At 57.7% G+C, this 115,343-nt stretch carries 95 protein-coding genes, 1 tRNA gene and 3 pseudogenes; 60 read left to right on the forward strand and 39 right to left on the reverse strand.

What is annotated here, in order from left to right; genetic code table 11:
- The first annotated feature begins 88 nt into the window (after positions 1–88).
- Both JOY50_RS06230 and JOY50_RS06235 read left to right on the forward strand, forming a co-directional pair.
- Positions 89–436, forward strand: coding sequence for a heme-binding protein (locus JOY50_RS06230; RefSeq protein ID WP_243054989.1), 348 nt, complete (start codon positions 89–91; stop codon positions 434–436).
- 529 nt (positions 437–965) lie between these two features.
- Positions 966–2,330, forward strand: a complete 1,365-nt coding sequence (locus JOY50_RS06235; protein ID WP_243054925.1) for a cytosine permease — start codon at positions 966–968, stop codon at positions 2,328–2,330.
- A gap of 1,000 nt (positions 2,331–3,330) precedes the next feature.
- Here the strand turns inward: JOY50_RS06235 and JOY50_RS06240 are convergent.
- The 3 genes from JOY50_RS06240 to JOY50_RS06250 all read right to left on the reverse strand — a co-directional run bounded on the left by JOY50_RS06240 (position 3,331) and on the right by JOY50_RS06250 (position 7,345).
- Positions 3,331–4,023, reverse strand: a complete 693-nt coding sequence (locus JOY50_RS06240) for a GntR family transcriptional regulator (RefSeq protein WP_243054926.1) — start codon at positions 4,021–4,023, stop codon at positions 3,331–3,333.
- An 88-nt stretch (positions 4,024–4,111) separates the two neighbouring features.
- A complete protein-coding gene (locus tag JOY50_RS06245; protein ID WP_243054927.1) occupies positions 4,112–5,764 on the reverse strand; it encodes a choline dehydrogenase in 1,653 nt (550 codons plus the stop codon).
- Positions 5,765–5,857: 93 nt separating this feature from the next.
- The gene (locus JOY50_RS06250; RefSeq protein ID WP_243054928.1) at positions 5,858–7,345 is read right to left on the reverse strand and encodes an aldehyde dehydrogenase family protein; all 1,488 of its coding nucleotides are present in this window, start codon (positions 7,343–7,345) and stop codon (positions 5,858–5,860) included.
- Positions 7,346–7,670: 325 nt separating this feature from the next.
- On the opposite strand from JOY50_RS06250, the gene JOY50_RS06255 reads away from it, so the two are divergent.
- Entirely contained in the window at positions 7,671–8,699 is a 1,029-nt protein-coding gene (locus JOY50_RS06255; protein WP_243054929.1) for a LacI family DNA-binding transcriptional regulator, read from the forward strand.
- On the opposite strand, the gene JOY50_RS06260 is transcribed toward JOY50_RS06255, so the two are convergent.
- Positions 8,696–9,838 (reverse strand): MFS transporter, encoded by a 1,143-nt coding sequence (locus JOY50_RS06260; protein ID WP_243054930.1) that lies wholly within the window; start codon positions 9,836–9,838, stop codon positions 8,696–8,698. The two genes, JOY50_RS06255 and JOY50_RS06260, sit on opposite strands and share 4 nt — an antisense overlap.
- Before the next feature lie 542 nt (positions 9,839–10,380).
- Positions 10,381–11,085: a GntR family transcriptional regulator gene (locus tag JOY50_RS06265; protein WP_243054931.1), complete on the reverse strand. Its 705-nt coding sequence runs from the start codon at positions 11,083–11,085 to the stop codon at positions 10,381–10,383.
- Positions 11,086–11,340: 255 nt separating this feature from the next.
- Here JOY50_RS06265 and JOY50_RS06270 point away from each other — a divergent pair, with 255 nt between their 5' ends.
- Positions 11,341–12,366, forward strand: coding sequence for an Ldh family oxidoreductase (locus JOY50_RS06270; protein WP_310737951.1), 1,026 nt, complete (start codon positions 11,341–11,343; stop codon positions 12,364–12,366).
- A 62-nt stretch (positions 12,367–12,428) separates the two neighbouring features.
- On the opposite strand, the gene JOY50_RS06275 is transcribed toward JOY50_RS06270, so the two are convergent.
- The 7 genes and pseudogenes from JOY50_RS06275 to JOY50_RS06300 all read right to left on the reverse strand — a co-directional run bounded on the left by JOY50_RS06275 (position 12,429) and on the right by JOY50_RS06300 (position 19,716).
- Positions 12,429–13,514 (reverse strand): ABC transporter ATP-binding protein, encoded by a 1,086-nt coding sequence (locus JOY50_RS06275; RefSeq protein ID WP_243054932.1) that lies wholly within the window; start codon positions 13,512–13,514, stop codon positions 12,429–12,431.
- A gap of 1 nt (position 13,515) precedes the next feature.
- On the reverse strand, positions 13,516–14,310 hold the full coding sequence (locus tag JOY50_RS06280) for an ABC transporter permease (RefSeq protein ID WP_243054933.1): 795 nt from the start codon (positions 14,308–14,310) through the stop codon (positions 13,516–13,518).
- Complete coding sequence (locus tag JOY50_RS06285) at positions 14,310–15,191, reverse strand: ABC transporter permease (RefSeq protein ID WP_243054934.1); 882 nt, start codon at positions 15,189–15,191, stop codon at positions 14,310–14,312. The genes JOY50_RS06280 and JOY50_RS06285 overlap by 1 nt, the downstream gene beginning before the upstream one ends.
- A gap of 68 nt (positions 15,192–15,259) precedes the next feature.
- Positions 15,260–16,396 (reverse strand): PotD/PotF family extracellular solute-binding protein, encoded by a 1,137-nt coding sequence (locus JOY50_RS06290; protein WP_243054935.1) that lies wholly within the window; start codon positions 16,394–16,396, stop codon positions 15,260–15,262.
- Positions 16,397–16,519: 123 nt separating this feature from the next.
- Positions 16,520–17,314, reverse strand: a complete 795-nt coding sequence (locus JOY50_RS29200; RefSeq protein WP_405045970.1) for a methyl-accepting chemotaxis protein — start codon at positions 17,312–17,314, stop codon at positions 16,520–16,522.
- A gap of 63 nt (positions 17,315–17,377) precedes the next feature.
- Positions 17,378–18,640 (reverse strand): annotated as a pseudogene (locus JOY50_RS29205) (hypothetical protein); the annotation flags it as partial.
- A gap of 173 nt (positions 18,641–18,813) precedes the next feature.
- Positions 18,814–19,716 carry a dihydrodipicolinate synthase family protein gene (locus JOY50_RS06300; protein ID WP_243054937.1) on the reverse strand — a complete coding sequence of 301 codons (903 nt, stop codon included), beginning with the start codon at positions 19,714–19,716 and terminating at the stop codon, positions 18,814–18,816.
- A 339-nt stretch (positions 19,717–20,055) separates the two neighbouring features.
- Between JOY50_RS06300 and mdoH the strand changes: the two are divergent.
- The 3 genes and pseudogenes from mdoH to JOY50_RS06315 form a co-directional block, all read left to right on the forward strand.
- Positions 20,056–22,419: pseudogene (gene mdoH / locus JOY50_RS06305) on the forward strand (glucans biosynthesis glucosyltransferase MdoH); the annotation flags it as partial.
- Positions 22,420–22,571: 152 nt separating this feature from the next.
- Positions 22,572–23,600, forward strand: coding sequence for a proline racemase family protein (locus JOY50_RS06310; RefSeq protein ID WP_243054938.1), 1,029 nt, complete (start codon positions 22,572–22,574; stop codon positions 23,598–23,600).
- A gap of 132 nt (positions 23,601–23,732) precedes the next feature.
- Positions 23,733–24,005, forward strand: a complete 273-nt coding sequence (locus JOY50_RS06315) for a hypothetical protein (protein ID WP_243054939.1) — start codon at positions 23,733–23,735, stop codon at positions 24,003–24,005.
- A 194-nt stretch (positions 24,006–24,199) separates the two neighbouring features.
- Here JOY50_RS06315 and JOY50_RS29210 read toward each other — a convergent pair whose 3' ends face one another.
- Positions 24,200–24,514: an antibiotic biosynthesis monooxygenase gene (locus JOY50_RS29210; protein ID WP_405045968.1), complete on the reverse strand. Its 315-nt coding sequence runs from the start codon at positions 24,512–24,514 to the stop codon at positions 24,200–24,202.
- Between the two features lie 280 nt (positions 24,515–24,794).
- Between JOY50_RS29210 and JOY50_RS06320 the strand changes: the two genes are divergently transcribed.
- The 12 genes from JOY50_RS06320 to JOY50_RS06375 all read left to right on the forward strand — a co-directional run bounded on the left by JOY50_RS06320 (position 24,795) and on the right by JOY50_RS06375 (position 39,584).
- Positions 24,795–26,399, forward strand: coding sequence for a GMC family oxidoreductase (locus JOY50_RS06320; protein ID WP_243054940.1), 1,605 nt, complete (start codon positions 24,795–24,797; stop codon positions 26,397–26,399).
- A gap of 28 nt (positions 26,400–26,427) precedes the next feature.
- Positions 26,428–27,366, forward strand: a complete 939-nt coding sequence (locus JOY50_RS06325) for a D-2-hydroxyacid dehydrogenase (RefSeq protein WP_243054941.1) — start codon at positions 26,428–26,430, stop codon at positions 27,364–27,366.
- A gap of 211 nt (positions 27,367–27,577) precedes the next feature.
- Positions 27,578–28,678, forward strand: coding sequence for an LLM class flavin-dependent oxidoreductase (locus JOY50_RS06330; RefSeq protein WP_243054942.1), 1,101 nt, complete (start codon positions 27,578–27,580; stop codon positions 28,676–28,678).
- 119 nt (positions 28,679–28,797) lie between these two features.
- Positions 28,798–30,378, forward strand: a complete 1,581-nt coding sequence (locus tag JOY50_RS06335; protein ID WP_243054943.1) for a GMC family oxidoreductase — start codon at positions 28,798–28,800, stop codon at positions 30,376–30,378.
- Positions 30,379–30,705: 327 nt separating this feature from the next.
- On the forward strand, positions 30,706–32,142 hold the full coding sequence (locus JOY50_RS06340; protein WP_243054944.1) for an NAD-dependent succinate-semialdehyde dehydrogenase: 1,437 nt from the start codon (positions 30,706–30,708) through the stop codon (positions 32,140–32,142).
- A gap of 70 nt (positions 32,143–32,212) precedes the next feature.
- Positions 32,213–32,716 (forward strand): flavin reductase family protein, encoded by a 504-nt coding sequence (locus tag JOY50_RS06345; protein WP_243054945.1) that lies wholly within the window; start codon positions 32,213–32,215, stop codon positions 32,714–32,716.
- Between the two features lie 14 nt (positions 32,717–32,730).
- Complete coding sequence (locus JOY50_RS06350; protein ID WP_243054946.1) at positions 32,731–33,984, forward strand: FAD-binding oxidoreductase; 1,254 nt, start codon at positions 32,731–32,733, stop codon at positions 33,982–33,984.
- Positions 33,985–34,168: 184 nt separating this feature from the next.
- On the forward strand, positions 34,169–36,100 hold the full coding sequence (locus tag JOY50_RS06355) for a sigma-54-dependent Fis family transcriptional regulator (RefSeq protein ID WP_243054947.1): 1,932 nt from the start codon (positions 34,169–34,171) through the stop codon (positions 36,098–36,100).
- Between the two features lie 120 nt (positions 36,101–36,220).
- The gene (locus JOY50_RS06360; protein ID WP_243054948.1) at positions 36,221–36,589 is read left to right on the forward strand and encodes a RidA family protein; all 369 of its coding nucleotides are present in this window, start codon (positions 36,221–36,223) and stop codon (positions 36,587–36,589) included.
- A 108-nt stretch (positions 36,590–36,697) separates the two neighbouring features.
- Positions 36,698–37,819 carry a Re/Si-specific NAD(P)(+) transhydrogenase subunit alpha gene (locus JOY50_RS06365; protein WP_243054991.1) on the forward strand — a complete coding sequence of 374 codons (1,122 nt, stop codon included), beginning with the start codon at positions 36,698–36,700 and terminating at the stop codon, positions 37,817–37,819.
- Positions 37,820–37,839: 20 nt separating this feature from the next.
- Positions 37,840–38,145, forward strand: coding sequence for an NAD(P) transhydrogenase subunit alpha (locus tag JOY50_RS06370; RefSeq protein ID WP_243054992.1), 306 nt, complete (start codon positions 37,840–37,842; stop codon positions 38,143–38,145).
- A 2-nt stretch (positions 38,146–38,147) separates the two neighbouring features.
- The gene (locus JOY50_RS06375; RefSeq protein WP_243054949.1) at positions 38,148–39,584 is read left to right on the forward strand and encodes an NAD(P)(+) transhydrogenase (Re/Si-specific) subunit beta; all 1,437 of its coding nucleotides are present in this window, start codon (positions 38,148–38,150) and stop codon (positions 39,582–39,584) included.
- A 60-nt stretch (positions 39,585–39,644) separates the two neighbouring features.
- On the opposite strand, the gene JOY50_RS29085 is transcribed toward JOY50_RS06375, so the two are convergent.
- Entirely contained in the window at positions 39,645–40,895 is a 1,251-nt protein-coding gene (locus tag JOY50_RS29085) for an MFS transporter (protein WP_243054950.1), read from the reverse strand.
- 710 nt (positions 40,896–41,605) lie between these two features.
- Between JOY50_RS29085 and JOY50_RS06385 the strand changes: the two genes are divergently transcribed.
- A complete protein-coding gene (locus JOY50_RS06385; RefSeq protein WP_243054951.1) occupies positions 41,606–42,418 on the forward strand; it encodes a helix-turn-helix transcriptional regulator in 813 nt (270 codons plus the stop codon).
- Positions 42,419–42,644: 226 nt separating this feature from the next.
- Complete coding sequence (hisD, locus tag JOY50_RS06390) at positions 42,645–43,952, forward strand: histidinol dehydrogenase (protein ID WP_243054952.1); 1,308 nt, start codon at positions 42,645–42,647, stop codon at positions 43,950–43,952.
- A 48-nt stretch (positions 43,953–44,000) separates the two neighbouring features.
- On the opposite strand, the gene JOY50_RS06395 is transcribed toward hisD, so the two are convergent.
- The 3 genes from JOY50_RS06395 to JOY50_RS06405 all read right to left on the reverse strand — a co-directional run bounded on the left by JOY50_RS06395 (position 44,001) and on the right by JOY50_RS06405 (position 47,865).
- Positions 44,001–45,155, reverse strand: a complete 1,155-nt coding sequence (locus JOY50_RS06395; protein ID WP_243054953.1) for an MFS transporter — start codon at positions 45,153–45,155, stop codon at positions 44,001–44,003.
- A gap of 81 nt (positions 45,156–45,236) precedes the next feature.
- Positions 45,237–46,622, reverse strand: a complete 1,386-nt coding sequence (locus JOY50_RS06400; protein ID WP_243054954.1) for an amino acid permease — start codon at positions 46,620–46,622, stop codon at positions 45,237–45,239.
- A 184-nt stretch (positions 46,623–46,806) separates the two neighbouring features.
- Positions 46,807–47,865 (reverse strand): LacI family DNA-binding transcriptional regulator, encoded by a 1,059-nt coding sequence (locus tag JOY50_RS06405; RefSeq protein ID WP_229610216.1) that lies wholly within the window; start codon positions 47,863–47,865, stop codon positions 46,807–46,809.
- An 878-nt stretch (positions 47,866–48,743) separates the two neighbouring features.
- Between JOY50_RS06405 and JOY50_RS06410 the strand changes: the two genes are divergently transcribed.
- The 7 genes from JOY50_RS06410 (at position 48,744) to JOY50_RS06440 (ending at position 57,259) form a co-directional block, all read left to right on the forward strand.
- Positions 48,744–49,403, forward strand: coding sequence for a ThuA domain-containing protein (locus JOY50_RS06410; protein ID WP_180688483.1), 660 nt, complete (start codon positions 48,744–48,746; stop codon positions 49,401–49,403).
- Positions 49,404–49,493: 90 nt separating this feature from the next.
- A complete protein-coding gene (locus tag JOY50_RS06415; RefSeq protein WP_229609525.1) occupies positions 49,494–51,281 on the forward strand; it encodes a thiamine pyrophosphate-binding protein in 1,788 nt (595 codons plus the stop codon).
- A 21-nt stretch (positions 51,282–51,302) separates the two neighbouring features.
- Positions 51,303–52,895 carry a GMC oxidoreductase gene (locus tag JOY50_RS06420; RefSeq protein WP_243054955.1) on the forward strand — a complete coding sequence of 531 codons (1,593 nt, stop codon included), beginning with the start codon at positions 51,303–51,305 and terminating at the stop codon, positions 52,893–52,895.
- 67 nt (positions 52,896–52,962) lie between these two features.
- Entirely contained in the window at positions 52,963–54,222 is a 1,260-nt protein-coding gene (locus JOY50_RS06425) for an MFS transporter (protein WP_243054956.1), read from the forward strand.
- 178 nt (positions 54,223–54,400) lie between these two features.
- Entirely contained in the window at positions 54,401–55,570 is a 1,170-nt protein-coding gene (locus JOY50_RS06430) for a maltoporin (protein ID WP_405045971.1), read from the forward strand.
- Positions 55,571–55,682: 112 nt separating this feature from the next.
- Positions 55,683–56,072, forward strand: a complete 390-nt coding sequence (locus JOY50_RS06435) for a heme-binding protein (RefSeq protein ID WP_243054958.1) — start codon at positions 55,683–55,685, stop codon at positions 56,070–56,072.
- Positions 56,069–57,259: an MFS transporter gene (locus JOY50_RS06440; protein WP_243054959.1), complete on the forward strand. Its 1,191-nt coding sequence runs from the start codon at positions 56,069–56,071 to the stop codon at positions 57,257–57,259. Before JOY50_RS06435 ends, JOY50_RS06440 begins: the two co-directional genes overlap by 4 nt.
- 209 nt (positions 57,260–57,468) lie before the next feature.
- Here the strand turns inward: JOY50_RS06440 and JOY50_RS06445 are convergent, their stop codons facing one another.
- Positions 57,469–58,044 carry a hypothetical protein gene (locus JOY50_RS06445; RefSeq protein WP_243054960.1) on the reverse strand — a complete coding sequence of 192 codons (576 nt, stop codon included), beginning with the start codon at positions 58,042–58,044 and terminating at the stop codon, positions 57,469–57,471.
- A 454-nt stretch (positions 58,045–58,498) separates the two neighbouring features.
- On the opposite strand from JOY50_RS06445, the gene JOY50_RS06450 reads away from it, so the two are divergent.
- Positions 58,499–60,013: an SH3 domain-containing protein gene (locus JOY50_RS06450; protein WP_243054961.1), complete on the forward strand. Its 1,515-nt coding sequence runs from the start codon at positions 58,499–58,501 to the stop codon at positions 60,011–60,013.
- Positions 60,014–60,367: 354 nt separating this feature from the next.
- Here JOY50_RS06450 and JOY50_RS06455 read toward each other — a convergent pair.
- The 3 genes and pseudogenes from JOY50_RS06455 to JOY50_RS06460 all read right to left on the reverse strand — a co-directional run.
- Positions 60,368–60,670 (reverse strand): annotated as a pseudogene (locus JOY50_RS06455) (hypothetical protein); the annotation flags it as partial.
- Between the two features lie 149 nt (positions 60,671–60,819).
- Positions 60,820–61,104: a DUF6538 domain-containing protein gene (locus JOY50_RS29090; RefSeq protein ID WP_310737955.1), complete on the reverse strand. Its 285-nt coding sequence runs from the start codon at positions 61,102–61,104 to the stop codon at positions 60,820–60,822.
- 94 nt (positions 61,105–61,198) lie between these two features.
- Positions 61,199–61,286, reverse strand: a tRNA-Ser gene (locus JOY50_RS06460).
- Between the two features lie 134 nt (positions 61,287–61,420).
- Between JOY50_RS06460 and JOY50_RS06465 the strand changes: the two genes are divergently transcribed.
- Positions 61,421–62,092, forward strand: a complete 672-nt coding sequence (locus JOY50_RS06465) for a Bax inhibitor-1/YccA family protein (protein ID WP_019471940.1) — start codon at positions 61,421–61,423, stop codon at positions 62,090–62,092.
- 333 nt (positions 62,093–62,425) lie between these two features.
- Here JOY50_RS06465 and JOY50_RS06470 read toward each other — a convergent pair whose 3' ends face one another.
- Positions 62,426–62,644, reverse strand: coding sequence for a hypothetical protein (locus tag JOY50_RS06470; RefSeq protein WP_019474007.1), 219 nt, complete (start codon positions 62,642–62,644; stop codon positions 62,426–62,428).
- 204 nt (positions 62,645–62,848) lie between these two features.
- Between JOY50_RS06470 and JOY50_RS06475 the strand changes: the two genes are divergently transcribed.
- The 7 genes from JOY50_RS06475 (at position 62,849) to JOY50_RS06505 (ending at position 67,882) form a co-directional block, all read left to right on the forward strand.
- Entirely contained in the window at positions 62,849–64,228 is a 1,380-nt protein-coding gene (locus JOY50_RS06475) for a nucleobase:cation symporter-2 family protein (RefSeq protein ID WP_132841776.1), read from the forward strand.
- A 205-nt stretch (positions 64,229–64,433) separates the two neighbouring features.
- Positions 64,434–64,826 carry a sulfurtransferase complex subunit TusD gene (gene tusD, locus JOY50_RS06480; RefSeq protein ID WP_132841780.1) on the forward strand — a complete coding sequence of 131 codons (393 nt, stop codon included), beginning with the start codon at positions 64,434–64,436 and terminating at the stop codon, positions 64,824–64,826.
- A gap of 1 nt (position 64,827) precedes the next feature.
- Positions 64,828–65,187: a sulfurtransferase complex subunit TusC gene (gene tusC / locus JOY50_RS06485; protein WP_132841782.1), complete on the forward strand. Its 360-nt coding sequence runs from the start codon at positions 64,828–64,830 to the stop codon at positions 65,185–65,187.
- Complete coding sequence (gene tusB, locus JOY50_RS06490) at positions 65,187–65,483, forward strand: sulfurtransferase complex subunit TusB (protein ID WP_132841784.1); 297 nt, start codon at positions 65,187–65,189, stop codon at positions 65,481–65,483. The genes tusC and tusB overlap by 1 nt, the downstream gene beginning before the upstream one ends.
- Positions 65,480–65,815, forward strand: coding sequence for a TusE/DsrC/DsvC family sulfur relay protein (locus tag JOY50_RS06495; protein WP_016488112.1), 336 nt, complete (start codon positions 65,480–65,482; stop codon positions 65,813–65,815). The genes tusB and JOY50_RS06495 overlap by 4 nt, the downstream gene beginning before the upstream one ends.
- An 11-nt stretch (positions 65,816–65,826) precedes the next feature.
- Positions 65,827–66,828: a glycosyl transferase family protein gene (locus JOY50_RS06500; protein WP_243054994.1), complete on the forward strand. Its 1,002-nt coding sequence runs from the start codon at positions 65,827–65,829 to the stop codon at positions 66,826–66,828.
- A 94-nt stretch (positions 66,829–66,922) separates the two neighbouring features.
- Entirely contained in the window at positions 66,923–67,882 is a 960-nt protein-coding gene (locus JOY50_RS06505) for a glutathione S-transferase family protein (protein WP_197898868.1), read from the forward strand.
- A gap of 140 nt (positions 67,883–68,022) precedes the next feature.
- Here JOY50_RS06505 and cysG read toward each other — a convergent pair whose 3' ends face one another.
- The 6 genes from cysG to JOY50_RS06535 all read right to left on the reverse strand — a co-directional run bounded on the left by cysG (position 68,023) and on the right by JOY50_RS06535 (position 75,670).
- Complete coding sequence (gene cysG, locus JOY50_RS06510; protein WP_132841789.1) at positions 68,023–69,414, reverse strand: siroheme synthase CysG; 1,392 nt, start codon at positions 69,412–69,414, stop codon at positions 68,023–68,025.
- Complete coding sequence (gene serS, locus JOY50_RS06515) at positions 69,415–70,695, reverse strand: serine--tRNA ligase (RefSeq protein WP_016488116.1); 1,281 nt, start codon at positions 70,693–70,695, stop codon at positions 69,415–69,417.
- A 30-nt stretch (positions 70,696–70,725) separates the two neighbouring features.
- Complete coding sequence (gene crcB, locus JOY50_RS06520) at positions 70,726–71,100, reverse strand: fluoride efflux transporter CrcB (protein ID WP_016711494.1); 375 nt, start codon at positions 71,098–71,100, stop codon at positions 70,726–70,728.
- On the reverse strand, positions 71,097–72,422 hold the full coding sequence (locus JOY50_RS06525; RefSeq protein ID WP_028613325.1) for a replication-associated recombination protein A: 1,326 nt from the start codon (positions 72,420–72,422) through the stop codon (positions 71,097–71,099). Before JOY50_RS06525 ends, crcB begins: the two co-directional genes overlap by 4 nt.
- 12 nt (positions 72,423–72,434) lie before the next feature.
- Positions 72,435–73,058 (reverse strand): outer membrane lipoprotein chaperone LolA, encoded by a 624-nt coding sequence (gene lolA / locus JOY50_RS06530; protein WP_028613326.1) that lies wholly within the window; start codon positions 73,056–73,058, stop codon positions 72,435–72,437.
- A gap of 62 nt (positions 73,059–73,120) precedes the next feature.
- Positions 73,121–75,670 (reverse strand): DNA translocase FtsK, encoded by a 2,550-nt coding sequence (locus JOY50_RS06535; protein WP_405045969.1) that lies wholly within the window; start codon positions 75,668–75,670, stop codon positions 73,121–73,123.
- Between the two features lie 382 nt (positions 75,671–76,052).
- On the opposite strand from JOY50_RS06535, the gene aat reads away from it, so the two are divergent.
- The 3 genes from aat to infA all read left to right on the forward strand — a co-directional run bounded on the left by aat (position 76,053) and on the right by infA (position 77,817).
- Positions 76,053–76,733 carry a leucyl/phenylalanyl-tRNA--protein transferase gene (aat, locus tag JOY50_RS06540; RefSeq protein WP_243054962.1) on the forward strand — a complete coding sequence of 227 codons (681 nt, stop codon included), beginning with the start codon at positions 76,053–76,055 and terminating at the stop codon, positions 76,731–76,733.
- A gap of 56 nt (positions 76,734–76,789) precedes the next feature.
- A complete protein-coding gene (locus tag JOY50_RS06545) occupies positions 76,790–77,497 on the forward strand; it encodes an arginyltransferase (RefSeq protein ID WP_028613329.1) in 708 nt (235 codons plus the stop codon).
- Between the two features lie 101 nt (positions 77,498–77,598).
- Complete coding sequence (gene infA, locus JOY50_RS06550) at positions 77,599–77,817, forward strand: translation initiation factor IF-1 (protein ID WP_002553999.1); 219 nt, start codon at positions 77,599–77,601, stop codon at positions 77,815–77,817.
- A 167-nt stretch (positions 77,818–77,984) separates the two neighbouring features.
- Here the strand turns inward: infA and clpA are convergent, their stop codons facing one another.
- Both clpA and clpS read right to left on the reverse strand, forming a co-directional pair.
- Positions 77,985–80,255: an ATP-dependent Clp protease ATP-binding subunit ClpA gene (gene clpA / locus JOY50_RS06555; RefSeq protein ID WP_016488123.1), complete on the reverse strand. Its 2,271-nt coding sequence runs from the start codon at positions 80,253–80,255 to the stop codon at positions 77,985–77,987.
- A 30-nt stretch (positions 80,256–80,285) separates the two neighbouring features.
- Positions 80,286–80,648, reverse strand: coding sequence for an ATP-dependent Clp protease adapter ClpS (gene clpS / locus JOY50_RS06560; protein ID WP_003251220.1), 363 nt, complete (start codon positions 80,646–80,648; stop codon positions 80,286–80,288).
- A gap of 230 nt (positions 80,649–80,878) precedes the next feature.
- Between clpS and cspD the strand changes: the two genes are divergently transcribed.
- Positions 80,879–81,145 carry a cold shock domain-containing protein CspD gene (gene cspD, locus JOY50_RS06565; protein ID WP_310737957.1) on the forward strand — a complete coding sequence of 89 codons (267 nt, stop codon included), beginning with the start codon at positions 80,879–80,881 and terminating at the stop codon, positions 81,143–81,145.
- Between the two features lie 72 nt (positions 81,146–81,217).
- On the opposite strand, the gene icd is transcribed toward cspD, so the two are convergent.
- The gene (gene icd, locus JOY50_RS06570; protein ID WP_028613331.1) at positions 81,218–82,474 is read right to left on the reverse strand and encodes an NADP-dependent isocitrate dehydrogenase; all 1,257 of its coding nucleotides are present in this window, start codon (positions 82,472–82,474) and stop codon (positions 81,218–81,220) included.
- A gap of 412 nt (positions 82,475–82,886) precedes the next feature.
- On the opposite strand from icd, the gene JOY50_RS06575 reads away from it, so the two are divergent.
- The 11 genes from JOY50_RS06575 (at position 82,887) to JOY50_RS06625 (ending at position 96,465) form a co-directional block, all read left to right on the forward strand.
- Positions 82,887–85,112, forward strand: coding sequence for an NADP-dependent isocitrate dehydrogenase (locus tag JOY50_RS06575; protein ID WP_243054963.1), 2,226 nt, complete (start codon positions 82,887–82,889; stop codon positions 85,110–85,112).
- 204 nt (positions 85,113–85,316) lie between these two features.
- Positions 85,317–85,757, forward strand: coding sequence for an NUDIX hydrolase (locus JOY50_RS06580; protein WP_028613333.1), 441 nt, complete (start codon positions 85,317–85,319; stop codon positions 85,755–85,757).
- Positions 85,758–85,814: 57 nt separating this feature from the next.
- Positions 85,815–86,939: a tRNA 2-thiouridine(34) synthase MnmA gene (mnmA, locus tag JOY50_RS06585; RefSeq protein ID WP_028613334.1), complete on the forward strand. Its 1,125-nt coding sequence runs from the start codon at positions 85,815–85,817 to the stop codon at positions 86,937–86,939.
- The gene (gene hflD, locus JOY50_RS06590; protein ID WP_132841799.1) at positions 86,936–87,562 is read left to right on the forward strand and encodes a high frequency lysogenization protein HflD; all 627 of its coding nucleotides are present in this window, start codon (positions 86,936–86,938) and stop codon (positions 87,560–87,562) included. The genes mnmA and hflD overlap by 4 nt, the downstream gene beginning before the upstream one ends.
- A 235-nt stretch (positions 87,563–87,797) precedes the next feature.
- Positions 87,798–89,168 carry an adenylosuccinate lyase gene (purB, locus tag JOY50_RS06595; protein ID WP_132841801.1) on the forward strand — a complete coding sequence of 457 codons (1,371 nt, stop codon included), beginning with the start codon at positions 87,798–87,800 and terminating at the stop codon, positions 89,166–89,168.
- An 81-nt stretch (positions 89,169–89,249) separates the two neighbouring features.
- Positions 89,250–90,416: a cupin domain-containing protein gene (locus JOY50_RS06600; RefSeq protein ID WP_132841804.1), complete on the forward strand. Its 1,167-nt coding sequence runs from the start codon at positions 89,250–89,252 to the stop codon at positions 90,414–90,416.
- A complete protein-coding gene (locus JOY50_RS06605; protein ID WP_028613338.1) occupies positions 90,409–90,837 on the forward strand; it encodes a GNAT family N-acetyltransferase in 429 nt (142 codons plus the stop codon). Before JOY50_RS06600 ends, JOY50_RS06605 begins: the two co-directional genes overlap by 8 nt.
- A gap of 201 nt (positions 90,838–91,038) precedes the next feature.
- Positions 91,039–93,000 (forward strand): DNA topoisomerase III, encoded by a 1,962-nt coding sequence (locus JOY50_RS06610; RefSeq protein ID WP_243054995.1) that lies wholly within the window; start codon positions 91,039–91,041, stop codon positions 92,998–93,000.
- A gap of 280 nt (positions 93,001–93,280) precedes the next feature.
- Positions 93,281–94,570, forward strand: a complete 1,290-nt coding sequence (locus tag JOY50_RS06615) for an FAD-binding oxidoreductase (protein ID WP_132841806.1) — start codon at positions 93,281–93,283, stop codon at positions 94,568–94,570.
- A gap of 80 nt (positions 94,571–94,650) precedes the next feature.
- Positions 94,651–95,481, forward strand: coding sequence for an alpha/beta fold hydrolase (locus JOY50_RS06620; RefSeq protein WP_132841808.1), 831 nt, complete (start codon positions 94,651–94,653; stop codon positions 95,479–95,481).
- 204 nt (positions 95,482–95,685) lie between these two features.
- A complete protein-coding gene (locus JOY50_RS06625) occupies positions 95,686–96,465 on the forward strand; it encodes a TSUP family transporter (RefSeq protein ID WP_063422616.1) in 780 nt (259 codons plus the stop codon).
- On the opposite strand, the gene nudC is transcribed toward JOY50_RS06625, so the two are convergent.
- On the reverse strand, positions 96,433–97,263 hold the full coding sequence (gene nudC / locus JOY50_RS06630; RefSeq protein ID WP_243054964.1) for an NAD(+) diphosphatase: 831 nt from the start codon (positions 97,261–97,263) through the stop codon (positions 96,433–96,435). The two genes, JOY50_RS06625 and nudC, sit on opposite strands and share 33 nt — an antisense overlap.
- A gap of 36 nt (positions 97,264–97,299) precedes the next feature.
- Entirely contained in the window at positions 97,300–98,112 is an 813-nt protein-coding gene (locus JOY50_RS06635; protein ID WP_132841813.1) for a crotonase/enoyl-CoA hydratase family protein, read from the reverse strand.
- 150 nt (positions 98,113–98,262) lie between these two features.
- On the opposite strand from JOY50_RS06635, the gene nhaB reads away from it, so the two are divergent.
- The 4 genes from nhaB (at position 98,263) to JOY50_RS06655 (ending at position 101,910) form a co-directional block, all read left to right on the forward strand.
- A complete protein-coding gene (gene nhaB / locus JOY50_RS06640) occupies positions 98,263–99,765 on the forward strand; it encodes a sodium/proton antiporter NhaB (protein WP_243054965.1) in 1,503 nt (500 codons plus the stop codon).
- Positions 99,766–100,004: 239 nt separating this feature from the next.
- On the forward strand, positions 100,005–100,550 hold the full coding sequence (locus tag JOY50_RS06645; RefSeq protein WP_016488141.1) for a lipocalin family protein: 546 nt from the start codon (positions 100,005–100,007) through the stop codon (positions 100,548–100,550).
- Between the two features lie 69 nt (positions 100,551–100,619).
- Positions 100,620–100,925, forward strand: a complete 306-nt coding sequence (locus JOY50_RS06650; RefSeq protein WP_063422611.1) for an NIPSNAP family protein — start codon at positions 100,620–100,622, stop codon at positions 100,923–100,925.
- A 16-nt stretch (positions 100,926–100,941) separates the two neighbouring features.
- On the forward strand, positions 100,942–101,910 hold the full coding sequence (locus tag JOY50_RS06655) for a ribonuclease Z (RefSeq protein WP_138736041.1): 969 nt from the start codon (positions 100,942–100,944) through the stop codon (positions 101,908–101,910).
- A gap of 159 nt (positions 101,911–102,069) precedes the next feature.
- Here JOY50_RS06655 and JOY50_RS06660 read toward each other — a convergent pair whose 3' ends face one another.
- Both JOY50_RS06660 and JOY50_RS06665 read right to left on the reverse strand, forming a co-directional pair.
- Positions 102,070–103,353 carry a Zn-dependent hydrolase gene (locus JOY50_RS06660; protein WP_243054966.1) on the reverse strand — a complete coding sequence of 428 codons (1,284 nt, stop codon included), beginning with the start codon at positions 103,351–103,353 and terminating at the stop codon, positions 102,070–102,072.
- 11 nt (positions 103,354–103,364) lie between these two features.
- Complete coding sequence (locus tag JOY50_RS06665; RefSeq protein WP_138736040.1) at positions 103,365–104,870, reverse strand: NCS1 family nucleobase:cation symporter-1; 1,506 nt, start codon at positions 104,868–104,870, stop codon at positions 103,365–103,367.
- 344 nt (positions 104,871–105,214) lie between these two features.
- Between JOY50_RS06665 and hydA the strand changes: the two genes are divergently transcribed.
- The 3 genes from hydA (at position 105,215) to preA (ending at position 109,462) form a co-directional block, all read left to right on the forward strand.
- Positions 105,215–106,654, forward strand: a complete 1,440-nt coding sequence (gene hydA, locus JOY50_RS06670; RefSeq protein WP_138736039.1) for a dihydropyrimidinase — start codon at positions 105,215–105,217, stop codon at positions 106,652–106,654.
- Between the two features lie 165 nt (positions 106,655–106,819).
- Entirely contained in the window at positions 106,820–108,187 is a 1,368-nt protein-coding gene (locus tag JOY50_RS06675; protein ID WP_243054967.1) for an NAD(P)-dependent oxidoreductase, read from the forward strand.
- Positions 108,188–109,462 carry an NAD-dependent dihydropyrimidine dehydrogenase subunit PreA gene (preA, locus tag JOY50_RS06680; protein WP_019470142.1) on the forward strand — a complete coding sequence of 425 codons (1,275 nt, stop codon included), beginning with the start codon at positions 108,188–108,190 and terminating at the stop codon, positions 109,460–109,462.
- Between the two features lie 36 nt (positions 109,463–109,498).
- On the opposite strand, the gene JOY50_RS06685 is transcribed toward preA, so the two are convergent.
- From JOY50_RS06685 to gnd, 4 genes are all read right to left on the reverse strand, one after another.
- Positions 109,499–110,119 (reverse strand): TetR/AcrR family transcriptional regulator, encoded by a 621-nt coding sequence (locus tag JOY50_RS06685; RefSeq protein ID WP_026034333.1) that lies wholly within the window; start codon positions 110,117–110,119, stop codon positions 109,499–109,501.
- A gap of 258 nt (positions 110,120–110,377) precedes the next feature.
- On the reverse strand, positions 110,378–112,174 hold the full coding sequence (locus JOY50_RS06690; RefSeq protein ID WP_138736036.1) for a glycoside hydrolase family 15 protein: 1,797 nt from the start codon (positions 112,172–112,174) through the stop codon (positions 110,378–110,380).
- Positions 112,175–112,318: 144 nt separating this feature from the next.
- On the reverse strand, positions 112,319–113,824 hold the full coding sequence (gene zwf, locus JOY50_RS06695; protein ID WP_019470138.1) for a glucose-6-phosphate dehydrogenase: 1,506 nt from the start codon (positions 113,822–113,824) through the stop codon (positions 112,319–112,321).
- Positions 113,821–114,804: a phosphogluconate dehydrogenase (NAD(+)-dependent, decarboxylating) gene (gene gnd / locus JOY50_RS06700; protein WP_016488154.1), complete on the reverse strand. Its 984-nt coding sequence runs from the start codon at positions 114,802–114,804 to the stop codon at positions 113,821–113,823. The genes zwf and gnd overlap by 4 nt, the downstream gene beginning before the upstream one ends.
- A gap of 203 nt (positions 114,805–115,007) precedes the next feature.
- Here gnd and JOY50_RS06705 point away from each other — a divergent pair, with 203 nt between their 5' ends.
- Positions 115,008–115,175, forward strand: a complete 168-nt coding sequence (locus JOY50_RS06705) for a DUF6026 family protein (RefSeq protein ID WP_238341775.1) — start codon at positions 115,008–115,010, stop codon at positions 115,173–115,175.
- The last annotated feature ends 168 nt before the right edge of the window (positions 115,176–115,343 follow it).

Here is a 115,343-nt window from a genome sequence, read left to right on the forward strand (position 1 = left end):
CTTTCTCGGTCACTTGCTTGACCGCTTCGATCTTGAATTCTTCAGGGTAACGCTGACGACTCATGGCACCTCCTATTTGGGCCTCATTATGAGGCTTGGAGGTGTCTACGAAACCAGGGGCGATTCAATATGCGATGCAGCTGGATTTCTGCTTGCGTTCAAGCGACTACCGAATGCCCCGCTCTTTAGCGTTAAGCTTGCGGTCGACAAGGCTAGGACAGCGGCTGTTAGCAAGCGCGACACCAAAGCTTTTGAGGAAATGGTGAATGGGGGCAAGCTCTCCCTTCTCAGTGCTGGTGAGATTGTATGTATTGAAGGCGGCGTTTTCATCATGAGAGAAGGACACATGCTAGGTGGCATAGGTGTTTCTGGCGTGAAATCTTACGAAGACGGGAGTATCGCTAGGCATGCGCTAGGTGACTTTATGACTGAGTGATGGATCCATCTATTCGGACGCGGGTGTGCTATGGACACGCCCGCGTTACCTGGTTGCTCAGAAAGTAACAGCCACGTTACCCCTCCCCCATTCTCACCTTACATAGTCTCCACCTGAAATCGTTTACGAAAACCTCTCTCCTCACAATGAGCTCCCGCTCAAGCATGCGCCCTGCAATGAAGCAGATTTGTGGGTATTGCCCCATCACAGGGCGTGAATTGTGCGCCCTCAGCCTGTTTGATCAGCAAATTCAGCACTTCGACCCGAATCAGTGATGGCACGCTTCATGCGTGTAATTGATTACATTGCCTGCCAGGCCAAGATTTTGAGCCTTGCAGCGATTTAGAGCCCAGATTACGGGCGCCCAGTGTGACGTAACGTAGCACCAAGGGTAGAAACGGAACATTTCTCTCGGACGAGAATGTAATGGATTACAAGGCTAAGCGACAAACGGGCCTTAAACCCATCACTCCAGCACAAAAAGTGCTTGGCATGCCAAGCGCTCCGAATAAGAAGCACAGAGGTTAAGATGGAAATCGAGAACAGAGGTATTGAGTTCATCCCGCTGAGCGAGCGCTACGGTCACCCTCGCCGCCTTTTCACCATGTGGTTCAGTGCCAACATGCAGGTCACGACCTTGGTGGTCGGTACCTTAGGCGTGATCGCAGGACTGAATCTTCTCTGGACGTTCGTCGCCCTTATCATTGGCAACCTCGTTGGCACCATTTTCATGGCCGCCCATTCCGCACAGGGGCCACACCTGGGCGTTCCACAAATGATTCAGAGCCGGGCACAATTTGGCGTAGTAGGCGCAGGCTTACCTCTGTTCATCGTCGTGGGGGTCTATACCCTGTTCACCGCTGCAAATGGTGTAGTCATGCGGGACTCTGTTAAAGCAGTGCTCCCGGTTGATGACGACATGGCTATCATTATTTTCGGCCTGGCCACCTTGGTCATCAGCTACATCGGCTATGAGCTCATTCACAAAATGGGCGCTTGGATGTCGTGGTTGTCAGGTGCGCTGTTCTTGATCGTTGCCATTCTTGTGCTGAGAAACCCTCTGCCTGAAGGTGCGTTCGCTGTCAAAACTGCTGGCTTCACTTTGGGCGCGTTCCTGATGACAATTACCCAGGCATCATCCTGGACGATGGGATTCGGGCCTTATGTAGCCGACTACTCGCGCTACCTCCCGGCCAACACTTCCGCCCGCGCAACCTTCTGGTACACCTATATCGGAAACGTACTTGGTTCCACCTTGGTCATGCTGCTGGGCGCATTGCTGGCAACTGTCTACAACGACATTGCATCCGATCCTGGCTCCGTGATCGCTCAGCAGTTCGGCGACTATTCAAAGCTGGCTCTGATCATCGTTGTGATTGGCGTTCTTGAGATCAACGTGCTCAACCTCTACAGCGCCTACATGTCCTCAGCCACCATCTTCAGTGGCTTCAAGAAAATGAAGAGCGTGGGCAATGGCACAAAATTCCTTGTCATGGCCGCCACGGCAGCGGTGGCAACGGTAATCGCCATCAAAACCCAATATAACTTCAACGCCTACTTTGCCGATATCTTGATCGCCCAAGTTTATTTCCTCGTACCATGGAGCGCCATAAACTTGGTTGACTTCTATTTCACCCGCTCTGGTCACTACGATGTCCGGGCTATGTTCGATGTTGATGGGGAGTATGGCAAAACTAATTACACCACGGTTGCCATCTACATTCTGGGCGTGCTGAGCTGCATCCCGTTCATGGAAGTCTCGTTCTACAGAAGCCACTTCGCAGAAGTGATTGGCACTGACATCAGCTGGGTACCTGCCCTGCTCGTCCCTGGCGCGCTTTACTTCTTCGCAAATCGCCATCGTCGTACCTTCCGTAAGGTCGCCCACGCGTAATTCACAGCGTACAAAAACCCGCGAAAGCGGGTTTTTTTGCTTTAAGCTCCATCCATGAACATCACTTGCTTGAGAGTTGCGCCACCTAGTTGGGCAAGCAGAGATTGCGACCATCTACAAGCAGATAATAGGTCTGGCACGTCCCATCATCATTACCATTGACACGCCCTCAAATGGTTCCATCCACCATCCACTCTTCGTCTACATAGCAAGGCCACCACTGTTCCGTGTTGAAGCGTGCTGAATTTATGGTCTGCACATCATGTGAACACTGAGGAAGCGAAGCGCCCGGGATGTACCACCCATACCCGGGCGATCGACGCACTGCCTCGGGACTGGAAAGCAACTGTGGGCTTCACCGAGCTAGCTTGGTGCAATGCAGATCAAAAACAGATCAGTGTAGCTCACGCCTGACATGTGCTCGTCGGTATCTGCTGAGGGAAGGTTTGGCCACGCACTGTCCTAGAACCAGCTCGAGAAACGGCGGCAATAGAGATTACCGAACAGGTCGCTAAGTAGGCCACAATGCTCCCCAGTACCTAACGTGATTCAGTTGGAACCAGGTGGCGATCAATGGCACTGAGACGCCGGCGATCGCGGCTCTTAGCTGCGAGCCAGAGTGATTCCGGGGGAACGCACCCGCGTTACCGGAGATCAGGGACAGGAACGTGTCCAAGGTAGCGACGATCGGAGCCTAGGTGAAGCCCACAACAAATTTTCTCGGATAAAACAGAAAATCCCGTCACTTCTGGACAGGATAAATTGAATTCAGCAGCTGTATTTTTGGAAATATTTTATGAGCGCATTCTTACTTCCGGCTTAGCATCTGGCAATGGATCAACGGAGAGCAACTCTAGGCTTTTTATAAACTCAGGATGAACTGCCTCTTCAGGGGAGTATATGTAAAAGCCGCTACTTAGATCAGTCTTTGCGAGTTCTACAAACAAACGGCTCAACCAACCGGAGATCTTGTTCTTATAGTTATCCATACCTTCTCGACTCAAGAATCAGAGGAGCGTTCTTCTAGGCTTAGCCTGAGTTTCTCACCCGCATGATTTATGTGCTCACGCAAGCACTCAACCGCCGCATTCACGTCTTTCTTGTTACAGAGTTTTAGAAGACGCCGATGGTCATCTGCAGCTCTAGCGAGCTTCTCATCCAAGATAAGCTGCAATCTAACATAACGATCCACCTGGAGATTTACCGACTCAATTATTGAAAGAGTCTTAACTTTTTCTGAGGCAATGTACAAACTTTTGTGAAACTTCCAATTAAGCCGACCCCACTGGTTCACGTCATGATCGGCGTAGGCCTTCTCAAGCTCTGGCAAGATAGATTCCGCCGTAACGATATGAGCTTTGGACATTCGAGGAATAGAGGCGCGAAGGAGCTCAGTTTCGAGCAGCAAACGGAGCTCATAGAGTTCCATCACATGCTCGACAGAAGGGGAAGTTATTACTGATCCCTTGTGCAGCCGGGCCTGAATAAGACCAGCACTTTCAAGCTGCTTGAACGCCTCGCGAACCGGCATCCTGCTTACACCATACTCAGCGGCTATAAGCTCCTGCACAAGCGTCGAGCCTTGCTTAAGCTCACCACAAAGTATCCGCTCCCTGAGAGACTCCGCAATCTGACTGGGAATACTTTGCCGCTGAATCTGAGAAACCTTTGAGGTCTGCTTTCCTACTCGCATAATGGCATCAACACTAATATGGCCCGCTGTTTTATAACAGCGTTAGCAGTGAGAACTGCGGCGCCATCTTGCGCCGCAGTCTGCATGATCACAGCCGATAATAATCAGCCCTAACTGGAGGCAATGTCTTCCCCCGCATAACATCCGAAATTTTCTCTGCCATCATAATCACTGGTGCATTTAGGTTGCCACTAACAATCGCAGGCATGATTGAAGCATCTACTACGCGAACATTTTCTACGCCGTGAACTTTACCGTGGGCATCCACAACAGCCATTTCGTCGCTACCCATACGGCAAGTGCAGCACGGGTGATAGTTAGTTCCAGCATTTTCCTTCAAGAAATCCAAGATCTCGTCGTCAGTCTGGCGGTGAGCACCAGGTGTAACCTCCTCCGCTCGATACGGATCCCAGGCCTTCTGAGATACGATTTTACGAATCGCCCTCACTGCGCCGATTGCTGTATCCCTATCCTCTTGAGTCGCCAAGAAGTTAAATACAAATTTGGGCGGCACAGTCGGATCTTTAGAATCGATCCAAACTCGACCTGTGCTGGTTGGACGCATAAGACTGAAGAAGTACTGGAAGCCATCATCAACCTTCGCCTCGCCGTGCATCAGCTCACCCAAGAGCGGGAGGAACTCGAACTGTACGTCAGGGATTTTAACTGAGTCCTTGGTGCGGATGAACGCGCCCACCTCAAACAGATTTGAAGCTCCAATGCCCTTTTTGAAGAAAAGCCATTGAGCACCGAGCTTGAGGCGACCCAGGGTAGTAAAGTCTTTGGCGCTCGAAGCATTACCTTTAGCTCGGTATTGCACAGGCGCTGCTGTGTGATCCTTGAGTCCTTCACCAACACCTGGCAGGTGCTTCACCACCTTGATACCCAGCTTCTCCAAATCCTCACGATTGCCAATGCCAGAGTGCATGAGCAAATGGGGCGAGTGAATCGCGCCGCTGCAAAGGACGACCTCTTTTTTCACTTTCTGGACAAAGCGCGTACCTTGGGAAGAAAGCGCGATGCCAGTGGCGCGAGTTTGTTGGAATTCAATCCGCTCTGCAAACGTTGAGCACACAATGTGAAGGTTGTTCCGATTCGGCTGACTGTGCAAGTAAGCACGCGAGGTGTTCCAACGCAGACCGGCATGTACGTTTCGCTGAGTAATGTGCACTCCCTCTTGCTGATAACCATTGTGGTCATCAACATGTTTGAGCCCGTACTGCTTACCCGCTTCCAAAAAAGCACCATACAGCTCGTTCTTGGCCTTGCAGGTCTGAATTTTCATTGGGCCATTCGATCCACGGTACTGGTTAGAGCCCCCATCGAATGTTTCTGCTTTCTTAAAGTATGGAAGAACCTCTTGATAGCTCCACCCTTGGTTGCCCAATGCAGCCCAGTTGTCGTAATCCCAGGGATTACCACGCACCCAGTTCATACCATTGATCGAAGAAGAGCCACCTAATACTCGGCCACGCGCCTCGTAAACTTTACGCCCTTTAATATGAGGATCAGGTTCAGCATGCAAGTACCAGTTGTACTTGTCATCAATCAAAGGAAATCCAAACGCCGCTGGCATTTGGATATAAATGCTTTTATCTTTTGGCCCTGCTTCCACCAAGAGGACGGTAGTGTTCGCGTCCTCGGCAAGGCGGGAGGCAACGACAGCCCCCGCAGAACCAGAGCCGACGATAACATAATCATACTCTGACAGCAGGGCGCGACCGTAAATATCTTTAATCATATTGCCTCCAACAACCTGCCAAGCTTAATAAACATGAATTTGTAAATTAGTTCTGGCACAGCGACAGAGTCGCTGCACCATCTAATACACTCGTCAATCGACAGTATTTGGCAACGCTTTGACACGTTCACCGAGGCTGATGAAGGTAGATTTAGTTTCAGTGAACTCAAGAAGGCCCGAGCGGCCATTCTCACGACCGATACCACTTGCCTTGTAACCGCCGAATGGTACTTGAGGAGTAGTTTCGAAATAGGTGTTCACGTAAACAGTCCCACTACGCAGCTTCTCGGAAACCAAGATGGCCTTGTCAATGTCTTTGGTCCAAACGCCATTACCGAGGCCATAGACAGTATCATTGGCCAGTTTGATAGCCTCGGCCTGATCTCGGAAGGTGGTTACAGTGAGTACTGGGCCGAAAATCTCCTCCTGGAAGATCTTCATGTCAGGAGTAACACTGGAGAAGATAGTAGGTGCTACGAAGAACCCGCTACCAAGGCCGTTCTCAGTTACTCGCTTACCACCGCAGCGCAACTCTGCGCCGGCATCAATGCCAGCTTGGATGTATTCCAAGACCTTATTCATGTGCTGCTCATGAATGAGGGCGCCTACCTGAGTCTCAGCATCCAGCGGCAGCCCGACCTTTACCTTGTTGGCACGCTTCACCAACCGGGAAACGAATTCATCGGCAATCGACTCTTCCACCAGCAGCCTACTGCCAGCAACACACTCTTCCCCTTGGTTCAGCGTAAAGCCCAGGAGCACACCATCCAGAGCTGCATCGATGTCCGCATCTGCAAATACGATGTTGGCAGACTTACCACCAAGCTCGAGAGCAACATACTTGTTGGTTTCAGCCGCCGCTTTAGAGATGACCTGACCGACTGCAGTGGAGCCGGTAAAGGACATCATGTCGATTTCAGGATGACGAGACATCGCATCACCAACGACTGAGCCTAGACCAGTCACTACGTTGATGACGCCGGCAGGGATGCCTGCTTCAGCGGCAAGGCGAGCGACCTCGAAAGTGGTACCAGACGTCAGCTCAGAAGACTTGATAACAGTGGTGCAACCGGCAGCCAAAGCATACGGCAGCTTCTGCATCATGGTAACCATAGGGTAGTTCCAGGGAAGGATCATACCCACAACGCCGCGTGGCTCCCGGGTCATCAAGGCGAGCTTACCAGCACCCACATTGTTGTAGGCGTCACCACCCAACTCCCACGCCTGTGAAGCGGCGTAGCGGATCAGCTCAAGAGACCAAGAAATCTCGCCTCGAGCCGACTCAATAGGCTTACCGACTTCTTCAGCCTCCATGACGGCGAGCACGTCAATATCACGCTCGATCAGCGCTGCCCAGTCAGTCAAAAGCTTGGAGCGAACAGAGCCAGGCAGCTTTGCCCAGGTCTCAGCATCTTCAAAACGTGCCCGTGCGGCTGTCGCAGCCTGATCTACATCAGCTACGGATCCTTCTGGAAACTCCGCGAGGTACTCACCGTGAGCCGGCGAAAAACGCTTGAGGTAAGAACCGGTCGAAGGCTTGACGTCAGCATTGTTGATCCAATGCTCGTAGTGGCGAGGCATGTAGACACTCCTGCAGCTAAATCAGTGAATGTGGTGGAGAGCACGACTCGCTAGCCTTGGCTGGGTCGTAGAAATCCATAGCGCGACCTCATCATAAGACCAATAATTTTGGATGTCGACTATTGGATACAATATCCCGTCTACCGGATTCACAAAAATTAGAGCAGGGCCTCCATAAGCCACTGTTTTAGCTCAGTTTTTTCTTCGAAACCTAGGGTCTGATTTTTTTTGCTTTGGTGTAATCAATTACATAAAATACTGTCTCAATCACCACCCTGACTGGCTCCTGGGCAGAAAAACCCATCCGAAACGAGAACGATACTCGATGATGAAAAAGGTAAGTGTGAAGGATGTCGCCCTAGCTGCTGGCGTATCTGTAGCAACCGTCTCCCGTGCGTACAACCTACCGGACAAAGTGAGGGACGACGTTAGAGACAAGGTTATCCAGATTGCTGAACGGATGGGCTACAGCCCCAATCCAGCAGCGCAAGCCCTACGACGCCAGCGCAGCCACACCATTGGCGTAGTGATCCCTTCCCTCAATTACGCCATATTTGCCCGCCTGGTTGAAAGCTTCCAGGAAGTCTTGGTAGCAGCCGGCTACAACGTACTGGTGCTGACCACCGGCTACGACAATCACAAAATGTTCAGCCCTGTAAAAAAGCTGATTGATCGGGGGATCGACGGGCTGATGGTGGTCGGACGAATCTTCGATCAGGAGCTGCGCGACTACATCATCAGCAGAAAGCTCCCTTGCGTCACATCCTATTCATATACCGACGACTCACAAATCCCCTCGATCGGTTTCGACAATTTTGAAGCCACCAAAAAAATCGTCGAGCACCTGATCAAGATGGGTCATACCCACATCTCAATGTTTGCTGGGCCTAGCCAAGGGAATGACCGACAGCAAGAACGGATCAGAGCTTTCAAGGAAACCCTCACGCAGAACGATCTCATGGAAAATGCGATTATTGTGGAACGCGAGTACGTGGACGCCGCCCGCCAAGGGGCCGAAGCTCTTCGCACAATACGATCGGAGCGCCCAGGGACAACAGCAATCGTATGTAATAGCGATGTATTTGCATTCAGTATCATTTCTGAATGCATCAAGCTTGGCATACGCGTACCTGATGAAATGTCGATAGCAGGCTTCGACGATGACTCATACACCAGCCTTTTTAACCCGCCTTTGACCACGATTGCTGTACCTGCAACAGAACTCGGCAAGCACGCCGCCCGCGAGATGCTGAGCGCGCTTACGCACAGAAAGCACATTGTACCCAGTCGATTTGAGACGCATTTGATCGTTAGGGAATCAACAAGCACCCCACGAGCTAAGGATGCGTCCTAGCGCACAGCCCAACGAGCACTCATAGCGATCAAGCCGAACAACAGGCCGATCACTATAAACGACCAGGCTAGCGTAAGCCCGTGCGCCAGAAAGCCGACGAGCGCAGGGCCGATTACGACACCGCTGTACCCCATCGCTGTAACAGCTGCAATCGCAGGCCCTGGAGCTGTGGGGGCGCGAGCACCAGCTGAGCTCACGAAGATTGGCGCCAAATTGGAGGAGCCAATGCCAATCACAACGAAGCCCAAAATGGCCAACGCGGCAAATTCGCTTGAAGCAGTGATAACAAATCCGAGACCAGCAATAAGACCACCGTATAGAACTGCACGGCCCCGCCCGATGACCTCAACTACCCGGTCACCTTTTAAGCGACCGATTGTCATCGCTATCGCAAAGGCGCCATAACCCAAGCCAGCATATGCCGGCTCAACGCTTAAACTCTCTCGCAAAAACACTGCGCTCCAATCCAGAACGGAGCCCTCCGCGAGGAACACCAGGAAGCTCAATCCTCCCAACAACAACACGACCCCACGGGGGAAGCTAGAGCGCTCTTGCACACCTGGTGCCGGAGACTGGATTAGCCCCCCTGCGTAAACTGCTATTAAGGCACCGATCACGATACTGATGACTAAAGCTGATTGAACAGCTGTAAGACCCAACCACAATGCGATGCTTACAGCTGTAGCACCAGCAATGCCGCCTATGCTCCACATCCCGTGAAAACCGGACATCATCGGTCTGTCAAACGCTTGCTCAACCTGGACTGCCTGGAAATTTGCGACCACCTCGACCGCCCCCAGTCCCATCCCGAAGAGAAGAAGAATAGCGGCTAGTGCATAGATATTGCTCAAAAACCCTAGAAGCGGCAACACAGATGCTATGAGGCTAGCTCCGACAAGGATCGGTAATCTGCAACCCGCTTGTTTAGCGACTCGAGTCGCCACTGGCATCGCTACAAATGACCCTAGACCTATGCACAGCAACAGCAGACCCAACAGGCCCTCATTCAGGCCCGCCCTTTCTTTGACGAAGGGGACGAGGGGGGCCCAGGCCGAGATACCGATGCCTGGTATTAGAAACGCAGCCCGAGTTGCGTTTCTTTGTTCGATACCAATTTCACTCACTAAGCTCGCTTGCATCACTTTGACCTGGTCACAGATGGGGCATTGGCCGCTACAGGCACGCACCACCATAGGGATACCGATGACTGTATATTGGATACAGTGATTCTCCCTGTCAAGCCGATCTGACCCAGGAGCTCAGCCCAGCTAGCAGATTTCGAGTCGAGCTATCAATCTCTCTGAAAAAAGATGATCCAGAGGCTCCGTAGATGACGAATGAGACCACCGCCTGAATGCTGCTTCACTGCACCACTCCAACGAAATAGCCCACCCTACCCCAGGTTCTCTTCGATCAACCCAGCAGCAACACTCTGCGTACCTGGCCATTAAGGCGGGCAGCTCATGCAAATAATCCAATAGAGCTGATTCTCTCCCAAGTGCGGGCTCAAGATAGATCACGTAGCAAATTGAAGAGGAATGCTCAGTCATTGGCTCTTTCCCAGAGAGATTCGGTGCGATTAAGTTTCTGCTAGGAAGATTAAGATGAAATTATCTAGGACAAAAAAAAGGCACTGCCAGAGCAGCGCCTTTGTATCAAAGCTGAAGGAGTATTGAGCCAATCAACCCAACATCTCTGGATTTTCTCGATACTCCTTAATAGCCTCGAGCAGAGAACTCTTGGTACCCAATATGTGTGCGCGAAGCTGTGTTACCGCATCGTCAACCTTGCCAGCAGCGCAAGCCTCGATAATGTGGAAATGCTCCTCATCAGCGTGACTAAAGTCTTCGCTCAAGAGTAACTGCAACCTGATGTACCGATCAGTTTGGACGTTGATACCCTGAATAATCGAAAGGGTCTGTACACGCCCAGCAGGTTCGTATAGGGATTTGTGCAATTCCCAATTCAACGTACCCCAAGCGGCGACATCTTTGCGTTCGTAAGCGGACTCCAAATCAAGAAGAATACTACGTGCATTCGATATGCTAGCACTTGTCATAAGCGGAACAGCGTGCTGGAGAAGGTTACACTCAAGTGTCGCTCGAAGATCGAAGAGTTCTGCAATTTGATCGAGAGGTACGGAAGTGACAACCGCACCTTTGTGATTTTTCATCTCGACCAGGCCAGATGCCTCCAACTGGCGCAATGCCTCTCGCACAGGCATCCGACTTACTGCGTATTCATCAGCAAGCGACTCCTGGATCAGTGCTTCCCCTTCACGAAACTCACCACTGAGAATCCGTTCACGAATAGACTCGGCCAGGGTCTCGGGGAGACTCTTGCGGGTAATTTTCAGCGAGCTTTTGGATGCGATTTGTTGCGCCATAGCTATCTCGTAAAAGCCAGAACGGACGATGGACGATTAGCGTCCCATAGCGATTCATAGCCCGCGATTCTACACTGTAGAATGTATCCAGACAAACCCTCGCCCAGCTGTCGCTGCATGAGAGCCACGACCTGCGGTTGAGAATCACCTTTGATCTAGCTTATCACAACCGTAGACAGATGCCTGTATATTGGATACAAATTGGGTGATCAACGGCCCTTTTGGCCTACTTCCCCTTATCCGAGAGGACTCGCGATGAGCGAAAATACGCAGCAAATGGTGCACATGACGCTGGAAGAAGTGTTCAATTTCGCCCAAAAGGTTCTACTGCATCAAGGTTACTCCGAGGCACACGCTGACGCCATCGCCAGGGTAATCACTGCCGGCCAGCGGGATGAATGTCACTCGCACGGGCTTTACCGTCTCCTGGTAACCAGCAAATCGCTCAAGGAGGGGAAGGTATCTGCCACAGCCGTTCCGGTAGTAAGCGAACGCTCCAGTGGCATTGTGAATGTGAATGCCAATTACGGATTCTCGCTCCTGGCGTTCGAAACAGGGATGCCCATTTTGCTGGAGAAAGCCCGCACAAACGGCGTAGCAGCGCTCGCAATCAATAATTGCTATCACTTCTCGGCGCTGTGGCCAGAAGTTGAAGCGATTGCGGAAGCAGGACTTTGCGCCCTAGCACTGACTCCCAGTCACAGCTGGGTAGCGCCGGCTGGGGGTACCAAACCTGTCTTCGGCACAAATCCAATTGCATTCGCTTGGCCGCGCAAACAAGGCGAGCCCTACGTTTTCGACTTTGCCACCAGTGCCATCGCGCGCGGGGACATCGAGCTTCATAGGCGCGAAGGAAAGGAAATCCCCCTCGGCTGGGCTGTCGACAGTGAAGGCAATCCTACAACTGATCCGACTGCAGCATTGTCGGGGGCAATGCTCACCTTCGGAGGACATAAAGGCTCTGCACTGTCTGCAATGGTAGAGCTGATGGCTGCAGCTTTGATTGGGGATATGACTAGCCAGCAATCATTGGAATATGATGAAAACGTAGGGGCCTCACCATGCCATGGCGAGCTTATTCTAGCCTTCGACCCCAAAGTATTTATGGGAGCTGACAAAGCCGCAAGCGATGCCCGCGATGAGGAGATGTTTAAGTCCATTGAGGCACAAGGGGCCCGGCTGCCCTCTCAGCGGCGCTTTGAAGCAAGAAAACGAAGCTTGGCTCATGGTGTGACCATTTCTCAAGCGCTGTACGATGACCTGCGTAAACTCCTGGACTGACTGCACCACTGCTAGCCCACATGAAAAGGCCGCTACGTTTAGCGGCCTTTTGGGTTCCATCATTACACCATTGGCACCATCACTACGCTTTCAGGCTCCCAGAATAGCTTTGTGCGGGCGCCCAGCTGGGGGAAGCGACCTACTCCAGTACGCTGAACTTGTACACGCACATCAGCTCCGTTATCCAGCCCTATGGAGTAAAACGAGCGACTGCCAGTGAATACGATATCTTTGACCAGGCCCTGCAGAGAGCTCGCCTCATCACCGGAATGCGGTTCAAACGTGAAGGACTCAGGCCTAATTGATACAAAAACCTTGTCGGACTTCACGACAGGTTGTGGAACTGTACTCCGGAATGTATGCCCACACCTGGATTTCGCAACTGCACCTCTACCATCACTGTCGATCACATCACCTTCAAACAGATTGGTCTCTCCAAGAAATTTTGCAGCGAAAAGCGATCTGGGCTTCGAGTACAGGTCTTCTGGCCGATCAATCTGAACAATCCTGCCTTTTTCCATGAGGACTACTCGATCAGAGAGGATCATGGCTTCGTCCTGATCATGGGTAACATACACGAAGGTTGCCCCTGTTTCTGTGTGGATACGCTTCATTTCAGCAAGCATGTGCTGCCGGATTTTCAAGTCCAGCGCAGCCAAGGGCTCATCCAGCAGGAGCACCTTAGGGCCGTTGACCAAGGCTCGTGCCAGAGCCACACGCTGGCATTGCCCCCCACTCAATTCATCAATATAGCGGCTGGATAAATGATCCAGTTGCACGATCTCCAGCATGCGATTAACACGATCCTTAACCTCCGCCTTGGCAAGCCCCTTCACCCGGAGCCCAAAAGCAACGTTGTCAAATACGTCAAGGTGAGGGAACAACGCGTACCGCTGGAATACCATGTTTACTGGACGCTTTTCCGGTGCTACGCCCGACATGTCAACGCCATCGATACGGATTGCACCACTCGATACACCCTCGAACCCCGCAATAAGGCGCATCAAGGTAGTTTTGCCACATCCGGATGGGCCTAATAGCGTAACGATTTCACCCTCGCGTATAGAAAGATTGATGTCAAAAAGCGCTTGAAAAGGCCCAAAGTGTTTTTGAGCATCAACAATTTCGATAATGTTTTTATTGCTCATTTCAGACCTCACTTGAAGACCGATTAGCCAATGCGGAAGATCGTTTTAGATGCCCAACTACCCAGGCAATGACCAGTATCGCAATAGAGAACAGTAGTGCGAGCGTGGAAATGGCGTTGATCAACGGCGTAACTGTTCGACGCATCATCGACCAGATGTACATCGGCAATGTAGTTTCTGTGCCAGAGACGAAGGAAGTAACAACAAACTCATCGAATGACACAGCAAATGAAAGGATTGCACATGCGAAAAGTGTGGGCGCAATAAGAGGCAACGTGACTTTCGCAAACGTGTAGGAAATCGAGGCGCCTAGGTCTCTAGATGCTTCTTCCAAAGAGGTGTCAAACAATGCCAGCCTAGCTTTCATCGATACGATCAAAAGTGGCAACGTCAACAATACATGCGAAAGAATTATGGTAATTGTTCCCAGCGCTACACCTGCCTGTGAGAACACAACCAACAGTGCCACGCCTATGAACAGCCCAGGCAATGCGATAGGTGTGATGCTAAGCGCCTCAAACATCGCTTGCTCACGCCTTGTAATCCGTAACCAAGCGAGGGAGGCTGCTGTACCGAGAACCAGAGTTATCAGGGCAGTCCAGAAAGCAATATTCAGACTACTCAGCAGCGCGGCACCAAGTTGTGGATCCTGAAAAACCTGCTCGTACCATCTTAAGCTCAAGCTTGAGATAGGGAATGACAGAGATTGGGAGCCATTGAAGCTGAATAATACAATAATCAGTATCGGCGCCAAAAGAAACGCAAGAATTGCGTATACCGCTGATTTGAGGAGCATTATACAGTTCTCCTAGTCGTAGGCGATTTACGTTTTACGATTACACCCGCCCACTGGCCGATCTTACTAACACAGAGGTAAATCACCAGGCTTACGATAAACATGAGGAACGCTTGAGCCGCTCCGAGCGGCCAGTTCCCTGTCTTACGGAAGTGATCAGCAATCAGCAAACCAGTTGTTTGCCCCGAGGAGCCCCCAAGCATTTGAGGCGTCACGTAATCGCCAGCAACCAAAATGAAGGTGAGCATAAATGCCCCTAGCAACCCGCTTGAAGCATTTGGAGCCACCACTTTGAAGAAAGCACCGACCGCAGATGTTCCAAGATCTCTCGACGCCACTAGCAGATCACCTTTGATATCACTGAAGGCGGACACGACTAAGAGAATGGAAAAGGGAAGATAAATATGAATCAGCGTGAGCGTTACCGCGAATGGGCTGAACAAGAGTGCATCAATCGGCTGGTCAATCAGACCGACTTGTAGCAGAAGCGTGTTCAGCAAACCGTTAGTGCCCAAAAGGGTACGCCAAGCATAGATGCGCACCAAATAGCTCGAGAACCATGTAAGTAAAATCAAATACAGCACGAACTTTGATTTTTTGACATATACCAGATAGTAGGCAACCGGTATCGACAAAATCACTGTCACCGTAGCCGTAAACAAACCGATCAATATCGCGTTCGTTGTGACCCTCCAGAATAACGGAGAGCTCAAAGAGTTGATGTAATTCCCCAGGTCGAAATCAGGCGTGATCCTGAATGCCGCCGCCGTCCAAAAGCTGTAAGCAAAGAGGAAAAGCCCTGGCACTACAAAAAACAGCAGGAGGTACGCGACTGCAGGTGAAGCAAGCAGAGCACCTAACCTGAATGATGACAGTTGCACGATGTATACCTCTACCCAAACCAATGAACCCAGGTCAACAGGCACATGCTGCTGACCTGGTGCAGGTCTTACATGCCGGCCTTGAACTCCTGCCAAGCTGCAACCCAATCCGCATAGGTCGCATGCTGACCATCATCATCTACTGGTGGTATGCCCGGCAGGCCAGCGGAGAACACCTTTTCGATATTCGCAAAGTCATAGCGTTTCTTGCTTTTTTCATCCATGTAATCCAATGCTTTTTTGGATACAGGCGCTTGAGCAAGGGACATAGCCACTTCAGCTTGAATTTTAGGATCCAGCGCTTGGTTGATATATGCCTCTGCGGTTTCAACGTTATCAGCAGATACAGGCATGAACCATGCATCAACCCACAAAACCACCCCTTCTTTTGGGCTGGCCGTTTCCAAAATAGTGCCTTGGGCCTCAACTTGATTGATAATCGCCGGATCAGCGCATAGAGCCGCAATGATCTCACCCGACGCCATGAAATTCGCCAAATCCCCTTGGTTCAGGGCAATCAGACGAGCTTGAGCTCGGTACTTGGAAAACTCTTTGAAGGTTGCTTTCAACTCATCTTTTGTAAGGAGTGGATATTTATCACCGAAGCCGGAAACCCGCGCAGCGACGGGCCACGACCCCGTTGCATCGTCCATAATGGCAATTTTGCCCTTGTACTCTGGTTTCAGCAGATCAGTGTACGAAGTAGGCGCACTGGAGACCTTTTGCGGATTGTAGAGAATGGTCGACATTCCCCAGATATAGGGAATACCCCACTGCTTGCCTTCCTTTGTCCAAGTGGGTTTATCATAGAAGACACTAAAAAGATTATCAGCGCTGTAATTGGGAACCTTGGATACGTCAATCTCCTTGACGATTTTCAGCTGCTTCACATAAAGGTCGCTATAGGCCTGATTGTACTCAGCAAGATCAATAGGCGGAGGGTTTGGAGCCAAGAATTTAGTGTGAACATCATCTTGAGCTGCGATTGAAGCTGACTGAAGCTTGACGCCGTTCTCTTTTCGCCATTGCTGCAGCTGCGAAGTAAGGTCATAACCCTCCCATGCCATGACCTGAAGTTCGCCGCCGACCTTCGCTGAGGCAGCGCCAGAAAAGGAGAACACCAGCGCGGCGCAAGCCAACCCCAGAGCTGTAGACAAGTTACGAGCTTTCGTTTCATACATTTTCAATGCGCCTAGATTATTCATTGTATTCACCTTTTGGGTTATTGGCAGCAATCAAATAGAAACTGTACTACTGTAGGCACCCTCCACTTCAGCGCCTACACACCCTTTATTCAACCAACTACAGTCAGTCGCTTTATTTTCACCTCACACCCGAAAAGACGCTACTAACTCTGTTTGATTTTTGGCCATACGCGACAACTCATCATTAATCGCCTCTGATTCACGAGCCTGCCTGGACAAATCTTCCGTAACGTCTCTGATGGACGCTACTGCCCTACTGATACTTTCAGACACTTGACTTTGCTGTTCTGCGGCGCTTGCAATTTGCGCACTCATATCAGAAATAACAGTTATCTCGTTTTGAATTTGATCAAGAGCCTGAGCAGCATTCTTGACGTGAGCCACGCCCTCTCCAGCCTGCTGGCAACTCACAGACATGCTTGACACGACAGATTGCGTACCATGTTGAACTTGCTCAATGACGTCATTAATCTGTACTACCGAATCTTGAGTACGTCTCGCAAGATTACGCACTTCATCAGCAACTACGGCGAAGCCTCTCCCCATCTCCCCTGCCCGGGCCGCTTCTATTGCAGCATTCAATGCAAGAAGGTTAGTCTGCTCAGCAACATTCCGAATAACCTCTAAGACTACGCCAATCTTGTCGTTGTTTTTAGAAAGCTCTTCAACCTCACTCATGGCACTTTCAACCTGTATGGCCAATTCGCTGATAGCGCGACTGGCCGAGTGCACGATCTCGAAGCCTACCTGGGTGGATGCATCTGCCTGTTTAGCGGCCTGCGCAGCACTCAATGCATTTCGCGCCACATCCTGAGAGGTCGCACTCATCTCCTGAGCGGCAGTAGCAACCTGCTCGACCTCCCTAAATTGATGATCCATTCCATCCCTAGTCTGGCTTGCGACCAGGGCTGACCGCATAGCTGCGGCGTGCGCTTCTTCCGCACCGCTATTGATCTTTGAAATTACGGGATGGATTTTGTCGATGAAATGATTGAACCAATGCGACAACTGGCCAAGTTCGCTTTTATTCTCATATGTCAATCTACGAGTGAGATCACCGTCAGCCGAAGCAAACTCTTTTAATAGCTCCACAACTTTCATTGTCTGCCTGGATATTTGCCTAGCAGAGAAATAGACAACAACGAGGCCTATAGCAATTGCTACTGCCCCGATGATCCAGAAGTAGAGAATACTTTCGCTATTCTTGTCAGATATCTCTCCCCTAAGAACATCAGCAGTTTCATTTATTACTGCCTTAGGGACACTTACAACAACCGACCAAAGCTCCGCCCCCTGAATCGGTGCAAACGGAATCAGGACACCTAGTGCACGAGAGCTTTCAAAGAAATTTGGTTTATCGTCACTACTTCTGCTTTTGACTACGCCCTCACCTTCTCCGGTGAAAGAATTCCCTACAGCAGACATCTCATCGGATTTCCCGACCACTACCGACCGAGGACTAATTACTGCAAGGCTCCCGCTGCCATTAAAGACCTTCTGACTGGCCTTGACAGTCTCACCCTGAAGACTTTCTAGTGAGATATCAACACTGACCACACCTATGACAACTCCAGCTTCCAGTATAGGTATAGCAACACTTGTCATGAGCGTTTCTTGCCCATCTATCGGATATCGATAGGGACTGACCACGCACACGGCTTTTGTATTAGCAGGACAAGTAAACCAGTAATTACCCGCATCACCACTGACACCTAAAGCAGTATCATTTAATTCGGATTCAGGTATCGGCTTTCCAACGACTTTCGCCGAAGCATTTCTAGAGGCATACCAGGAAAATCTACCACTTTCGTTGACTCCCCGCCCAGCATTCAAAATGGCAGGGGCGGAAGCTGAATTTAAGGCTACAACGACACCCAGCACGCCGTCATTTGCGGACACAGTTTTCTCAATGAGGCCTGCTAAGGTTGGAGCAATCAAAGCCGGAGGAAGTGCTGACGTTTTGGAGAAATTCAGGAAGTGGGAGGTCTGAAGAGAAAGCTGGTTCGCAACCTGATAAGCCTTCTCGAAGTGAGACGCGACCGATGCAGCCTCAGAAGCTGCTACCTGTTGAATATTTCCTCTCGCGGCATGAGCCATGGCTTGATCAACCGAATTGGCTATAAGCGCCGAAACCGCTTCAGTACGGCTTTGAGAGAAAACCAGGAGAGAGCCGGTAACTAGAAGCAACGACAATCCCGTAAAGAGAATGATACGCCACTTAACGGATAGGTTTTGGATAGACATTGTCTGTGCCTCTTGAAAAAACAAGCACCCTGCCACAACGCTTCATGCCTGTAGCAAGCATAGAACGGCAGACATCCAAAGTGAGAGGCTTGAGCTTCAGAGACTATGTCTCACTTTTTATTATTTTGAATCATGTGACGGGAAAGACCCCGCCACATGGCAGCTTAGAGCTGTTACTTGTAGAACTTCTTCAGATTTTCAACGGTATCGTTGGTGATCTGAATGACGCGCTCGCGCTCAGCACCTTCCAGCTTCAGGCGAGGAGCCTTCAGCTCCTCGGAGTAACCAGCGGTGATGCTTTCCGACAGCTTGATGTACTGAACCAGCTTTACGTGTACGTCCAGGTGGTACAGAGGAGTCAGGATGCGGTAGAGCTGGCGTGCCTTCTCCCACTCCCCATTCACTGCCAGATTCAGCAGATCCACCGACTCTCGTGGCAGGGCGTTTGCCATACCCGAAACCCAGGCCACAGCACCCAGGGCGACGCTTTCCAGGATCAGGTTGTCCACACCACAGACAACGTTGTAACGATCACCGAAGCGGATGAAGAGATCCGTGACGCGAGTAGTGTCGTAGGTTTCTTCTTTGATGGCGGTGATGTTCTGTTCGGTTTTCAGGACGTCCAGAACGTCTGGGGTCAGGTCTACACCGTAACCACGAGGGTTGTTGTACAGCAGGATTTCGATATCGACACTGCGTGCAACAGCGCGGTAGAACTCAATGGTTTCGCGGTCATCGGAACGATAGGTCAGGGCTGGGAAAACCATCAAACCCTGAACACCGATCGCTTGAGCTTTCTGAGCAAACGCAATTGCGCTCTTGGTGTTGGTTTCAGCAACACCCGAAATTACCGGGATGCGGCCAGCAACGGTTTCTACGGCAACCTGCAGGACTTTAACCTTCTCTTCCGGGGTCAGGGAAGCATTCTCGCCGACCATACCCATCATCACTACGCCGCTGACACCGCCCTCGATCAGGCGCTCAAGGCCTGCCTTGATCGCGACCAGGTCAAGCTCACCATTCGCCTGCAGCTTAGTGGTAACCGCAGGGAAGACACCGCGCCAATTGATAGCCATTTCAACCTCGAAATTTTTTTAGAAGATTCTGTAGTCACTGCGGCGAACCCGCTGCCAGCAACCTGATTGTCGGTCGGCTCTGCCTCTCGATGACTGAAATGTATACTGGATCCAGTATCCTAGCAATAGCTTTGTGTAATCGATTACTTTACCTTTCGTCCGAATCAATCCAACCGACTGATTGCTATGGTTTTTTTGTGCGGTACTTCAGATCTGCGCTGACGAGAAATGACCAAAACAAGGGGTTTAAGACCCCTTTATGGATGCCTGCAAGGGAACCATCAGGTCGCTTTGCGCTCGAAATTGACGATCGATTACACGCTGTATAATGTATCCACCCATCAATTGGTAGCCCCACAACCGTTAACGACACCGGATCCAATGAATACGCCCCTCAAAGAAAGAACAGCCCTCGCCGACCATGCGCTGCCAGGGCCGGACAAAGAGCTTTACGGTATCGATGAACATGGGCTGGTGTTCGTCAGAGAGGTTGCCCCTCCGGTCTGCAGAACGCCAATGATCCCGGAGCCATGGATCACGAATCCGCTTAAGCGGATTTACCTCCGACTGCGTGGCCTTGACGAGGCCCCTAGAAGGCATGTGGATGTGGTGGAAAGTAAATGGCGCGCTATCGGAACAGCCCGCCGATTGCTTTTGCTAACAGTGCTTATCATCCAGACAGTCGTGGCAACACGTTACATGTCCAAGATCATGCCGTATCAGGGATGGGAGATGTTCGACCCCTCCCAGATCTGGGTCGATGGATTTGTACTCACCCTTCAAAAAGCAGGGCCTTACATCCTCCAGGCGGGAATTCTGGTTCTCTTCGCGATCCTGTTCTGCTGGGTTTCAGCTGGCTTCTGGACAGCAGTGATGGGCTTTTGGGAGCTACTTGTTTGCCGAGATCGCTATCAAATTTCAGGGAAAAACCTGTCGACCGGGCCGGTTGATACCGCCGCGCGCACGGCAATCGTGATGCCGATCTGCAATGAAGACACCACCAGGGTATTTGCTGGGTTACGTGCGACCTTTGAATCGCTGAGGGAGCGAAGTGAGTTCCATCTATTCGACATGTACATACTCAGTGATACCAATGACCCTGACATTGCAGTCGCAGAGCAAAACGCATGGCGACAGCTCTGCGAAGACACAGCTGGCTTCGGACGCATCTTCTACCGCCGCCGGCGCCGACGTGTGAAGCGAAAAAGTGGAAACATTGACGATTTTTGCCGTCGTTGGGGCGGAAACTACCGCTACATGATCGTTTTCGACGCTGACAGCGTAATGACTGGTGAAGGCCTTGAAGGAATGGTTCGTCTGATGGAGTCGAATCCAGATGCCGGCATCATCCAGACCTCCCCTAAAGCGTTCGGGATGGACACCTTCTATGCGCGGATGCAGCAATTTGCTACCCGCATGTACGGCCCATTGTTCACTGCTGGCCTCCATTATTGGCAACTAGGTGAGTCTCATTACTGGGGCCATAACGCGATCATTCGTCTGAAACCATTCATGGAACATTGCGCGCTTGCACCGCTACCAGGAACGGGTTCATTCGCTGGAGCAATTCTGTCCCATGACTTCGTAGAGGCAGCGCTGATGCGCCGGGCTGGATGGGGCGTGTGGATCGCATACGACCTACCTGGTAGCTATGAGGAGCTTCCTCCCAATCTCATTGATGAACTGAAGCGCGACCGCAGATGGTGCCAGGGCAACCTTATGAATTTCCGCCTGTTCTTGGCGAAAGGCATGCACCCTGTCCATCGTGCCGTTTTCCTCACAGGGGTGATGTCGTACCTATCGGCCCCGTTGTGGTTTTTCTTCTTGCTTCTGTCCACGACCTTGTTGGCAGTTCACACGCTAATGGAACCTCAGTATTTCTTGAGCCCCCGCCAGCTCCACCCGGTGTGGCCGCAATGGAATCCTGAACATGCAATCGCGCTGTTCACAGCCACGATGACTATGCTGTTTTTGCCAAAGGTACTGAGTGTAATTCTGGTGCTGATCAAAGGCTGCAAACCCTACGGTGGCGCCCTAAAGGTCATTGCCTCTACCATGGTTGAGATGGTCTTTTCCGCCCTGCTGGCACCTGTACGCATGATCTACCACACCAAGTTCGTCTTGGCGGCGTTTCTTGGCTGGGAGTTTCACTGGAAGTCTCCTCAACGTGACGATGATGCCACGCCCTGGAGCGAAGCATTCCGTCATCACGGATCGCAAACCCTGCTGGGCCTTTGCTGGGCAGCTTTGATTGTATGGCTCGATCCAAGCTTCCTGTGGTGGATGTCGCCGATCATCGTAGCCATGCTCACGTCTACAGCCGTCTCTGTAGTTACCAGTAGATCAAGGCTGGGTCTCAAGTTTAAGGCCAATCGCTACTTCCTCATCCCAGAAGAAGACGATGTCCCGACGGCCTTGGAAGCTACGATCACCTACACCAAGAAAAATCGTGAAACTCCCCCGTTTGATGGTTTTGCCCAAGCAATCACCAATGCAACGCAAAGCTACTTCAGCTCAGCAATGGCCCCAGCTCGTCACCTTGCTACACCACTGATAACGCTCAACCGTCAGCGGAACGTCAGCCAAGTTCTCGCGCAAGGGAGGGCCGGTACATCGGCCTCGCTGAAGCTAGCCGTTCTAAGTGATCCGGTTCAGCTGACCATGCTGAGTGAAGAGCTTCGCACCAGACCCGGCTCCGACTGGCACAAGCCAGAAGCTGGCACCAAAACCGAGGAATGAAAAACGCCTCGAATACTGTATCCAATATCCATTTTTAGCGTTAAGCTGTGACTGCGGCTCCCCGTACCGGTTAGGAGCGGGGCCGCCACTCTGAACTTCATAAGAGGAGTAAGACAGTGCATTTAGATCGTATGGTTACCGTTGTGGGCGCCCACGCTGAAGGTGAGGTAGGTCGCGTCATCACTGGCGGCATTCTTCCCCCGAAGGGCAAGAATATGTTCGAGCGGATGGAAACCCTTCAACGCGAGGACGATTGGGTTCGTCAGATGCTGCTGTTCGATCCACGTGGTAGCGTCAACACGGCCATCAACCTGATTACTCCCCCCATTCATCCAGATGCCGACATCGGCATGATCGTTATCGAATCGGACTATTACGTACCGATGTCGGGCTCCAACCTGATCTGCACCGTCACCGCAGCTCTGGAAACTGGCATGCTGCCAATGAAAGGCGCAGAGACGATCGTTCGCGTAGATACGCCAGCCGGCCTGGTTGAGGTGGTTGCTGACTGCACTGGAGGAAAATGCCGCCGCGTGACCTTCCGCAACGTCCCCTCCTTCGTCATGCACCGTGATGCAATTATCGACGTTGAAGGCTATGGCTCGGTGAAGGTTGATGTGGCCTACGGCGGCATGATCTACGTGATAGTTGACGCAGATAAGCTGGGCTTTACTCTCGCTCGTGACGAGGCCCGGGAGCTGGTTCGCGTTGGTGAGTTGGTCAAGCATGCTGCTGCTACCCAGCTGCAGTCCATCCACCCGGAAAATCCTGGCATTCACACAGTCAACCAAACTCTCTTTGCAGGCCCACTGCGTACAGAGAATGGGCAAAAGCGCTCCAAGAACGCCGTGGTTGTCTCCCCTGGCCGCATTGACCGTTGCCCATGCGGCACAGGTACCTCTGCCCGCCTGGCCTTGCTGCACGCTCGCGGAGAGATCAAGACCGGCGAAGTTTTCCACCATGAGTCAATTCTCGACACTGTGTTCGAGAGCAGCGTTATCTCGACGGCTAAGGCCGGTCACATTGATGCTGTCATCCCACAGGTATCTGGGCGCGCCTGGGTAACTGGCATTTCTCAATATGGTGTGGATCCAGAAGATCCGTTCCCGAATGGGTACCGCTTAAACGACACTTGGTTCAAGTAATTAACGAGCGGAGCTTTTGCTCCGCTTTTATTTTATGGGCGAGTTTTAATATGTGCATTTATTACTGAATGCAGACCGAGCATCAGTAGGTACCGAAACCTACCCGCACCACCAAACAACGGATAATTAATAATGAAGCAGCGAGCAGTTTTTTTTAAGGAAATCATAGAGGCTGGGACTGCCGCAGGATTCTCTCCCAAAAACGAACATAGCTCAACTGCTGACACTCAGCGCGAATTATTTATCGAAACCTGTAAAAAGCACGACTACTACAACATAGAAAATATTTCATTCGTCAATGGACGCTGGCATGCCATTGCGCTAAAAAACAATGCTTGCTTCCATATAGATTTTGAAGTGAAATCCAGGAGCCTCGTGCAAGGAAGGCAAATAACAGCGAACTGAAATTTTCCGAGCTGATCAAGCGCCCGACAATCCCCTTTTCGCAATCAGTAGCTGAAGCACTCTGATTGGCAGATCAATATCTCAGCTCAATCCGAGAACACCTCTGACACCAGTCACCCACCTCACATTTGGACGTAAACAGAAAGCGTGGAGGTTTCTGGTGAATCAAAGGCGATTCAGATCGGCGGGTAGAACTAGACAGTATCAACCTGCAGGCGACTTATGCTACCTGAGGATAAGAGCTGATCAAAGGGTCGATGGACTGGACAGTACAGCCAGGCCTTAAGCTCTTCCCAACTGCTCCATTCAATATCCATAGTCCACTCTCCAGTCGAAGGTGTCTGGCGAACGTTACACTGGATACAGCCTGATTGCCCGTGAGCTTTCTGGGCCACTTCTAATATGAGCTTTGCCAGCTGTAGCTCACGGCCTCGACAAGGCTCGATCGATACCACGTAGCTTGCCCCAGCTAAAAGGTATACCATCAAATGTCTCCCTGCCCGGTGCATTTAGTTGCATGATCAGCAGATGACATTAAGTGAACATTATTGCCATTAATTCTCCACGAAATACTCAAAACTGCAACTCCTACCTCTCCTACAGATTGACCCTGCCGCGTCGGACATGCGAAATAAATCGCAAAATTGCCACGCGCATTGCATAACTGCGAATTATGAGGCTCCTCTAGATTAACCCATCACTAACGGAGGCGACTTTTATCCGACATTGGTATTTGGCACGCGGTTTGCTCTGCCTTGCACTAACAATAAAATTTCGGGATGCATTGAAATGCAGGAGTACGATTACATCGTCGTCGGAGGTGGCTCTGCAGGAGGAATTATAGCCGCCCGCCTCGCAGAAGATCCTCATGTATCTGTGGCATTGCTAGAGGAAGGGCCAAGAGATTGGTACCCATGGATTCATATTCCCGGCATGCTTTACAAAACAGCGACAGGTGGTCTGCTGCGTAGGCTTGAATACTCCCAAAGCGAAGAATCGCGCTCCGCAGCCAGCACAACAGTACAAGGTCAAGTACTGGGTGGTGGAAGCTCTGTTAACGGCATGGTGCATGTACGAGGTGTGCCGGAGGATTATGACGGTTGGGAGGCACAAGGTGCTACCGACTGGGGCTTCCAGAAAGTGCTCCCTTTTTTTATCCGGGCAGAAGGCAATGACACGTACCGCAACGTCATGCACGGTACGCATGGCCCGCTGAAAGTCTCCAGCCCCAGAACGGTTCATCCCCTCACTAGGGCTTGGGTGCAGGCATGCCAGGAAAACGGTATGCCATTCAACCCGGACTTTAACTCTGGTCAGCAATTGGGATGTGGTTTTTATCAGACCACCACATTCAGAGGACGCAGAAGCAGTGTGGCCCAGGCATACGTGCACCCGGCAATCACTCATCACGGTTTGACGGTTTTGACAGCCTGTCGAGTCGAGAAAATTCTATTTGAAGGCCGTCGAGCTACTCAGGTATCCGTTGTTCAGGATGGGAAACCTCAAAAGCTGCGGGCACGACGGGAGATCATAATAAGTGCAGGGGCCCTGAACTCCCCCCGCCTCCTGATGGTTTCGGGAATTGGCCCTGCCGACCATCTCCGCCAGGCAGGCATAGACATCGTTGCCGACGCTCCAAACGTGGGCCAAAACCTGCAAGATCACATGGATGTCTATTTGATTTACCGATTAGGCTCAACTCGTAGCTATGATCGTTACAAATCCGCACACATGAAAGCGGTAGCGGGCGCTGAGTATGCTCTGTTCCAAAATGGCCCAGCAGCGTCAAACATTATCGAAGGCGGAGCCTTTTGGTGGGCTCGCAAGGATGATTCGCGCCCAACTATCCAGTACTGTTTCCTACCTGGTACAGGGGTCGAGTCCGGCGTAACTCCCCTTGAGGACGCTGATGGCTGCACCCTCAATATCTGTCTGACTCAGCCAGATTCTCGAGGGTCACTCCAATTGAATCCATCGAATCCCCACGGTCAAGCCGTCATCACACCTAACTTCCTGAGTCATGAGCAGGACATGGCCCGCATGATCGAAGGAATTCGCGTCGGCATGGAGGTGATGTCCCAACCAAGCATTTCTCAACATCTCGCCCGCCTGCACCAACCTGAAAAAGCCTTCACCAACGACTCTGAAATCGCTAGCTACGTAAGTCGCTATGCGCAGGGCGCCCTACATCCTGTCGGTACCTGCCGAATGGGTTCCGATAGCGAAGCGGTTGTTGATCCCTTCCTTCGCGTTGTAGGCGTTGAAGGCCTTCGAGTGGCCGACGCTTCGGTCATGCCGAATTTACCGTCAGGTAACACTAATGCCGCCTGCGTAATGATCGGTGAGCGAGCAGCGGACTTCATTAAAAACCCATCCCAGCGCATCGATTCTTAGGATGCCCTCTTACGTTACGGTGAACTTCATGAAAATCGTGTTTCTAGACTCCGGCAGTCTACCGACCCCCTTGCCTCGCCCCGAACAAGCCACCACCTGGCTTGAACGACCCAGCACCACGCCTGATGAGGTCGTTGCTGCACTGGAGGGTGCGGACATCGCGATTACTAACAAGGTGGCCATCCGAGCCGAGCATCTGAATCAGCTGCCGCAGCTCAAACTCATCTGTGTGGCCGCGACTGGTTATGACTGCATCGATGTAGCAGCCTGCCGTGATCGAGGAGTAGTAGTCTCCAATGTACCTGCCTACTCGACACGTAGCGTCTCAGAGGCAGTGATTGGCTCAATCTTCGCCCTGCGCCGTCATCAGGTTTCATATCTTGTCGCATCCCGGGAATGGCCAACATCCGCGCACTTTTGCGTGCATAAACAGCCAATCAAGGATATCGCAGGCTCTGTGATGGGGATCGTAGGCAAGGGATCGATTGGCGCTGCTACTGGCCGTCTGGCCGAGGCCCTTGGAATGACTGTGTTGTACGCCGAGCATGCCCAGGCCACTGCCGTGAGGGATGGCTACACACCATTCGAAGAGGTTCTGGCCCATGCGGATGTATTGTCACTGCACTGCCCCCTTACGCCCCAGACTGCAAAATTGATGGGCCGGTCTCAGTTTCTGCGCATGAAGCGAGGAGCTTTGCTAATCAACACCGCACGAGGTGGGCTCATAGATGAGAAAGCTCTGCTAGACGCGCTGAATAGCGGATCACTGGGTGGAGCTGCACTTGATGTTCTCGACGGAGAGCCCCCAGCAGCTGATCACCCGTTGCTGAAAACCCAGCATGCCAACCTTTTGATCACCCCGCACGTTGCCTGGGCAAGCACTAGCAGCATCAAGAGCCTGTGCGATGTCATCTCCAGCAATATTCGCAACTTTGCAACAGGGAAACCGCAAAACGTAGTTTCCTAAATGTCCGTCTCTAATCACCTAAAACAACTCAAGAGCGTAATTCGCAAACTTGTATTTCCACAACACAATCATGCAAATATTTTTTGCAAATTCGCCACCAGAGCAGCCCAAATCGCTGAATTAAACTGACAGCGATGTTGGCATAGGGGTTGCAAAGTACGGACAGCTAGTAAAAAAACAAATCGCTAGCACATCCATTTGAGGAGTGACTATGAAACTCGGAATGTTCATGATGCCCCTGCATAGCCCTGAGACGCCTATTGCAGATATGCTGGCTCAAGATCGCGAAGCGATCATTTTGGCTGATCAGTTGGGCTTTTCTGAGGCTTGGGTTGGCGAACACTACACCTCCAACATTGAGCCCATTCCAAACCCATTGCAGTTTATGGCCACCCTGATTCACCTAACAAAACAAATTAAATTCGCAACCGGCGTACTGAATCTCCCGCAGCACCACCCGGCCACCATTGCAGGAGACGTAGCCCAATTTGACTATCTGTCGAACGGTCGATTCATCATGGGTATCGGCCCGGGTGGGCTGGTGTCTGATATGGAGCTGTTCGGCCTGCGCGATAAGAATCGAGCCGAGATGACGGTAGACTCCCTCGAAATCATTCACAAGATCTGGGCAAGCCACCCGCCATACAACATCACTGGCAAGTACTGGGATATCACCCTCGACCAAACTATCAATAAACGCTTGGGCTTTGGCCCAATGCTGAAGCCACTGCAACAGCCGCACCCACCTGTGGCCATTTCTGTAATGAGCCCCTCCTCTTCTACTGCTCGCCAGGCGGGCGAACGCGGCTGGAGCGTGGTATCAGCCAACTTCATCGCTGATCGCGTCGTGAAATCTCACTGGGAACAGTATGTTCTCGGCTGCGAGAAGGTCGGTCGCCCCGTCGACAGAAATCAGTGGCGGGTTGCACGGTCGGTGTTCGTCGGCGAATCTGATGCGCAGGCCCAGGAGTATCTGGAGCAACAGAGTTCGAGCTACTACCAGTACTACGATTACATCATCGACGACATGGACAGCTTCAACATGCGTCAGATTCTCGCACCGACCCCAGACACCCCACTCACTGAGATCACAGTGAAGAAATGCCTGGATTCGATGGTAATGTCCGGCTCCCCAAAGACCGTGCTAGATCGCTTGATTGCCTTCGTTGATTACCTGGGCGGGCCGTTCGGTACCTTGTTAATGACCCACACGGAATGGGACGTTCCTCATGTGCACAAGCGCTCGATGGAACTGCTGGCGACAGAGGTGATGCCGAAACTCTCCGACTACTGCTCGAAATTCAAAGACTGAAGCAACAGATCATCCTAATAATGACAGCTAGCGTCGCATCGCAATGGTGCGACCGCTGGCGTGCGCCTGCTATGCCTTAGGTACGCAGGTCGCCTCAAGCGCGTTTTTGAGGTTTGATTATGATCGATTACATCGTAGTAGGCGCAGGGCCAGCTGGTTGTGTAGCAGCTGGACGCCTGAGCGAAGACCCTCACGTTTCAGTATTGCTGTTTGAGCAGGGCCCCAAGGATAGCAACCCTTACATTCACATCCCCGCTACTTACTACAAGACATGCAAGGGGCAATTTCTAACCCACTACCGCACAGAGCCCCAAGCCCATCAGGGAAATGCCGTCCATGACATGATCCAAGGCCGTGTGCTTGGCGGAGGTAGCTCGGTAAATGCCATGGTCTCGATACGTGGCATACCTAATGACTACGATGAATGGGCACGTTTAGGTTGCGAGGGTTGGGCTTACGAAGACGTGCTTCCCTTTTTCCGTAAGGCCGAGCACAACGACACGTTTTCGGGTGCAGCACACGGTTCAGGCGGCCCCGCTCACACTTCATCCCAGCGCACGACTCACTATTTAGCTAAGGCTTGGGTGAAGGCCTGCCAAGAGCAGGGGATCCCCTTCAATCCCGACTTTAACTCTGGCCATCAGGCAGGTGCAGGCCTCTACCAGGTGGCAATGAAAGAAGGCCGACGCTGCAGCGCTGCAGAAGCCTACATTGCACCTGCTCGTAAACGAGCAAACCTCCAGATTCTCACTGGGAGGAAGGTTATCCGAATTTTATTTGAAGGTAAGCGCGCAGTGGGCGTGGAGTACCTCGAGCGTGGAGAGGTCAAATCGGCTCTCGCTCGGAAGGAGATCATTCTGAGCGCCGGCGCCATCGGATCTCCGCACCTTATGCTCCTCTCAGGAGTCGGGCCTGCTGATGAGCTAAAAGCTGTTGGCATCCCAGTCGTACATGACCTACCGGGCGTTGGAAAAAACCTTCAAGACCACATGGATGTGTTTCTGATCTATGACCTCAACGGTCAACACAGCTATGACAAATACAAACAGCTTCACTGGCAGGCTCAGGCTGGATTGCAATACGCATTATCCAGGAGCGGCCCCGCAGCTTCAAACCTATGCGAGGGTGCACTATTCTGGCATGCCGATCCGACAGATCCACAACCTAATCTTCAGTACCATTTCTTACCGGGTGCGGGGGTTGAGCAAGGGACTGATGGCGCTCCAAGCGGCAATGGTTGCACGATCAATATCTGCCAAACCCGCCCCCGCTCCGTGGGCAGCGTGCGCTTGAAATCCCGCAACCACGACGATCATCCTGCTATAGACCCAAATTATCTGTCCGACCCCTATGACCTAGATTGCCTCACGGAAGGCGTGCGTCTTGCTGAAGAAATCATGCGGCAGCCATCGATTTCACGATACGTCAACCGGATCCACCGGCCTGTACAGCCATTTGCTAATCGGGACGAGCGCCGTGAGTTTGTGCGCACCACTGCTCAGGGGGCCTTACACCCAAGCGGCACCTGCAAGATGGGGAGCGACGCCCTTGCGGTCGTTGATTGCCAACTCAAGGTTCATGGCTTAGAAGGTCTTCGCATTGCAGATACTTCAATTATGCCAAGGTTGGTTTCAGGCAACACCACTGCACCAACTGTAATGATCGGGGAGCGCCTGGTAGATTTTATAAACAGACATTAGTACTCCTGCTCATTCAACTAAAGGGGATCGTTGATCCCCTTTTTCATTCGCGAGAACGCAAAAAAACTACATCGAAATGCGAGAGTTCAATCACAACCTGCTCCATAGCACCTGCCCCCTTTTTAGTTAACCACATAAAAAATCGCACCAATGCGAATCGTTTTCGCATAAACGCCAATCAAGTTGCGAAAACTCAAATTTTGACATAAAAAACACTGGGAATTTTATTGGCACGACGCTTGCTAAATATCAAATAGCGCTTACTCCCAATAAAACAACATCGGGACTCTGCCCAACAATGTATAAGCAGACCCCATAGAGAGGACAATGATGCTTCAGTCTCACTTATTTATTGATGGCCAGTGGATTTCAGGCTCCGAAGAACGTTTTTTGGATGTAATCAATCCGGCAAGTAGTGAGGTCGAAGGCCAAGTCGCACATGCCAGCCGGTATGATATGGATCGTGCACTAGCTGCTGCCGAACGCGGTTTTCAAGTGTGGCGGAATACCTCAGTATTTGACCGCAGCAAAATCATGCGGGGAGCTGCGACATTGCTACGCCAGCGCAGCGAAGAGATAGCTCCACTCTTGGTCGCCCAAGCTGGAAAGCCACTTGCTGAGGCTCGCGCCGAACTCGCATCCGCAGCTGACGTTCTCGACTGGTTCTCAGAGGAGGCCCGCCGAGCATACGGTCGTGTCATTACACCCCGCTCCGCCGCAGTGAGCCAACAAGTCATCAAGGAACCAATTGGCCCGGCTGTAGGGTTCACTCCTTGGAATTTCCCAGTAGCTCAGATCGTTCGCAAGGTCGGCCCAGCACTCGCGGCTGGTTGCTCGATTATAATCAAGGGCCCAGAGGAAGCCCCGGCAGCTCCGGTTGAGTTCTTCCGTTGCCTGCATGATGCCGGGGTGCCAGCCGGAGTTATTGGTCTGCTTTTCGGTACGCCAAGCGAAATCTCCGGCTATCTAGTGCCTCACCCCATCATCCGCAAGGTGAGCTTCACCGGGTCAGTCCCCGTCGGTAAACACCTTGCCGCGTTAGCTGGCTCCCATATGAAGCGCGCCACCATGGAACTGGGCGGCCACGCCCCAGTGATCATTTGCGCTGACGCTAATCTGGAGCTGGCAGCCGACGTGCTGCTCACAACCAAATTCCGACACGCAGGCCAAGCGTGTGTAGCACCTACCCGCTTCCTGATCGAAAGACCGGTGTATCGCAAGTTCATTGAGCTCTACAAAGCTCGTTGCGCACAGCTGGTTATTGGCGATGGCACAGACCCGTCCACCACACTTGGCCCGTTGAACAGCGAGCGACGCCTTTCAGCGCTGCTGTCGCTCATTGAGAACGCCCTGGCCAAAGGTGCCACCCTTGAGCATGGTGGACGTCGGTTTGGAACCAAGGGTTTCTTCCTGGAGCCGACGATTCTCAGCGGCCTCACTCAAGACATGCGAGTGATGAACGAAGAGCCCTTTGGCCCCCTCGCCCTGATGATTCCGTTTGACTCGCTTGAATCTGCAATCGACGAGGCCAATCGCTTGCCATTCGGGTTGGCCGCCTACGCGTGGACTGCTGACCTGCGAACCGCCAACAGAATTTCGAGAAGCGTCGAGTCGGGGATGATAAGCACCAACCATTTCGGCCTGGCTATCCCAGAAACACCTTATGGCGGCATCAAAGACTCTGGAATCGGCTCAGAGGGCGGGCTTGAAGCTATCGAAGCTTATCTCAACAGCAAGTTCGTAACTCAGATGGATCCAGCGTAACGACTGTTCTCGCTGTCCTTGCTGCCCGCCACAGCGGGCGGCCCCACAACAAAGATAACAGGGGTTTGCCATGTGCCTAGTAGATGACTTCCGTAAGGCTATGGGCCAGTTCGCTGGTGCTGTGAATGCCATTACCACGCAAGAAAATGGTCAGCCAGTTGGGATCATTGCGACTGCAGTTTGCAGTTTGTCTGCAGAACCACCATCCGTATTGGTCTGCGTCAATCGATCGGCATCCGCTCATGACGTGATCCTTCGTAATGGTCAGTTTGCTGTGAACCTGCTGCACCCGAGCCAATGTGAAGTAGTTGAAGCCTTCACGCGCCTCAAGGGAGCTGAGCGTTTTGCCAGTCACGAATGGACGTTCGACAGCGGTGTACCCATGCTCGAAGGTGCAGTGGCGGCTATTCACTGTGAACTCAAAGAAGCGTTGGATGGTTTCAGCCATAGCATCATGATCGGTGTAATCAAAGAGATTCGCTTCCGAGAGGCAGACACCGAAGGTTGCCTGCTCTGGAAAGGCAAAGGCTTGCACTGCGCTGTACCGATGACTGAATTGGCTCGTACAGCTTGAGCAGGAGCGCAGCGATGATGAGTTTCACTGATCGACCTGTAGTCGTGGTCGGTGCTGGTATCGTTGGGCTGTGCTGCGCGTACTCGCTGCTCAAGGAAGGCAAGCAGGTACTTCTTGTAGATCCATCCTTACCGGGAACCGGCTGCTCATTTGGCAACTCGGGCGCGCTTTCAGAAAACTCCGTCACACCTATTGGTATGCCAGGTGTGCTCAAACAAGCGCCCGGAATGTTGCTTAACCCCGAGAGCCCCTTATCGGTGCCTCTGAACTACATGATTAAAGCAGCCCCATGGCTTGTCTCTTTCGTGCGTTCCGCAACTGAAAGCAATGTCACCCGTACCGCCGATGTGCTTTCGAAATTCCTAGCGGGTTCTCTAGAAAACCACACCCGATTAATGGGCGATATTGGTGCACTAGATCTCCTTCGGAGCGGAGGGCAGCTCCACGTCTACACATCACGTCGAAACCTGGAGGCAGACTCGCTTACCTGGAGACTTCGACGCGAGCGAGGCCTTGTGTGTGAGCAGTTGGGACGTGGGGAAATGGAGGAGCTTGAGCCTGCCCTGAGTGACCGCTATCAGGCCGCCATGTACCTGCCTGACCAGAGCTGGTTGGCGGATCCCTACGAGTATTGCAAACGCCTTTTCAGTGCTCTCAGACTTATGGGATGTCACTACCTCCAAGCTGAGGTCAAGGAGTTGAAGAGAATCGATGACTCCTGGAAGGTGGATGTAGGCGAAGGGAAAATCGTCTACGCCGAGGACGTAATTATCGCGTCTGGTGTTGCTACCCGCAGACTACTGGAACCATTGGGGGTGAAGCTTCCCTTGATCAGCCAGCGTGGCTATCACGTGCATAGCTGGAGCCCTAATGTGAAAGTCAATCGGATCATCGCATTGGCCGATCGCAAAGCTTTCGTATGCCCAATGGGAGATAGCGTTCGGATAGCCGGCACGGTGGAGTTCCAAGATCCGGCTTTGCCGCCAAATGATCAACGTGCTGCTCATCTGGCAAATCACTTGGTTGACGCCTTGAAGGGTGTAAATGTGGCGCACTCAACCAGGTGGATGGGCAACCGTCCATGCAGTCCAGACTCCATTCCCCTCATCGGCACACCGAAAGGTTTACCTGGCCTTTGGTACGCAACAGGCCATGGCCACCTTGGACTTACCGGGGCAGCGAATACGGGTAGCTTGCTTTGTGCATCGATCAAAGCAAAGCGAGCAGTCCCAGCTCTCGCCTCTTTGTCGATTGAGCGATTCACGTAAGCAAGACTGGATATCAACCGTCATCCCAAGGCCGCTTCGCGAAGGGCTTGGCTCATTTCGCAAATCGGCTGACGTTCGGCTGGAATAACCGGTTGCAGAACCGGCGCACATATTGCAGTTTGGTGGGAAGTGCTAATCGCGTGTGAAGGCCTCCGTATTCGTATGCATGGCCTGGAGAATAAAAATGCCGAGCGAACACAGTTCACGAATTCTTATCAATGTCGCAGATGGCGGCGTGCAGCGTGATGCGACCTCCTGGAGGCCATACCTGAAGTCATGGAAGCGATGCATTGACGAATTTGGACTGAGTCCCGAACAGGCCATGGACGTCCCGGTACTACAACACGCCCAGTGGCGAGAGGCCAGGGAGAAGCTTGGAGAGCGTACTTTGATTTACGCAATGGAAGAGCTGGAAGCTGTCATGCAGATTGCCTCAAACGCAGGTTATGGTGCTGCATTAGCTGATAGCGACGGCATTCTCCTCGGAGAGGTTGCGGCCATTCCAGAGTTCCGTTGCGACAACGAAAGAATGGGATCGGTTTGGCTAGAGAAGTTTGGGGGTACCAATGGCGTCGGCACCTCCCTCATTGAGAATCGCCCGGTTGCAGTCTTTCGAGACGATCACTTCTTCGAAGAGTTTGCTCACCAAGCCTGTGTCGCGGCCCCCTTCCGAGATGCACATGGCAATGTCCTCGGCGTCATCAACCTCACCACGCGCAACCCCAGAATTCTCGAGGAAACACACCGTGTGATCTATCACGTCACGCAACAAAGCGCAGCACGCCTTGAGAAGCGGTTCTTCTACGAAGATTTCTGCAATGAGTACGTCTTCAGCATACGCAGTGGCGATGGGCGAGCCCTTCACTTGGCTATAAATGAGCTGGGCTACATCGTAGGGGCCAACCATTCGGCCCAACTGCATTTTGGCCTTGATCCTAGGGTAACTCCACTTTCCTTCTGGGATGTGTTCGAGCGGGACAACAACACGGGGATTGCCGCAGCCTCAGCTGGCCGAGTTCAACTGAGGCTGCTGCGCGACGGCACACTGCTGACAGCCAAGGTACAACACCCAGATAGGCCAATCACCTCATTCATTCAATCGAAGGCTATGAAGGCGGTGGACGAAGCTACACCGTCCTACGTTGCTCATGTTGATTTGGACAGCATTGCAGGTCGGGACAATCGCGTAGCCAAGCAAGTGAAACTTGTACGGAAATTGGCCGACAAAGGCTTGCCTTACCTCCTACTCGGTGAGACAGGTGTTGGCAAGGACACGCTGGCCAAGGCTATTCACGCAAACAGCGAGCGCCGTGATAAGCCTTACGTCGCGTTCAACTGCGCCGCAGTACCTGAGTCTCTGATCGACAGCGAGCTTTTCGGGTATGGTAAAGGAGCCTTCACTGGTGCCAATCGTGAAGGCAATAAAGGACGCCTTCTGGAAGCAAACGGAGGGACACTGTTCCTGGACGAAATCGGGGACATGCCACTGGCATTGCAAACCCGATTGCTTAGGGTACTTGAATCAGGGGAAATCTCACCGCTGGGAGCGGGTAAGGCCATTCGGGTAGACCTGCAAATTATTGCGGCTACCAATCGCGACGTACACGAAAAGATCGAGCGTGGGGAGTTTCGTTCAGACCTGTTCTACAGGCTCGCTGGACTCGTCATTGAACTGCCGGCGTTGCGTGAACGGGCTGACTTGGAACACCTGATTGAGTCGGTGCTGCGCAAGTACACTGACAAGGTCGTGCTTTCCGAACAAGCGAGACAAGCCCTACTTAGTCACTCTTGGCCGGGCAACATTCGTGAGCTTCGCAATATCTTGCACAGGGCTGTTCATATTGCAGAAGCCGGAGTGATCCGAACCGAGGATCTTCTCTTACCAACTGGTCGAAAAATGCAAACCGCCTTGCCAGCACCAGTGAGCACGATAGAAGACCGAGGTGGATGCGCGTTAACAGACGCTGAAAAATTTGCTCTTATTGATGTACTGGCTCGATATGATGCGAACGTTGAACTTGCAGCTACCGCACTAGGCCTCAACAAAGCGACCTTGTATAGAAAGATCAAAAAACACAGCATAGACCTCAAAACAGTAATAAGAACCCACACGTAATTATTTCTAAACTCGTAAGGGATAAGTATTACCCTACGACCTAAAGTTTTTCAAACCTGCTGCCGTTCGCCTTATGCGATCGGCGGCTTCCGCCTGCCCGCATCAAAAATGGAGAAAGCAATGAACGACATTAAGCGAATTGAAACCAACCAACGCATGAGCAGAGTAGTGTGTTACGCCGGCCTGGTTTTTGTTGGCGGACAAGTAGCCAATGACCGATCAGAAAACATTCAAGGCCAGACACGCCAGGTACTGGCGAAAATTGATGGATGGTTGGCACAGGCCGGAATCGATAAGACCCGTATTTTAAGTGCGCAGATCTGGGTCAAGGACATTGAAAATGATTTCGCCGGCATGAACGAGGTTTGGGATGCATGGGCGCCAGAAGGAGCTGCGCCAACTCGTGCCACAGTTCAGGCCCTGCTGGGTACACCAGATACCCTGGTGGAAATCGCGATTACTGCTGCAGGCAGTCCAACTGCAGAATAATTTTCATACCTGATCATATTCTCAATGCAACAAATAGCGCTGTATATCGATCTGATGTGCAAAGGCAATCAGACCAATAAGCAGCGCTTCTATTCAGGAGCGTGTGCCTTGCTAATCGGTATTCCTAGGGAAACCCGTGCCGGTGAAACGCGTGTGTCAGCGACACCGGAGATGATAAAAAAATTATGCGCCCTCGGCCATCAAGTAATAGTAGAACGAGGAGCAGGTACCAACGCGAGCATCCCTGACGATGCATTTGAGGCAGCAGGAGCCTCACTAGGAATTTCTACTGATGCATTCGGGTGTCAAATCGTATTCAAAGTCTCAGCACCTGATGACCTCGAGTTAAAGCTCATTTCGCCCGGAGCTACTCTCGTAGGTTCGCTCAATCCATTCAATAGCGATCTGATCGGCAAGATGGCCGAACGCGGCATAACCGCCTTCGCCCTAGAAGCCGCGCCGCGCACCTCACGAGCCCAATGCCTGGATGTACTGTCATCGCAGGCCAACATCGCCGGTTACAAGGCCGTGTTGCTGGCTGCCCATCACTACCCACGCTTCATGCCCATGCTGATGACCGCTGCCGGTACCGTTAAGGCCGCCCGCGTGTTGATCTTGGGTGCAGGTGTCGCAGGCCTGCAGGCAATTGCCACGGCCAAGCGACTCGGTGCGGTAATCGAGGCGTCGGATGTCCGCCCGGCAGTGAAGGAACAGATTGAGTCGCTGGGCGCCAAGTTCATCGACGTGCCCTACGAGACCGATGAAGAACGCGAGTGCGCCGAAGGCGTCGGCGGTTATGCCCGGCCAATGCCGGCCAACTGGATGCAACGTCAGGCCCAGGCCGTGCACGAGCGCGCCAAGCAAGCGGATATAGTCATCACCACTGCATTGATCCCGGGCCGTAAGGCACCCACCCTGCTCAGCGCCGAAACCGTGGCACAGATGAAGCCCGGCTCGGTGGTCATCGACCTGGCGGCAGCCCAGGGCGGCAACTGCCCGCTAACCGTCGCCGACCAAGTGGTACAGGCCCATGGTGTGACCATCGTCGGCCCAACCAATTTGCCGGCACAGGTGGGCGCCGATGCCTCGGCCTTGTATGCACGCAACCTGCTGGACTTCATGAAGCTGCTGTTCGGTAAGGACGGCGAGCTGGTCATCAACCTCGAAGACGACATCGTCGCGGCCTGCCTGATGTGCCGCGACGGCCAAGTCGTGCGCAAGAACGGCTAAGGAGTTTCGCAGTGGAAGAAATGCTGATTTCCCACGGAATCTACAACCTGATCATCTTCGTGCTGGCTATCTATGTGGGCTACCACGTGGTGTGGAACGTCACCCCTGCGCTGCACACCCCTCTGATGGCGGTCACCAACGCCATTTCGGCGATCGTCATTGTCGGCGCGATGCTGGCTGCAGCCTTGACTGTCACTACGACAGGCAAGCTGATGGGCACACTGGCCGTTGCCTTGGCAGCAGTAAACGTATTCGGTGGCTTTCTGGTCACCCGCCGCATGCTTGAAATGTTCAAGAAAAAAACCAAAAGCGAGGCGCAAAAATAAACATGAGCATGAATATGGTAACGCTCCTCTACCTAATAGCCTCGGTGTGCTTTATCCAGGCGCTCAAGGGCCTGTCACACCCAACCACTTCGCGGCGCGGCAACTTGTTCGGCATGATCGGCATGGGGATCGCCATCCTCACCACGGTCGGCCTCATCTACAAGCTCGGTTCTGAACTCGCGACCGCCGGCATCGGCTACGTCATCGTCGGCCTGCTGGTCGGAGGCAGCGCCGGTTCGATCATGGCAAAGCGCGTGGAGATGACCAAGATGCCCGAGCTGGTCGCCTTCATGCACAGCATGATCGGCCTGGCCGCAGTGTTCATCGCCATCGCCGCCGTGCTCGAGCCGCAGTCGCTGGGTATCGTCGCCGCCATAAACGACCCAATTCCCACCGGTAATCGCCTGGAACTGTTCCTCGGCGCAGCCATCGGTGCCATCACCTTCTCCGGCTCAGTGATCGCCTTCGGCAAGCTGTCGGGTAAGTACAAGTTCCGCCTCTTCCAGGGCGAACCCGTACAGTTCCCCGGCCAGCACAAACTGAACCTGATCCTAGGCCTTACCACCATCGCCCTGGGCCTGCTATTTACCTTCACCGACCACTACAGCGCCTTCACCCTGATGCTGGCCCTGGCCTTCGTCATGGGCGTGCTGATCATCATCCCTATCGGTGGCGCCGACATGCCGGTGGTGGTGTCGATGCTCAATAGCTACTCGGGTTGGGCGGCTGCCGGTATCGGTTTCTCCCTGAACAACTCGATGCTGATCATCGCAGGCTCCCTAGTCGGTTCGTCCGGTGCGATCCTGTCTTACATCATGTGCAAGGCGATGAACCGTTCGTTCTTCAACGTAATCCTCGGCGGCTTCGGCGGCGACACCGACACCAGCGCTGCGCAGGGCTCGAAAGAGCAGCGCCCAGTGAAGTCCGGTTCGGCTGACGACGCCACATTCCTGTTGAGCAACGCCGACAGTGTGATCATTGTCCCCGGCTACGGCCTGGCGGTCGCCCGGGCCCAACACGCGCTCAAAGAACTGACCGAAAAGCTGACCCACAGCGGTGTGACTGTGAAGTATGCAATCCATCCTGTTGCGGGCCGCATGCCAGGGCATATGAACGTGCTGCTGGCTGAGGCGGAAGTGCCATACGACCAAGTGTTCGAAATGGAAGACATCAACGCTGAGTTTGGCCAGGCCGATGTGGTACTGGTACTCGGAGCCAACGATGTGGTGAATCCTGCCGCGAAGACCGATCCGAAGTCACCCATTGTTGGCATGCCGATCCTCGAAGCGTTCAAAGCCAAGACCGTCATCGTCAACAAACGCTCAATGGCCAGCGGTTATGCCGGCCTCGATAACGATCTGTTCTACCTAGACAAGACCATGATGGTGTTCGGTGATGCGAAGAAGGTCATCGAGGACATGGTCAAAGCTGTCGCCTGACATAGCTCACAAAAAAGCCCTCTAACTAGAGGGCTTTTCTTCACACAGCTCAATCGAAAATCAATCGCGACCAGTCGCGAACTGAACGGCTGGAGAAACCGGTGTTTGCTGCTTAGGTGAGCGCAGCATTAGCGGCCCGAGCAGAGCCATAAGCACCATCATCACCATAGGCAAGTAGATCAAAGCACCCAGGCCAAACGCGTTAACAATAAGGGTGATGGCTGCGGGGGCTACCAGCATGCCTGAATAACCAATGCTATTGACGATACCGATATTGCGGCCTGCGTTAGCAGGATCCATCCGGCCCGCACTCGAGAGCAAAAGCGGGGCAATGCACGACATGCCCAGACCAAACAGACCAAAGCCAGCAATCGAGGTGGTAGCGGAGCCCCCCAGTACTACAACCATTAGGCCTGCGATTGAGATGACGCTACTGCAGAAAATTACTTGGATTGAACCGAAGCGTGCAGCCAATCGGTCGCCAATGAAACGACCTACGAACTCTGCTCCTGTGAAGGTCGAAACGGCTACACCGGCCAGCGCCGCAGTGGTAGCAAATTCACGACGGACAAACTCCTGCCCCCAGTCACCCACGACACTTTCACCAATCATGGCACCCAGCAGAAGCAGCCCCAAGCCCACCATAAGGGTCACAATCGCCTTACTGGACTGGGACGCTGGCTGTGAAATAGATTTTTCCGCCACCACAGGCACAGCTTCAAGCGCAGGTACGTCGTTTTTACCAAGTAGCCAGAAGCTAATCAAAATTCCGCCCGCAAGAATAACGCCCCCCATTACAGAGAACTGCACTGTGGCGCTTTCCTGGTAGATCCCGCTAAACCAACTACCAGCCATGCCGGCGAAGAAACCACCCAAAGCATAGAACGCGTGGAATGCTGACATGATTGGGCGCTGATAGAAGCGCTCAACCTGAATTCCATGAGCGTTGATCGCGGTATCCAGTGCCCCCCGTAGCAGGCCTAGTACAGCACCGAAGGTGAGGGCGAAATAAAAATCACTGACAAACCCCATGGGGATGATTGAGAGTGGATAACCTACAAGACATGCACAGACAACAGTTTTGGCACCTAGCCGATCGATCATTACCCCAACGATGAAAGCCCCTACCGAGCTGCCGATCCCAATGCCAAGTGCGAGGAGGCCAAAATTGACATCTCCTGCATCACCCGCCAGCCCCATCTGATGACGAAATGCACTGACACCGGTAGACCACACATACATCATAGCTCCGAGGAGAAAGAAGCCTATAAAAGTGGCCGCCCTTGCTTTTCGAATTTTATTAGTAATCACATTCAGTCCTCATTCTTGTGTTTATGGAGGATCGTGCGTCAGCACGTAGTGCGCGGGCATTATCAGAACCATCCTTGAAAGACAGTAACGATTGCGACGCGAATAGTCCGCGACTTACCTTGAAGCTGAAAACCAAGGCAAACACACGCAACATCCTTCCGACTGTAATGGCAGCAAATAATCACACCCAAGCTATTATTCTTATTAGCAACTACATGCGAAAATAGCGCGATTTTTTTAGCACCTCCTTCAACACAGCTATTATCAGCCAAACTCGACCTCAAAACTCTAACCGCCCTTCCCTTCAGCAAGTTCCCTGCCAACCGCTACGCAGCGCCAAACTCGGGCACGAAGGCATACCACACGCCAAAAAGCCTATGCAATATTGCGAAAACCAAGTAAAAGTTCGCATTCCGGCGAAAAACTGATTTTTACGCAAGCAACGAAAATCATTCTGCACCTGAAGCTACCTGCTCATATATAGCGCCATTGAGGTACTCTGGATTGCACCTACCTCAAGCAGATTCGGTATCAGGTCGCCCGCAAATTTGTGCTAACCCCCCATGCCTACCGAGCCGACCAGGGTAAGAAGAGCCTGAAATTCAGCGGGCTCCCGAGGGAGGAGCAACACAGAATCCTGGTTCTCGTTGCCGCTCGGCTTGAAACACCATAAGATGATGAAGTCGATCTATCTCAACAAAAGACAGACCATGCATAATCAAGATAACTTTCAAGAAAACCTGAAGATGCTCTGCGAGCAGGTTGGTACCGTTTCAGAAATGTGCAGGCGTGTCGGCATAAATCGGCAACAATTCAACAAGTACCTTGCTGGCACCCACCAGCCTTCAAAAGCAAACTTGCGATCAATTGCAAGCTTCTTCGGCATAAGCAACGACGTATTGTTTAGCAACCCGAATGACTTCCGCTCAATGATTGAGGGTGGCCACTTCCACCTTTTTAGAAACCTAATCCAAACCCCCAAAATGCTCATGTTCATCAACGAGCTCTTGCAGGAAAACGACTCCAACCTAGGAGAGCTAACGGGGGTTTATGAGCGATACCATCACTCATCTATTTACAAAGGAAAAATTGTACGATCGGTTTTTTGCATCTACGAAAAAAACGGCATGCTCATGCATTATTATGTTGAGCGCTTTCCCAACCAAGATGGCAGTGGGAAGATCGACTACCACTTCAAATACCATGGCTTAACATTCTTGATATCTAACCGCATTTTTTGCGTAGATTTTGAAACCATCCAGAAGAATGAAATTACCTTCACCAACTTGGCAGCTGTGAGCAGAAACTCGAGAAAGTTCGTTTTCGGCGTTGCTAGTGGGATCGCCGCCACCATGGTGCGGCAGCCAGTAGCCTCCAAAGTCGCGATGCATTTCGTCTCCAAGGGGCTGATGAAGAGAAACCACATTCGTCGGGCTACTGTTCTGTCTCCTGATGACCCGTCGATCCCAAAAGAAGTGATCGACTACCTGGGTGCTGGAACCTCGTCCATTGACCCGGTTTGACCCACCATGACTGATGCGTCATATTTTGCCCATTTGTGCGTCACACTGCGTCACATCTCGTTCTTGTGAGAAATTGTTTGCGTCACCATCCACCGGTAATTTGATTCCAGCAGCTCAACATTCGAAAGCGCCGCAGGTCGCAATGTGCGGTCCGTGCTATTCGGCGGCCAGCATCGAGTGCTGCTCAATAATCCTAAAACTGTGTGCGCCCGATAGAGGTGATGTGATGGCTGAGTGGATCAAAAAGGCTAAACCTACTGAACAGCAGGTTGATCGCAACGAGCAGGTAAAATCTGATGTCTCCCGCATTCTGCTGGATATCGAAAAGCGTGGTGACGCTGCTGTCCGTGAACTCTCGGTTAAGTTCGATGGCTGGGATCGCGCTGACTACCGCCTGACCGATGCCGAAGTCAAAGAATGTGTTTCCAGGCTCACCGAGCGTGAGTACAACGACATTCTGTTCGCGCAAGAGCAGGTACGCCGCTTTGCTGATGCACAGCGTAAATCCCTTCTGGATGTTGAAATCGAGAGCATTCCAGGTGTCATCCTCGGCCATAAACACATCCCAGTAAACGCGGCTGGCTGTTACGTGCCAGGCGGCAAGTATCCACTGCTGGCATCGGCCCACATGTCGATCGTCACCGCTAAATCGGCTGGCGTGAAGAACATCACCACTGCTGCCCCACCCTTCCAGGGCAAACCGGCTCCATACATCGTCGCTGCTCAAGCTCTGGGCGGTGCCGACGCAATCTACAGTCTGGGTGGCATTCAAGCTGTTGCGGCAATGGCAATCGGTACCGAGTCGATCAGCCCGGTAGACATCATCGTCGGGCCAGGCAATGCTTACGTTGCCGAAGCAAAGCGTCAACTCTTCGGACGTGTTGGCATCGACCTGTTCGCAGGCCCAACCGAAACTCTGCTCATCACAGATGACTCCGTAGACGGTGAACTGTGTGCGACCGACCTGTTGGGCCAGGCTGAGCATGGTGTGGACTCCCCAGCAGTGATGCTGACCACGTCTCGTGAGCTGGCCCTGGAAACGCTGAAAGAGATCGAGCGCCTGCTGGTCAAGCTGCCAACTCAGAAAATTGCTCGTGAGGCTTGGGATAACTTCGGCGAAATTATCCTCTGTGAAAACTACGAAGAGATGGTCAAATTCTCGGACGAATACGCTTCCGAGCACGTCCAGATCATGACTCATGACGACGACTACTTCGTTAAAAACCTGACCAACTTTGGTGCTCTGTTCGTAGGTGCCCGCACCAACGTTTCCTATGGCGACAAGGTGATCGGTACGAACCACACCCTCCCGACCAACAAAGCCGCTCGCTACACCGGTGGCCTGTGGGTTGGCAAGTACATCAAAACCTGCACCTATCAGCGCATCCTGACCGACGAAGCCTCTTCGCTGATCGGCGAATACTGCTCGCGCCTGTGCTTGATGGAAGGTTTTGTAGGCCACGCCGAGCAAGCGAACATCCGTGTTCGCCGCTATGGCAAGAAAGAGATTGGCTTCGGCGAACCTGCTCTCTGAATCAGTAACCGATAAAAAAGCCAGCACACTGTGCTGGCTTTTTTTGTTTCAGGTTTTCTTGACCACCGTGTTCGCTGTGACAGGCACCATCATCAACAGAAGGCCTGTAACCAGCAGAGCGGTACTTAACGTAGTCAAATGCGCTACGAAGCCAATGATGGCCGGCCCCATCAGAATCCCCATATAGCCGATGGCGTTAACCGTCGAGAGGGCCATGGCTACCGGCATGGCGCCTTGTTTGCCGGCAGCCGAGCAGTAAACCGGTACCAGATTGGCAATGCCGGCACCGATAAGAACGAATCCAGCGAGCGTAGCGAATTGATTGTCGATGGCCAGGGCAATCAATACTCCCATCAAGGCGAGGAAGCTCCCTCCCACCAAGACGACCCGCTCAGTGAGCCTTGGCACCAACCAATCTCCAGAAAGCCTTCCTATCGCCATTGTGACGGAGAAAAGCGCAAAGCCGATCCCAGAATGACTGATATCCATTCCTCTGACGGTATTCAGGAATACAGCACTCCAATCAAGCATTGAACCTTCGACCAAGAATGCGATTAGGCAAAGAACCCCCAACAAGAGAACATATGGCGTTGGCCTTGAAAACATCGCCCCACCACTGCTTTCTCCGTAAGGAAGCATATGACGTCCCAAGGTCAGCAAGAGCGTTGAAACCATAGCCACTAGCACACACACTGCGGCGACTGGAGTAAGCCCACACCACAACAACCCTGAAACCACCAATGCACTGAAAATGTTTCCAACGCTGAACAAGCCGTGGAAGCCAGACATCATCGAGCGCCCTAATCCCCGTTCCACAAGGGAGCCTTGCAGATTCATGGTCACATCAGCAGTGCCCATGCAGGCACCAAAGACGAGCAGAAATAGTACGAGTGATGTGAACTCTGTGACGCTCGCCAAAATCACAAGGCTCGTCACAGCTCCTAGGATCGCGGTCATCATCACAGCCCTGCAGCCGGCCCTGCTCACGATCCTGGCAACAAAAGGCATCATGCACATTGAGCCAGTACCTAGGCAAAGCAGCAGGATACCCAGCTCACCATCACCTATACCTGCTCGCTCTCTTGCAAATGGAACGAGCGGCGCCCAAGCCCCCATCGCCACACCCGAGAGGAAAAATGCGACTCGGCAGGCAACCAGGTTTCTCCTATAAATTGTGTAAAAATCGTCAGTCAATGCATTCATAAAAAGTCCAAAAAAAACGCCCATCCGAAGATGGGCCAAGTTTGGTGAGTACCGCACACAACAAGTCTGTAGAAAGCTACATCATGCTTTGTCTCGTTTTTGCAGGACGACACCGATGACAATCAGTGCCAAAGTAAGTACCGATGACACGAGTAGCTCCATTTGGTGCCCCGGCACCACAGCCATCAATACCAAGAACGAAACGATTGCCGCGATGGTGAAATAGGACAGTCCTGGGAATAGCGGGAATTTCACAATTAGCGCCTTCCCCTCAGCGATAGCTCGCTTACGCAAAATCACCTGGCTCACTGCGATTACCAAGTACATAACAAGGGCAATGGTGCCGATCGTGGCAATCAGGGGCACCAGCACTGCCTGCGGCAACGTATAGTTTGCGACCAATAGTATTAACGCACCGGCGCTCGCGTAAAAGATGGATACCTTCGGCACGCCGTTAGCGGTCGTCTGGGCCCATGAAGATGGTGCGTCCCGTCGCACTGCCAGCGAATAGCCCATCCGCGACGCAGTAAAAATCGCTGAATTGAGCGTGCTAGCCACACCCACCAAGATTACCGCCTGGATGATGCCGGCAGCACCAGGAATACCCATTACCTCTAGCGCGGACTGGAAGGATCCAACCTCCAAGCGAGGCGAGTTCCAGGCTACTAACGCAACAATTACGAAAATCGAGCCGAAGTAGAAAATCAGCATTCTCCACACCACAGAACGGATCGCCCTTCGGATGTTTGCGCGAGGGTCTTCAGATTCGGCTGCAGCGATGGTCACGATTTCCATGCCTGTGAAGCTGAACAGCGCGAGTACCAACGCTGATGCAATTCCTGGGAGTCCTGTGGGTGCAAACCCACCATCCTGCCAAAGGTGACCAACCCCACTCGCTGTACTGCTGGGGAGCATTCCTGAAATAGCGAACACGCCCAGGCCGATGAAAGCCAGGATGGTGACGACCTTGATCAGGGAGAACCAGTATTCGAGCGTGCCGAAGTTTTTGACGCTGAGAATATTGGTCAGCGTGAGACCTACGATGAGTAGCACGCCAATTGCTAAAGAGGGAACTCCTAGCCAACCGCCGAGAATGTCGGAGGCCACAATAGCTTCTAGTGGGATGACGAGCACGTAGAACCACCAGTAAAGCCAGCCAATCGAAAAGCCGGCCCAGCGCCCCATCGCTTGCTGTGCATAGGTGGAAAATGAGCCTGTATCTGGGTTAGCGGTCGCGAGCTCGGCGAGCATGCCCATCACTAGCACGACCAAAACCGCCGCAATACCGAAGGAGACCAATACAGCAGGCCCCGCTGCACTGATAGCGCTCGCGGAGCCGACGAAGAAACCAGCACCAATGACGCCGCCGATAGAGATCATAGTGATCTGGCGGCTGCTCAAACCTTTCGACAGCGCTCCATGCGGCGCCGCCACCTTCTCAGAGGGCACATCCAGTTGATATTCCATGCCTAGCCCTATCAGGCACCCACAGCCACCACCCTGGCGATACAGCCAGGATGACAACGGGAGTGTGCTCCACAAAAATTATTTTTAGGAAACCGCCGCACTGCGATCTCAGATTAAGTGGTGGAGCTCAAGGGGCCAATTTCTCAAGCAGATACAAAGTGACGCAATATGACGCACTCCAGATCTAGAGCTGTCGAGTCGAGCTTCGAACCACTAGAGATGTTTCGAAGATTTTTACGACTGGCTGGAGAGGTTCAGATGCCTCCAGCTCATCGAGCAAGATCCGAGCAGCGCATTCGCCCTTACCGATGATGGATTGCCGTATGGTGGTAAGCCCTTTTGGCGCCGCGTCTGGGACATCATCGAATCCAATAATGGACAACTGCCCAGGCACCGCTATCCCCTCAGCTTCTGCCTGCGACAGGCACGCGAGAGCCATGACATCAGAGCTGGCAACGATTGCAGTAACACCTGCCTCCTGTAGCAGGGCTGCAGCCGCTTCACGCCCAAGTGCGTCGGTGAAACCACCGGCCTCCACGATCACCAAATCGTCATACCCAATACCGTAGTTTTTGGCAGTATCGATATAGGCCGTGAGGCGTTCCCTAGCGATCAACTCCGTCGACTGCTTGAACCTCTTCTGGCTCACGCGTCCTCTCTTCCCATCGGGGATCAAGCGCTCAACCAGAATTCCTATTTTTCTGTGACCCAGCCCAAGGATGTGCTCCATTTGATCTGTAGCAGCCTGCCGGTCGTCGATCCCAACAAAATGCACCCCCTCAAGTCTCGGCGAGTCGATGATCACCGCAGGTATGTTGCGCTTTACGATGAATTGGGTGATTGGATGATCGTCAGGTAACGTAGAGATGATCAGGCCGTCGACCAGCCCTCTCACAGCCAGGTTGGAATCACCTTCCTGGTCACCCTCAAGCTTTTTGCTTTTCAGCGGGAAGAGTGTCAATGCGACGTTCGCCAGTTCATTGACCTTGGCGATCCCTTTCAGAAGAGACATCGCCCACGGGTCATCAAACGCATACGACAGCTGATCCATTACGACCAGTCCAATAGCACCGACTCGGCCCGATCGCAGGCTTCTCCCCCGAAGGTTTGGCCCTGGATAACCCAAGCGAGCTGCAACTGAAAGAATGTGCTCCCGCTGGCTGGCAGAGACCTTACTGGAGCCGCTGTAGGCATAGGAAACCGCTGGCTGAGAAACGCCCGCCGCTTTTGCCACATCTTTCATCGAAACCATCTGAAGATCTGCCCTTGTATTTATCTCTATGACTTGCAGTATCTGCTCTGCAAAGCGCTACGTTCGAGCTGCTCAGAATAACGGCTGGAGCATGAGCAGGTTAACCTTTTTCCCGCTAGGTCTAGCTGGCAAGCTCCAACTCGGCTTCCACACCCCACCCAGAAGACGCACCGCCTCGATTTTTTAGGCTTGCTGTCACAGGCGTAGGCAGAAGAAAAATCTCGCCTCGATTACCCCCATTCTCCCTTAGAAGCCGCGAAATACGGGGATCTCGACCTCTAAACCATTCCCCACCGAATGTGAGCGCATTAGCCTCCCATAGCGCGACCTTTTGTCGCCAAAGGGTATTGACAAGCGTAAAACGCGTGTTACCTTGTGCTCACAGGTTATACGAATAACCAACCTTAACAAGAAACGAGGCCGCTTATGTCTAGCGCCCAAAAGCCCAGCGAAATAGCTTGGCGAGATCATCAAGCGAGATGCCTGCCGTCGCTAGCTCTGCGGCTCACATCCCAGCTACCTCTTAGATTCACTGCCATCAAAGCCCGAAATGCGTCCATGCGTCGGAGCCCCAAAGCTCAGACTCAGACCTACTCAGATGTATTAACGGCTAGGAACGCCTTTACCCGGAGTTTAAGTGCGCAGTGAGATCATCGTTAGATAAGTCCCCTACTTTGAACGCAAGGCATACACAGCGAGCAATCCCCTTGTTGTAACAGTGTAGGTAGGCAATGGCCAATGCGTAGTTACCCCGTGTTCATTGCGGTGACTTCGTGCTGCCTGAATAAAGGTAATGCAATAGCTGAGAGTTCTGTCGAAGCTATATCGATGGATACTCTTCGTCAAAAATAAATATTGGAGGTATAACCGTGACTCGCGCTCTCTATCTTTACGGCGGCTGGCCTGGACATTATCCCTACGAAATCGCGGGCTGGGCTCGCGAGCTCTTCAAGGAGCTGGACTTTGACGTTGAAGAGTCCACTGACATCTTCACTTTGGATCGTGACCTCAAAGGTTATGACCTGATCATCATCGGCTGGAACAACGCTGTCACCACCGAAACCCTCACTGCTTCACAGGAAAAACATCTTTCTGAAGCAGTCGAAAGCGGCGTGGGCCTTGTTGGTTGGCACGGCGCAGGCGCGGCGTTCCGCGCAAGCCTGAAGTATCACTTCATGCTGGGCGGCTCCTTCCTCGAGCACCCGGCTGGCGAAGGGTACCCACACCCGTACATGGTCAACTTCATCGACCGTGATCACGAAGTCACTCAAGGCGTTGAAGACTTTGAGGTTCGCTCCGAGCAGTACTACATGCAGGTCGACCCAAACATCCATGTCCTTGCGGAAACTACTTTTGATGGCAACCCAATGCCATGGCTAAAAGGTCATCGTAGCCCAGTTGCATGGGTTCGAAACTGGGGAGAAGGCCGTGTGTTCTACCACTCCATCGGCCACGACACCAGCAACCTGGCCGATCCAAATATTCGCCGTCTAACCAAACAGGGTTTGGTGTGGGCAGCGCGTAAGTAAATACCTGACCGGTAAATCGAGATCTTCAAGGTTACTCCACGCGGTTCCCCTGAAGAACGTTTAGTGAAACCCTCCACTTAGGAGTGATGTATGCCGAAGTTAACTGCTAGCCAAGTGGTTGCTCAAACGCTGAAAAACTATGGAGTCGAGTACGTTGCCGGTATTCCTGGCCACGGCATCTGGACTTTGATGGATGCCTTTATGGAAGAGGAATCCAAACTCAAGTTCATTCAGGTTTTCCATGAGCAAAGCGCAGTCCACCTGGCAGACGGCTACTACCGTGTAGCTGGCAAACCTATGGTTGCCGTGACCTCCATTGGTGCTGGTGCCAGTAATACCGTGATCGGTATGGCCACTGCCTACACCGACTCCACCAGCTGCATGTTGATCACCGGTGGCCCACCCACTCACATGCGTGGCCACGGCTTGCTTCAGGAGCTGGAGCGCTATACCGACAACGACTTCCCGAAAATCGCCGAAGCCGTTTCCAAGCGCCACTGGGTCGCCACCCGCACTGAAGAAATGCCGTTCATCATGCACCGTGCCTTCAGCTCGATGCTTACTGGTCGACCAGGCCCTGTGCACATCGAAATCCCGATGGACGTCCAAGCAGAAGCTGGTGAAGTAACTCTGCACGACCTGCAGGAGCGTATCCCGGTAGGCAAAGTCTACCCTGACCCTAAGGCTATCAAGCGTGCGGCCGAAGTTCTGCGTGAAGCCAAGCGTCCGATGATCGTTATCGGTGGCGGCGTCATCACTGCAGAAGCGTTCGACGAAGTCGTGGCACTGGCCGAGACCTGGAAAATTCCAGTAGTGACCACCTGGAACGGTAAGGGCGGCTTCCCCGAAGACCACGCTCTGTTCGCAGGCAGCGTAGGCCAGACTGGTACTCTGTGCGGCAACGCCATGGCTTCCAGCTCCGACGTGATTCTTGCTGTAGGCTGCCGCTTCACTGACTGGTCGTCTTCGAGCTACGCCCAAGGCGTAACCTTCTCGATTCCGCCAGGCCGCCTGATTCACATCGACATCGATCCACACGAGATCGGCAAGAACTACCCGGTAGCAGTAGGTATCGTATCCGACGCCAAATACGCGCTCGCTCACATTGTTGAGGAGCTCAAAGGCGAAACCGTTGATCGCACTGAGTACCTGCAAGATCTGAAAAAGAATCAGGACTTGTGGGAAGCCAAGCTTGCCACCCGTCGTGATTCGGATCGTTTCCCCTTCACCTCGCAACGCCCACTGGGCGCCCTGCGCAAGATCTTCCCACGTGACACCATTGTGGTTGTTGGTTCCGGTAACGCCCAAGGCGCAGTGAAGCAGACCTTCCCGGTCTACTCCCCTCGCACTCACCTGACTTCCGGCGGCTTCTCATCCATGGGCTGGGCAGTTCCTGCAGCCATCGGCGCCAAGCTGGCCGCTCCTAACCAGCCAGTTGTCTGCATCCTGGGCGATGGTGACTTCCTGATGAATCCACAGGAAATCGCAGTCTGCGTGACCAACAACATCCCCGTGGTGTTCTTGATCCAAAACAACGCAGGGTACATGTCGATTCGCGGCGGCCAGCGTAAGCAGACCAGCCGTCACATCGGCAGTGAGTTCAACCTGCCAAACGGCGAACCGTACTCCCCAGACTACGCAGCACTGGGTAAATCGTTCGGCATGAAGTCCTTCTGCGTAAATAGCAATGAAGAGCTTGAGCCGATCCTCCAGCAGGCACTGGAAGCCAACGAGCCAGTACTGATTGAAGTGCCCACCGACCGCGATGCGGCTGGCCCTTGGGTACCAGGCTGGTGGGACTTCCCGGTTCCAGAGTACATCACTGACGAACGCCAGGATGAGTACTGGGAACTGCGCAACAAAGAACAGCACCTGTAACGAAAACTGAGGCATGCAGTAATGAGTACTGAAGTATTAAACACTCATTCAGAGCAAGCCCGTTTGGAAGGAGCGCCGGCTCGCCGGCGCTCCTACCCAACCGTGAAGCCTGATGAAAATGGTGTAGTGACCTGCGACGTTCTGATCGTCGGATCGGGCATGGGCGGATCCACTTTTGCTCATGCTCTGATCAAAAAAGGGCTCGATGTTCTGGTCGTAGAACGCGGCGATTTTCTTCCTCGTGAAACCGAGAACTGGAGTGCTGAAGCCGTTTTTGGCGAAGGCCGCTACAGGAACGCGGAACAGTGGCTGGACAGGGATAACAAGCCTTTCTCGCCAGGCGTATTCTATTACGTAGGTGGCAATACCAAGTTTTATGGCGCAATGCTGCCGCGCTTCCGGGAGGTAGACTTCTCTGATGTGAAGCATGCCGAAGGAACCGCGCCAGGTTGGCCAATCAGCTATGCGGAATTGGAACCGTTCTATTGCCAAGCAGAGCAGCTCTACAAGGTGCACGGCAATGCAGGTCAAGATCCGACCGAGCCTTGGCGTTCGCAACCATATCCTTGGCCAGGCCTGCAGCATGACCCCGCGCTGCTCGCGTTAGAGAAAGTGATGAAAGATGACGGACTGTCGCCTTTCGTAATGCCGGCTGCCGTTGACTACGGCGAAGATGGCGCCTGCGTGCTCTGCTCTACGTGCGATGGTTACCCGTGCCTGCTCGAAGCTAAAGGTGACGCTGAGATTTCGACCCTGCGCCCAGCATTGGAATCCGGTGCCAGGCTGATGGTAGGCACAAAAATCAACAAGCTCGTGACCAGCCAAGACGGCAAGCGGGTTACTGAGGCTCTTGGTGTAAAGGATGGTCGTCCGGTCAGAATCTTGGCGAAACGAGTTGCTCTGGCATGTGGTGCGGTAAACAGTGCTGCCCTCCTCTTCCGCTCGAAGAATGAACAGCACCCTGCAGGCCTTGGGAACAGCTCTGACCAACTGGGTCGGAACTACATGGTGCACAACAGCACGTTCATGATCGCAGTCGATCCGCTGCATACCAACAAGGTCAAGTTCCAAAAAACCTTGGCCATCAACGATTGGTATTCGGCTAGTCAACACAATACGTTCCCTTTGGGAAATGTCCAGATGCTCGGTAAAATTCGCGAGCCCATGATCACGCCCATGCGCCCGTGGATTCCGAAGATCGTTTCTCGCTTCATCACTGGCCACAGCGTCGATCTGTATTTGACCTCTGAGGACATTCCAACTCAGGACAACCGCGTTGTATATGATGAAGAGCGCGACTCGATCAAAGTCCATTGGACGCCCAACAACTTGAGCGCACATGATCAGCTGGTTGAAAAAACCACCGCCATCATGAAAAAAGCGGGCTTCCCTGTTGTACTCACTGAACGTATGGGTATCGCGACAAACTCTCATCAGTGCGGTACTGCGGTAATGGGAGTGGATCCAAAGAAAAGCGTTCTTGATCCGAACTGCAAAATGCATGACCTTGACAACGTATGGATTGTTGACGGCTCATCATTTCCCTCTTCAGCAGCAGTTAACCCTGCACTGACAATTGCGGCAAATGCGCTAAGGATAGCGGATAAATTTTAATAAAAATGCCATCCATTCATTGCAATTGGATGACACCCGACCTTAACAGACAGGAATGTGTTAGAAAATGAATAACATGAACAATAGCCTTGTCACCCCTCGAATCCGAAGGGCTCGTATCGCTACTTTCGCGGGCTTTATGATTCTCGGTGCCATGATGTACATCTGGTCTACTGGCGTATCGGCATTTCGTCATCACATGGGACTTAATGGTGACCTGGGCGACGCCAACTTTGGCATGATCGCTTTTGGTATTGGCGTGGGCAGTGCGGTCGGTTCGTTCATCGTCGGCATGTTCCTGGATAGGTTTGGTGCCAAAAAAGTTATCCTCACAACCGCAATTGCATACCCGCTCTCCATCATCCCGATGGGTTATGCCACTGACGTTTACTTTGCGTTGAGCTTCGGTGTCATCCTTGGATTGCTTCGTGGGGCTGCAGACACCGCATATAACACTCATGGCGTGCAGGTAGAACGTTTCTATCAGCGTTCGATCATGACCACATTCCACGCAGCCTACTCCCTGGGCGGCTTCGTTCTCGGCATGGTGGGTAGTGGGTTCGCGGCACGTTACACTGAAAGCGCTGCAGTCCCGTTCACCGTCCTCGGTGTGCTATTGCTCGTCATCGGCATCATTTCCAGTGTCTTCATGCTCGATCGTGATGAAGTCGTTCCGGAAGCACCCGTAGATTCGAAAGAGGCCAAGTCGGCGAGTTCCGCTTCCCTTGGTGTGATCGCACTGATGGTAGGGTTCGGTATCCTGTTGCTCGGCAGCATGGTTGGCGAAGGCGCTGTAGCAGACTGGGGCCAGGAGTATGGTCGTCGTGTTCTCGGGGTGACGGCTGCTGACGCTGGTGTCGCTGTGTCAGTCTTCATCGGCGCTCAATTCATTGGCCGAGTCGTTGGTGACCGTTTGGCAGCACTGATCGGTGCGGTTCGACTGGTTTTCCTGAGTGCTGTAATCGCGATCGCTGGCTTGATCTTGATCGTCGTAGTTAACACCGAGTTTGCTGGCCTGGTTGGCTTCGCAATGTTTGGTCTCGGCCTTGCGAGCATCGCACCGCTCATGCTGTCCAGCGCAGGTCGGAAAGACCCAGCGAATGCAGGTCGTAACATTGGGATAGTGAATTGCATCGGCTATTCGGGCATGCTCCTTGGGCCAGCAGCCATCGCACTCGTCGTCAGCACCTTCGGCATCGACAAACTGCTTTACTTCCCAATCGTCTTGCTTATCCCGCTCGCCGTTTTTGGCCCAGCACTGATGAAGCAAGGCCGCTCCAGCAACTCCTCGCGTCAACCCTCCATCAGCGAACAGAAAGTGAGCTGATTCTTTGGGGCTGCCTGCTTAGGTAGCCCCTTTTTTACCGCAGGACTCTCTATTAGAAGCGTTCGTCAAACGCCCGTCTGAACAATCGTTACCTGCCATAAATCAAATAATAAAGGAATCATTCATGCTCAATAGCAAGAAGCTAGGGCTGTCGGCTGCACTCAGCATTCTTTCCCCAATGGCTGCAGATGCATTCGAGTTCAATGGATATCTTCGTAGTGGTATTGGAGGTTCTACCACTGGAGGCAAACAGTCTTGCTTTCAGTTACCAGGAGCCCCTACAAAATACCGCTTGGGTAACGAATGTGAGCAGTACGCAGAACTCGGTGTCCGTCACGATCTTGCCACACTGGATGATGGATCGGTTCTGAGCGTTGAAGGGATGGCGGCGTTACAAAACCAATACGGGCACACTCCAAAGTTTTCAGATGACTACGGGTATGCGCGAGTAGTCCAAGCTTATGCAGAGTGGAGCAAAGTCCCTCAGCTCAATAACGGCTCACTTTGGGCAGGTCGACGGTTTTACAAACGTAACGACATCCATATTTCCGACTTTTACTACTGGGATCAGAGCGGTACCGGCGCGGGCATTGAGGATGTAGAGCTCGGGGGGCTTAAATATAGCTACGCCTTCTCCCGGAAAGACAATGTCTTCCAAAAAGATTACACAAACCGACACGACTTCAATATCGGCGGCATCAACACTAACCCTGGTGGCGAACTCGAGTTCGGCTTCAGCTATATCGAAGATCCTGATCGCGGCGACACCCACAGCGGGTGGGCGGTTACTGCCCAGCATCGCCAGAAGGACGTTCTAGGCGGTAATGCGAATACCGTAGCAATCCAGCATGGGCAAGGCCCCGGTACTAGCTTAGGTTACACAGGGGATGTGGAACTCGACCGTAGCAACCGCAGCTGGCGAGCCCTGGATTACTTCGACTGGCAGGTCACCCCTCGGTTCGGAGGCCAGTTCCAGGTAGTTGCACAGCGGGATTACCGTGACGGCGGAGAAAAGCAGGATTGGGTGTCAGTAGGTGTTAGGCCTGTTTATGCCATCTCTGACCAATTCAAGCTGATTGCTGAGCTGGGTCACGACCAGATCGACGCCGCTGATGGCACTAGAAAATTGAGCAAATTCACCGTCGCCCCGACTTGGTCGCCTAAAGGGCCTGGTTTCTGGGATCGACCAGAAATTCGCCTCTATTACACCTATGCCAAGTGGAACCGGGCTGCACAGCAAGCAGCTGACGAGATGGACGAAGGTTCTGCCCTATCGTCCACCGGCGCATTCAATAACGCACGACATGGCAGCAACTTTGGCGTCCAGGTTGAGTACTGGTGGGAATGACAAAATAGGGACGCCTTAGCCGCTCTTGATCTCTCACACATAAGACCAGCTCGCGCTCAAACCGAGCCGCCATGCCGTTTGAGCGCCGGCTACAAGAAAGGGATATTTGATAATGGAAGTAATTGCACAGCAGGTCATCAGTCGTGCTCAAGAAATTGCCCATCGACTGGGGCACCCCGTCTGCATCTCTGTAGTCGATCCTTCAGGGCTTCCATGCGCATTCCTACGCATGGACAACGCAATACCTGGAGCAATCGATATTGCTGTGAAGAAGGCACGAACTGCTGCCCTTTTTAGAACCGATAGCATCACCATCGGCGCCGAAGCGCGTCCCTCTGGATCGATCTACACCCTCGAGGCCACCAACGGCGGCTTGATCAGCTTCGGAGGGGGTGTGGTGATGTATGACGCAAACGGCAACGTTATCGGAGCTCTTGGCATTTCTGGTGCCCCTGTAGAGGTCGACCAGGCGATCGCAATGGAGGCTGCAGGCCGGCTATGAAAGCTTCGAAGTCTCTTCACGTGGGTGTGTGGGCGCTGGCGGTCGCAGCTTTCGCCATTGGTGTATCTGAATTTGTGGTGGTGGGCGTGCTTCCCTCCATAGCACAGGATTTCAGCATCTCATTGGCTCACGCGGGGGGGCTCGTCAGCTACTACGCTTTGGCCCTTGCAGTAGGTACTCCGATCACCATTCTCGCGATCTCGCATCTCCCCAAAAGGTCAGTACTACTGATTTTGCTAGCCGTTTTTCTGGCCGGCAACCTGATGTCGGCACTGGCTTCCAACTACTCCAGCTTGATGCTCGGAAGGGTCGTCACAGCAATAGCTCATGGAAGCTTTTTTGCGATTGGAGCGACGGTCGCGACACGACTCGCGCCTCCAGGACAAGCAGGCAGAGCGATAGCATTGATGTTCGGGGGTTTGACCTTGGCCATGGTGCTGGGTGTGCCTCTAGGTAGCCTGCTCGGGAACCAGCTAGGCTGGCGACTCCCTTTCTATGCAGTAGCAGCAATGGCCCTGATTGCCCTCCTCGCTATAGCTCGTTGGGTTCCACCATTGAGCGCCGAGCGCAGAAGCAGTCCAAGCAAGCAGCTTAAAACGCTCCGCCACCCGATCATTCTGGCAATGATGAGCGTGACGATCTTTGGATTCGGAGCGAGCTTTGCGACCTTCACCTTCATCACCCCACTACTGACCGACGTCACAGGGTTCAGTCGAACCACTGCGAATTTACTTCTGATGGTTTTCGGCCTCGCGACCCTCATAGGTAACCTGGTAGGGGGGCAGCTGGCCTCGAAGGTGGGTTGGTATTCAACCCTACGCTGGAAGCTGATCGCACTCGTATTCACCCTGATCGCGATCATGCACGCGGTACAACTCCAGATGCCGATGGTCGCTCTACTGTTTGTGTGGGGCGCCTTAGCGTTTGGTGTTTCGCCCGCACTTCAAGCCGGCATGATCGAAAGCGCTGAGCGATGGACACCAGACGGCGTGGCTTTCGCTTCGGCTTTGAACATTTCTGCATTCAATCTCGGGATTTCTTTGGGCGGGCTATCCGGGAGCATTCTGGTAAATCTGAATCGGTTGGCTGAAACCCCACAGGCCAGCATTGGCCTAGCACTGTTGGCACAGCTCCCTCTGCTCTGGCTTATGAAGTACCACCGCAGCTCGCGTGAGTCTGCACAATAGTGTGAACTCCTCCCTTACTGCCAGCGGACATCGCCTTGTCCTCAAGCGTCTTAGGCCGAGAAAAATTTGACGATGTCGAAGAGGTAAATTCTCACTACAAAGAGGTACAATAGCATTTCGCCTCTATGCAAGCATGAATTAAGGCACCCTCTTCTGCATTCGATATTCAAGGACTGGTTCTCCTCCGAATCGTATGAGTAAGGCTAAATTCAACCCACGATTTTAGCTTGCTTTGCTGCCAAAAACGCCGCAGTCCATAGCTGATCGGCCAGCCATTCAGCTTCAGTTGGGGTGAACATCCAGGCGACCCAGCCGAATTTGAGCATGATTGCATCCTTGTAGGGCCTGATTGAAACGTCGTAAACGGCCTGCCTCTCGTTCACAAAAGTGACAGACGGATCGGGATCCTGAAACCTGCCACTGGCAACATAATTGGGCCCAAAACCTTGATCGTCCAGCTTGTCACTTTCAGGCTTCGGGATTGATCGATTTATCACGATGAGTTGAGTCCAGATACCAATTGAGTCGAGAAGCATCAGCGTGTTCCTATCATAGGAGTTCGTTAATGAAACACCCAGGTGCCCGATTGCCTGTATCAGACATGCAGCCACTTGGTGCGCTTGAAATGGCGTAAAGGCAACGCGAAAATCATGGAGAAGTGCCTCTACGAGGCCAGTGTCCTTGAGGCTTACTGAAGCACTGTAGGTCTCAGCAGTATCAAGAAATTCGAAAGTCGAGGACGCGATAAAGGAGGTTGTGGAATTGCAGCATTGGCGATTGGTCATAACGCTCTCAAGATATTACCTTACCTATCCAAAACGGTAGGATTCGGCAAACCTTGAGTAAAAATTTTGGTATTTTTGAATTTTTTTCCTTTAGCGGCTGGCCATGCCGCGAGGCCACTGACAACATCAAACTGAAAACAAAAAAAAGCCCCAGTTAAGGGGCTTCTATACGCTTCTCGATAATCCATACCGTTGATAGCGCCTTTCCATGGAGATCGGAGGTCTTACAGAGATCCTGCAGTGTCCGTGAGCGCTCCACTTTAAGATGGCGCCAGTATAATCACTTTGATTCTTGCAGGTCAATATATTTCGCACGCCCTTCAATATTACACCTTATCAAGGGGCGAGCAAAAAATATAAGGACTCATGTCGTTAAGAGTATGCTGTAGATATCCTGTTAGATCTGAAATGAAGCGTTTTTTTAACGCCGCAGCTAAATGAACCTGTCTTTGGAATGACTCAGAAACCTTGCAAGGCTGGAGTTCGTCCCAAGCAAGCAGAGCGCGCAGGCCTGGAAGGCCGAAGACGTGAAGGATGTCAGCCCGAAGGGCCGAGACGGGCGGAACGCCAGGGCTCGGTTCACGACAGCCTGGCCGCGAAGCGGCGCGCCCTACCCCCTAAAACGCCTCAAAAAATAATCGATATCTTCACTACCTCCGGAAAACCCATCGCCCATGCGGAATCGGAACAGGTATCCTTTCGACCTGAGCCGAAGACTTGGGGTGGGATGGTGTCGAATCAAGACGAACGACTTCAGCAGGTAGCTGATTACATAGAAGCCATCAACCAGACTGAAGCGGAAAGAACGCCCCAGGAATTGGCGGCCCTTCAGAAAATGGCGAACGAGACGCTCTTTCCTCCCTCCCCTATCAACAGCTCATCCATCGAAGCCATCAAGTCTTTCCAGGAAAGCTATGCCGGCACCCAAGCTCTATTAGAAAAGGCCCGAGTGACTAGCTCTCTGCTTCAGGACTCCCATGGTGCTTCCTTTAGGCAAATCCGGGAATTCGCGGACAAAGCCACGGCACCTGCGGCTGCAGCAATGCGTGCGATGGATAGCCTTTATCCTCGCAAGCAGATTGACGCCATCATGCGACTAACCTCCGGCCCATTATTTCAGCCGTTTGGTGGTATTTCAGGATTGCAGTTCCCCAGCTTCGAGAGCGCCGCTACACAAGCGATGGAGAGGATTTCAGGCCAGATTCGATCACTAGATGGACTGAAATCCTTCCGCAGTCTCTGGGCAGAAAATGAAGCCGCTCAAGCCACATTGGCGAGCTTCGCACAGATGCACAGCTTCACTGACTGGTTGGCGAAGCTGCACGCTACGCCGAAGTACAGCGAAATGATGAAGCAGGTAGCCATCCTTGCAGAATCGCCGTTGTTCGAGGCACTCGAGCGCACATCTGCAAGCAAGCTGGCCAAACTGTTTGAAGAATATGAAATCGTCGAGCAGACAGCCTTGGTGCGGGAGCCGGCAGCTCGCTATGACGTCAAGCCCGTTCAGGAAGCCTCGCTACAGACAGAAATTATCGATGCACTTGAGGGCAAGGAGAATCGCAAGCCGCTTTCGCCTGCCGCGTTCCTCCTGCTTTGCTACATTCTGGGCTTCCTTTCAGGCACGATGGCCCTTGTAAGCCAGTGGAAGGACTTCAAGGACGGTCTGTGTGATATCAACGACCTAACCCTTCAGTCAGAGTCTACTGCCGAGGCCAATCGGCTGATTCGCTCCTTAATCTGCCATATGCCTAAAAGCGCCAAGGCGCGTGTGAGGCTCGTGGCCAGGGACAACGTAAACCTCCGCTACTCGCCAAGCATGAAGGCCGAGGTGATCATGCCCTTGAAGCAATATGCCGTGCTGGAGGTTGTAGACTCTACCGACAAAACCTGGCTGGAGGTCATTTACAAGCACGAGGACGTGGAGATCCAGGGCTGGGTATCTAGGAGCATGGTCAAGACCATCCAGTAGCCTTAAAAGCGCCCCGACCAACGCGGCGTTTTCATTTACTGGCCGAGGGTATTCTGGAGAAGATCTTTCGTACCACCCGCGATGGATTCGATCTGCGTTCACGCCTCATGTGGACAGGAGCGGGACGATGTAACCCATGAAGTTGGCACGCTGGCTAACTCACTCCACCGTGCCGGGCGTACCTAGCCAGTCAGGTAAGACCATTAATCCGGCACTCTATATGCAAGCGGAGCGCGCAGGCATGGATGGCCGAAGGCGCGAAGGATGTCAGCCCGACAGGGCCGAGACTGGGCGGAACGCTTAGGCTCGGTTTACGACAGCCAGGCCGCAAGGCGGCGCGCCCAGTGTTTAAAATCAGTGAAGGCGATTCGGTGATGGGACATATCCGCCACCAGTAAGGCGCTTGAACTCACGCAGACTTCCGCGACCACCGTCCCGCTTGAAGGTAGCCACTACGTACCGCGAATTGACGGTAGTAATAACCCAAAACCGCCCTTCCCTCTCTACCTTCTGGATGTCCGAAGTCCGGATCAAATGCCCATCCGAAAACCGCCCATATGGCCCTTTTCGCGCATGTCCAAAAACCACGCCCACAGCGCTGCATGCTTGAATCTGGACATTCACTAGGAATGCAGTGATCTCATCCTCATAGGCACGCCCACGGGAAGCCCTCCAAGGTCTTCTCAGCGGCGAAGCTGAAGCATATGGCCGTTCACCCCGACAAGCTCAGGTTGATCTTGGAGGACGTCAAGAAGAGCTCCACCGTGGACTCCAAAGGACGCTTCACTCTGGACGCTGGGAAGCTTCTAGAAGGCCGTGAGGCTCTCTCGGAGATCCGGCGTATGGGCGATATCGCAGCCACTGACGTGATCCAGAGGCCTTCCCTCCCCTCGAGAGCGAGCCATAGCGAAGGCCTCCTCTGAGGAGACCCATTCGGAGGCGAAGAGTCGCTTAGCCAGGCTCAGATCCTTGGTCTTGAGGCTCTTCTTGTAGAGCTCACCAAAGGCTTGAACGAGGTCCTTAGGGACGCGCCGCCTGATGTAGTAAATGCCCGTTCGAGGGTCTTTCCATGGAGTAGCCATGCGAGCCATTGTGTACCCACCTTGTGTACCCAAATCAAGAGGTTTCAGTGGCCCTAAAACGAGAAAACCCCCGGAACTCAAGGTTCACAGGGGTTTCAGAATATGGCGGAAGCGTAGAGATTCGAACTCTAGGATAGTTGCCCATCGACGGTTTTCAAGACCGTTGCCTTAAACCACTCGGCCACGCTTCCAGCTCGTTTTGCGGCCGCCATAATACCGTAATGAAACACGCTGTCAAACTCTCTGTGTCGCGGGTTGCAGGAGCTCTGATAGACTCCTAGCATCTGAACGTCTGAAACCACAGGTTTTACCAAGGAGTGTCGCCATGCGCGAACAGGATTACGCCGTCCACCACGGCCAGCAGGTCGAGCAGCAGGAGATCAGCAAAGTCCTGCGCAACACGTACAGCTTGCTGGCGCTTACCCTCGCCTTCAGCGGTGTCATGGCCTTCGTGGCCCAGCAGATGCGCGTCGGCTACCCGAACATATTTGTGGTGTTGATCGGCTTCTACGGGCTGTTCTTCCTCACCAACAAGCTGCGTGATTCGGCTTGGGGCCTGGTGTCCACCTTCGCCCTCACCGGCTTCATGGGCTTCATTCTCGGCCCTATCCTGAACCGCTACCTGGGCATGGCCGGTGGCGCTGAAGTGGTCAGCTCGGCGTTTGCCATGACTGCCCTGGTGTTTGGTGGCCTGTCGGCTTATGTGCTGATCACCCGCAAGGACATGAGCTTCCTCAGTGGCTTCATCACTGCTGGTTTCTTCGTGCTGCTGGGTGCTGTCGTTGCCAGCTTCTTCTTCCAGATCAGCGGCCTGCAACTGGCGATCAGCGCTGGCTTCGTGTTGTTCTCGTCGGTCTGCATCCTGTTCCAGACCAGCGCGATCATTCATGGTGGCGAGCGTAACTACATCATGGCGACCATCAGCCTGTATGTGTCGATCTACAACCTGTTTGTCAGCCTGCTGCAGCTGTTTGGCATCATGGGTCGCGATGACTGACTGATTGCTGTGTGAGAAAGCCCGCTTCGGCGGGCTTTTTTGTGGGCGTTGGAAAAGGGATTGGGTGCAGGCTTCAGGCATATGCAGTACCTGTGGTGACAACTGTCTTGCACAACACCTGAAAGCTAGCGCGATCACTGTGGGAGCGGCTTTAGCCGCGAACACCGGCGAAGCCGGTGCCATCCACCGCGTTGGTTTCTTAGCGGGCACGCCCGCTCCCACAGGTGATCGCGCAGGCTGCAGACATATGCAGTCCCTATGGGGACAACTGTACTGCACAACACCTGAAAGCTAGCGCGATTACTCTGGGAGCGGTTTTACCCGCGAGTGTAGTTAGTTGTTTTCTTGCTTGGCCTGCCTGGCACGGCGGCGATTTATGCGTTCGCTGGTTTTGTGCGAATACCAATAAGCGAAAATCAGAAAACCTGTCGCAAATAGGCCACTAATCACATACCACAGGTAGTAGGCGAGGATGGTTGCACCATACACCGCAAGCGCCCAAGGGAACACGGCAACGATGAGCAACACTGCAAGAATGATGGCTAGACGCATGGATTCCTTCCCAAAAAACACAAATTGTAACAGCTGCCCCAAAACAGTCTGCAACCACGTGGGTTTCTAACTCACTCACTGACTCTAAAGTCAGGTAATTGGGCGAATGGTCGCCGATCATGCCGCCATCGTGCTTTTCTCTACCGCAATCCCTCTTCACCCCGTAGAATGCGCTCCTTTTTTCTTCCGGGGCAGCTTTCAGCAATGAGCTCACACGAACACAGCCCAGGCGCAGCGGCGCCTGCCAATGAACTGGTGCTTGGCCTTGAGGACAAGCCACGGCTGCTGATCGGCCTGCTGGCTGCCCTTCAGCACCTGCTGGCGATCATCGTGCCGATCGTTACCCCTGGCCTGCTGATTTGCCAGGCACTGGGCGTTTCTGCGCGTGATACCAACCTGATCGTTTCCATGTCGCTGGTGATCTCGGGTATTGCCACCTTCGTGCAGTGCAAGCGCTTTGGCCCATTCGGCGCCGGGCTGCTGATTGTGCAGGGCACCAGCTTCAACTTCGTCGGCCCGCTGATTGCGGGCGGCGCGTTGATGGTCAAGCAAGGCACGCCGGTAGAGGGTGTGATGGCAGCCATCTTCGGCGTGGTGATTGCGGGCTCGTTCGTGGAGATGGGCGTGTCGCGCATCCTGCCGTTCGTCAAACGCCTGATCACCCCGCTGGTGACCGGTATCGTGGTGCTGATGATCGGCCTGACCTTGATCAAGGTCGGCCTGATCAGCATGGGCGGTGGCTTCGGCGCCATGGCCAATGGCACCTTTGCCAACGGCGATAACCTGCTGCTGTCGGGCGTGGTGCTGGCGATCATCGTGATCCTCAACCGCGTGCCGGTAGTGTGGATGCGCAGCTGCGCCATCGTCATTGCCCTGGCGGTTGGCTATGCACTGGCCGGCTACATGGGCCGCCTGGACTTTACCGGCATGCACGAAGCCGCGCTGTTCCAGGTGCCGACGCCGCTGCACTTCGGCCTGGGCTTCTCGTGGGCGCTGTTCATTCCAATGCTGGTGATTTACCTGGTGACTTCGCTGGAAGCCATCGGTGACGTTACCGCCACCAGCAAGGTGTCGCGCCAACCGGTCGAAGGGCCGGTATGGATGCAGCGGATCAAGGGTGGCGTGCTGGTCAACGGTGCCAACTCGCTGCTGGCCGGTGTGTTCAACACCTTCCCCAGCTCGATCTTTGCCCAGAACAACGGGGTGATCCAGCTGACCGGCATTGCCAGCCGTCACATTGGTATGTGGATTGCCGTGATGCTGGTGGTGCTGGGGCTGTTCCCGAGCGTTGCCGGGGTGATCCAGGCTGTGCCGGAGCCGGTGCTGGGTGGCGCGGCCATGGTGATGTTCGGGGCGGTTGCGGCTTCGGGGATCAATATTCTGGCCAGCACCCGGCTGGACCGCCGTGCGCTACTGATCATTGCCGTTTCGTTGGCGCTGGGCCTGGGCGTGGCGCAGGTGCCGGAGTTTCTGGCGCATATGCCGGCGGCGATTCGCAATGTGCTGGAGTCGGGTGTGGCTACCGGGGGGATCTGTGCGCTGGTGCTGAACTGGTTCTTGCCGGAGAGCAAGGCGCAGGGTTGAGTCTATTATCCTTCTGACAGGGGGACGGGGCCGCTGCGCGGCCCATCGCCGGCAAGCCAGCTCTTACACTGTCGGGTTCAAGGCATATGCAGCACCTCTGGGATCGCACAGACCTGGGGTTTGAATAGAAAGCCCGCCCCGCTTGCACAAGCGGGCGCGGGCTTTTTTGCTTTATCATGGCGGCATTCCTTTGCATGAGTTAGCCATGAAATTCGCTATCGCGGTGTTCTCCCCGGCCCATGCGCCCTCCTCGCGGCGCGCCTTGCGCTACGCCGAGACAGTGCTGGCCGGCGGGCATGAGATTGCCCGGCTGTTCTTTTATCAGGACGGGGTGCACAGTGCCTCGGCCAACGTGGTCGCACCCCAGGACGAACTGGACGTGGCCAGCCAATGGCGTACCTTTATCCAGACCCACCAACTGGACGCGGTGGTGTGCATCGCCGCCGCCCTGCGCCGTGGCGTGCTCGACGAGGCCGAAGCCAACCGTTACCAGCGCCCGGCGGTGAACCTGCCCAAACCTTGGGAACTGTCGGGGCTTGGCCAGCTGCATGAAGCGGCGCAGGTTGCCGACCGCCTTGTCTGCTTCGGAGGCGACTGAAATGGCCAAATCCTTGTTGATCATCAGCCGTCAGGCCCCGTGGAATGGCCCATCGGCCCGCGAAGCGCTGGACATTGCCCTGGCCGGCGGGGCCTTCGACCTGCCGCTGGGCATGCTGTTCCTGGACGACGGGGTGTTCCAGCTCGCTCCCGGCCAGCAACCCACCGCCGTCCAACAGAAGAACCTGGCCGCCAACCTGCAGGCGCTGCCGATGTTCGGTGTCGAGGAGCTGTTCGCCTGTAGCCACAGCCTCAACCGCCGCGGCCTGGCAGCCGATGCCCTGGCGCTGCCCGTGCAAGTGCTGGATGACGCGGCCCTTGCCGCGCTGATCGCCCGTTTCGACCAGGTGGTAACGCTCTGATGACAACCCTGCATGTAATTGCCCACTCCCCGTTTGGCGACGAGCGCCTGGCCAGCTGCCTGCGCCTGCTCGGCCCCGACGACGCGCTGCTGCTGTGCGGCGATGCGGTGTATGCCCTGCGCAGCGGCAGCGAGCCGCACCACCAGCTGCAAGCTGCCGGCCTGGCCCAGCGCCTGTTCGCCCTGGATGAGGATGTGCAAGCCCGCGCGGTCGGCAACGACCTGGCCAAGGCCGTGGACTACGCCAGGTTCGTCGAACTGTCGCTGCATTACGACAAGGTCAACAGCTGGCTATGAGTACGCTCAACGTTGGCGATCAGGCGATCGCCCTGGACAAGGACGGCTTTCTGGTCGACCTGCAAGACTGGTCCCGCGCCGCCGCCGAGGCTTTGGCCGAGCGCGAGGGTATCCCGTTGACGGCGGACCATTGGGAAATCCTCGAACTGCTGCGCCAGTTCTACCAGGAATACCAGCTGTCCCCGGCCACGCGCCCGCTGATCAAGTACACGGCCCTGAAACTGGGCCCGGAAAAGGGCAACAGCCCGCACCTGAACCGCCTGTTCAATGGCACCCCCGCCAAACTTGCCGCCAAGCTGGCGGGCCTGCCCAAGCCGACCAACTGCATATGACCCAGCCCCTCTTGAAAGAAGCTCGCCCGCTAACGCTTGAAACGCCGGCCGAACACCCGTTCGCCGAATTCGTGCGTATTTTAGGCAAAGGCAAGCGCGGCGCGCGCGGCCTGACCCGTGAAGAGGCCCGCGCGGCCATGACCCTGCTGCTGGAAGGCAAGGTCGAAGACACCCAGCTGGGGGCCTTCCTCATGCTGCTGCGCCACAAGGAAGAAAGCGCCGAAGAGCTGGCCGGCTTCACCGAGGCCCTGCGCGCCCACCTGCAGGCGCCGAGCATTGCGGTGGACCTGGACTGGCCCACTTACGCCGGCAAAAAGCGCCACCTGCCCTGGTACCTGCTGGCGGCCAAATGCCTGGCCGGCAATGGCGTGCGCATCCTGATGCACGGCGGCGGCGCACACACCGCCGGGCGCATGTACAGCGAGCAGTTGCTCGACCTGCTGCAGATCCCGCTGTGCCGCGACTGGGCCTCCGTCGGCAACGCCCTCGACCAGCACCAGTTGGCATTCTCCCCGCTGCACGACTGGGCGCCGCAGTTGCAGCGCATGATCGACCTGCGCAACACCTTGGGCCTGCGCTCGCCCATCCATTCGCTGGCACGGGTGCTCAACCCGCTGGGCGCCCGCTGTGGCCTGCAAAGCATCTTCCACCCCGGTTACCAGGCTGTGCACCGTGAGGCCAGCCGCCTGCTGGGCGACCATGCCGTGGTGATCAAAGGCGATGGCGGCGAGATCGAGGTCAACCCCGATGTCATCAGCCACCTCTACGGCACCACGGCGGGCGAAGCGTGGGACGAAGAGTGGCCAGCGCTTAGCGAGCGCCGCCACGTCAAACCGGCCAGCCTGCAGGCCGAGCACTTGCTGGCGTTCTGGCGCGGTGAAGTGCAAGACAGTTATGGCGAAAAAGCCCTGATCGCGACCATGGCCCTGGCCCTGCGTGGCCTGGGCCAAGACCGCGAGCAGGCGTTCGCGACAGCGCAAGGCTATTGGGATACGCGCAATAGATCGATTTAGCCGATAATAGCACCCCGATCTTTGCGCTATTTGTTCGAACGATTTGGCCTAGACTGGGCTCCAACGACAAACAACTTTGTTTCAGGAGCTCACCATGGGCCTTTTGATCGACGGCCGCTGGCACGACCAGTGGTATGAAAACGGCAAGGACGGCACGTTCAAACGCGAAAACGCCCAGCGCCGCAATCAGCTGCCCGCCCCCGAGGCCGGCCGTTACCACCTGTACGTCTCGCTGGCCTGCCCATGGGCCCACCGCACCCTGATCTTGCGGGCCCTGAAAGGCCTTGAGCCACTGATCGATGTGTCGGTGGTCAGCTGGTTGATGCAAGACAATGGCTGGACCTTCGACCAACAGCAAGGCTCCAGCGGTGACCACCTCGACGGCCTGCAGTACCTGCACCAGCGCTATACCCAGGATGACCCGCATTACACCGGCCGCGTGACCGTGCCTGTGTTGTGGGACAAGCAAGAGAAACGCATCGTCAACAACGAGTCGTCGGAGATCATCCGTATCTTCAACAGCGCGTTCAACGAGCTGACCGGCAATACGCTAGACCTCTACCCCGAGCCACTGCGGCCGACCATCGAGGCATTGAACGAGCGCATTTACCCGGCGGTGAACAATGGCGTGTACCGCGCAGGCTTTGCCACCACGCAAGACGCCTACGAGGCGGCGTTCGACGATGTGTTCAACGAGCTGGATTATCTTGAGGACCTGCTGAGTCGCAATCGCTATCTGGCGGGTGAGTACCTGACCGAGGCCGATGTACGCCTGTTTACCACGCTGGTGCGCTTCGATGCGGTGTACCACGGGCACTTCAAGTGCAACCTGCGCCGCCTGAGTGACTACCACAACCTGTCAAACTGGCTGCGTGAGCTGTACCAGTGGCCGGGGGTGGCGGGCACGGTGGATATGGAGCATATCCAGAAGCACTATTATATGAGCCACAAGACCATCAACCCGACCGGGATCGTGCCTAAGGGGCCGTTGCAGGACTTTGGCTTGCCTCATGATCGTGAGCGATTGGTGGGCAAGGGGATTTGGCGGGGTTGAGTCTGTCGGGGGCTGCTTTGCAGCCCATCGCGACACAAGGCCGCTCCTACAGGGGACCGCGCAAGCCTCAGGGTCTACGCGCCCCCTGTAGGAGCGGCCTTGTGCCGCGATGGGCCGCAAAGCGGCCCCAACAATGAATGTCAGCTGTTCTGCGAACCTTCAAACCAGGCCAGCTTGTCACGCAACTGCACCACTTCCCCCACAATCACCAGGGTCGGTGCATGCACTTCATGCTGGGCCACCAGCTCTGGCAAGTCCGCCAAAGTACCGGTAAACACCCGCTGGTTACGCGTAGTCCCCTGCTGCACCAACGCCGCCGGGGTACTCGCCGCCCGCCCATGGCGAATCAGCTCGGCACAGATGGTCGGCAAACCGACCAAGCCCATGTAGAACACCAAGGTCTGCGCCGGCGCCACCAGGTCATTCCACGGCAGGTTGCTGGTGCCATCTTTCAGGTGGCCGGTGACGAAGCGCACCGACTGGGCGTAGTCGCGGTGGGTCAGCGGTATACCGCCATAAGCGGAACAGCCGCTGGCCGCAGTAATGCCCGGCACTACCTGGAACGGGATGCCATGCTCGGCCAGCTCTTCGATCTCTTCGCCACCCCGGCCGAAAATGAACGGATCGCCACCCTTCAGGCGCAACACGCGTTTGCCCTGCTTGGCCAGGTCGACCAGCAGGCGGTTGATCTGGTCCTGGGGCACGGAATGGTCAGCACGGCGCTTGCCCACGTAGATGCGCTCGGCATCACGCCGGCACATCTCGATAATGGCAGGCGCCACCAAGCGGTCGTACAGCACCACGTCGGCCTGCTGCATCAGGCGCAGGGCGCGGAAGGTGAGCAAGTCCGGGTCGCCCGGGCCCGCACCTACCAGGTACACCTCACCACCCTGCTGCACCGGCGCGCCGTCTACCATCGCCTGCAACAGGCGTTCGGCTTCGGCGCCCTGCCCGGCCAGCTGGCGCTCGGCAATCGGCCCCTGGAACACGGTTTCCCAGAAGCCGCGACGCTGGTTGACGTCCGGATACAAGGTTTTGACCTTGTGCCTGAAACGCGCAGCCAGCCCGGCCAGCTCACCATAGGCCGACGGGATCCAGGCCTCCAGCTTGGCGCGGATCAAACGCGCCAGCACCGGGGCGTCACCGCCACTGGATACCGCAATCACCAGCGGTGAACGGTCGACGATCGCCGGGAAGATCACCGTGCACAGGGCCGGTGCATCCACCACGTTGACCGGCAGGCTGAGGGCCTGCGCATCGGCCGACACCTGGGCGTTCAGCCCAGGGTCGTCGGTAGCCGCGATCACCAGCCGGCAACCGACCAGGTCGGCTGCCTGATAGCCACGCACCAGCACCTCACCGCCACCTTCCCGGGCCAACGCAGCCAACTGGCCGTCGACGTCCGGCGCCACCACGCGCAGCTCGCTACCGGCATCCGCCAGCAGGCGCGCCTTGCGCAAGGCAATCTCACCGCCACCGACGACCAGCACACGGCCGCCCTGCAGCTTGTGGAACAGCGGCAGGTAATCCATTTAGCGGATGACCTCGACGCCGCCCATGTACGGCTTCAGCACGTCTGGTACACGGATCGAACCGTCGGCCTGCTGGTAGTTTTCCAGCACGGCAACCAGGGTACGGCCTACGGCCAGGCCGGAGCCGTTGAGGGTGTGCACCAGCTCTGGCTTGCCGGTTTCCGGGTTGCGCCAGCGGGCCTGCATGCGGCGCGCCTGGAAGTCGCCGCAGTTGGAGCACGAGCTGATTTCGCGGTATTTGTCCTGGCTCGGCACCCACACTTCCAGGTCGTAGGTTTTCACGGCGCCAAAGCCCATGTCGCCGGTGCACAGTGCCAGCACGCGGTACGGCAGCTCCAGCAGCTGCAGCACGCGCTCGGCGTTGGCGGTCAGGCCTTCCAGGGCTTCCATCGACTTGGCCGGCTCTACCACCTGCACCATCTCGACTTTGTCGAACTGGTGCTGGCGGATCATGCCGCGGGTGTCACGGCCAGAAGCGCCGGCTTCACTGCGGAAGCACGGGGTGTGGGCAACCAGTTTCAGCGGCAGCTGCTTGGCGTCGAGGATTTCACCCGCTACCAGGTTGGTCAGCGACACTTCGGCAGTCGGGATCAGGTAGAAGTCAGCTTCACCTTCGCGGGTGATCTTGAACAGGTCTTCCTCGAACTTCGGCAGCTGGCCAGTGCCCTGCAATGCAGGCGCTTGCACCAGGTACGGGGTGTAATGCTCCTCGTAGCCGTGCTCGCCGGTGTGCAGGTTGATCATGAATTGCGCCAGGGCGCGGTGCAGGCGGGCGATCGGGCCACGCAGCACGGCAAAACGGGCGCCAGACAGCTTGGCTGCGGCCTCGAAGTCCAGGCCACCGCTGACTTCGCCGAGGGCGACGTGGTCCTTGATTTCGAAGTCAAAGGCGGTCGGCGTACCCCAGCGGCGCACTTCGACGTTGTCATCTTCGCTGGCACCAACCGGTACGCTGGCGTCCGGCAGGTTGGGGATGGTCAGCAGGATACCGTCCAGTTCGGCCTGAATGCCGTCCAGTTCAGTCTTGCCGGCAGCCAGCTCGTTAGCCATGCGCTCGACGTCGGCCATCAACGGCGCGATGTCTTCGCCCTTGGCCTTGGCCTGGCCGATGGACTTGGAACGGGCGTTACGCTCAGCCTGCAGCTGCTCGGTGCGGGTCTGCACCGCCTTGCGGCGCTCTTCCAGTGATTCGATGCGCGCGACATCCAGGCTAAAGCCACGGGAGGCCAGGCGTTGCGCCACTTCCTGAAGTTGGCCGCGTAACAGTTTGGAATCGAGCATATCGTTCTCTCGTTATAGGTAGGTGTTGGTTCAGAATCGGGTCAGGGACAGGCCGGCCCAGGTTGCGAGCAGCCCGCCCACCACGCTGATACTGGTATAGCCCAAGGCAAGGGGCACTTGCCCGCTTTCCATCAGGCGCACGGTATCGAGCGAGAAAGAGGAAAAGGTTGTAAGGCCGCCGAGGAAGCCGACAATCAGGCCAGCGCGCAGCTCGACCGGCGCCAACGGCTTGTGCAAGAACAGGCCATACAGCAGGCCTATCAGCAGGCAGCCAACCAGGTTGACCGCCAGCGTACCGGCATAGAAGTGCCGTGGCCAGTGGGCCGCTACCCAGTTGGCGGTAGCAAAGCGCAACAAGGTGCCGGCGATACCGCCCGCGCTCACCGCGGCAATCAGTGCAATCACGGTTTTCTCCGCTGCCGGGGGCTGTTGCGGTCCAGGTCGGCGAGGTGGCGCAGCTTCTCGCCAATCTTCAGTTCCAGGCCACGGGGCACCGGCTGGTAGTACTGGCGTGGCTCCAGCTCATCGGGGAAGTAATCTTCACCGGCGGCGTAGGCATCGGGTTCATCGTGGGCATAACGGTACTCGTCGCCATAGCCCAGTTGTTTCATTAGCTTGGTCGGGGCGTTGCGCAGGTGCAACGGCACTTCCAGCGAGCCATGCTCGGCCGCTTCGCGCAGGGCGGTCTTGAAGCCCATGTACACCGCGTTGCTCTTCGGCGCACAGGCCAGGTAGGTAATGGCCTGGGCCACCGCCAGTTCGCCCTCGGGGCTGCCCAGGCGCTCCTGCACGTCCCAGGCCGCCAGGCACAGGCTAAGCGCGCGCGGGTCGGCGTTGCCGATGTCCTCGCTGGCCATGCGCACCACGCGGCGGGCGATGTACAGCGGGTCGCAGCCGCCGTCGAGCATGCGGGCAAACCAGTACAGGGCGCCATCGGGGTTGGAGCCGCGCACCGACTTGTGCAGCGCGGAAATCTGGTCGTAGAACGCCTCGCCGCCCTTGTCGAAGCGGCGACGGCTGTCACCCAGCAGGCTCTGCAGCATCTCGACGTCGATTTCGCTGCCGTCTTCCGCCAGGTCCGAGGCGTTCTCAAGGAAGTTGAGCATGCGCCGGCCATCACCGTCGGCGGCGGCCATCAGCATCTTGAAGGCGTCGTCGCCCACCCGCAGGTTGCGCTTGCCCAGGCCACGTTCTTCGGTCAGCGCACGGTTGACCAGCTTGCGCAGGGCCGCCTCGTCCAGGCTCTTGAGCACATACACCCGCGCCCGCGACAGCAGCGCGTTGTTCAGCTCGAACGACGGGTTCTCGGTGGTGGCGCCAATGAACAGCAGGGTGCCGTCTTCCACATAGGGCAAAAAGGCGTCCTGCTGCGACTTGTTGAAGCGGTGCACTTCGTCGACGAACAGGATGGTGCGCCGGCCATACTGCCCGGCCTGCTGCTTGGCCACCTCAACCGCCTGGCGAATCTCTTTGACCCCGGCCAGCACCGCCGACACCGTCTCGAAGTGCGCATCGCAGAACTGCGCCAGCAGCCGCGCCAGGGTGGTTTTGCCCACCCCAGGTGGCCCCCAGAAGATCATCGAGTGCAGCGCACCCTGCTCCAGCGCCTCACGCAGCGGTTTGCCGCGTGCCAGCAGGTGCTCCTGGCCGACGTATTCGTCCAGGTTGGACGGGCGCAGGCGGGCGGCCAGGGGCTGGGCAACGGGTTCGCTTCGAAACAGGTCCATGACGAGCTCCGGTTACTCCTTGATCACGTCAGCACCTTTGGGGATGTCGAACTTGAACTTGCTGTCCGGCACCGCCTGGTTGGCCTTGACGCCATTGAACAGGATGTTGGTGCGCTGGCCGACGCTGTCGATCAGCTGCATGTCATTGATCAGGCCTTTGCGGAACGACACGCGCAGCGAGTCGAACAGGGTGTCCTTGGTCTTCGGCTTGAGGGTGAAGTCCATGACTTCGCCCTGCTCTTTCGAGGCGATGTCGAAACTCTGGCTGATCTTCGACACGTCACCGGACAGTAGCAGTGCCGGGGTCTGGTTCAGGCGCACGTCGAGCTTTTTGACGGTGGCCTGTTCCAGGTCCGGGTCCCACAGGGTAACCATCTTGCCGTCAGACACCACCACCTGCTCCTGTGGCGCATTGGTGTGCCAGTAGAACAGGCCCGGGCGCTTGACGATCATCTGGCCAGCAGTCTCCTGCAGGCTGGTGCCGTCGGCACCCAAGGTCAATTGAGAGAAATTGGCCTCGATGGTCTGCGACTTTTCCAGCAGCTGGGTCAGGCGTTGTACATCTTGCTCACCGGCAAAAACCGAAACGCTGCCCAGAGCAAGGGCAGAAACCAACAGCATGCGAATCGCGCGCATGGTAATCCTCATTGAGCATTGAAAAGGCCGGGCGCCAACGTTGGCACCCGGCAAGGTGTTCATCAGTCGCGCGGGCCGCCCGGGGCAATCACTTCCCGCGAGCCGTTGCTGTTCATCGGGGTGACCACGCCAGCCATTTCCATGGCTTCGATCATGCGGGCGGCGCGGTTGTAGCCGATCTTCAGCTTGCGTTGCACGGCCGAGATCGACGCACGGCGGCTTTCCAGCACAAATTGCACGGCCTCATCATACAGGGCGTCGCTTTCCGAATCATCGCCATCGCCACCACCACCGCCGCCGCCTTCAAAGCCGCTGCCGGCCTCTTCCACGCCGTTGAGGATGTCGTCGTTGTAGTCCGGCGCGCCGCGCAGCTTCCACGCTTCCACCACGCGGTGCACTTCGTCGTCGGAGACGAACGCACCGTGCACGCGGATCGGCAGGCTGGTACCGGGCGGCATGTACAGCATGTCACCGTGGCCCAGCAGCTGCTCGGCGCCACCTTGGTCGATGATGGTGCGCGAGTCGATCTTGCTCGACACCTGGAACGCCATGCGGGTCGGGATGTTGGCCTTGATCAGGCCGGTGATCACGTCCACCGACGGGCGCTGGGTGGCAAGAATCAGGTGGATACCGGCGGCCCGCGCTTTCTGGGCGATACGGGCAATCAGCTCTTCGACCTTCTTGCCGACGATCATCATCATGTCGGCGAATTCGTCGACCACCACCACGATGGTCGGCAGGGTTTTCAGCGCAGGCGGCACGTCGTCCATGCTCTCGCGGCGGAACAGCGGGTCATGGATGACCTCGCCGGCTTCCTCGGCATCCTTGATCTTGCGGTTGAAGCCGCCAAGGTTACGCACGCCCATGGCCGCCATCAGCTTGTAGCGCCGCTCCATCTCGGCCACGCTCCAGCGCAGGGCGTTGGCAGCGTCCTTCATGTCGGTAACCACCGGGCACAGCAAATGCGGGATGCCTTCGTAGATCGACAGTTCGAGCATTTTCGGGTCGATCATGATCAACCGCGCGTCTTCCGGGCCAGACTTGAACAGGATCGACAGGATCATCGCGTTCACACCCACCGACTTACCGGAGCCGGTGGTACCGGCCACCAGCAGATGTGGCATCTTGGCCAGGTCGGTGATCACCGGCTTGCCGCCGATGTCGTGGCCCAGGGCCAGGGTGACCGGCGATTTCTGCTCCTCGAACTGCGGCGTGGCCAGCACTTCGGAGAAGCGCACCATCTGCCGGTTTTCGTTGGGGATCTCGATACCCACGGTGGTCTTGCCAGGGATTACCTCAACCACTCGCACGCTGGTCACGGCCAGCGAACGCGCCAGGTCCTTGGCCAGGTTGGCGATGCGGCTGACCTTCACGCCAGCGGCCGGCTGGATTTCATAACGGGTAATCACTGGGCCTGGGTGGATCGAGTCCACCGCCACTTCAACGCCGAATTCCTTGAGCTTGATTTCCAGCAACTGGCCGACACTGGCCAGGGATTCTGGCGAGTACTCGATCTTTTTCTGCTCGGCCGGGTCGAGAATCGAGATCGACGGCAGGGTGCCTTCGATGGCGCTGTCGACGAACAGCGGCGCCTGCTTCTCTTTCATCACGCGCTTGCTCGGCTCAGGCGCCCTGGCCGCTGCCGGTGGCACGATGGTCGGGCCCGCAGGCTGCTCGCGGGGCACCACGGCTTCACGCGCCACTACCGGCTCGCGCGGCACCACCGGCTCACGGGCAAGGGTCGGTTCGCGTTGCACAACAGGCTGGGCGGGCGCTTCTTCACGCTTGAAGATACGCTCGCGCAACGCCGGCTTGGCAGGCTCGCGCTTGTCGGCCGCCGTCGGCGGCGCCTTGAACACCGGCTCGTCCTCACGCAGCTGCGCCTCCAGGCGTTTGCGCTCGTTGCGCGCCTCCCACCAGCGGTTGGCAGCGCCCTGTACCAACTCGAACAGGTCGAGGGTGATCTTGCCGGTCAGGTCCATCACCTTGAACCACGACAAATCGGTGAACACGGTCAGGCCGAACAGGAACAGGGCAATGAACATCAGCGTGCTGCCCTGCACGTTCAGCAGGTTGCGCGCCAGCTCGCCAAGGCTTTCGCCCAGCGCGCCACCCGCAGAAAAAGGCATGCTCGCCGGCGGATGGAAGTGAATATGCGCCAGCGCTGCACCGGACAGCACCAGGAACACCAGGCCGATCAAACGCCAGGAGAACAGCCAGCCGCTCCAGTCCCAGGGCTGATGGCGCTCACGGAAGATCTGCCAGGTCTTGACCGCCAGCAACAGCGGGAAGATGTAGGCGAAGTAACCCAGCACCATGAACAGGATGTCGGCGAAGTAGGCACCGGCTCGCCCGGCGGCGTTCTGCACCTGGTCGACGTTGCTGGTGTGGCTGAAGCCTGGATCGGAGGTGTCGTAGGTCAGCAGCGCCATCCACAAGTACAGGCACAGGGCGCCGATCGCGATCAACGCACCTTCCTTGAGGCGGTAATGCAGCTGCTGCCGCCACAGGGGCACAGGCAAGGGAGCTGGGGTTGCGGTGGATTTCTTCAAAACGCGTCTATTCCTGCGCGTGGTGCGCGTCCAATAGTGATCGGCCGGCTGAGCGGCCAATGAACCACTACTTTTAACATTACTGCCCGCCAGCCGCCATGGCGGCACGCCGCATGGGGGTTTGCCCGGGGGCGACTTTCACATAGCTGCAATTTGAGCATGCATTTTCTTTTGTGACAAAGGCTTATGCTGTGTTTTTGCACAGGTGTGACCGCAAATGTAGCGGATGGTGCCTGCGCTTTCATGAATGTGCAGGAAATTGCCTGATTTGCTGGCCTGTGCCGGCCTCTTCGCGGGCGCGCCCGCTCCCACAGGCTGCGCAAGGCTGAAGACCGTGGGGTTCCTGTGGGAGCGGGCGTGCCCGCAAAGCAGCCAAAGAGATTGACCCTGCTTTTCACCCGCGCCATGCTGCCCTCTCCCCTCCCCCACCGCACGATAGACCATGCTCACCTGGCTGACCCGCGACTCGCTGACCTTCCCACCCCTGGAAAAGGCCCTGCACGACCCCAACGGCCTGTTGGCCGCTGGCGGCGACCTGAGCCCCGAGCGCCTGGTGCAGGCCTACCGCCATGGCTGCTTCCCGTGGTACCAGGACGGCCAGCCGATCCTGTGGTGGTCACCCGACCCACGCACGGTGCTGCTGCCCGACCAACTGCACGTTTCGCGCTCGCTGGCCAAGCTGATGCGCCAAGGCCGCTACCAGGTCAGCTTCGACACCGACTTTGCCGCCGTCATCGCTGCCTGCGCCGCACCACGCGACTACGCCGACGGCACCTGGATCACCGACACCATGCGCAACGCCTACTGCGAACTGCACCGCCGTGGCATCGCGCATTCGGTGGAGGTACGCCAGGACGGCGAGCTGGTGGGCGGCCTGTACGGCCTGGCCATGGGCCAGCTGTTCTTCGGTGAATCGATGTTCAGCCGCGCCGACAACGCCTCCAAGGTCGGCTTCGTGACCTTGGTCAACCACCTGCGCGAGGCCGGTTTCGTGCTGATCGACTGCCAAATGCCCACCAACCACCTGCACAGCCTGGGTGCCCATGCCATCAGCCGCACCGAGTTCGCCGGTTACCTGGCCCGCCACCTCGACCAGCCCAATAGCGCAACGTGGGTTGCCTAGGCGAGTTGCCATAGCTGGCTTACACTTAAAACAAAGTCTCACCGAAGGGGTTGATCATGACAGAGTTGGCGCGGTTGAAGTTTTATGCCACTCAGCCCCACTCCTGCAGCTACCTGCCTGACGAGCAGGCGACCACACTGTTCCTCGACCCCAGCCAGCCGATGGACGTGAACGTGTACGCCGACCTGTCGGAAATGGGCTTTCGGCGCAGTGGCGACCACCTGTACCGCCCCCACTGCCAGAACTGCAACGCCTGTGTGCCGGCGCGCATCCCCGCGGCGCGTTTCATTCCCAACCGCCAGCAACGGCGCATTCTCAAGCGCAATGCCGACCTGACCGTGAGCGCCGCGCGCCCGACGTTCAAGGAGGAGTACTTCGAGCTGTACCGGCGCTATATCGAAACGCGCCACGCCGACGGTGACATGTACCCGCCCAGCCGCGACCAGTTTTCTACCTTTCTGGTGCGCGACTTGCCGTTCTGCTGGTTCTACGAGTTCCGCCTGGAAGGCCGGTTGCTGGCGGTGGCAGTGTGCGACCTGCTGCCCAATGGCCTGTCGGCGGTGTACACCTTCTACGAGCCGGACGAGGAGCGACGCAGCCTTGGCCGCTTCGCTATCCTCTGGCAGATCACCGAGGCCGTGCGCCAGGACCTGGAGGCGGTTTACCTGGGCTACTGGATCAAGAACTGCAAGAAAATGAACTACAAGACGCAGTATCGGCCCATCGAGTTGCTGATAAACCAGCGCTGGGTCACCCTCAACTGAAAGCATTGGCTTGACACGCAGATTTCCGGCATAATCGGCGCCACTTTTTTGCCCGGTGCGGATATGCGTCGGGCTAACACTGGATCCGAGGGCTCAACTGCATGTCGAAAGAAGACAGCTTCGAAATGGAAGGTACTGTCGTCGACACCCTGCCCAACACCATGTTCCGCGTGGAGTTGGAAAACGGGCACGTCGTAACCGCGCACATCTCCGGAAAGATGCGCAAAAACTACATCCGTATTCTCACTGGCGACAAAGTCCGCGTCGAGCTGACGCCGTACGACCTGAGCAAGGGCCGCATCACTTACCGTGCGCGCTAAGCTCCAGCCATGAAAAAGCCCGGCCATGTGCCGGGCTTTTTTGTGCCTATGAAATTGCAGGGGGCTGCTTTGCAGCCCATCGCGACGCAAGGCCGCTCCTACAGGGAATCGCATAACCCTTGTAGGAGCGGCCTTGCGTCGCGATGGGCCGCAAAGCGGCCCCAATATCACGCAACCTCAGCCGTGGTCTCGAAGTCGAACACCAGTTCGCCATCGCGCAGGTCGATGTGCACTACACCGCCATGCTCGGCCAGCTCGCCAAACAGGATCTCCTCGGCCAATGGCCGCTTGATCTTGTCCTGGATCAGCCGCGCCATCGGCCGCGCACCCATCTGCACGTCGTAGCCCGACGCCGCCAGCCAGCCGCGGGCATCATCGCTGACTTCCAGCAGCACACGCTTGTCTTCCAGCTGGGCCTGCAGTTCGATAAGGAACTTGTCGACGATGCTTTTGATCGTTTCGTGGCTCAGGCGGCCAAACTGGATGATGGTGTCCAGGCGGTTGCGGAACTCTGGCGTGAAGCTCTTGCGGATGACTTCCATGGCATCGGACGCATGGTCCTGATGGGTGAAGCCGATCGAGGCCCGTGCCGCGGTTTCCGCGCCAGCGTTGGTGGTCATGATCAGGATCACGTTACGGAAGTCGGCCTTGCGCCCGTTGTTGTCGGTGAGGGTACCGTGGTCCATCACCTGCAGCAGCAGGTTGAAGACTTCCGGGTGGGCCTTCTCGATTTCATCGAGCAGCAATACGCAATGCGGTTGCTTGGTGATCGCCTCGGTCAGCAAACCACCCTGGTCAAAGCCAACGTAACCAGGAGGCGCACCAATCAGGCGCGACACGGTGTGGCGCTCCATGTACTCGGACATGTCGAAACGCACCAGCTCCACACCCAGCGCCTTGGCCAGCTGCCGCGCCGCTTCGGTCTTGCCGACGCCAGTAGGGCCGGCGAACAGGAACGAACCGACCGGCTTGTCTGGCGCCTTGAGGCCGGCGCGGGACAGCTTGATGGCGGTAGACAGCGAATCGATCGCCTGGTCCTGGCCGAATACGGTCAGTTTCAGGTCACGCTCGAGGTTACGCAGCAGCTCCTTGTCGGAACTGCTGACATGCTTCGGCGGAATGCGCGCAATCTTGGCAACGATGTCCTCGACCTGCGGCACGTCGATGCGCTTGACGCGGTTGGCCTCCGGCTGCAGGCGCTGGTAGGCACCGGCTTCGTCGATCACGTCGATGGCCTTGTCCGGCATGTGCCGGTCATTGATGTAGCGCGAGGCCAGTTCGGCGGCGGCGCGCAGGGCTTCGTCGCTGTACTCGATGTTGTGGTGGCTCTCGAAGCGGCCTTTCAGACCGCGCAGGATACCCACGGTGTCTTCGACCGACGGCTCGCTGACATCCACCTTCTGGAAGCGCCGCGCCAGGGCACGATCCTTCTCGAAGATGCCACGAAACTCCTGGAAGGTGGTCGAGCCAATGCAACGGATTTCACCCGAAGACAGCAACGGCTTGAGCAGGTTGGAGGCATCCATCACCCCGCCCGAGGCCGCACCGGCACCGATGATGGTATGGATTTCGTCGATGAACAGGATCGCCTGCGGGCGCTTGCGCAGCTCACCGAGCAGCGCCTTGAAGCGCTTCTCGAAGTCGCCGCGGTACTTGGTACCGGCCAGCAGTGCGCCAAGGTCGAGGGAATACACCACGCTCTGCGCCAGCAGGTCGGGCACCTGGCCATCGACAATGCGCTTGGCCAGGCCTTCGGCGATGGCCGTCTTGCCCACGCCCGCCTCACCCACCAGCAGCGGGTTGTTCTTGCGCCGGCGGGCAAGGATTTGCGCCACGCGCTCAACTTCCTGCTCGCGGCCTACCAGCGGGTCGATGCGGCCGGCACGGGCCAGCTCGTTCAGGTTGCTGGCATAAGCGTCCAGCGGGTTGCTCGACGAGGACGTTTCGCCGCCCTCTTCGTCCTGCATTTCCTGGTCGCTGTCGGCGTGCGAACCATGGCCAGGCACCTTGGAGATGCCATGGGCGATGTAGTTGACCACGTCGATGCGGGCCACGCTCTGCTGCTTGAGCAGGAACACGGCCTGGCTTTCCTGTTCGCTGAAAATCGCCACCAGCACGTTGGCGCCGGTCACTTCACGCTTGCCAGAGCTTTGCACGTGGAACACGGCACGCTGCAGCACCCGCTGGAAGCCCAGGGTAGGCTGGGTTTCACGGTCTTCATCGTTGACAGGAATCAACGGGGTGGTGGAATCGATGAACTCTTGCAGGTCATGCTTGAGCTTGTCGAGATTGGCGCCACAGGCGCGCAGAACGGTCGCGGCAGCCTCATTGTCAAGGAGTGCCAGCAGCAGATGTTCGACGGTCATGAATTCATGACGTTTCGAACGGGCCTCCTTGAAGGCCAGATTGAGGGTGACTTCGAGCTCGCGGTTTAACATAGCTTCACCTCATACCCAAGTGGTCGGCGATTAACCGTCCTTCTCGATTTCACAGAGTAGCGGATGCTGGCTTTCCCTGGCGTATTGGTTGACCTGCATAGCCTTTGTTTCGGCGATGTCACGGGTAAACAATCCGCACACTGCCCGCCCTTCTGTATGGACGGTCAGCATGATCTTGGTCGCCAGCTCGCGGTTCAGACTGAAGAACGTCTCGAGCACTTCGACGACGAAATCCATTGGCGTGTAGTCATCGTTGAACAAAACCACCTTGTACATCGGTGGCGCCTGCAGGATCGGCTTGGCTTCCTGGACTGCAAGACCCGAGCCGTCGTCCTCATTCGATTGCGGGCGATCCTGATTGAATGTTAGTCGAATCTCACTAGGTGCATGCATGGAAAGAATTTCATCATGAGCGTCAGGTTAAGGTTGTGGGTTGACGGCACAGGCCGCAGCCGGCGCAGGCGCCGGGCGACCTTGACTATCGGCAAAACGGTGTTACAACCAATAAGAACCCACCGTGGTCGATAAAGATCCGCGCAGTCAACCAGATTTTTCGCAAGGTTCGTATGCGGATGAAGTGGATGATACTCCAGTGATGGAGTCCTTTGCAGAGGGACATAGGGATGGCAAGCGGTAAAGTCAAGTGGTTCAACAATGCCAAGGGCTATGGATTCATCAATGAGGAAGGTAAATCCGATGACCTGTTCGCCCATTATTCGGCCATCCGGATGGACGGATACAAGACCCTCAAGGCAGGCCAGTCCGTAGTATTCGACATCGTACAGGGCCCCAAAGGTTTGCACGCCGTCGAAATCAAGGACGCTGCGGTGGCCGCAGCAGAGGCCGACAGAACCCTGGGCGAGCCGCAGGGCGAAACTGCCAAGGCCTGACTACCTGCGCTGTGCCGGTATTACGAAACAACCGGCCGCTTCTTTACGGGAAGCGGCCGGTTTTGCACTGCCTTACATGTGCTTGATCATTTCATCGCCAAAACCTGAACTGCTCACCAGCGTGGCGCCGTCCATCAGGCGCTCGAAGTCGTAGGTGACGGTCTTGGCCCCGATCGCACCGTTGGTGCCCTTGATGATCAGGTCGGCGGCCTCGGCCCAGCCCATGTGCCGCAACATCATCTCTGCCGAGAGGATCACCGAGCCCGGGTTTACCTTGTCCTGCCCGGCATACTTGGGTGCGGTGCCGTGGGTGGCCTCGAACATGGCCACGGTGTCGGACAGGTTGGCGCCCGGCGCAATGCCGATACCGCCCACCTCCGCCGCCAGGGCGTCGGACAAGTAGTCGCCGTTGAGGTTGAGGGTGGCGATCACGTCGTACTCGGCCGGGCGCAGCAAGATCTGCTGCAGCATGGCGTCGGCGATGGCGTCCTTGACGATGACTTCACGGCCACTTTTCGGGTTTTTGAACTTCATCCACGGGCCGCCATCGAGCAGTTCGGCACCAAACTCGTCCCGGGCCACTTCGTAACCCCAGTCCTTGAAGGCACCCTCGGTGAACTTCATGATGTTGCCTTTGTGCACCAGGGTCAGCGACTCGCGGTCGTTGTCCACCACGTATTGCAGGGCCTTGCGTACCAGGCGCTTGGTGCCCTCGCGCGATACCGGCTTGACGCCGATGCCGCAGTCCTGGTCGAAGCGGATCTTGGTGACGCCCATTTCCTCCTTCAGGAACTTGATCACCTTGTTCGCCTCAGGCGAACCGGCCTTCCACTCGATACCGGCATAAATGTCCTCGGAGTTCTCGCGGAAGATCACCATGTCGACGTCACCGGGCTTCTTCACCGGGCTCGGCACGCCCTGGAACCACAGCACCGGGCGCAGGCACACGTACAGGTCCAGTTGCTGGCGCAGCGCCACGTTGAGCGAACGAATGCCACCCCCTACCGGGGTGGTCAGCGGGCCCTTGATCGACACCACGTAATCACGCACGGCGTCGAGGGTTTCCTGCGGCAACCAGGTGTCCTGGTCGTACACCTGGGTGGCTTTTTCGCCGGCGTACACCTCCATCCAGGCGATCTTGCGCTTGCCGCCGTAGGCCTTCTGCACGGCGGCATCCACCACTTTGATCATGACCGGCGAGACATCGACGCCAATCCCGTCGCCTTCGATATAAGGAATGATGGGGTTGTCAGGAACGTTGAGCGAATGGTCTGCATTGACGGTGATCTTGGTGCCGTCGGTCGGAACCTTGATTTTCTGGTATCCCATGCTTGCACTACTCCGCTGTCGGGTGTGATTGGACATCGTGCGATCCACTGAGCCTAAACCACATCTGCCGACCTGCAAGGCATGCGACAAACCGCCACATTGCCGCTACGTCTTTGGTCTTATAAATGGGCCGATATCACTTGGCCTTGCTGATTAGCCCGAATGGTTTGGTATACTCCGCCGCGACCGTAGGGTCATCGGGGCGAATCCCAGGAAAATGCGGACCGCCCTTGGCCATGAATGGCCGAAAAGCCTGGGTTGTTACCGCAGCTCAGCATTGACGCTCGACTGATGCATCCACCATCACCGCTCGCAGCCTCTCGACTTTCCGCTCATGGCGCCGCCAGGGCGATGCGCCTACCCTGCGCACCACGAGACTCGAGCACGCTCAGCACACAGAGAGTTAACCCGCATGCCCACCCGTTCCAAGATCATCTATACCTTCACCGACGAAGCCCCCGCCCTCGCCACCTACTCGCTGCTGCCGATCGTCGAAGCCTTCACCGCTTCGGCTGACATCGCCGTCGAAACTCGCGACATCTCCCTGGCCGGCCGTATCCTTGCCGCCTTCCCGGAGCAACTGGGCGCAGAGAAGCAAGTAGGCGATCACCTGGCGGAACTGGGCCAGCTGGCCACCACCCCTGAAGCCAACATCATCAAGCTGCCGAACATCAGCGCCTCGGTACCGCAGCTCAAGGCCGCGATCAAGGAACTGCAAGGCAAGGGCTTCAACATCCCTGATTACGCCGACGAGCCGGCCACCGCGGACGAGAAAGAGTCCCGTGCCCGCTACGACCGCATCAAGGGCTCCGCCGTGAACCCGGTGCTGCGCGAAGGCAACTCTGACCGCCGCGCGCCGCTGTCGGTGAAGAACTACGCCCGCAAGCACCCGCACAAGATGGGCGCCTGGGCCGCCGACTCCAAGTCGCACGTTGCCCACATGACCCAGGGCGACTTCTACGGCAGCGAAAAAGCCGCACTGATCGAAGCTGACGACAGCCTGCGCATCGAGCTGGTCGGCAAAGACGGCACCACCACCGTCCTGAAAGAAAAAACCGCCGTCAAGGCCGCCGAAATCATTGACTGCGCCACCATGAGCCGCAAGGCCCTGAAAGCCTTCATCGCCGAGCAGATCGCCGATGCCAAGGCCGCCGGCGTGCTGCTGTCGGTGCACCTGAAAGCCACCATGATGAAGGTTTCCGACCCGATCATGTTCGGCGTCATCGTCGAAGAGTTCTACAACGACGTGCTGGCCAAGCACGCCGCAGCCCTGGCCGAAGTAGGCTTCAACGCCAACAACGGTATCGGCGACCTGTACGCCCGTATCAAGGACCTGCCAGCCGACAAGCAGGCCGAGATCGAAGCTGACATCCAGGCCCTGTACGCCCAGCGTCCGGCCCTGGCCATGGTCAACTCGGACAAAGGCATCACCAACCTGCACGTGCCGAGCGACGTCATCGTCGACGCCTCGATGCCGGCCATGATCCGTGACTCGGGCAAGATGTGGAACACCGCCGGTGAACTGCAAGACGCCAAGGCCGTGATCCCGGACCGTTGCTACGCCGGTATCTACCAGGCCACCATCGAAGACTGCAAGCAGCACGGCGCCTTCGACCCGACCACCATGGGCAGCGTGCCGAACGTTGGCCTGATGGCGCAGAAAGCCGAAGAGTACGGCTCCCACGACAAGACCTTCCAGATCAAGGCCGACGGCGTCGTGCGCGTGGTCGATGGCAAGGGCAACGTCGTGCTGGAGCAGAACGTCGAAGCCGGTGACATCTTCCGCATGTGCCAGACCAAAGACGCGCCGATCCAGGACTGGGTCAAGCTGGCCGTCAACCGTGCCCGCCTGAGCAACACCCCTGCGGTGTTCTGGCTGGACCCGGCCCGCGCCCACGACGGCGTGATGATCGAGAAGGTGCAGCAATACCTGAAGGATCACGACACCACTGGCCTGGACATCCGTGTTCTGCCCCCGGTCGACGCCATCAAGTTCTCCCTGGCCCGCATCCGCGAAGGCAAGGACACCATCTCGGTGACCGGCAACGTGCTGCGCGACTACCTGACCGACCTGTTCCCGATCATGGAGCTGGGCACCAGCGCCAAGATGCTGTCGATCGTGCCGCTGATGAACGGCGGTGGCCTGTTCGAGACCGGCGCCGGCGGTTCGGCGCCCAAGCACGTGCAGCAGCTGGTTGAAGAGAACTTCCTGCGTTGGGACTCGCTGGGTGAATTCCTGGCCCTGGCCGCTTCCCTGGAGCACCTGGGCAACACCTACGACAACCCGCGCGCCAAAGTGCTGGCCAACACCCTGGACCAGGCCACTGGCAAGTTCCTCGACACCAACAAGTCGCCTTCGCGCAAAGTTGGCGGTATCGACAACCGCGGCAGCCACTTCTACCTGACCCTGTACTGGGCCCAGGCCCTGGCTGCCCAGGCTGACGACGCTGCCCTGCAGGCGCGCTTCGCCCCACTGGCAAAAACCCTGACCGAGAACGAGGAGACCATCGTCGCCGAGCTCAACGCCGTTCAGGGCAAGCCGGCCGACATCGGTGGCTACTACGCCCCGGATGCCGAGCTGACCGCCAAGGTGATGCGCCCAAGCCAGACCCTGAACAGCGCCATTGCTGCCCTGTAAGGTTCGCTTGAAGTAACAGCACAAACCCCGGCCACGCACCGGGGTTTTTGCTTTCTGGACATTGGGGCTGCTTTGCAGCCCATCGCCGGCAAGCCAGCTCCCACAGATACTGCACAAGGCTCAAGATCTGCACAGTACCTGTGGGAGCTGGCTTGCCGGCGATGGACCGCAAAGCGGTCCCGACCATCTGAAAGGACACCGCAAATGACCTGGCAACCCCACATCACCGTCGCCACGATCGTCGAGCACGAAGGCAAGTTCCTCTTCGTCGAAGAGTTCAAAGCCAACCAGCACGTCTTCAACCAACCCGCCGGCCACCTCGAGCCATTTGAGACCCTGCCCCAGGCCGCCCTGCGCGAAACCCTGGAAGAAACCGCCTGGGAAGTCGAGCTCACCGGCGTGGTCGGCATCTACCTGTACACCGCCCCCAGCAACGGCGTGACCTACCAGCGCATCTGCTTTGCCGCCCGCCCGGTACGCCACCACGCTGACCTGGCGCTGGACAGCGACATCGTCCGCGCCGTGTGGCTGACCCGCGACGAGCTGCTGGCCGACCCCACCCGCTGGCGCAGCGAGCTGGTGCCACGTTGCCTCGACGACTACCTCAAAGGCCCCTTGCACAGCCTTACCCTGCTACGCGACTGACGCGTCGCCACGGGTTTGATAGAATCGACGTTTTTCCCTTGATACACACCGGTACCCATGACCAGCCCAGCACTCAAAGACCCCGCCAAGACCCGCGTCATCGTCGGCATGTCCGGCGGCGTGGACTCTTCCGTCTCCGCCCTTCTGCTCATCGAGCAGGGCTACCAGGTGGAAGGGCTGTTCATGAAGAACTGGGAAGAAGACGACGGCACCGAATACTGCACCGCCCGTGAAGACCTGGCCGACGCCCAGGCCGTGTGCGACCGCATCGGCATCAAGCTGCACACCGCCAACTTCGCTGCCGAATACTGGGACAACGTGTTCGAGCACTTCCTTGAAGAATACAAAGCCGGCCGCACGCCCAACCCGGACATCCTCTGCAACCGCGAAATCAAGTTCAAGGCGTTCCTCGACTACGCCCTGTCGCTGGGTGCCGACCTGATCGCCACCGGCCACTACGTGCGCCGCCGCGACACGGGTGCGCTCACCGAACTGCTCAAGGGCCTGGACCCGAACAAGGACCAGAGCTACTTCCTGCACGCCGTCGGCGGCAAGGAAATCGCCCGTACCCTGTTCCCGGTCGGCGAGCTGGAAAAACCGGCAGTGCGCGCCATTGCCGAAAAGCACGGCCTGGCCACCGCCAAGAAAAAGGACTCCACCGGCATCTGCTTCATTGGCGAACGCCGCTTCAGCGACTTCCTCAAACAGTACCTGCCTGCCCAACCGGGCAACATCGAAACCACCGAAGGTGAAGTGATCGGCCGCCACCATGGCCTGATGTACCACACTATCGGCCAGCGCCAGGGCCTGGGCATCGGTGGCCTGAAGGATGCCGGTGACGAGCCGTGGTACGTGCTGCACAAGGACCTGACCCGCAATGTGCTGGTGGTCGGCCAGGGTAACGAACACCCTTGGCTGTTCTCCCGCGCCCTGCTCGCCTCGGAAATCTTCTGGGTCAACCCCATCGACCTCAGCAGCCCGCGTCAGCTCACCGCCAAGGTACGCTACCGCCAGAGCGACCAGCAGTGCACCCTGGAGCTGACTGCCAGCGGCTACCGCGCGGTGTTCGACGAGCCGCAGCGCGCCGTTACCCCAGGCCAGTCGGTGGTGTTCTACGACGGTGAAGTGTGCCTGGGCGGCGGCGTGATCGAAGCCGCCGAGCCGTGGAGCCCGCGCGCATGAGCAACCTGCAGGAGCAGCTGATTGCGTTGGGCGGTGTGTTTCAGGCCGCTGTGTTGGTGGACCGTATCGCCCGCACCGGCCAGGCCAGTGAGGCCAACATCGGTTGCATGCTGGGCAGCCTGCTGGTACGTGACCCCAAGGACACCCTGGAGGTGTTCGGCGGTGACGACCTGAACCTGCGCGACGGCTACCGCGCGCTGATCGGCGCCCTGGAGCGCGACCCCAATAGCCTGCAGCGCGAGCCACTGCGCTACGCCCTGTCAATGCTGGGGCTGGAGCGTCAGCTGAACAAGCGTGGCGACCTGCTCGACACCATCGGCAACCGCCTGCCGCAAATCCAGTCCCAGGCCGACCATTTTGGCCTGGCTCATGAAAACGTCATTGCTTCCAGTGGCGCCTTGTACCAGGACACCCTGAGTACCCTGCGCCAGCGTATTCAGGTGCATGGCGACATGCGCTTCCTGCAGCAGCCCAGCAACGCCTCGAAAATCCGCGCCCTGCTGCTGGCCGGCATCCGCGCCGCACGCCTGTGGCGCCAGCTGGGCGGGCACCGCTGGCAGCTGGTGTTCAGCCGGCGCAAGCTGCTGAACGAACTGTACGACATGATGCGCAGCCCATCCTGACAGGGGCTGACAGTTCCGGCCTCATCGCCGGCAAGCCAGCTCCCACAAGATTTGCACTGTGCTCAAGGCCAGCGCAGTACCTGTGGGAGCTGGCTTGCCGGCGATAGGGCCAGAACAGGTAATGCACAATGCCGCACCAGATAGATGGGCCGACCTTTGGTCAGCCACCCGACCTCGGCGCGTTTTTCATGTATGATATGCGCCCTCCAAAAGCCTGACTGTCCGAGAACACCCCATGCAGCTTTCTTCGCTCACTGCGGTTTCCCCTGTAGACGGCCGTTATGCCGGCAAAACCCAGGCCTTGCGCCCCATTTTCAGCGAATTCGGCCTGATCCGTTTCCGCGCCCTGGTCGAAGTGCGTTGGCTGCAGCGCCTGGCCGCCCACCCGCAGATCGGCGAAGTGCCGGCGTTCTCCGCCGAAGCCAACGCCCTGCTGGACAACCTGGCCACCGATTTCAAACTTGAGCACGCCGAGCGCGTCAAGGAAATCGAGCGCACCACCAACCACGACGTCAAGGCGATCGAATACCTCCTCAAGGAGCAGGCTGCCACACTGCCTGAGCTGGCCAAGGTCAGCGAGTTCATCCACTTCGCCTGCACCAGCGAGGACATCAACAACCTGTCCCACGCCCTGATGCTGCGCGCCGGCCGTGACGACGTGCTGCTGCCGCTGATGCGCCAGATCGCCGACGCCATCCGCGCCCTGGCCCACGCCCACGCCGACGTGCCGATGCTGTCGCGCACCCACGGCCAGCCGGCTTCGCCGACTACCCTGGGTAAAGAGCTGGCCAACGTTGTGTACCGCCTGGAGCGCCAGATCGCCCAGGTCGCTGCCGTACCGCTGCTGGGCAAGATCAACGGCGCCGTGGGCAACTACAACGCCCACCTGTCGGCCTACTCGCAGATCGACTGGGAAGAGAACGCCCGCGCCTTCATCGAAGACGAGCTGGGCCTGCAGTTCAACCCGTACACCACCCAGATCGAGCCGCACGACTACATCGCCGAGCTGTTCGACGCCATCGCCCGCTTCAACACCATCCTGATCGACTTCGACCGTGATGTGTGGGGCTACATTTCGCTGGGCTACTTCAAGCAGAAGACCGTTGCCGGCGAAATCGGCTCGTCGACCATGCCGCACAAGGTCAACCCGATCGACTTCGAAAACTCCGAAGGCAACCTGGGTATCGCCAATGCGCTGTTCCAGCACCTGGCCAGCAAGCTGCCGATCTCGCGCTGGCAGCGCGACCTGACCGACTCCACCGTGCTGCGCAACCTGGGCGTGGGCTTCGCCCACAGCGTCATTGCCTACGAAGCCAGCCTGAAAGGCATCGGCAAGCTGGAAGTCAACGAAGCCCGCATCGCCGCCGACCTGGACGCCTGCTGGGAAGTGCTGGCCGAGCCGATCCAGACCGTGATGCGCCGCTTCAACATCGAAAACCCCTACGAGAAGCTCAAAGAGCTGACCCGTGGCAAGGGCATCACCCCGGACGCGCTGCTCACCTTCATCGACGGCCTCGACATGCCAGCCGAAGCCAAGGCCGAGCTCAAGCAGCTGACCCCCGCTACCTACATCGGTAACGCGGCAGCCCAGGCCAAACGCATCTAAGCTGACCGTCGCGTACAACGCCCGGCCTGGCCGGGCGTTTTTATTCCCGTACGAAAATTACGTTTTTTCAATAGGTTGAACATGAATCCTGATACTCCACTGCAGCTGCTCGGCGGCATCTCGGCCCGCGAATTCATGCGCGACTACTGGCAGAAGAAGCCCCTGCTGGTGCGCCAGGCCTTCCCGGACTTCATCAGCCCGATCGACCCCGACGAACTGGCTGGCCTTGCCCTGGAAGAGGAAGTCGAATCACGTATCGTGCTGGAGCACGGCGCCCACCCGTGGGAGCTGCGCCGCGGGCCGTTCAACGAAGACACCTTCGCCGAGCTGCCGGAAGAGGACTGGACCCTGCTGGTACAAGCCGTGGACCAGTTCGTCCCGGAAGTGGCCGAGCTGCTGGAAAACTTCCGCTTCCTGCCCAGCTGGCGTATCGATGATGTGATGATCAGCTTCGCCGCCCCCGGTGGCAGCGTTGGGCCGCACTTCGACAATTACGACGTGTTCCTGCTGCAGGGCCACGGCCAGCGTAACTGGAAGATCGGCCAGATGTGCAGCAGCGACAGCCCGCTGCTGGAGCACGCCGACCTGCGCATCCTTGCCGAATTCGAGCAGAGCGCCGAATGGACCCTGGAGCCAGGTGACATGCTCTACCTGCCGCCACGTATGGCCCACTACGGTGTAGCCGTGGACGACTGCCTCACCTACTCGGTGGGCTTCCGCGCGCCAAGCGCCGCCGAAGTGCTGACCCACTTCACCGACTTCCTGGGCCAGTTCCTGCCCGACGAAGAGCGCTACAGTGACGCCGACGCCCAGCCGGTCAGCGACCCGCACCAGATCCAGCACGACGCCCTCGACCGCCTCAAGGCCCTGCTCGAGAAGCACATGGGCGACAAGGACCTGCTGCTGACCTGGTTCGGCCAGTTCATGACCGAGCCACGTTACCCTGAGCAGATCGTTGGCGAAGAGCTGAGCGAGCAAGAGCTGGTCGACGCCCTTGAGCAAGGCGCCATCCTGATCCGCAACCCGAGCGCGCGCATGGCCTGGTCGGAGTTCGAAGACGACCTGCTGCTGTTCGCCAGCGGCCGCAGCTGCCCACTGCCAGGCAAACTGCGCGAACTGCTGAAGCTGGTGTGCGCGGCCGATGCCTTGCACATCGACAACCTGGCCGAGTGGCTGCAGGATGAAGATGGCCTTATGCTTGTACAGCAGCTGGTCAAACAAGGAAGCCTGGGATTCGCCAATGAATAAAATCAGCGTTCGCCTCGCCGACTGGCACAAAGACAACGCCGACATCCGCCGTATCCGTGAAGCGGTATTCGTCGCCGAGCAACATATTCCACCAGAGCTGGAGTTCGATTCGGAAGATCAGGACGCCCTGCACTTCCTGGCCCTGGAAGGCGACTATCCGATCGGTACCGCGCGCCTGCTGGCCGACGGCACCATCGGCCGCATCTCGGTGCTCAAGGACTGGCGCGGGCTGAAGGTTGGCGATGCGCTGGTCAATGCGGTGATCGTCGAAGCACAGAACCGCGACCTGAAGCAGCAGACGCTTAGCGCCCAGGTGCACGCCACGCCGTTCTACGAGCGACTGGGCTTTCGCGTAGTCAGCGAGGAATTCCTCGAAGCCGGCATCCCGCACGTGGACATGGTGCGCGACTCGCGCGTCTGATCCATCACCTCCCCACAGGCGCCCCACACATTCTGAAAAATGTGCGGCCCCTGTGGGAGCGGGTTTACCCGCGAAAGGGCCGGTACCGGCTCAACACACTTCCCCTGACAAAAACCTGTACATCCATCCAGATAAAACTTGCCTCCGCGCCCCCGCTTGCGCATCCTAGTGCCCATCACCCCCGATGAAGCGTTCCCGGCCATGCGCCTGTTCCTCTGCGAAAAACCCTCACAGGCAAAAGACATCGCCAAAGTGCTCGGCGCCACCCGCAAGGGCGACGGCTGCTGGCAAGGCACCGACGTCTGCGTAACCTGGTGCATCGGCCATCTGTTGGAAACCGCCCCGCCCGACAGCTACGACGAACGCTACAAGCGCTGGAACCTGGCCGACCTGCCGATCATCCCCGACAAGTGGAAGATGCTGGTAAAGCCCAAGACCGCCAGCCAGTTCAAGGCGGTGAAGCGCCTGCTGGGCGAAGCGCGGGAGCTGGTGATTGCCACCGATGCCGACCGCGAAGGCGAAATGATTGCCCGCGAGCTGGTCGAGCATTGCCGCTACCGCGGCCCGGTGCAGCGCCTTTGGCTGTCGGCGCTCGACGACACCTCCATCCGCAAGGCCCTGGCACGTCTGCTTCCAGGCCATGAAACCTTCAACCTGTACCACTCGGCACTGGGCCGCTCCCGCGCCGACTGGCTCATCGGCATGAACATGAGCCGGCTGTTCACCCTGCTTGGCCGCCAATCCGGCTACCAGGGCGTGCTGCCGGTGGGCCGGGTGCAAACCCCCACCTTGCGCCTGGTGGTCGACCGCGACCGCAGCATCGCCGACTTCGTGCCAGTGCCGTTCTGGGCCATCGACGTACAGCTTGAACACGCAGGCCAAGGTTTCAACGCCCAGTGGCGTGCGCCCGAAGATGCCTGCGACGACCAGGGTCGCTGCCTGAATCAGGGGTTGGCGCAACAGGCTGCCACCGCCATCGGTAATGCCGGCACGGCCCGCGCCGTAAAGGTAACCACCGAGCGCGTGCGTGAGGCCGCGCCCCTGCCCTTCGACCTCGGCACCCTGCAGGAGCTGTGCTCGAAAAAGTTCGGCCTCGGCGCCCAGGAAACCCTCGACATCGCTCAGGCCCTGTACGAGACCCACAAGCTGATCACCTACCCGCGCAGCGATTGCGGCTACCTGCCGCTGAGCCAGCACGCCGAAGCACCGGGCATCCTCGCCGCCCTGCAACGGGCCGATGCCAGCCTCGCACCGCTGCAGCCCCACCTGGAGCCGCAGCGCCGCTCGCGGGCGTGGAACGACGCCAAGGTCAGCGCCCACCACGGCATCATCCCTACTGCCGCCGCCAGCGACCCGTCGCGCCTGCCGGCCAAGCACAAGGCGGTGTACACCCTGATCCGTGCCCGTTACCTGGCGCAGTTCCTGCCCAATCATGAATACGACCGCACCCAGGCCGACTTCGACTGTGCCGGCCATGCCCTGCGCGCGGTGGGCAAGCAGATCGTCGAGCCGGGCTGGCGACGCGCCCTGCCCGAAGCGCTGACCCCGGCCAAAGGCCGCGAAGCACCACCGGCCCAGGTGCTGCCAGCGCTGCGCGAAGGCCAGGACTGCAACGTGCAAGGCCTGCAACTTAAAGACCTGTGGACCCAGCCGCCCAAGCCGTTCACTGAAGGCGACCTGATCAAGGCCATGAAAAACGTGGCCAAGCTGGTGGACGACCCGCGCCTGAAGCAGAAGCTGAAAGAAACCACCGGCATCGGCACCGAAGCCACCCGCGCCAGCATCATCCAGGGCCTGCTCGACCGCGGCTATCTGGTAAAGAACGGCAAGGCGCTCGCGGCCACGCCTGCGGCCTTCAGCCTGATCGATGCGGTACCCCGGGCCATCGCCGACCCTGGCACCACGGCGATCTGGGAGCAGGCGCTGGACATGGTGCAAAGCGGCGAAATGAGCCTGGAAGAGTTCGTCGCCCGGCAGTCGGCGTGGATGGGCAAGCTGGTCGAGCGTTGCAGCGGCATGCGCATGACCATCAGCGGGCCGGCAGCCGGGGCAGCGCCGCCCTGGAAGAAGAAGCGTCGCGGTGGAGGGGGGAAAAGCAAAGCGGCCGGAAGCAAGTCGGCAGCAGGCAAGCCGCGGCAGCCCCGGAAAAAAGCGGCAACCTGAAGCTTCTGCACTGGCATTACAGGCCCTATCGCCGGCAAGCCAGCTCCCACAAGTCTTGTATAAGGACTGAAGCCAGTGCAGGACTTGAGAGCCCAAGTCTTGCACAGCTGCTGAAGCCGTTGGGGTACTTGTGGGAGCTGGCTTGCCGGCGATAGGGCCAGCCCAGGCAGCTCATGAACATCAGGGAAACCCTACAAAGCCGCCCGACACATTGGCGCCATGAAATTAACCTGCTAAGTTTTCATGAAAATAATCACAATAATTTTCACGAGGCTTCTGCATGTTCAAACAATCCGCCCAGCACGTTGCCAGCTACTACGCCCAGACCTACCCCTCCAACATCCCGTTACGCCCTACCCTGCAAGGCTCACACGACACTGATGTGCTTATCATCGGCGCCGGTTTCAGCGGCCTGCACACGGCCCTGCGCCTGACCCTGGCAGGCAAACGCGTAACTCTGCTGGAGGCCAGCCGTGTGGCCTGGGCTGCCTCCGGGCGCAATGGCGGCCAGGCACTGCTGGGCTGGTCCTGCGACATGCCACCATTGGAAAAGGCTCTGGGCCTGGAACGTGCCCAGCGCCTGTGGGCAAGCATGTGCTGGGCCGCCGACGAAATGCGCGCGCTGCCCGAGCGCCATGGTTTCGATATCGACTACCGGCTGGGCAGCCTCTGGACCGCCGTACTGCCGCGGCGGATGAAAATGCTTGAAGAAGCCCTGCACGATGCCGAACACAAATGGGGCTACGACGCCCTGCGCCTGATCGGCCGCGATGAGCTGCCACAATGGATCGACAGCCCGCGTTACCAGGCTGCGCTGTACGACGCCAAAGGCGCACACCTCAACCCGCTGAAGCTGGCCCAAGGCCTGGCCAGCACCATAGAAGCGGGTGGTGGGCACATCTACGAACAGAGCCGGGTACTCAGCTACCAACAAGCCGGCAACGGCTACATCGCCCGTACGGACAACGGCGAAGTGCGCTGCCAGGTGTTGGTGCTGGCCTGCAACGCCTACATCGACCGCCTCGACCGCGGCCTGTCGCGGCGCCTGTTGCCGGTCGGTTCCTACCAGGTAGCCACCGCGCCCCTGGATGCCGACTTCGCCCAGTCTCTGCTGCCGCGTAACAGTTGCGTGATCGACAATCAGTTCGTGCCGGACTACTTCCGCCTCACCCCGGATCACCGACTGCTGTTCGGCGGCGGTTGCACTTACCTGGGCGGTATTCCCAAGGACGTCGCCAGCGCCACCCGTCCGTGTCTGGAGCGGGTGTTCCCGCAACTGGCCGGTGTGGCCATCGACTATGCCTGGGGCGGCCATATCGATTGCAGCCTGCGGCGTACCCCGGACGTCGGCCGCGATGGCCAGCGCTATTGGCTGCAGGGTTTCTCCGGGCATGGGGTACTGCCGACCCTGGCAGCAGCGCGAGCCGTCAGCGATGCCATTCTTGGCGATGACGACCTGTTGGCGCTGTACCAAGGCATCGACAATGGACGCTTCCCCGGCGGGGATCTGCTCGCAGCACCGCTGGAAGCCGCCGCCAAGGCCTGGTACAGACTGCGCGACACTGTCTGAAGACGACCGGCGCTTGCAGCGCCTGAATCTCTCCTATTCTCAATAGCTCCCTTCGGTTCCTGCAGACAGGAGACACGATCATGAGCCATGTAACCACGAAGGACGGCGTGCAGATTTTCTACAAGGACTGGGGCCCACGCGACGCGCCGGTCATTCACTTCCACCACGGCTGGCCGCTGAGCGCAGATGACTGGGATACCCAGATGCTGTTCTTCCTCGCCCAGGGCTACCGCGTGGTAGCCCACGACCGCCGTGGTCATGGCCGCTCCAGCCAGGTATGGGATGGCCACGACATGGACCACTACGCCGATGATGTGGCAGCCGTGGTTGCCCACCTGGGTATCCAGGGTGCCGTGCATGTCGGCCACTCCACCGGTGGTGGCGAGGTGGTGCGTTACATGGCCCGCTACCCTCAAGACAAGGTGGCCAAAGCCGTGCTGATCGCCGCCGTGCCGCCATTGATGGTGCAAACGCCCGACAACCCTGGCGGCCTGCCCAAGTCTGTGTTCGACGACTTCCAGGCCCAGGTCGCCAGCAGCCGTGCGCAGTTTTACCGGGATGTGCCAGCCGGGCCGTTCTACGGCTACAACCGCCCGGGCGTCGAAGCCAGCGAAGGTATCATCGCCAACTGGTGGCGCCAGGGCATGATCGGCAGCGCCAAGGCCCATTACGATGGCATCGTGGCGTTTTCCCAGACCGATTTCACCGAAGACCTCAAGGGCATAAACCAGCCGGTACTGGTGATGCATGGGGACGATGACCAGATCGTGCCGTATGAAAACTCCGGGGTGCTGTCGGCCAAGCTGCTGCCCAATGGGACGCTGAAAACCTACAAAGGCTACCCGCATGGCATGCCGACTACCCATGCCGATGTGATCAATGCGGATTTGCTGGCGTTTATCCGTAGCTGATGTGAACACCTGTAACGGCCCTTTCGCGGGTAAACCCGCTCCCACAGGTATAGAGCGCTGCCCTCAGGTTCTACGCTGAACCTGTGGGAGCGGGTTTACCCGCGAAGAGGCCGGCACTGGCAACACACCCCTCCCAGGATTACCATGTCACCCTTCTAGTGCGGCCCTTTGCCGCCCCTTGCCTCCCTGCCTGTCAAGACCCCCATGCCCTTCGAACTCACCGTAGAACCCTTAACCCTGCTGATCCTGGCGCTAGTCGCCTTCGTCGCCGGTTTCATCGATGCCATCGCCGGTGGCGGGGGCCTGCTCACCACCCCGGCCCTGCTCACCGCCGGCATGCCACCGCACCTGGTGCTGGGCACCAACAAGCTCAGTTCCACCTTCGGTTCGGCCACCGCAGGTTTCACCTACTACAAGCGCAAACTGTTCCACCCGGCGCAGTGGCGCCCGGCATTGTTCGCCACCTTGACCGGGGCTTTGCTCGGTGCGGTCATCGCCCACTACATGCCAGCCGAATGGTTGAACAAGATGCTGCCGGTGATCGTTTTCGCCTGTGGCATCTACCTGCTGTTCGGCGGCACACCCAAGGCGCCGCTGGATGCCGAGGCACCGATCAAGAAGAAGTGGCAAGTGCCGCAAGGCTTCACCCTGGGTTTCTACGACGGCGTGGCCGGCCCGGGCACCGGGGCGTTCTGGACGGTCAGCACCCTGCTGCTGTACCCCATCGACCTGGTCCGCGCCAGCGGCGTGGCGCGCAGCATGAACTTCGTCAGCAACATCGCGGCGCTGACGGTGTTCATCATTTCCGGGCAGGTGGATTACGTCGTCGGCCTGTGCATGGGCCTGTCGGTCATGGTCGGTGCCTTTTTTGGCGCACGCACGGCGATCAGTGGCGGGAGCAAATTCATCCGCCCGGTGTTCATCACCGTGGTGCTGGCGTTGACCGTGCGCCTAGCGTGGCAGCACTGGTTCGGGCAGGCCTAAACGGCGCGCAACGTGCAGGTCGATCAGATACCGGGCAATGGACCGCCCGGCTGGCAGCGGCGGCAGGTCGTGCACGCTGAACCACTGGGCATCCTCGATCTCGTCCGGCTGCATGACTATCTCGCCGCCGGCATATTCGGCATGGAAGCCCAGCATCATCGAATGCGGGAACGGCCAGCACTGGCTGCCGACGTACTGGATGTTCCGCACTTCCACTGCCACCTCTTCACGCACTTCGCGCACCAGGCAGTCTTCAGCCGACTCGCCGGGCTCGGCGAAGCCCGCCAGTGTGCTGTACACACCGGTGACAAAGCGCGGCGAACGCGCCAGCAAGATTTCATCACCACGGGTCACCAGCACGATCATGCTCGGCGAAATACGCGGGTAGCTGCGCAGGTCGCACCGCTGGCAGTACATCGCCCGCTCCCAACGGATTTGTGTCATCGCCTGGCCACAGCTACCGCAGAAACGGTGCTCGCGGGCCCAGGTGCCGATCTGCGCGGCATAACCCAGCACTTTGTAGGTATCGAAGTCGCCTTCGAGCATGAATGCCCGCAGGCCACGCCAGTGGCAACCGGGCACGTCGGTGGCGCTGCGCAGCTCCAGCAGGAACACCGGCTGGCCGTCAAAATGGCCGATGCCGTGCTCGCATAACACGTCGAGGTCCTGGCGTTTCAGCCAGTCGCGGGGGAACAGCGCGCCGTTGTCGTCCACCAGAAACCCTTCCGGGCTGCGGGCCACGGCCACGCCCCCGGTGATCTGCGGGTCGAGTACTGCAGTAGTCCAGCGTGCTGACATATCGGGGGTTCCTTGACTGCGCGTCCCCCGGCCCGATCAGTCGGCGAACGTCGGTTTCTGTTTGCTCATGTGCGCCGCCACGGCCACGCGCAGGTCTTCGGACTGCAGCATCGCGGCATTCCAGGTGGCGATGTAGTCCAGGCCATCGTCAATGCGATGGTCACGCATGTAGCTGAGCATTTCCTTGGTGCCGGCCACGGCGATCGGCGATTTTGCAGCAATCTCGCGGGCGATGGCAAAGACACCGTCCAGCAGTGCGGCCTGATCATCATAGACCCGGTTGACCAGGCCGATGCGCAGGGCCTCGTCGGCCGCAACGTTGCGCCCGGTGAAGGCCAGCTCACGCATGATGCCGTCGCCAATGATACGTGGCAAACGTTGCAGTGTGCCGACGTCGGCGGCCATGCCCATGTCGATTTCCTTGATCGAGAACTGCGCGTCGCTGCTGCAGTAGCGCATGTCGCACGCCGAGATAAGGTCGATGGCGCCGCCGATGCAGTAGCCCTGCACGGCCGCCAACACGGGTTTGCGGCATTTGTCCACGGCGGTGAACGAGGCTTGCAGGCGCTGGATGGTGCTACGCAGAAGGCGCGCATTGCGGCCCACGTCCTTGCCCATTTGCCCGGCCAGCGAAGCCAGCATCATCAGGTCGATGCCCGCGGAAAAATGCTTGCCGGCACCACTGATCACCACCGCCCGCACGGCATCGGTGTCGTCGATCCACTGGAAGATAGCGATGATTTCTTCCCAGAAGGCCGCGTTCATCGCGTTGACCTTTTCCGGGCGGTTGATCTGAACGTGGGCGATGTTGTCGGTCAGTTCAACCTTGAACGCACTGTACTCGGTCACGGGCGGCACTCCTGCGGGTGAAGGATTCATGGCGTGGATGGTAACCCAGCCCGATGGCCGTACTTGTGCCAAAAACGGGACTGCACGCCTTGCCTAAGAAGCGCTAATCCGGCACCGTGCGCCATCGCCGAATCATAAGGATACATATTCATGTCACGCTCCCTGACCGGCGCCCTCGCCCACGGTTTTCTGGGCCAGTCGCCGCTTTGGTACAAGGCGGTCATCTGCCTGTTCCTGGTGCTCAACCCGCTGCTGCTGGTTACCGTTGGCCCGGTTGCAGCCGGCTGGGCGCTGGTGCTCGAATTCATTTTCACCCTGGGCATGGCGCTGAAGTGCTACCCACTGATGCCTGGCGGCCTGTTGCTGATCGAAGCCTTGCTGTTGCAGATGACCACGCCACAGGCGCTGTACGAGGAACTGCAACACAACTTCCCGGTGATCCTGCTGCTGATGTTCATGGTCGCCGGCATCCATTTCATGAAGGAGCTGCTGCTGTTCCTGTTTTCGCGCATTTTGCTCGGGGTGCGCTCGAAGGCAGTTCTGGCGTTGCTGTTCTGCGTGCTGTCGGCGTTTCTGTCGGCGTTTCTCGATGCGCTGACCGTGACGGCGGTGATCATCAGCGCTGCGGTCGGCTTCTACTCCGTGTACCACCGCGTCGCGTCCGGCGCCAACCCGCGCGAGGAAAGCGCCCTGGACAACGACCAGCAGATCGCCCACCTGCACCGCGAAGACCTCGACCAGTTCCGCGACTTCCTGCGTAGCCTGCTGATGCACGGCACGGTGGGTACCGCCCTGGGTGGCGTGTGCACGCTGGTGGGCGAGCCACAGAACCTGCTGATCGGCCACGAGATGGGTTGGCACTTCGCCGATTTCTTCTTCAAGGTGGCACCTGTGTCGCTGCCAGTGCTGGGTGCCGGCCTGCTGACCTGTGTGCTGCTGGAAAAACTGCGCCTGTTCGGCTACGGCACCTTGATGCCCGAGCCGGTGCGCCGGGTGCTGGCCGCCTATGCGGCCGAAGACGACGCCGCACGTACCCAGGCCCAGCGCATCGCGCTGTGGGTGCAAGGGTTTGCGGCGCTGATATTGATCGTCTGCCTGGGGCTGCATGTGGCTGAAGTCGGCCTGATCGGCCTGATGGTGATCGTGCTGATCACGGCGTTTACCGGTATCACCGATGAACACCGGCTGGGCCGCGCCTTCCAGGACGCCATGCCATTCACCTCGTTGCTGGTGGTGTTCTTTGCCGTGGTCGCGGTGATTCACCAGCAGCAGCTGTTCAGCCCATTGATCAGCTGGGTGCTGACGCTGCCGGCCGAGCAGCAACCGGGCATGCTCTACCTGGCCAACGGTTTGCTGTCGGCAATCAGCGACAACGTGTTTGTCGCCACCATCTACATAACCGAAGTGAAGCAGGCGTTTCTCAATGGCGGCATGAGCCGCGAGCATTTCGAAACGCTGGCGGTGGCGATCAACACCGGCACCAACCTGCCCAGCGTGGCAACGCCGAATGGGCAGGCAGCGTTCCTGTTCCTGCTGACCTCGGCGATTGCGCCGCTGATCCGGCTATCGTATGGGCGGATGGTGTGGATGGCCTTGCCCTATACCGTGGTGATGGGTGGGCTGGGTTGGTGGGCGGTGACCTACTGGCTGTGAGATCGTCTGGTCGGCGCGAGGTTGCATCAGGGCCTCAAGGTGCATGCCTTTATGGTGGTGTCGCTTGTGAGATCGAGCGCCGCGCGGGCGGCGCTCGATCTCACGGTCGTAATGACTCTTGAGACATGCACCCCGCAGCCTTGATGCAATTTCAAGACATGCCCCACGCCCATACAACTTTTGCCCCGCGCAGGCATCGAAACACAGGTAAGCCCCTATCCGCTCCAAGGAGGTCAACCATGGCGCTGCGCACTACGCTGCTGCTTTCCTGCATGACCCTGGCGCTGCTCGGCTGCGCCGGCAACGATCAACCGGCACCGCCGCGCACCCAGCAGGTGGACCTGCAACGCTACCAGGGGACCTGGTATGAACTGGGCCGGCTGCCGATGTTCTTCCAGCGCAACTGCGTGCAGTCCGAGGCGCACTATGGCCTGCGCCCGGATGGCCGGATCGACGTAACCAACCGCTGCAAGGAAAAGGACGGCCAGTGGAACGAAGCCAAGGGCATCGCCGAGGCCCAGCAGCCGGGCAGCACCGACAAGCTGTGGGTGCGCTTCGACAACTGGTTCAGCCGCCTGGCACCAGGCCTGACCAAGGGCGAGTACTGGGTGCTGTATCACGACAAGGATTACCGGGTGGCGCTGGTGGGCCACCCCAACCGCGAGTACCTGTGGCTGCTTTCACGCACGCCTGCGGTCACCGACCAGCAGCGCGAGCAACTGCTGACCATCGCACGGGAGCAAGGTTATGACACCAGCAAGCTCATCTGGCGCCAGGGAGACTAGCAGGCCGTCGACGGCAGGCAGCAATGCGGCTAAGGTGTGCGCCCGTCATACCTCGAAGGAGCGAGCACATTGATCACCTGCCACGTCAAATACATCGTCGACCCTTTCCAGCTGCCTGCGTTCGAGGCCTATTCACGCCAATGGATAGGCCTCGTCACGCGCATGGGCGGCCAGCATCACGGCTACTTCCTGCCTGCTGAAGGCGCTAACAACATCGCGTACTGCCTGTTCAGCTTCCCCAGCCTGGCGGCCTACGAGCAGTACCGCAGGCAGGCCGAAACCGACCCGGAATGCATCGCTGCAGTAGCCACAGCTACAGAGCAACGCTTCATCCTCAGCTACGAGCGCAGCTTCCTGAAACCGCTGCTGGGCTGAATCAAGGAGGTTGCACATGGACCTGCTGTTCCTGGGCACCTGCGCCGGGGTGCCCACCAAGGCACGCAATGTCAGCGCCACGGCGGTGATCGAAGCCAGTGGCAGCGGCTGGTACCTGGTCGACTGCGGCGAAGGCACCCAGCACCAGCTGCTGCGCACCCCGCTGTCGATCCGCGACCTGCGCGCCATTTTCATCACCCACGTGCACGGCGATCATTGCTTCGGCCTGCCCGGCCTGCTGGCCAGTGCCGGCATGAGCGGGCGTACCCAACCGCTGGAGCTGATCCTGCCGGCTGCACTGCATGACTGGGTACGCCAGGGCCTGGTAGCCAGCGACACCTTCCTGCCGTTCGAACTGCGCCTGCTGGCTGTGGAAGAGTTGGTCGAATGGCGCAACGATACTCTGCAAGTGACCACCGTTCAGCTGTCACACCGCGTGCCGAGCGTCGGGTTCGTGTTCACCGAACTCAACCCCGAACCGCGCCTGGACATCCCCCGCCTGGAAGCCGAAGGCATACCGCGTGGCCCGCTGTGGGGCGAGCTGGCCAAGGGTTTGACGGTACAGCATGGCGAGCAGTTGCTGAACGGCAACGACTACCTGCGCCCTTCCCGGCCACCGCGGCGGGTGATCGTCTGCGGCGACAACGATACCCCCGAGCTGCTGGCCGACGCTGCCCAAGGCGCGGATGTGCTGGTGCACGAAGCCACGTTCACCCAGGCCGTGGTCGAACGCACCGGGGTCACCTTCGGCCACAGTACCGCGGCGGCGGTGGCGCGCTTTGCCGAAAGCGCAGGCGTGCGCAACCTGGTGCTGACGCACTTCAGCGCCCGTTACCAGAACGACCCGCGGCGCAGCCCGAATATCGACAACGTGCGTGACGAAGCCCTCGCCCACTACCACGGGCACCTGACCTTGGCGCAGGACCTGCAGCGCTATCACATGGGCCGGGACGGCTGTCTTGAGCTGACACCATCTGCGTGGTGAGCGGCAGATCGCGGCGTTTCTGGCGAGCCTTTCATTGCCTGTTCCGGCCTGATCGCCGGCAAGCCAGCTCCCACCGGGGTATCACAGGGCCTGAGGGCGGCGCTGTACCTGTGGGAGCTGGCTTGCCGGCGATAGGGCCAGTGCAAGCAACATCTCTGGCTATGCCGCCAACCGCCCGCTGGCAATAGCCTCCGACGCCGACAGCATCGCCCGCAGCAACACTGCGCAGCCCGCCGCCAGGTCATCGGGCGTGGCGTTCTCGATTTCGTTGTGGCTGATGCCGTTTTCGCAGGGCACGAAAATCATCCCCGCTGGCCCCAGTTCGGCCAGGAAGATCGCGTCATGCCCCGCGCCACTGACAATGTCCATGTGCGGCAACCCCAGCGCCTGCGCCGAGGCGCGCACGGCATCGACACAGCCTTTGTCGAAGTACAACGCCGGGAAGTCGGCCGTAGGCACCAGTTCGTGGCTCAAGCCATGCTTGGCACAGGTTGCCTCGATCACCCCGCGCACCTCGGCGATCATCGCATTCAGTTGCTCGCCCTCCAGGTGGCGGAAGTCCAAGGTCATGCGCACCTCACCCGGGATCACGTTACGCGAGCCTGGATACGCCTGCAGGCAACCCACAGTGCCACAGGCATGGGGCTGGTGGCCGAGGGCGGTACGGTTGACCGCCTCCACCACGGCGGCAGCGCCGACCAGGGCGTCCTTGCGCAGGTGCATGGGTGTCGGCCCCGCGTGGGCTTCAACGCCGCGCAGGGTCAGGTCGAACCACTTCTGCCCCAGCGCCCCGAGCACCACGCCGATGGTCTTGGCCTGGTCCTCAAGGATCGGGCCCTGTTCGATATGGGCCTCGAAATAGGCCCCAACCGGGTGGCCCAGCACCGCGCGCGTGCCGGCATAGCCGATAGCGTTCAAGGCTTCGCCCACGCTGACGCCCTGGGCATCACGCTTGGCCAGGGTTTCCTCCAGGGTGAACTTGCCGGCGAACACCCCTGAACCCATCATGCACGGTGCAAAGCGCGAGCCTTCTTCGTTGGTCCACACCACCACTTCCAGCGGCGCTTCGGTTTCCACACCCAGGTCGTTCAGCGTACGGATCACCTCCAGCCCTGCCATCACCCCGAAGCAGCCATCGAACTTGCCGCCCGTGGGCTGGGTGTCGATATGGCTGCCGGTCATTACCGGGGGCAGCTTGGGGTTACGCCCCGGGCGGCGGGCGAAGATGTTGCCGACGGCGTCGATGCTGACCGTACAACCGGCAGCCTCGCACCACTGCACGAACAGGTCGCGGGCCTGGCAGTCGAGGTCGGTCAGGGCCAGGCGGCAGACGCCGCCCTTGGCGGTGGCACCGAGCCGGGCCAGGTCCATCAGCGATTGCCACAGGCGGTTGCTGTCGACATGCCGAGCGGTGGTCTTGAGGATCTCTTTGACTGGGGTCACGGGTTTCTCCTTCAGGCTTTTTTTGTTGTCGCTGCGGGCCGCTTCGCGGGCGAACCCGCGCCCACAGGCAAACTGGCGAAGACGTAGTACAGCGCGCCGCCCAGCAGCGAGCCGGTAAACCAGCCGTAGTCGTAGAACCAGCTGAAACTGCTGTTGCCAATCGCCATTACCGTCAGCGCCACCGGCAAGGCAAAGGCCGCAAACCCGGGCCAGTTCCACGCCGGGTACACGTCGTCGCGGTACAACCCGGCCAGGTCCAGCTGCTGCCGACGGATCAGGAAGTAGTCCACCACCATGATCCCGGCAATCGGCCCGAGCAGGCTGGAATAGCCCAGCAGCCAGTTGGAATACACGCTCTCCAGGCTCAGGTCGGAAACGATCAGGCCCAACTTCTTCAGCAGCTCATGGCCCATCAGCGCCAGGCCGATAAAGCCGGTCAGCCATACCGCGCGGCTGCGCCCGATCAGGCGTGGGGCGATGTTCTGGAAGTCGTTGGTCGGCGACACGATGTTCGCCGCCGTGTTGGTCGACAGTGTGGCAATCACGATCAGCGCCATGGCCAAGGCCACCCAGAACGGGCTGTGGATCCTGCCGATCAGGCTGACCGGGTCGGACACCGTCTCGCCCACCAGCGACGCCGAGGCGGCGGTCAGCACCACACCCAGCGAAGCGAACAGGAACATGGTCAGCGGCAGGCCAAAGATCTGCCCGAGAATCTGGTCCTTCTGGCTGCGGGCGTAGCGGCTGAAGTCCGGGATATTCAGCGACAAGGTGGCCCAGAAGCCGACCATGGCAGTGAGCCCGGCGCAGAAGTAACTGACCACGCTCGCCCCTTCCGGGCGTTTAGGCGGTTGCGCCAGCAGCTCGGTCATCGACATGTGCGGCAACGCCCAGAACAGCAGGCCGACGCCCACCGCCACCAGCAGCGGTGCCGAGAGCGTTTCCAGCCACTTGATCGACTCGGCGCCGCGCAGCACCACCCACAGGTTCAGGCACCAGAAGATCATGAACCCAATCACCTCGCCAGTACCGGCCAAGGCCTTCCAGCCATCGAACACCGAGCCAAGGAACAGGTGAATGGCCAGCCCGCCGAACATGGTCTGGATGCCAAACCAGCCACAGGCAACCACAGCGCGGATCAGGCACGGTACGTTGGAGCCGAGGATGCCGAACGACGAACGCAGCAGCACCGGGAACGGGATGCCGTACTTGGTCCCGGGGAAGGCGTTGAGGGTAAGCGGGATCAGCACGATCACGTTGGCCAGCAGGATCGCCAGCAGCGCTTCGCCAACACTGAGGCCGAAGTAGGCGGTGAGCACACCGCCCAGGGTGTAGGTGGGTACGCAGATGGACATGCCCACCCACAAGGCGGTGATGTGCCATTTGTTCCAGGTGCGCTGGTGCACCTTGGTCGGTGCGATGTCGTGGTTGTAGCGCGGGCTGTCGAGAACATCGCTGCCCTCGGACAACTCGAACAGGCCATCCTGCTCGACCACTTCCGATCTGCTCTGTTGCATGGGCCCTTCTCCAGATTTTCTTTTAGTTGTTTGCTCATCGGGCTAATTCGATGGCCGGAGTACACACGCGTATTTGTGCTTAGAAATCTTGACCAGAATTCCATCTTGTCAAGTCAGTCAACAATCCCTGAAAGGCCCGAAGTCAGCGGGTCATTAAAAATTAATCCTTAAATATCAGATGGTTAAAAACCACAAAAATTATAGGAAAATTTTCTTGATGAATTCCAGATCAGCATCTAGCCTCGAATCTTGTCAGGCCTGACAGGATTAACCGCCCTGCCTGCCCTGCACCCGAAACAATTCCAAGAACCGGCCCAGACCGGTCAGCCTGCGAGGAAAACGGCATGTCCCTGTTGATCCGTGGCGCCACCGTGGTCACCCACGAAGAGAGTTACCCCGCCGATGTCCTGTGTGCCGATGGCCTGATCCGTGCCATCGGGCAAAACCTCGAACCGCCCACCGACTGCGAGATCCTCGACGGCAGCGGCCAGTACCTGATGCCCGGCGGCATCGACCCACATACCCACATGCAGTTGCCCTTCATGGGCACCGTGGCCAGCGAGGATTTCTTCAGCGGCACCGCTGCGGGCCTGGCCGGCGGCACCACGTCGATCATCGATTTCGTCATCCCCAACCCGCAGCAGTCGCTGCTGGAGGCCTTCCACACCTGGCGCGGCTGGGCGCAAAAGAGCGCCAGCGACTACGGCTTCCATGTGGCCATCACCTGGTGGAGCGAGCAGGTAGCTGAGGAGATGGGCGAACTGGTGACCAAGCATGGGGTGAACAGCTTCAAGCACTTCATGGCCTACAAGAATGCGATCATGGCCGCCGACGACACCTTGGTGGCCAGCTTCGAGCGTTGCCTGCAACTGGGTGCGGTGCCCACCGTGCATGCCGAGAACGGCGAGCTGGTGTACCACCTGCAGAAAAAACTGCTGGCCCAGGGCCTGACCGGGCCAGAGGCACACCCGCTTTCGCGCCCTTCGCAAGTGGAAGGTGAAGCGGCCAGCCGCGCCATCCGCATTGCCGAAACCATTGGTACGCCGCTGTATGTGGTGCACATTTCCAGCCGTGAAGCGCTGGATGAAATCACCTATGCACGGGCCAAGGGCCAGCCGGTTTACGGCGAAGTGTTGCCCGGGCACCTGCTGCTGGACGACAGCGTCTACCGTGACCCGGACTGGGCCACTGCCGCCGGCTACGTGATGAGCCCGCCGTTTCGCCCGCGTGAACACCAGGAGGCGCTGTGGCGCGGCTTGCAGTCGGGCAACCTGCACACCACGGCCACCGACCACTGCTGCTTCTGCGCCGAGCAGAAAGCCATGGGCCGCGACGACTTCAGCCGCATCCCCAACGGCACCGCCGGCATCGAAGACCGCATGGCGGTGCTGTGGGATGCCGGGGTTAACAGCGGGCGCCTGTCGATGCACGAGTTCGTTGCGCTGACCTCTACCAACACCGCGAAAATCTTCAACCTGTTCCCGCGCAAGGGCGCCATCCGCGTGGGTGCCGACGCCGACCTGGTGCTGTGGGACCCGCAGGGCACCCGCACCATCTCGGCCCAGACCCACCACCAGCGGGTGGACTTCAACATCTTCGAAGGGCGCACTGTACGCGGGGTCCCCAGCCACACCATCAGCCAGGGCAAGGTGCTCTGGGCCGATGGCGACCTGCGCGCCGAGGCCGGTGCGGGGCGGTATGTGGAACGGCCGGCGTATCCGTCGGTGTATGAGGTGCTGGGGCGACGCGCCGAACAGCAGCGCCCGACGCCCGTTCAGCGCTGAGGCCATCGGGGCTGCTGCGCAGCCCATCGCCGGCAAGCCAGCTCCCACCTGGGCCGCGCAACTCTCAAGCCCTGTGGGATTCCTGTGGGAGCTGGCTTGCCGGCGATTGGGGCGCACAGCGCCCCCCGTTTCCAGCCAAATATAATAAAGAGAGAGGCTACAACCGTGATCGACGCCCTGAACCACTTGCCGCGCCCCCGGGCCGGTGCCGACCAGTTGGCCGAGCGCTTCAGCGACCTCGCCCCACCCCTCACCGCCCGCCAGGCCGCCGTCGAGAGCGCGCGCTGCCTGTACTGCTACGACGCCCCCTGCGTCAACGCGTGCCCCAGCGACATCGACATCCCGTCATTCATCCACCGCATCAGCGACGAAAACCTGCAAGGCGCCGCCGAACGCATTCTCTCGGCCAACATTCTGGGTGGCAGCTGCGCCCGCGTCTGCCCCACCGAAATCCTCTGCCAGCAAGCCTGCGTGCGCAACAACGCGCAGGAATGTGCACCGGTACTGATCGGCCAGTTGCAGCGCTACGCCCTGGACAATGCCCACTTCACCGAGCACCCGTTCAACCGCTCACCGGCTACCGGCAAGCGCATCGCCGTGGTGGGTGCCGGGCCGGCCGGGCTGTCCTGCGCCCATCGCCTGGCCATGCACGGGCATGACGTGGTGGTGTTCGAGGCCTGCGACAAGGCCGGCGGGCTTAACGAGTACGGCATCGCCCGCTACAAGCTGGTCGACGACTACGCCCAGCGTGAAGTGGAGTTCCTGCTGGGCATTGGCGGCATCGAAGTACGCCATGGCCAGCGCCTGGGCGGCAACCTGAGCCTGGGCGAACTGCGCGATCAGTACGACGCGGTGTTCCTCGGCCTCGGTCTGAACGCCGTGCGCCAGCTGGGTCTGCCCGATGAAGAAGCCCCTGGCGTGCTCGCCGCTACCGAATACATCCGCGAGTTGCGCCAGGCCGATGACCTGAGCCAGCTGCCCCTGGCCGACCGCTGCCTGGTGATCGGTGCTGGTAACACCGCCATCGACATGGCCGTGCAGATGAGCCGCCTGGGGGCCCGCGACGTCAACCTGGTGTACCGCCGTGGCCACGCCGACATGGGCGCCACCGGCCACGAGCAGGACATTGCCAAGGCCAACCAGGTGCGCCTGCACACCTGGGCGCGCCCCGACGCCGTGCTGCTGGATGACGCCGGCAAGGTGCGCGGCATGCGCTTTGCCCGCACCGAACTGGCGGACGGCCGCCTGCGCGACACCGGCGAAACCTTTGAGCTGCAAGCCGATGCCATCTTCAAGGCCATCGGCCAGCGCTTCGACGATGCCTGCCTGGTCGACCCGGTGGCTGCGCAACTGGCCCGCGAGGGTGAGCGCATTCGTGTTGACCAAACCCTGCAGACCAGCCTGCCGGGCGTATATGCCGGCGGCGACTGCACCGCCCTGGGCCAGGACCTCACTGTCCAGGCCGTGCAGCACGGCAAGCTGGCCGCCGAAGCCATCCATGCCCAACTCATGCTCAACGCGGAGGCAGCGTAAATGGCCGACTTGTCTATCGTGTTTGCCGGCATCAAGGCACCCAACCCGTTCTGGCTGGCTTCCGCACCGCCAACCGACAAGGCCTACAACGTGGTCCGCGCCTTCGAGGCTGGCTGGGGTGGTGTGGTCTGGAAAACCCTGGGCGAGGACCCGGCGGCGGTCAACGTGTCGTCGCGCTATTCGGCGCACTACGGCGCCAACCGCCTGGTGCAGGGCATCAACAACATTGAGCTGATTACCGACCGTTCGCTGGAAATCAACCTGCGTGAAATCACCCAGGTGAAAAAGGACTGGCCCGACCGCGCATTGATCGTGTCGCTGATGGTGCCGTGCGTCGAGGACTCTTGGAAGTTCATCCTGCCGCTGGTGGAGGCCACCGGTGCCGATGGCATCGAGCTGAACTTCGGCTGCCCGCACGGCATGCCGGAGCGCGGGATGGGTGCGGCGGTCGGCCAGGTGCCTGAGTACGTGGAGCTGGTTACCCGCTGGTGCAAGACCTACTGCTCGCTGCCGGTGATCGTGAAGCTTACGCCCAACATCACCGACATCCGTCAGTCGGCCCGCGCCGCCCACCGTGGCGGGGCCGATGCGGTGTCGTTGATCAACACCATCAACTCCATCACCAGCGTCGACCTGGACCGCATGGTGGCCCACCCCATCGTCGGTGACCAGAGCACCCATGGTGGATACTGCGGTTCGGCAGTGAAGCCGATCGCCCTGAACATGGTGGCAGAAATTGCCCGCGACCCGGAGACACGTGGCTTGCCAATATGCGGTATTGGCGGCATCGGCAACTGGCGTGACGCGGCGGAGTTCATGGCCCTGGGCAGTGGCGCCGTGCAGGTGTGCACGGCGGCGATGCTGCACGGGTTCCGTATTGTCGAGGACATGAAGGACGGCCTGGCGCGCTGGATGGACCAGCATGGTCATCACACTGTCGAGGCGTTCCGTGGGCAGGCGGTGGGGCATACCACCGACTGGAAGTACCTGGACATCAACTACAAATCGGTGGCGCACATCGATCAGGAGGCCTGCATTGGCTGTGGGCGCTGCCACATTGCCTGTGAGGACACCTCGCACCAGGCCATTGCCAGCACCCTGAAGGCAGACGGCACACATGCGTACAGCGTGATCGAAGAGGAATGCGTGGGCTGCAACCTGTGCCAGATCACCTGCCCGGTCGAAGACTGCATCGAGATGCAGGCGCAGGATACCGGCAAGCCGTACCTGAACTGGACGCAGGACCCGCGTAACCCCTACCGCGAGGCCAGTTGAAGCAATGGGGGCCGCACAGCGGCCCCTATTGCCGAGTCAGGGCTCCAGCCCGATCCCCCGCAAGATCACGCTGGTCACCGTTTGCACCGCACTCTCGAACGCCATGTCCGACAGCATCTCGCCGCCGTTGAGCAACTGCACCTGGTAACCAAAGTCGGCATAGTGCTGGGTAGACGCCCAGATCATGTACAGCAATGCCGACGGCTCTACCGGCAGAATACGCCCCTCCTCCACCCAACGGCGGATCTTGGCTTCCTTCAATTTCGCCCAGGGCACCAGGCTGTCATCCAGGTTCACCCCAAGCACCGGCGCCCCATGCAGCATCTCTTCGGCCCAGATCTTCGAGCCCAGCGGCCGCGAGCGCGAATGGCCCATCTTGGCTCTGATGTAGCTGGTCAGCACCACGCGCGGGTCGTCGAAGTTCTCGAAGCACAGTGCGTCCTGCTTCCACACATCCAGCAGGTCCTGCAGCACCGCACGGAACAGCTCGTCCTTGGTGCTGAAGTAGTAATGCAGGTTGGAGCGCGGCAATTCGGCCTGCTCGGCAATATCACCCATGGACGTGGCGCCGTAGCCTTTCTCGGCGAACACCTTTTCCGCCGCCTGCAAGATTTTCTCGATATTGCGTCGGCGAATTTCGATCTTGTGATTGGCCATCAGGCTTGCGCCGCCCACACCGCCAAGCCACCGGTCAGCCGGCCGTCACTGAATTCGATAGTGTCGATTTGCCGGTCAGTACCGCGAATGCCCATGTGTGCTCCGTGCCGAAGGGGTTTGGCCTAGTCTACTCCGGTCGCTCCACACTTTTATATCAGCCGGCCTGAAACAGCCGGGCAACCAAAGGTTTGCCGCTCCCACAGGATCTCTTGTGTTGGAGATTTGTGTAAGGCAGTTGGCAGTTGCTCCGCTCATCCGCTACCCGCACCCCGCCCGGTCGCGCACCGGGCACTGTGCGCGATGAAGATTGAGTGCGGTGTTGATGATGCCGATATGGCTGAACGCCTGGGGGAAGTTGCCGAGCATGCGCTGGCCGGCCGGGTCGTATTGCTCGGCCAGCAGGCCGAGGTCGTTGCTCAGGCCGGTCAGGTGCTGGTACAGCGCTTCGGCTTCAGCCTGGCGGCCCAGCAAAACATAAACGTCTGCCAGCCAGAACGAACACACCAGGAAGGTGCCCTCCCCCGGCGTCAGGCCGTCGCTGCAGCTGTCACTGTCGTAGCGCATCAGCAGGCCGTTCTTCAGCAGGCGCTGTTCAATCTGCTCCAGCGTGCGTAAAAAGCGTGGGTCATCCGCCGGCAGGAAGCCGGTCAGGGCAATTTGTAACAGGCTGGCGTCCATTTCGGACGAGCCATACGCCTGGACGAAAAACTGGCCGCTGGGGTCCAGGCCTTGCTCGCAGACTTCGCGGTGAATCTCGTCGGCCACCTGGCGGTAATGGTCCCCGCGCTCGCGGCCTTCTTCAGTGGTGTCGGCCAACCCCGCAGCACGGTCGAAGGCGACCCAGGCCATGACCTTGGAGTGCACGAACTGCTGGCGGCCGCCGCGCACTTCCCAGATGCCTTCGTCCGGCTCGCGCCAGATGCCTTCGACGTAAGGCATTATCAGGCGGGAGATGGCGGCGCTGCGCGGGTGGCGCGGCAAGCCGCCCTTGATCGCCTGGGACATGGCATCGGCCAGTTCGCCATAGATGTCCAGCTGCATCTGCTGCGACGCGGCATTGCCTACCCGCACGGGTTGCGAATGCTCGTATCCGGCCAGCCACGGCAAGGTGTATTCCTGCAGGTCGCGCTCACCGGCCAGGCCATACATGATCTGCATCTGCTCGGGGTTACCGGCCACTGAGCGCAGCAGCCATTCGCGCCAGGCCTGGGCTTCGTCGAAGTAGCCGAGGTTCATGAAGGCCAGCAGCGTCATGGTGGCATCGCGCAGCCAGCAGAAGCGGTAATCCCAGTTGCGCTCCCCGCCCACACGCTCGGGCAGCGAGGTGGTGACGGCGGCGACGATGCCGCCGGTGGGGGCGTAGGTCATGGCCTTGAGGGTGAGCAACGAGCGGCGCACCAGCGGGGTATAAGGGCCCACCTGCGGGCAGCGGGCGGCGAAGGCCTGCCATTGCTCGACGGTTTGGGCAAAAGCCTGGTCGATATCGCAGTCAGGCTGCACTGGCAGGTGCGAGGGTTGGTGACGCAAGCTGAAGATTTGACGCTCGCCCGTGCCAACACGAAAGCGCGCGACGGTATGGTGGTCGAGTGCATGCGGGGGGACGGTGCTGCACAGGATCAGCCGGTCAGGGCCGGCAACGGCGCTGAGGGTCAGTGGGGCGAGCCGTTCCACCCATGGCACACTGCGACCGTAGTCGAAGCGCATGACCAGGTCCATCTCAAAATTGGTTTCGCCACTGAGACCCTCGACGATCCGCACCACCGAATTGACGTCGCCCAGTGGCATGAAGTCGAGCACCCGGGCACGGCCGGTGGCAGTGACCCAGGTGGTTTCCAGCACGAGGGTGTCGTCCAGGTATTGGCGGCTGCTGTGCTCGACCGGGTCGCAGGGGGCCACGCGCCAGCGACCGTTTTCTTCGTTGCCCAGCAGTGCGGCGAATACGGCGGGGGCGTCGAAACGGGGCAGGCACAGCCAGTCAAGCGAGCCATCGCGACTGACCAGAGCGGCGCTGCGGCAGTTGCCCAGCAGGGCGTAGTCTTCGATATGGGCGGGCATTAAGTCTCCTTGATGTGATCGCCAGTGCCGGCCTCTTCGCGGGTGAACCCGCTCCCACAGGTATCACATCGGGCCTGAGGAAAGTGATAACCCTGTGGGCGCGGCTTTAGCCGCGAAAGGGCCGGCACAGGCTTTACAAAAGCATCAGCCCAAGCGGTGCCACTCGCGCTTGTCGCGGGTCAGCAATTCATTGCCGGCTTCCGGCCCGTCTTCACCGGCCGGGTACTCATGCACTTCGCTGGCCTGCGCCCAGGCATCGAGAAACGGCTGCACCGCCCGCCAGCCGTTCTCGATGTTGTCAGCCCGCTGGAACAGGGTCTGGTCACCGGTCAGGCAGTCGTAGATCAGCGTCTCGTAGCCGGTCGCCGGGGTCATCTTGAAGAAGTCCTTGTAGGCAAAGCCCATCTCGACGTTCTCCATCACCAGTTCCGGGCCGGGCCGTTTGGCCTGCAAGTCGAACCACATGCCTTCGTTGGGCTGAATCTGGATTTTCAGGTAGTTGGGCTTGGGCCGCTCCAGCTCTGACTCGCGGAACTGCGCATAGGGAGCAGGCTTGAAGCAGATGGCAATTTCGGTGTCACGCACGCTCATGCGCTTGCCGGTACGCAAGTAGAACGGCACGCCGGCCCAACGCCAGTTGTCGATCATCACCTTCAGCGCCACGTAGGTTTCGGTCTGGCTGTCAGGCGCCACGTTGGCCTCCTGGCGGTAGCCGGGCAGCTGCTTGCGCCCCTGCTTGCCGGCACTGTACTGGCCGCGCACCGAGTTCTTCAGGGCCATTTTTGTCGACCATGGGCGGATAGCACCGACCACCTTGGCCTTTTCGCCGCGCACCGCGTCGGCGCCGAACGCGGCCGGCGGCTCCATCGCCACCATTGCCAGCAACTGGAACAGGTGGTTGGGGACCATGTCGCGCAGGGCCCCGGTGCTGTCGTAGAACGCACCACGGGTTTCGACGCCGACCGTTTCCGCAGCGGTGATCTGCACGTGGTCGATGTAGTGGTTGTTCCAGAACGATTCGAACAGGCCGTTGGAGAAGCGGCTGACCAGAATGTTCTGCACCGTCTCTTTGCCCAGGTAATGGTCGATGCGGTAGATCTGCCGTTCGCCCATCACTTTCAACAGGCAGGCGTTGAGCGCCTCGGCGCTGGCCAGGTCGGTGCCAAATGGCTTTTCGACCACGACGCGGCGAAAGCCGCCGCCAGACTCGTCGAGCAAGCCGGCCTGCCCCAGACGCTGCGCCACCTCGGGGAAGAAGCGCGGCGAGGTGGCCAGATAGAAGATGGCATTGCCGTGGCTGGTTTTGTCGATGCGCTTGGCGAGGGCCTGGTAAGTGGCCGGGTCGAGGAAATCGCCCGTCTGGTAATCCAGGCGCTTGGCCAGGCGTGCCCAAAGCTTTTCGTCCAGGCACTTGGCGCCGCCCTCGCCGCCTTTGTCACGCTCGAGCATGAACGCATGCAGGCGCGCGGCGAAATCCTCGGCGCTGGCCGGGTTGTGGTCGACGCCGACGATGCGCAGGTTGCGGTCCAGCAAACCGTCACGGCTGAGGTTGTACAGCGCCGGCATCAGCAGGCGCTTGACCAGGTCGCCATTGGCGCCAAACAGGAACAGGGTACAGGGAGGAGCGGCTGGAATGGTCTGTTTGGTCATTCGCCTTTCTTCTCGACGTGGCCACCGAAGCCCAGGCGCATGGCCGAAAGGATCTTGTCACCATACGTGCCCTGCTGCTGGCGCGAGCGGAAGCGCGCAAACAGTGCGCTGGACAGCACCGGCACCGGCACCGCCTGCTCGACGGCGGCATCGATGGTCCAGCGGCCTTCGCCACTGTCGGATACCGAGCCACTGAACTGCGACAGCTGCGGGTCGGCCACCAAGGCATCGGCGGTGAGGTCGAGCAGCCATGAGGTCACCACGCTGCCACGCCGCCACACTTCGGCGATCTCGGCCACGTTCAGGTCAAAACGCTGGTCTTGCGGCAGCTCGTTGCCGCCTTTGCTGCGCAGCAGGTCGAAGCCTTCGGCATAGGCCTGCATCAGGCCGTACTCGATACCGTTATGCACCATTTTCACGTAGTGCCCGGCCCCGGGCGGTCCGGCGTGTATATAGCCATGCTCGGCCCGCTGGTGCTCGCCGCTGCGGCCATGAGTACGCGGGATGTCACCCACGCCCGGGGCCAGCGCCTTGAACAGTGGCTCCAGGCGCTCGAACACGTCCTTTTCCCCGCCGATCATCATGCAGTAGCCACGGTCCAGGCCCCATACGCCGCCAGAAGTGCCGACGTCCAGGTAATGCAGGCCGCGTTTTGCCAGCTCGGCAGCGCGGCGCATGTCGTCCTTGTAGAAGGTATTGCCGCCGTCGATGATCGCATCGCCCGGTTCCAGCAGGTCGGCCAACTGCGCGATGGTCTGCTCGGTGGGCTCGCCTGCGGGCAGCATTACCCACACTGCGCGCGGGGCTTTGAGCTTTTGTACCAGCGCACCGAGGTCGTGCGCGCCTTGGGCGCCCTCGCCCTCCAGCCCGGTAATGGCCTCACGGTTGCGGTCGTGCACCACGGTGCGGTGGCCGGCGCGCATCAGGCGCCTTGCGATATTGCCGCCCATGCGGCCCAGCCCGACGATTCCCAATTGCATGAGCCGATGCTCCCTTACGAAATGGATGACAACACAGTCCAGCGTTTCAGATTAGTCCAGCATGCCGCCCGAGGGTTCAGCGACGAACGGCAAGACCACGATAAACAAAAAAGTTCCCACGAACTGCAAAAGAATTCAGAATGCGCCCCGCGTGAAGCGTCTACGCTTTGACTTGTCACCAGCCAAAACCGCGAGGTGTGCTCATGGGTACCTTGATGCCTGCAACCCCAACCCAGACCCTCTATGTCTCCGTGCGCCGTGATGAGCTGCGTAAACTGAAGGACGAACGTGACCAACTGCGCCAACAGGTCGCCCAGTTGAACCTGCTGCTGGCGCAACAGCGCGCTGGCGACAAGGCTACAAGCCTCTAGTTTTTCTTCCTCTTTGTGGGGGCTGCCCGGCTCCCACTCGCCGCTTATAAAGCCACCCATTCAATTTTTGTTGCGCACCATAAAGGTGCGTTGCGGGTGGCAAGCCACATTTTGGCCCACCCTCCAAACACCCCGCACCACCTTCGCCCAAACCATTTCACATCCGGT

The sequence above is a fragment of the Pseudomonas sp. BP01 genome, from assembly GCF_022760795.1.
Classification (GTDB): domain Bacteria; phylum Pseudomonadota; class Gammaproteobacteria; order Pseudomonadales; family Pseudomonadaceae; genus Aquipseudomonas; species Aquipseudomonas putida_Q.

Coding starts and splice junctions, on each gene's coding strand:
- JOY50_RS06230 (WP_243054989.1), top strand. CDS start 89: ATGAGGCTTGGAGGTGTCTACGAAACCAGGGGCGATTCAATATGCGAT.
- JOY50_RS06235 (WP_243054925.1), top strand. CDS start 966: ATGGAAATCGAGAACAGAGGTATTGAGTTCATCCCGCTGAGCGAGCGC.
- JOY50_RS06240 (WP_243054926.1), bottom strand. CDS start 4,023: ATGCGAGTAGGAAAGCAGACCTCAAAGGTTTCTCAGATTCAGCGGCAA.
- JOY50_RS06245 (WP_243054927.1), bottom strand. CDS start 5,764: ATGATTAAAGATATTTACGGTCGCGCCCTGCTGTCAGAGTATGATTAT.
- JOY50_RS06250 (WP_243054928.1), bottom strand. CDS start 7,345: ATGCCTCGCCACTACGAGCATTGGATCAACAATGCTGACGTCAAGCCT.
- JOY50_RS06255 (WP_243054929.1), top strand. CDS start 7,671: ATGATGAAAAAGGTAAGTGTGAAGGATGTCGCCCTAGCTGCTGGCGTA.
- JOY50_RS06260 (WP_243054930.1), bottom strand. CDS start 9,838: ATGCAAGCGAGCTTAGTGAGTGAAATTGGTATCGAACAAAGAAACGCA.
- JOY50_RS06265 (WP_243054931.1), bottom strand. CDS start 11,085: ATGGCGCAACAAATCGCATCCAAAAGCTCGCTGAAAATTACCCGCAAG.
- JOY50_RS06270 (WP_310737951.1), top strand. CDS start 11,341: ATGAGCGAAAATACGCAGCAAATGGTGCACATGACGCTGGAAGAAGTG.
- JOY50_RS06275 (WP_243054932.1), bottom strand. CDS start 13,514: ATGAGCAATAAAAACATTATCGAAATTGTTGATGCTCAAAAACACTTT.
- JOY50_RS06280 (WP_243054933.1), bottom strand. CDS start 14,310: ATGCTCCTCAAATCAGCGGTATACGCAATTCTTGCGTTTCTTTTGGCG.
- JOY50_RS06290 (WP_243054935.1), bottom strand. CDS start 16,396: ATGAATAATCTAGGCGCATTGAAAATGTATGAAACGAAAGCTCGTAAC.
- JOY50_RS29200 (WP_405045970.1), bottom strand. CDS start 17,314: ATGCGGTCAGCCCTGGTCGCAAGCCAGACTAGGGATGGAATGGATCAT.
- JOY50_RS06300 (WP_243054937.1), bottom strand. CDS start 19,716: ATGGCTATCAATTGGCGCGGTGTCTTCCCTGCGGTTACCACTAAGCTG.
- JOY50_RS06315 (WP_243054939.1), top strand. CDS start 23,733: ATGAAGCAGCGAGCAGTTTTTTTTAAGGAAATCATAGAGGCTGGGACT.
- JOY50_RS29210 (WP_405045968.1), bottom strand. CDS start 24,514: ATGCACCGGGCAGGGAGACATTTGATGGTATACCTTTTAGCTGGGGCA.
- JOY50_RS06320 (WP_243054940.1), top strand. CDS start 24,795: ATGCAGGAGTACGATTACATCGTCGTCGGAGGTGGCTCTGCAGGAGGA.
- JOY50_RS06325 (WP_243054941.1), top strand. CDS start 26,428: ATGAAAATCGTGTTTCTAGACTCCGGCAGTCTACCGACCCCCTTGCCT.
- JOY50_RS06330 (WP_243054942.1), top strand. CDS start 27,578: ATGAAACTCGGAATGTTCATGATGCCCCTGCATAGCCCTGAGACGCCT.
- JOY50_RS06335 (WP_243054943.1), top strand. CDS start 28,798: ATGATCGATTACATCGTAGTAGGCGCAGGGCCAGCTGGTTGTGTAGCA.
- JOY50_RS06340 (WP_243054944.1), top strand. CDS start 30,706: ATGATGCTTCAGTCTCACTTATTTATTGATGGCCAGTGGATTTCAGGC.
- JOY50_RS06345 (WP_243054945.1), top strand. CDS start 32,213: ATGTGCCTAGTAGATGACTTCCGTAAGGCTATGGGCCAGTTCGCTGGT.
- JOY50_RS06350 (WP_243054946.1), top strand. CDS start 32,731: ATGATGAGTTTCACTGATCGACCTGTAGTCGTGGTCGGTGCTGGTATC.
- JOY50_RS06355 (WP_243054947.1), top strand. CDS start 34,169: ATGCCGAGCGAACACAGTTCACGAATTCTTATCAATGTCGCAGATGGC.
- JOY50_RS06360 (WP_243054948.1), top strand. CDS start 36,221: ATGAACGACATTAAGCGAATTGAAACCAACCAACGCATGAGCAGAGTA.
- JOY50_RS06370 (WP_243054992.1), top strand. CDS start 37,840: ATGCTGATTTCCCACGGAATCTACAACCTGATCATCTTCGTGCTGGCT.
- JOY50_RS06375 (WP_243054949.1), top strand. CDS start 38,148: ATGAGCATGAATATGGTAACGCTCCTCTACCTAATAGCCTCGGTGTGC.
- JOY50_RS06385 (WP_243054951.1), top strand. CDS start 41,606: ATGCATAATCAAGATAACTTTCAAGAAAACCTGAAGATGCTCTGCGAG.
- hisD (WP_243054952.1), top strand. CDS start 42,645: ATGGCTGAGTGGATCAAAAAGGCTAAACCTACTGAACAGCAGGTTGAT.
- JOY50_RS06395 (WP_243054953.1), bottom strand. CDS start 45,155: ATGAATGCATTGACTGACGATTTTTACACAATTTATAGGAGAAACCTG.
- JOY50_RS06400 (WP_243054954.1), bottom strand. CDS start 46,622: ATGGAATATCAACTGGATGTGCCCTCTGAGAAGGTGGCGGCGCCGCAT.
- JOY50_RS06405 (WP_229610216.1), bottom strand. CDS start 47,865: ATGAAAGATGTGGCAAAAGCGGCGGGCGTTTCTCAGCCAGCGGTTTCC.
- JOY50_RS06415 (WP_229609525.1), top strand. CDS start 49,494: ATGCCGAAGTTAACTGCTAGCCAAGTGGTTGCTCAAACGCTGAAAAAC.
- JOY50_RS06420 (WP_243054955.1), top strand. CDS start 51,303: ATGAGTACTGAAGTATTAAACACTCATTCAGAGCAAGCCCGTTTGGAA.
- JOY50_RS06425 (WP_243054956.1), top strand. CDS start 52,963: ATGAATAACATGAACAATAGCCTTGTCACCCCTCGAATCCGAAGGGCT.
- JOY50_RS06430 (WP_405045971.1), top strand. CDS start 54,401: ATGGCTGCAGATGCATTCGAGTTCAATGGATATCTTCGTAGTGGTATT.
- JOY50_RS06435 (WP_243054958.1), top strand. CDS start 55,683: ATGGAAGTAATTGCACAGCAGGTCATCAGTCGTGCTCAAGAAATTGCC.
- JOY50_RS06440 (WP_243054959.1), top strand. CDS start 56,069: ATGAAAGCTTCGAAGTCTCTTCACGTGGGTGTGTGGGCGCTGGCGGTC.
- JOY50_RS06445 (WP_243054960.1), bottom strand. CDS start 58,044: ATGACCAATCGCCAATGCTGCAATTCCACAACCTCCTTTATCGCGTCC.
- JOY50_RS06450 (WP_243054961.1), top strand. CDS start 58,499: ATGACTCAGAAACCTTGCAAGGCTGGAGTTCGTCCCAAGCAAGCAGAG.
- JOY50_RS29090 (WP_310737955.1), bottom strand. CDS start 61,104: ATGGCTCGCATGGCTACTCCATGGAAAGACCCTCGAACGGGCATTTAC.
- JOY50_RS06465 (WP_019471940.1), top strand. CDS start 61,421: ATGCGCGAACAGGATTACGCCGTCCACCACGGCCAGCAGGTCGAGCAG.
- JOY50_RS06470 (WP_019474007.1), bottom strand. CDS start 62,644: ATGCGTCTAGCCATCATTCTTGCAGTGTTGCTCATCGTTGCCGTGTTC.
- JOY50_RS06475 (WP_132841776.1), top strand. CDS start 62,849: ATGAGCTCACACGAACACAGCCCAGGCGCAGCGGCGCCTGCCAATGAA.
- tusD (WP_132841780.1), top strand. CDS start 64,434: ATGAAATTCGCTATCGCGGTGTTCTCCCCGGCCCATGCGCCCTCCTCG.
- tusC (WP_132841782.1), top strand. CDS start 64,828: ATGGCCAAATCCTTGTTGATCATCAGCCGTCAGGCCCCGTGGAATGGC.
- tusB (WP_132841784.1), top strand. CDS start 65,187: ATGACAACCCTGCATGTAATTGCCCACTCCCCGTTTGGCGACGAGCGC.
- JOY50_RS06495 (WP_016488112.1), top strand. CDS start 65,480: ATGAGTACGCTCAACGTTGGCGATCAGGCGATCGCCCTGGACAAGGAC.
- JOY50_RS06505 (WP_197898868.1), top strand. CDS start 66,923: ATGGGCCTTTTGATCGACGGCCGCTGGCACGACCAGTGGTATGAAAAC.
- cysG (WP_132841789.1), bottom strand. CDS start 69,414: ATGGATTACCTGCCGCTGTTCCACAAGCTGCAGGGCGGCCGTGTGCTG.
- serS (WP_016488116.1), bottom strand. CDS start 70,695: ATGCTCGATTCCAAACTGTTACGCGGCCAACTTCAGGAAGTGGCGCAA.
- JOY50_RS06525 (WP_028613325.1), bottom strand. CDS start 72,422: ATGGACCTGTTTCGAAGCGAACCCGTTGCCCAGCCCCTGGCCGCCCGC.
- lolA (WP_028613326.1), bottom strand. CDS start 73,058: ATGCGCGCGATTCGCATGCTGTTGGTTTCTGCCCTTGCTCTGGGCAGC.
- aat (WP_243054962.1), top strand. CDS start 76,053: ATGCTCACCTGGCTGACCCGCGACTCGCTGACCTTCCCACCCCTGGAA.
- JOY50_RS06545 (WP_028613329.1), top strand. CDS start 76,790: ATGACAGAGTTGGCGCGGTTGAAGTTTTATGCCACTCAGCCCCACTCC.
- infA (WP_002553999.1), top strand. CDS start 77,599: ATGTCGAAAGAAGACAGCTTCGAAATGGAAGGTACTGTCGTCGACACC.
- clpA (WP_016488123.1), bottom strand. CDS start 80,255: ATGTTAAACCGCGAGCTCGAAGTCACCCTCAATCTGGCCTTCAAGGAG.
- clpS (WP_003251220.1), bottom strand. CDS start 80,648: ATGCATGCACCTAGTGAGATTCGACTAACATTCAATCAGGATCGCCCG.
- cspD (WP_310737957.1), top strand. CDS start 80,879: ATGGCAAGCGGTAAAGTCAAGTGGTTCAACAATGCCAAGGGCTATGGA.
- icd (WP_028613331.1), bottom strand. CDS start 82,474: ATGGGATACCAGAAAATCAAGGTTCCGACCGACGGCACCAAGATCACC.
- JOY50_RS06575 (WP_243054963.1), top strand. CDS start 82,887: ATGCCCACCCGTTCCAAGATCATCTATACCTTCACCGACGAAGCCCCC.
- JOY50_RS06580 (WP_028613333.1), top strand. CDS start 85,317: ATGACCTGGCAACCCCACATCACCGTCGCCACGATCGTCGAGCACGAA.
- mnmA (WP_028613334.1), top strand. CDS start 85,815: ATGACCAGCCCAGCACTCAAAGACCCCGCCAAGACCCGCGTCATCGTC.
- hflD (WP_132841799.1), top strand. CDS start 86,936: ATGAGCAACCTGCAGGAGCAGCTGATTGCGTTGGGCGGTGTGTTTCAG.
- purB (WP_132841801.1), top strand. CDS start 87,798: ATGCAGCTTTCTTCGCTCACTGCGGTTTCCCCTGTAGACGGCCGTTAT.
- JOY50_RS06600 (WP_132841804.1), top strand. CDS start 89,250: ATGAATCCTGATACTCCACTGCAGCTGCTCGGCGGCATCTCGGCCCGC.
- JOY50_RS06605 (WP_028613338.1), top strand. CDS start 90,409: ATGAATAAAATCAGCGTTCGCCTCGCCGACTGGCACAAAGACAACGCC.
- JOY50_RS06610 (WP_243054995.1), top strand. CDS start 91,039: ATGCGCCTGTTCCTCTGCGAAAAACCCTCACAGGCAAAAGACATCGCC.
- JOY50_RS06615 (WP_132841806.1), top strand. CDS start 93,281: ATGTTCAAACAATCCGCCCAGCACGTTGCCAGCTACTACGCCCAGACC.
- JOY50_RS06620 (WP_132841808.1), top strand. CDS start 94,651: ATGAGCCATGTAACCACGAAGGACGGCGTGCAGATTTTCTACAAGGAC.
- JOY50_RS06625 (WP_063422616.1), top strand. CDS start 95,686: ATGCCCTTCGAACTCACCGTAGAACCCTTAACCCTGCTGATCCTGGCG.
- nudC (WP_243054964.1), bottom strand. CDS start 97,263: ATGTCAGCACGCTGGACTACTGCAGTACTCGACCCGCAGATCACCGGG.
- nhaB (WP_243054965.1), top strand. CDS start 98,263: ATGTCACGCTCCCTGACCGGCGCCCTCGCCCACGGTTTTCTGGGCCAG.
- JOY50_RS06645 (WP_016488141.1), top strand. CDS start 100,005: ATGGCGCTGCGCACTACGCTGCTGCTTTCCTGCATGACCCTGGCGCTG.
- JOY50_RS06655 (WP_138736041.1), top strand. CDS start 100,942: ATGGACCTGCTGTTCCTGGGCACCTGCGCCGGGGTGCCCACCAAGGCA.
- JOY50_RS06665 (WP_138736040.1), bottom strand. CDS start 104,870: ATGCAACAGAGCAGATCGGAAGTGGTCGAGCAGGATGGCCTGTTCGAG.
- hydA (WP_138736039.1), top strand. CDS start 105,215: ATGTCCCTGTTGATCCGTGGCGCCACCGTGGTCACCCACGAAGAGAGT.
- preA (WP_019470142.1), top strand. CDS start 108,188: ATGGCCGACTTGTCTATCGTGTTTGCCGGCATCAAGGCACCCAACCCG.
- JOY50_RS06685 (WP_026034333.1), bottom strand. CDS start 110,119: ATGGCCAATCACAAGATCGAAATTCGCCGACGCAATATCGAGAAAATC.
- JOY50_RS06690 (WP_138736036.1), bottom strand. CDS start 112,174: ATGCCCGCCCATATCGAAGACTACGCCCTGCTGGGCAACTGCCGCAGC.
- zwf (WP_019470138.1), bottom strand. CDS start 113,824: ATGACCAAACAGACCATTCCAGCCGCTCCTCCCTGTACCCTGTTCCTG.
- gnd (WP_016488154.1), bottom strand. CDS start 114,804: ATGCAATTGGGAATCGTCGGGCTGGGCCGCATGGGCGGCAATATCGCA.
- JOY50_RS06705 (WP_238341775.1), top strand. CDS start 115,008: ATGGGTACCTTGATGCCTGCAACCCCAACCCAGACCCTCTATGTCTCC.